The sequence below is a fragment of the Kitasatospora sp. NPDC092039 genome (assembly GCF_044756065.1).
Lineage (GTDB): Bacteria > Actinomycetota > Actinomycetes > Streptomycetales > Streptomycetaceae > Kitasatospora.
This window is the reverse complement of sequence record NZ_JBIVSD010000010.1, coordinates 165,666-246,545: the sequence shown is the minus strand read 5'-3', so window position 1 is coordinate 246,545 and position 80,880 is coordinate 165,666. Positions and strand designations below refer to the sequence as shown.

The window sequence follows — 80,880 nt, the reverse complement described above, 5'->3', positions numbered from 1 at the left end:
CGCCCCTCTCTCCCCCCCCCGGCGGGGGGGGCCGGCCTCGGGGGGGGGGGGGGGTGTTTTTTGTTGGGCGGGGCCCCCGGGGGGGCCCCCCCCCCAACCCAACCCCGACGGTTCTCCGCGAAGATCCACTCGCCCCGGTTCCGCGCCGAGGGCACGTCAGTCCACCTACTTCCGATTGGCCTTGGCGGCACTGCTCCTCGCGCCGCTACGGTCCCCGACATGCACCTCTACGTCGTCGACGCCTTCACCGACCGTCCCTTCTCCGGTAACCCGGCCGCCGTGTGCCTGCTGCCGGCCGGACAGTGGCCCGACGCCGCGTGGATGCAGCGGATCGCGACCGAGATGAACCACTCCGAGACTGCGTTCGCCCTTCCGCTGCCCGCTTCGGCCGAAGCCGACTGGGCCATCCGGTGGTTCACCCCGCGAGTGGAGGGCAACCTGTGCGGCCACGCCACGCTCGCCACCGCGCACGCGCTACGCACCGCGAAGGGCCTTGTCGGAGCCGTTCGGTTCCTGAGCCGGAACCACGGCGTTCTCGTCACCCACGCCGACGCCCAGGGCGCCATCACGCTCGACTTCCCGGCGGCCCCCGGCACCGCGGTGCCCATGCCGGACGGACTCGACAAAGCCCTGGGAGCCGTCCCCGAGGCCGCCTTCCGCTCCGACGGCCTTGGCGACCTGCTCGCGGTCTTCCCGGATGAGGCTGCCGTCCGGGCCCTCACGCCGAACCTCGACGCCGTCGCCGGCCTGACGAACCGCGAGGGCCTGCGCGGCGTCATCGTCACGGCCCCCGCCACCGGGATCGGCCCGGGCCACGACTTCGTCTCCCGTTTCTTCGCACCGGCCAGGGGCATCCCCGAGGACCCGGTAACCGGCAGCGCCCACACCACGCTCGCCCCGTACTGGTCGGCACGGCTCGGCCGCGAGGAGCTCACCGGCTTCCAGGCGTCCCCACGCGGCGGCCTGGTGCGCACCGCTCTGCGCGGCGACCGCGTCCACCTCACCGGGAACGCCGTCACGGTCTTGGACGGCGCCCTGCACGTCTGACGCCGGCCCTGGGCCCCGTTGCCGGCGCACCGGGCGGCGGCATCGACCGGGCCGAATCGCACCACGACGTCGCCTGGGACCGTCCCGGATCCGCCCCGGCGAAACGCCCGGAACGGACACCTGGGACACGGGCTGGGACAGCTCCGTCCCAGCCCGGCGAACCGGCCGGTGCGGCGGCCCGACAGGTACCGCGTGCCCCGGCCCGCACTCCGGTCCGCCGCACCGGCCGCGGTCCTCGCCCGGGTCGCCAACGACATCGGCATCACCACCGATGAGATCCTCGCCTGCCACCGCTATGCGACCTCCGGGGCGTCCGGGCGGTGGAGGGCGGGTGGAAACCCGCGGACCAGCGGCGGGAACTTCCGCTTCCGGGCCCTCGTCCGAGGGCCGAAATTTGAAACCGCCGCAGGCCACGGGCCTACGGCGGGGACGGTCATGCCGGTCAGAACTGCCGGTCCGGGTCGGAGAAGGTCGGGCCGCCGGGCGCGAGCGGACGCCGGGCCGGTGCGGGCGCGGCCGCGGTGTCGCCGGGTGGCTGGCGGAAGTCGGCGCCCTGCTCGACCGGCAGCAGCCGGCGCCCGCCGGACTGGGCGGGTACGGCGGCGGTGGGCTCGGAGAAGCGCAGGGAGAGCCTGCGAGGGTCAGTCATGATCACCAGTCTCGCAGGCCGAACGGGGTCGGGTAGGCCGGAGCGCTCTCACCGGTGGTAGCGCTCCGGCCGTGGTCACCAGGGCCGGACCGAGGCTCGCCGCCTGTGTTGGAGCGCTCTACAGCGACCAGCACCAGGCCGGGACGGCTTGGAGCCCGGGGCCGGCTTTCGGCCACGGCACCACCGTGTCGTGGCCGTCGCCCGGTTGTACGGTGGCGGGGCGACGAGGAGGCGGGGACGGTGCAGGGTGTGGGGCCGCTGGTGCGGGTGAGCGACGGGCCGGGTGGGCTGACGGTGTGGGGAGTGGCCGAGCCGGAGCGGTGGGCGGTGGACGTCCATGTGATGGTGGAGGCGGGCGAGGACGTCGGGGCGATGGATCTCGATCTGCTCGGGGAGGTGCTGGCGCACCTGGACCAGGTGGTGGAGGAAGCCCGGCGATTCGTCTGCACGGCATGGGATGTGACGGAGGATCAGGCCGGACTGGACGCACCGGAGGTGAACGTCTACGCCGACGGCTGGATGCTGCGGTTCGCGGAGGGGACGCTGCCGGCCTGCGAGCCGTTCGGGGTGGGGGTGTGGTTCGACGGGCTGCGGCCGGTGAGGGTGGAGGACCTCGGCGAGGCGGAGGAGGTCACTGACTGATCGCCCGTCACCGCGCCCTCGCCCCACTGCTGGAGGGCCGCCGGGGCGACGGCGTGGTCGCGTGGTCGGCCGGGGCGGGCAGGTGGTCGGCGGACAAGGTCCAGGACCCGTCCCGCCCCGACGGCGGCATCACCGCCCAGGTCCCGCGATGCCGGGGCGGTTCCCCGCCGGTCACCCGCGGCACGGCCGGCGAGGGCATCACCCACCGGCGGGACTGCTCCGGCCGCGTCTCCACGGCCGGGCGCCTCTCCTGTGCGTGGGCGTGCTGAGGGTTGGGGCACTTCGTCAGCGGACGACGTCGAGGACCTGCTTCTGGATGCCGTTGGCGTACACCTCGTGCTCGACCGGCTTCAGCTTCTGGGCGTCCTTGTCCGTCGCGCTGAACAGGCGCTTGCCGGCGCCGAGCAGCAGCGGGAAGACGAGCAGGTGGTAGCGGTCGATCAGGCCGGCGTCCGAGAGGGCGTGGTTCAGGGTGGCGCTGCCGTGGACGATGATCGGGCCGCCCTCGGTCCCCTTCAGCGCGGCGACCTCGTCGAGCGAGCGCAGGACCGTGGTCTCGCCCCAGTTCGACACCAGGTCGCCGTCGGCGAGGGTGGTGGAGACGACGTACTTCGGCAGCGCCTTGTAGCGGGCGAACTCCGCCATGTCCGGCCACACCTGGCTGAACGCCTGGTAGCTGGTGCGGCCGAGCAGCATCGCGGTGGCCTCCTCCTGCTCCCGCCCCTTGATCTCGAACGCCTCGGGGAGGAACTCGACGTCCTTGAAGGTCCAGCCGGAGTTGCGGTAGCCGGGTTCGCCGCCGGGGCCCTCGACGACGCCGTCGAGCGAGATGAAAGCGGTGCTGATCAGGGTGCGCATGGGTGGTTCCTCGGTTCTCGTGCCTGGATGCAGGAAAGCTCAGCGGGCGCGCTGTGGTCGTACTCGTCGCTGCGGTGTTCCAGCCGTGGTCGTCCATGACGGCCGGCTGCGGAGATTCTCATCGGTCCTCGACCGCCCGCCGGGGCGTCGGGGCGCCGGGGCTAGTGGGCCCGTTCGTGGCGGAGCAGGACCACCTGGGAGTCGAAGGTCCGGGTCTCGGTCAGGGCCAGGTCGAACCGCCGCCGCGGGGTGGTGAAGACGGGCTTGCCGCCGCCGAGTACGACGGGGTGGACGAAGATCTGGTACTCGTCGATCAGCTGGTGTTCGGTGAGGAAGCCGGCCAGCGCGGAGCCGCCGAACAGCAGCAGGTGGGCGCCGCTGTCCTTGAGGGCGGTGAGTTCCTCGACGACGTCGGTGTTGATGACGCGGGTGTTCCAGTCCGCCTCGGTCAGCGTCGAGGAGACGACCACCTTCGAGGCCTTGCGCCAGACGGGCGCGAAGGCGAGGTCGTGCTCATGGATGGAGAACTCCTCGGCGCGGGGCCAGTAGCCGGACATCATCTCCCACACCACCCGGCCGTACAGGAAGACGTCGGCGCTGTCGGTGAGGGCCTGCGAGTAGGCGGACAGTTCGCCGTCCATGCGGGGCCAGTCGAACTCCCCGTTCGGGCCCTCGATGAAGCCGTCCAGCGACTGGTGGACGAAGTGCGTGATCTTGCCCATGAGTACTGGGTCCCCCTGGCGACAGGTGTCGGGACGGTCGTCGACCGCCCTTGTGTACGATGTCCACATTCGGAGGGCGGAGTGATCCGCGCCCCCCCGAGTGATCATGCGAGAGCCTAGACGGACTAAGTGGATGCTGTCCACATTGGAGGCGGCAGTCATGGCGGCGCCGGGGAACGAGAAACCCAAACGGGACACCTATCGCCACGGCGACCTGCGCAACGCCCTGATCGAGGCCGCCCTCGAACTCGCCCGCCAGGGCGGCCCGGAGGCCGTCGTACTGCGCGCCGCCACCCGCCAGGCCGGGGTCGTCCCCAACGCCGCCTACCGGCACTTCGCCGACCGAGGCGCACTGCTCCACGCCGTCTCCCAGGCCGCCATGGCCCAGGTCGCCCGCACCATGGAAGCCGAACAGGCCGCCCTCCCGGCCGACGAGGACCCGGCGGCCGCCGCCCGGGCCCGCTTCCGCGCCGTCGGCACCGGCTACCTTCGCTTCGCCCAGGAGGAGCCCGGCCTGTTCCGCGCCGCCTTCCACGTCCCCGGCGACATGACCCACGCCGCCGCCGACACCGCCGCGGGCTCCAGCGGCAAGACACCCTTCGAGCTGCTCGGCGACGCCCTCGACGGCCTCGTAGACGCCGGGCTCCTACCCGAGGACCGGCGCCCCGGAGCCGAGTTCCTCGCCTGGTCCGCCGTCCACGGCCTCGCCGTCCTCCTCATCGACGGCCCCCTCCGCGGTCTCCACCCCACCCAGGCCAACGACGCCGGCCAGCACGTCATCGACATGATCGAACGCGGCATCTGACACCGCCAGGCCCAGCGGAAACCCTCCCCCCTCGACCCGTCAGGCAGTCTCAGGGCGGAGATGGAGCTCCAGCAGGCCGACCGCCCTGGCGACGCTTCGCAGGCCCCTGTGGCCTGAACGGCCCACCGCCCGGCCGGCGGCCCCCGAGTCACCGCCCTGGGGACGGGCCGGCCGAGGAGGGGCGCAGCGGACCGCAGGCGGCCTGCGGCGGCCCGGGCGAGCCCGCGTGCCGGCAGCCGGTCCGTTCCGTGCTCACCGCTGGGGACATCGGGCGAGGTTGCGGGCGTGGCAGTGCTCGGCGGTCGGTGCCCCGACGTGGTCGGCCACCAGCCGGTCCTGCGCCTTCGCCGACTCCTCGGCGGCCTGGTCGGTCGGCACGCTCCGCTGCCCGGGCGCGGGACGCCTGGACCGCCAGGGCGCGCTGCTCCTTCTTGCTGAGGTCGCCTACCTCCACCGGGGAGCCCGGTCGCCGGCCCGCATGATGCCGGCCTCGATGGTGCTCGGCGGCCGGGTGTCGGTGGCCGGCGGAGTGGTCGCCGTGGTGGGCCCCCTCGCGCGGGACGCGGTCGAGGCGGCCCGGCGCCGGGCGGGCGGAGTGGGAGGGGGAAGTCGGGGTAGCAGACGGATCGCCGTGCGACCCGGTGCCGCCGGGCGGGGCCGTCCGAGGAAGCGGAGGGAAACGGGGGTACGGGGCGTCATGATGGGCCAGTCACACGCGGTCAGCGGGGCACTCGTCTTCGCGGCGACGGCGCCGTTCCTGCCGGAGGCACTGTTCGGTGTGGCACCGCGGCCGAGTGAGGTCCTGATCGGGACGCTGCTGTGCGCCGGGGCCTCGCTGCTTCCCGACCTGGACCACCACGACGCGACACCCGCCCATCTGCTGGGGCCGCTGTCGAAGGGACTGTGCCGCCTGGTGTCCTGGCTGTGCGGCGGCCACCGCCACGCCACGCACTCCCTCGCGTTCGTCGCGGTGGCGGGCTGGGGCACGTGGCTGGGTGTGACCCGCCTCGGCCGCCCCTTCGCCCTCACCCTGACCTTCGTTCTCCTCGCCCTCGCGGCGCGGGCCCTGCACCTGCACCCGCCCGGGCACGGCCTGACGGCGTGGGTGACCGCCGTCGGCCTGACAGGTGTCGGGACGGCCACGGTGGCCGCCTGGTTCCCCGACATCACGCTCTGGCTTCCGTACGCGGTCTGTCTGGGCGCTCTGACCCATCTGCTCGGCGACTGCCTGACCCGTCGCGGGGTGCCTCTGCTCTGGCCGTACCGCAAGCGCTTCGAACTCGTGCTGATACGGCGGACCGGCAGCAGGCTGGAGACCCGGTTCCTCGTGCCCCTGATGACCGTCGCCACGTTCGTGGCCCTCTGGTTCGCCGCTTTCGCCCCCCTGTTCGCCCTGGGGTGAGCGGCACCCGGCGCCGTCCCGTTCCACGTCTCCCCCGCACCCGCGGTCGTCGGGCGCGGATGCCTGGGCGTCGATCCATCGTGCCCGTGATCAGCGTGGCCATCCGGGGAACTGACCCCGCACCCGCACCCGCACCCGCGGGGCACGCTCCGCGGGTGCGGGTTCCCCGGCCCCGGCTCGGCCGGCCCGCCTGCGGCCGGGCACCGTGCCGTCAGGGGCACCGGCCGGCCGCCGGGCCGTCCGAGCAGCACCCCCGGGGCGCCACCTGCCCGCAGAAAAGAATTTCCTCTCACCGGACCGATGAGTTCCGGTGGTCTCGGCGGTCAGATCTGGGAAAGCGACGACAACCGCCCCGGGAGACCAGCCATGTCCAGTGCCGCCACCGCCGTGAAGTCCAGCCGGACCGCCCTCCGGACGGTCTGGACGCTGCGGATCCTGCTCGCGCTCTTCTTCGCCCTGGCCAGCGCGCTGCCCAAGCTGCTCGCGCTCCCCGCCGCCACGACCGTCTTCGACGCCATCGGCTGGGGCCCGTGGTTCATGTACCTGACCGGACTGGTGGAGCTCGCCGGGGCGATCGGCCTGCTGGTCGGGCGGCTGGCCGGGCCGGCCGCGACGGCGCTCATCGTCTTCCTGGTGTTCGCGTTCGTCACCCAGCTCACCGCCATGCACGGGCAGAACGCCGGGACGCCGTTCCTCTTCATGGTGCCGCTGGCCGTCATCGCCTGGACCCGGCGCGCCGAGACGGCCGAGCTGCTCGGCCTCCGGCGCTGACCGGGTGCGTACGGGGCCCGTCACGTCACGTCGTCGGCGCTGACATGAGCCCGACCGGGCGGGGCAGACGGGGAGTCACGATCCAGAACCCGGGAGGCGTCGATGACCCTGGCCATGGTGCTGTTGCTCGTTCCCCCCGCACTCGCGGCGATCCTGACCGCCACCGCTCCCTCGCTCCCCCGCCGCCACCGCCGCCCACGGGCGGCCGTGGTCCGCGGCGAACCCGCCGTGCACCGCCCCCGCCACGCCCGGCCGTGGGGCCCGTGACGGGGTCGCCACCCGAACTCGGCCGCCCGGCCGTGGATTTGCCCACGACCGGGCGGCCGTCGGCTGCTCCCTGGCCACCGCACCCGGACGCCGCCCGGTGGCACGGGTCCCGCACGGCGAGCGCCCGCGGGTCGAGGTCCCGCGCACGAGGCCCGGCAGGTCCGGCCCCCGCGTCACCGGCATGAACGCCCGGCATCGGGGCACACGGCGGGCGTCGCGGAAAGGTCGGATCGAACGAGAGGAAGAAGACCATGACGATCCTGTGGGCCCTGGTCGCGGGCCTGGTGGTGGGTCTGCTGGCGAAGCTGGTGGTGCCGGGCCGTCAGCCCGTGCCGCTGTGGCTGACCGTCCTCGTCGGAGCGGTCGGGGCGGTACTCGGCAACGCCGCGGCCTCCTACTTCGGCGTGCGGCACACCGGCGGAATCGACTGGATCCGGCACCTGCTGCAGATCGGCGTGGCGGCCGTACTGATCGCCGTGGTGACGCCCGCCTACGTGGCACGGCACCGCTGAGCCACCGCCCGGGCCCCTCGGGGCCCCGCTAACGGTCATGTGGGCCCGGCCGCCCCGCCACCCGGAGGCAGCGGCCGGGCCCCCATGCGTACCGATCGCGCCGTCGAGGCCGGGCCGCCCACCGGGCAACGGCGGGCGGCCCGTGGGCAGTCGGCGCGGGTACAGGTGTTGGCGGTGCGGCGGGCGGCGGGCGCGGCGAGCTGCGCGGCGGCCGCGGCGGCCGCGGACTCGCGCCGCGTGAGGACTGCCTCCCAGCGGTCGAGGAAACGCCGGGAGTTCCGGCGCTCCGCCACGACAACGCGGATTGACCGTGCGGAGCCGGTGATCATCCGGTTTTGCCCCGGCCCCGACTCCGCCGATCCTTTGACCATGCCGTCGCGGACCGTGGAGCAAGGGCATCCGTCGTGGTCCCGTCCGTAGTTGAGGAGTCGTCGTGCACACCGTCGCGGTCCTGGCACTCGACCAGGTGATCCCGTTCGACCTCGCCACGCCCCTGGAGGTGTTCACCCGGGTCCGGCTGCCGGACGGGCGCCACCCCTACCGGGTGCGCGTGTGCGGACCGGGGGCGCAGATCCCGGCCGCGGGATTCGTGATCACCGCCCCCTGGGGTCTGGAGGGGCTGGCCGACGCCGAGACCGTGATCGTTCCCGGTCGTGCGCAGGACGCGCCCCCGCCGGACGGGGAAGTGCTGGAAGCGTTGCGCGTGGCGGCGGCCCGGGGCACCAGGATCGCCTCGATCTGCGCGGGCGCCTTCGACCTCGCGCTGACCGGACTGCTCGACGGACTGGCGGCGACCACCCACTGGGTCGCCGCCGCCGAGCTGGCCCGGCGCTTCCCCGCCGTCGAGGTGCGCCCCGACGTCCTCTACGTCGACAACGGGCAACTGCTCACCTCCGCAGGCGCCTCGGCAGGGCTCGACCTGTGCCTGCACATGGTCCGCCGCGACTTCGGCTCCGCGGTGGCCGCCGACGCGGCCCGGCTGGCCGTCACCCCGCTGGAACGCGAAGGGGGCCAGGCGCAGTTCATCGTCCATCCCCAGCCACCGGTCCCGCGCGGCTCCTCGCTCGAACCGGTGCTCGCCTGGTTGGAGGACCACCTCGACGAGGAGCTGACGCTCGACCTCATGGCCCGGCGCAGCGGCATGAGCGGGCGCACCTTCAGCCGCAGGTTCCGTGAACAGACCGGCACCACGCCGCTGCAGTGGTTGCTGCGGGCCCGGATCCGGCGGGCGCAGTTCCTCCTGGAGAACACCGACCACACGGTCGAGCGGATAGCCGACCAGGCCGGGTTCGGTTCCCCGACCGCCTTCCGCGAGCGCTTCAAGCGGGTTGCCGGCACCACCCCGCACGGCTACCGCGCCGCCTTCCGCAGCCGCGAGCGCAACTGAGGGGCCGTGGGCGCCGCTGGGGCGCCGCAGCCGTACCGACGCGGTGCCCGGACGCGGTCGGGGACCAGCACCGGGCGCCGGCGCGCGCTCCTGGCGAGATCCCGTCGGAACGTGTCATTCGGGCCCCTCTGCGCCGTGCGCACGCGCTCCTAGCATCGAGGCGAAGCCGGTGACCACCGGCTTCCCGCCCGATGAAAGGCGCTCACGTGCACGTCCAGATCGTGCTGTTCGACGGGTTCGACCCGCTCGACGCCATCGCACCGTTCGAAGTCCTCCACGCCGGCGCAACCGCCTCCGGGGGCGCGGTCGGGGTGGAGCTGGTCAGTGCCGAGGGCCCGCGGGAGGTGGTCAGCGGCACCGGCGGCCTGTCGCTGCGCAGCACCGGCCTCCTCGACCCCTGTCGTCCCGGTGTCGTCCTCGTGCCCGGCGCTTCCGGGCGCCTCGGCGATCCGGACGACGGCGCGGACCCCGGTGACGACGGGGAGCAGCAGGGCACCGTCGCGGCCCTGCTGGCTCGTACGCTGGACACCGAGCTGCCGGCGCTGCTCAAGGCCGCCATGGAGGACGCGCGGATCACCGTGGCGACGGTCTGCGGCGGCGCGCTCGTCCTGGCCATGGCGGGGCTGCTCCAGGGCCGCCACGCGACGACCCACCACCTGGGCCTGGGCCTCCTCGACGCGACCGGTGTCCACGCCGTGCGCGCCCGCGTGGTCGACGACGGCGACCTGGTCACCGCCGCCGGGGTCACCTCCGGACTCGACCTCGGCCTGTACCTGCTGGAGCGTGAAGTGGGCCCGCGGATCGCCCACGCCGTCGAGGAGTTGTTCGCCCACGAGCGCCGCGGCACCACCTGGCGCCCCGGCGGTCCCGTGCCCGCCGGCTTCTGAACGCTCCGCGTCCATCCGCACATGACGAGTGAGAAAGGGGCATTTCATGTCCACCCGAATCCAGGGCGTCTGGGACCTGACCATCGCCACGCCCATCGGGCGGGTTCGACCCGTCGTCGAACTACGCTCCGAGGAAGGGGAGTTGGTCGGCACCGCCCGCAGTGCGGGCGAGGTCCTGCCGCTGCGGGACATCGTCCTCGACGGTGACCGGCTGACCTGGAAGCAGTCCGTCACCAGGCCCGTGCGCCTCGACCTGACCTTCACCGTCACCGTCGACGGTGACACGCTCACCGGGACCTCCACGGCAGGTCGCCTGCCGTCCTCGAAGGTCACCGGCCGACGCCGCCGCGACGACGAAGCCGAGCCGGCGTGACGACCCCGCCGCGCGCCAGGACGGCGGCCACCGCCGCGGCGGTGGCCGGGACCCCGACACTGGTGTTCCTGGCCGCGAACGGGACCGGCGGCCCGCGCGCCGCTTCCGTCGCCGCGGCGGTGACCGCCGTCGCGCTCCTCGGGTGGCGGCTGCGCGAGCGCCGGCACGTGCGGCACGCGGTCCTCGGCGCCCTGCTGGCCACGGCATGCGCCGGCGTGGCCCTCTGGACAGGTCAGGCGCGGGGGTTCTTCCTGCTCCCGATGGCGGTGCCGGCCGCGGCGACGGCGGCCTGCCTGCTGTCCCTCGTGGCCGACCGCCCGCTGGCCGGCTCGGTCGCGAACAAGGTGGTGGGCGGCCCGCCCGGGTGGCGCGCCGACCGTGCGCTGCACCGCTTCTACGCGGTGTCGACCGTGGTGATCGCGCTGGTGAGCTTCGCGAGCCTGGCCGCGCAGGTGGCACTGTACCGCTGGAGCGATGTGGCCTGGCTGGGGCTCCTGCACCTCCTCATGGGGCCGCTGTGGGCCGGCGTCACGGCGCTGTCCCTCCTGCTGGCCCGCAGGGCGGTCACCCGTGAGCGGGACGCCGCCGGCGCCGGAGGCCGCACTCGCTGAACCGGTGGACCGTCAGCGCCCTGCGGGGTGCCGCTCGCCGAGGAGCCCGGAGCCACGTCCGGGTTGTCGGTGGTCGTGCGCAGGGTGCCGACGTCCGATCCGAGGAGTGGGTCAGGGGAGTCGGTCAGGGGGCCGAGCCCGTCCAGCAGGGCGGTCGGCCCGGCCCGGAACCGCCTGTCGGCGGGGGCCGGGCCGAGGCGCACGCGGAGGGGGAGCCGTACGGGCCCCGGGGGTACGGCCCCCTGCCCGGCCCCGGTGCGCAGAGGCCGTCTCCCCGGTCATCCGCGGGTGACGAGCGGCCTGGGGGCCACCAGGAACCCGAGGTCGTGCTTTCGGGTCGGCTTCCCGGTGCCCGCCCCGCAGGATTTCCAGCGCGTCGGGGCCCGGCGGGGTGGCCCGGCGGGGTGGCCCGGCGGGGTGGGCCGGGCCGCCGCGTGAGCCGGGGCGTCAGCCGGCCGCGTCGGCGCCGGCCGCCGTGGGGCGGGCGACGGTGGCGGTGCGGTGTACCGTGACGGCCGCGAGCGCGGCGCAGGCCCCGACGAGGGCGAGCCCCCACGGGATGGCCCGCACGTCGTACGCCACGAACCAGCCGATCGCCGCCGGGAAGAGGATGCTGCCGGTCATCGACGAGGAGATGGCCAGCCCCACCGACCGGCGGTCCCCGCCGCGTCGGGCGAGCCAGGCGAGGCCGGTGGGGAAGACCGGTCCCAGCGCCAGTCCGGCGAGCAGGTACCCGGCGACCGCGCCGTGCGGCAGGGACGCGACGACGAGGGCGGCGCTGGTGCCGGCGAGGCCGGTGACGACCAGGCCCGCCGTGGTGGCCCTGCGGGCCAGGGCCGCCGCGCCGAACTTCGAGACGGCGGTGGCGCCCCAGAAGACCGCGACGATGACCGCCGCCGCGGCCGCCGTGTGCCCCTGGCTCTGGATGCCCTTGGCGGCCCACGCGCCGATCCCGGTCTCCAGTCCTCCGTATCCCAGGTAGAGCAGCAGGAAGCCCGCCAGCGCGTTCCTGCCGAGGGACCGGGCCGGGTGCCCGTCGGGGCCCTCCTCGCGGGTCCTCCACGCGGCGACCCTGGACACCCGCAGGCAGAGGGCGGCGCCCACGGCCACCACGAGGAACCCGTAGGGCCGGCCCCACTCCAGGGAGGCTCCGGCCAGCAGGGGGCCGACGACGGTGCCCAGGGCGAACACCCCGTTGAGGAGGTTGACCATCCCCACGCCGTCGTCCTGACGGGCGAAGACGTCGTTCACCGTGAGGACGACGTTGCCCGCCCCGAACCCCGCGAGCACGCAGCCGGCGAGGCCGACGGCGAGGTTCCCGGAGAGGAAGACCCCGGCACAGCCCGCGGCGTAGCCGAGGGTGGCGGCCGGGAGCGTCCGGCGGCCGGCGGACCGGACGGCCGAGGCGATCACCATGGCCGCCAGGCAGCCCGCGAAATAGGCGGTGATCAGGTACGGGACGTTCGCCGCGCCGGACGTGTAATGCTTTTCGAAGAGGGGGAGCAGCGGCCCCGTACTGGATTGGGAAATTCCCACGAGGAAGAGGAGGAAAAGGGCCGGAACATATCCTTCGGCCCTTTTGGCACCTGCGCGCACGGTGGCTCCTGCCGGTCTGGGGCGGATGGTGCGGGGGAATCCCAGCGGGTCTGGTGGCGGCTGGGGGTGCGTGACGTCAAACGGACGCCGCCCGTGATGTGCGTCACGGGCCGTACGGATGCCGATGGGGCCAACCGGGACGATCCACCCACCTCATCCGTCTGCCTTCCGGTCGAAACGTCCCTTTTGTGTGACGGCTCGGCGGCCTCGTGTCCCCTTTCCGGGCCGCCCGCCGTCTGCCATAAAGATAATGCGAGGCACCCGTGCTTTTCCATGTCGAGGGCGGAGGAATGACATGCGCTATGCGGTGACCGGGGGCGACGGGTTCATCGGCCGATATGCCGTTCGGTATCTGCGGGAACAGGGCCACGAGGCCGTTTCCGTCGACCGAAGTTCGGGGGTGGATCTGCTGGAGGACAAACTCGGGCCCGCGCTCGCGGGCGTCGACGGAGTGATCCACCTGGCGGGGATCCTCGGCACCGAGGAGCTCTTCTCGTCCGTCGAGGACGCCATCGACGTCAACATCAAGGGCACCTACCGCGTGCTGGAGGCGTGCCGCGCGAACGGTGCGGGATTCGTCGGCATCACCATGCCGCAGGTGTGGCAGAACGTCTACCAGACCACCAAGCAGTGCGCGCAGAACCTCTCCTACGCGTGGCACGCGAACTTCGACGTGCCGGTCAGCCACGTGCGCGCCTTCAACGCCTTCGGCGAGGGGCAGAAGCACTACGGGGTGCAGAAGATCGTGCCCACCTTCGCCGTACGGGCGTGGAGCGGGCGGCCGATCCCGGTCTGGGGGGACGGCGAGCAGACCGTCGACCTGGTGCACTCGGCGGACCTCGGGCGGATGCTCGTCGAGGCGCTCGGCTTCGGTGGCCGCGAGGTCTTCGACGGCGGCACCGGTGTCTCCTTCACGGTGAACGAGGTCGCCCGGATGGTCCTGGAGATCACGGGCTCCCGGGCGGGCATCGAGTACCTGCCGATGCGCAAGGGCGAGACGCGCGGCGCCGACCTGGTCGCGAAGGGCGAGGGCTGGGACGTGCTGGGCTGGCACCCCGAGTTCAGGGCGTCGGACCTGGAACGGACGGTCCTGTACTACCGTCAGTTCGCCGACTCCTGAGCCCGGAGGCACCGTGGACCCGCTGTTCGAAGCCGTGGACGGTACGTTGCCGTTCTGCCCACCGGACGACCGGCGGGCCCGGCTCGCGGTCCAGGTGACCGTGACGGGCGGCGGGCCCGCCGCCGGTACGGCCTTCGGGCTGGTCTTCGGTGCCGACGACCTGCTGGGCCGGTGGTGGGGCGATTCCCCGGCCGCCCGGCTCCGGATCCGGCTGCCGGGCGAGCTGCTGGCGCGGTTCCGTGCGGGCGCCGCCACCGGCACCTCCCTGACCATGTCGGGCGGGGTGGGGCTCTCGGCCGACTGGTCCGAACTGACGGCTCTGCGGGCCTGCGCGGACGGTCCGCTCTTCCGGGCGTACCTGGCGGCGCTGGACGCGCACCGCGCCGGACCGGCGTCCGGTGCGCCGTCGGCCGGGCCGCCGGGCGGTCCGCGGGGAAGCGGGCGGCACGCGGTGGTCGTCCTCGCGGCGCCCAACGACGCCGACGGCGTGCTGGGCGGCATCGCGCGGGCCCGCACCCGGCGCGCCGTGGAACTGCTGGACGCCCCGGGGGCGCACCTGGTCCTCACCGGGGGGTTCGGCGCGCAGTTCAACACCACGGACCGGCCGCACTGGCGGCACTGCGAGGCCTGGCTGGCCGCGCGGCCGGGCGGGCGGCCGCCGGTGCTCGCCCGGCTGGAGACCCGGCACAGCTACGACGACGTCCTGTTCACGCGCGAACTGGCGCGGCAGCACGGCATGGACGAGGTCCTGCTGGTGACCTCCGACTACCACGCGCCCCGGATCCGGTACCTCGCGAGCCTCGCGGAGCTCCCCTGCCGGGTCGTCGAGGTGTCCCACCCCGGCCTGCCGCCCGAGGAGTCGGCGCGGCTGCGGCGGCACGACGAGGGCGCCCTCGGCAGGACGATCGCCTCGACGCTCCTCTTCGGGCGCGACCGGCTCCCGCTGCCGCTGCGGCGGGCGGGGGCCGGCGGCCCCGGGGAGGTCTGGCGCCTCGACACCCCCGGTACGGAAGGATGAGTGACACCGCATGAGCGGGATCGCCTGCGACCGCGTTCTGTTCGACCTCGACGGCGTGCTGGTCGACTCGCTGCCGCTCATCGAACGGATCCTGCGCGCTTGGGCCGTGGGACACGGCCTGGACGACGACGAGGCGGTGGCGAGGTCCTACGGGCGGCGGGACGTCGACCTGATCCGCCTGATCGCCCCGCACCTGGACGCGGTCCACGAGGCGGGCGTCATCGCCGGGCTGGAGGAGCGCGACTTCGAGGGGATCCGGCCCGTCCCCGGGGCGGCGGTACTGCTGGACTCGCTGCCGCCCGGCCGCTGGGGCATCGTCACCTCGGGGACGCGGGCGGTCGCCCGGGGCCGGCTGGCGGCGGCCGGGCTGCCGGAGCCGGGCGTCCTGCTCGCCGCCGAGGACTTCGAGCGGGGCAAGCCGGACCCGGAGGGCTACCTCAAGGGCGCGGCGGCGCTGGGCGCCCCGCCCGGCGGGTGCGTGGTCTTCGAGGACGCCCGGGCCGGGGTCGAAGCGGCCCGGGCGGCCGGGATGCGCTGCGTCGGCCTGGGCGACGGCCTGTCCGCTCTGCCCGAGGGGATGCTCGTGGCGACGGTGGCGGACCTGACGCAGGTCCGGGCCGAGGTGTCCGCTGGGTCGGTGCTGCTGCACGCGCCCGTGGCGGGGCCGGTGCCGGACCGCCGCCCGCGCTGAGCGTGGTGGCCCGGCGCCGCCCCGGTCGCGCTCGCGCCGCTCCGAACGCACCGGCCCGCGGTTCCGCGGGCGTCGGTGTACGACCCGGACGGTCCGGGGGCACCGGAAGCAGAGAGCGGGGAGGCGCCCGGTCCGGGCCACCGGGACGACGAGCGCGGGGCCGGTCGACGACGCGGGCCCGGACGGTGAAGGGGGGGACGTCCACCGTCCGGGCCCGTGCTCTCACCCGCCGGTCCTCTTCTGACCCCGATCCGCCCCCGTAAACCGTCCGGCGCCGTGGGCGCGGACGGCGGGCGTGTTCAGCGCCGGCGCCAGACGGTTCCGCGGCGTTCGTGCTCCAGGACCGTCTCGACGAGGATCGCGGCCTGCGGGCCGAAGTGGCGCTCGACGAGCCAGACGGCCAGGTCGATGCCGGAGGTGACACCGCCGCAGGTGACGAGGTCGCCGTCGTCGACGACGCGGCCGTCGACGACCAGGCCGCCGCGCGCGAGCAGGTCCTGTTTGGCGGCGTGGTGGGTGGTGCAGGGGCGGCCGGCGGTGAGCCCGGCGGCGCAGAGCAGCATCGTGCCGGAGCAGACCCCCGCCAGGGTGAGGCCGGGACGGCGGGCGGCCGCCAGGGCCCGCGGCAGGACGCCCAGCCGGATCTGCCGGGCGAGTGCGGAGTCCTCACCGAGCCCGCCGCCGGGCACCACGATCACGTCCGCGGAGCGCGGGGACCAGGGTGCACGGACCGTGACCTCCAGTCCGGCCGCGGTGCTGATGGTGCGCGGCCCTTCGGCGGTGACGAAGGTCTGCTCGATCCGGCCGTCGTGGCCGAGCACGCCGAAGGCCTCGACCGGCCCGGCGAAGTCCTGCTCCTCCACGCCGTCGTAGAGGACGGTGTGGACCCGCAGCGGCCGGTGCGGCCCGCCGGCGTCCGGGGCCGGTGGCTCGGGCGCGGTGGCCGGCGCGGGCACGCGCGGAGAACCGGGTGCGGAAGCGGGTACGGAACCGGGTACGGAAGCGGGTTCGGAAGCGGCTGCCGTGCGGTGCGTGGCGGCGATGAGTCCGAGGCCGGCAGCGGCGGCCGTACCGCTGCGCAGCAGGTGGCGCCTGTCCATGCGAGTCCCTCCGGGGAGTGGGTGGGTCGGTGCCGCCAGTCTGGTCGCGCCCGCGGTGGCCGGGAGAGGGGCGGCAGTGCCGTGGTGGCGCAAGATCCGGCCACCGGGACGGGGACGGGGACGGAAGGGGGCCGGGCACGGAGGGAGGGAGGGAGGGAGGGAGGGAGGGCCGGGCGGAGGGTTCAGACGAGGAAAGCGGCCCGGTAGGACGTCGGCGTGGTGCCGAGGTGCCTGGCGAAGTGGTGGCGCAGCGTCTCGATGGAGCCGAAGCCGGCCTCGCGCGCTATCCGGGCCACGGGCACGTCGGTGGTCTCCAGCATCTCGCGCGCGCGTTGGAGGCGTTGGTCCAGCAGCCATCGCAGCGGGGTGGTGCCGACCTGGGCGCGGAAGTGCCGGGCGAGGCTGCGCCTGCTGAGGGCGGCGTGCGCCGCGATGTCGGCCACGCTCAGCGGGCGGTGCAGGTTGTGCCGCATCCACTGGAGGGTCGGGCCCAGGCTGCCGTCCTCCCGCACGGGACCGGGGTGGGCGATGAACTGCGCCTGCCCGCCGGAGCGCTGCGGAGGCATCACCACCATCCGGGCGACCTCGGCCGCCGCGGCGGCGCCCCGGTCACGGCGCACCATGTGCAGACACAGGTCGAGACCGGCGGCGATTCCCGCGGAGGTCAGCACGGTGCCCTCGTCGACGAAGAGGACGGCCGGGTCGACCCGGACGTCGGGGAACGCGGCGGCCAGCTGGTCGGCGAACCGCCAGTGCGTGGTGGCGCGCCGTCCGGCCAGCAGCCCGGCATGGGCGAGGGTGAAGGCGCCGGTGCAGATGGAGGCGATCCGCGCACCGCGGGCCGCCGCTTCGCGCAGCACGTCCAGGAGTCGGGGGTCGGGTGCCGGGTGTGCCGGGAGGCCGGGGACCATGACCGTGTCGGCGTCGAGCGCGTCCGCCAGGTCGTACGGAGCGAGGACCCCGAAGGGCTCCGTCTCGCCCGCGGACGCGGTGACCGTCCGCCGCCCGCAGACCCGCACCTCGTAGGCGGGGCTGCCGTGGGGCTCCCGGACGAGTGCGAACACCTGGCAGGGGATCGCCAGGTCGAGCACCGACACCCCGTCGGCTGCGAGGACGGCGACCACGTGCATGACCGGCACCCTACCGCCCGTGCGGCCGTGCGGGGCAGGGCTCACTTGTCAGACGGTCGACGTCGCCCGCCACAGGGCCCTATGCGGCGCAGGAGGTGGAGCGGGCGGTCGGCGGTGCCGGTCGGGGCGGGGGTCGTCCACGGTTGCGGTCGGCGCGAGTGCGCCACCGGTACGGGTCAGGCAGTAGTCGTCGCGGATCGTCCGGTAGCCGGGGACCGTGACGGTGCCCAGGAGCTGTGCCCACTGCGCGGCGTTCGTCTCGATCGTGTGGGCGACGCGGTCGCGGGCGGCCTGGTCGGGGGCGTCGGCGAGCTGACGGGCGTACTCCCACGCCTGGGCGCGCCAGGTGCGGAACAGTGCGCGGGCGGTGAGGCCGGCGATGGGGTTCCAGCGGTCGTCGGCGAGGGCGACGATCACGTCGTAGCGGTCGGCGACGTCCTGGACGGCGGGGCCGTAGGCGCGGTCCAGGACGGTCTGGAAGCGGTCGTAGTCGGGCTTGCGCGTGGCCCCTGCGGGGCCGGTGAGTCCGAGGGCGGCGAGGACGTACGGCATGTCCCGCTGGATGTGCGCGTTGGCCCCCAGGAGGACGTCCTGCCCGGCGTTGGCATCGGCTGTGCGCGCCGCCGTGAACGCCGCCTGCCAGGCGGCCGGGACGGGACGTCCGGCGCGGTCGGCCTCGTAGGCGTCGAGGTACAGGTCGACGAAGCCGGTGTTGAGGCTGCCGGCGAGCCAGGACGGCTCGTCGAAGAAGCCGCCCTGGGCGACCGCCGCCTCCAGCGAGCGCTCGATGTGGACGTAGACGGCGGCGAAGGGCGCGCGGTGGTCGCAACCCAGCTCGTCCCGGACCGCCTCCAGGGTGCGGCGCGCGTCCTGCACACAACCGATGGCCGGGCCCCGGCACACCAGGACCCGGGCCGGGACCGCGGCCGGGGCGGCCGCCGAGGTGGCGGCGGAGGTGGTGGCGCCGCTCAGGGCGATGGCGCCCGCCACGGCGATGGCAGCGAACGTCCGGACCCCGCGTGGCCGACGGCCCATGACCTCTCCTCATCCTTTCCGGCGGTGGAGGCGTTACGCGCGTGGCCTCCTCGCCGTAGGAGTCATCGCACCCATCCTCAAGTGACGTAGAGCTACCCGGTTATGACGTTCTGTAACATGTCGAAGTTTGCTGGGACGACTGGGGATGATGCCGCCGAGGCGGGACACCGGGGCCGGGCCGCCGGTCAGCTCTCAGGTCCTCCAAGGGAGCGCCGCGATCGGGCGCAGGGGTGAAACCGGGCCAGGTAGGCGAGGGTCGAGCCGCTCCTGGTGCTCAGGTGCAGGCCAGCCGCGTCGGCGAGGCGGTGCAGCGGGCCGAAGGGGATCCAGTGCCGGTCGAAGAACTCGCCCACGACCAGCCGTCCGGCGGGGGTGAGCACCCGTGCCGCCTCGGCGAGGACCCGTTGTGGTTCCGGGATCTCGCCCAGTGCGGTCACCAGGTACACGGCGTCGAAGGTGTCGTCGTCGAAGGGCAGTTCGCGGGCGTCCGCGTGGGTGGGCACGATGTTGGGTACTGCGCGCTGCCCCGCGCGGTGCATCACGTGGCGGAGCATCTCGGGTTGGATGTCGAGGATGTCGAGCCGCCCGTGGGGCCCGAGTTGCGGTGCGACGTGCAGTGACTGCAGTCCGGTGCCGGGCCCCACTTCGAGGATCCGCTCGCCCGGGCCCGGGGTGAGCACCGCGTCGAGCCGGGCGGCGGTGAGGAACGGCAACGGCAGGTCCAGCAGGCTGCGTTGGGCGTAGGGGTACGGCGCCCTGTCGCCGAACCACCAGGCGCCCGCGGCGGCAGCGGCGCCGAGTGCGCAGGCCCAGCGCAGGCGCGGTGCGGTCAGGACGGCAGAGCTCATGGTGTTCTCCGGTTCTGTGGTGTCCGTGGTGGCGGCCCGGGTCGGTGCGGCGGGTTTCACGGGGTGCGGGGCAGCGTTCGAACCGCCAGGCGGACGCAGACCGCCGCGAGCGGAAGTTCCGCGGACAACGCCATGACCAGCGCCGAGCGCAGTTCGCTCCCGCCGGCCGCGGTCATCGTGTCGAACCAGGCGTCGACGGTGAGCAGGGCGGCCGTCGCGGCGGCGGCCGCTGCCGGTCGCCGATCCCCGCGAGCGGCCAGCAGGCCTGTGGTGATCAGGCCGACCGCCTCCAGCGCGTCCAGACCCACCCAGGCGGCGGACCAGTGCGCGGCACGGAAGGTGGTCGGCAGGCTGGTGGCCAGCACGACGAGCCACGGCAGCAGCGCCACCCCGCAGCCGGCCAGGACGAGACCCCGCCGTCGGCCTGGAAGGCGGTCCGGCCGACGGCGCCGCGGGCTGGGGAGCGATCCCGTGCGCGGGCCGTGCGGCCCGTGTGTGCCGCGCTCGGCGTCCGGCTCCGGGGACAGTTCGGTGATTTCCTGCACGCCCTCCAGCCTGAGCCGCACAGCGGTCGCAGTCAGTGATGCCGGGTGCCGTTCCCAGGGTGGTGCCAGTTTCACCATCGATCCGGGTGCCCGGGGCATGGCACAGCCCTCACCTGGCGCTTTACGGTCGGGCCATGACGATTCCCCGAGCGCTGCGGCGCAGAGTTGTTCGGGTCCGGCGGGACACCGGTTTCCTGGCGGTCGGGATTCCGCCGCACCTTGCGCTGGTGCCGTTGTGGAGCTGGACGGCGAGTGCCGCGCAGTCGGGGGCGTGGCCGGTGCTCCCGCTGCCGGTCGTGCTGATCGTGCTCGGTGTGCTCGCGCTCACCGCTGTGCAGCGCCGCCGTTACCGGGTGCTGCTGGGAGTGGAGGTCCTCCGGCTGCCGGCCGCGCGCGAGCAGGGGTGGCCGAGGCGCGCTCTGCGGTGGCTGTCCGCGGGCCAGACCTGGCGGCAGGCCGGGTACCACCTGCTCGTCGGCCCGCTGCTGGCCGTGGTGGAGCTGGGGGTGCTCGCCGCGTGGGTCGCGGGCCTGGCCGGCGTCACCGTCACCGGGTGGGCCCGGATGCTGCCGGCCCGGGTTCGCCTGGACCATGTCGACGCGACCCAAGCGGTGTACTACACCGCGGCCGGCGTGCTGCTGCTGTGCGCCGCGCCCTGGCTGACCGGGCCGGTGACCCGCGCCGAGACCCGGATCGCGCGCGCGCTGCTCGGGACCAGCCGCTCCCAGCGGCTTCAGCAGCGTGTCGAGCACCTGTCCGAGAGCCGCACCGACCTGATCGACGCCGTCGATGCCGAACGCCGCCGCATCGAACGCGACCTGCACGACGGCACCCAGCAGCGCCTGGTCTCCCTCGCGGTCAGCCTGGGCCTGGCCAAGGCCACCCTGACCGACCTGCCGGACGAGGCCCGCGCCATGATCGCCGAGGCGCACCGCGAGGCGAAGGAGGCCATCGCCGAACTCAACGACCTGGTACGGGGCCTGCACCCGGCCGTCCTCGAGGACCGCGGCCTGGACGCGGCGCTGTCCGGACTGGCCGCCCGGGTGCCGGTCCCGGTACGGCTGCGGGTCGACCTCGAGGAGCGAGCGGCGCCCACCGTGGAGTCGGTCGCCTACTTCGTGGTCTCCGAGGCGCTCACCAATGTCACCAAGCACGCCCGCGCCACCCGCGTGGACGTCGCCGTCAGACGGATCGGGAGAATGCTGCGCGTGAACATCACCGACGACGGGATCGGCGGCGCCGACACCTCCACCGGTAGCGGACTGAGCGGGCTGGCCAAACGGGTCGGTTCCGTCGACGGCGCCTTCCACCTCAGCAGCCCGGTCGGGGGCCCGACCACCATCGCCGTGGAGCTGCCGTGCGGGCTGTGATCGCCGAGGACTCGCTGCTGCTGCGCGTCGGGCTCGTCAAGGTCCTGGAAATGGCCGGCTTCGAGATCGCCGCCGAAGTCGGCGACGCCGAAGCCCTGCTCGCGGCCGTCGAGGAACTCCGGCCCGAGCTGGCCCTGGTCGACGTCCGCATGCCACCGGGCTTCACCGACGAAGGCGTGCGCGCCGCGCTGACGATCCGCCAGCGGTGGCAGCGGACCGCGGTGGTCCTGCTCTCGCAGTACGTCGAGGAGCGGTACGCGGCCGACCTGCTGGCGACCAACACCAGCGGCGTCGGCTACCTGCTCAAGCAGCGCGTCGCCGACGTGGAGGAGTTCGTGGCTTCCGTCCGGCGGGTGGCAGCCGGGGGCACGGCACTGGATCCGCAGGTCGTCGCCCAGCTGCTCGTGCGCCGCCGCAGCGACCCGCTCGACCGGCTGACGCCACGCGAACGGGAGGTGCTCGCCCTGATGGCCGAGGGACGCTCCAACACCGGGATCGCCGAGGCCCTGGTCGTCAGCGACAGCGCGGTGGCCAAGCACATCAACAACATCCTCGCCAAACTCGACCTGCCCGCAGCCGACGCCGACCACCGGCGCGTCCTCGCCGTCCTGAGGTTCCTCGGCGCTTCCCCGACCTGACCGCCCCGGTGCCCGCACCCCTACCGCCCGGGTCTTCGCCTCGGGCCCGGATGGCAGCCCGAGGACGGCGTTCTCCTGGTGGTGGGCGGGCCTGCGCTCGGCGCGGTCCCCCTGCGGCGGGTCGGGCCCGTCGCGGCCCCGCGGATCACGGGGCCGTGCACCCGGCGTGGCTGCCTGCCGGCTCCGAAGCCGGTGCCCGGGCCTGCTCGCCGCGGCAGGTGAACGCGCCGGGCGGCGCGGAAGGCCCCGTGAGCGGACGGCGCAGGCTCGCGCAAATCCCTGCCGGGCCGTCACATTCCGTGCCACAGTGGACGGTCCGGCGCGCCGGTCCCCTGCGGGCCGGCTGGATTCTCGGGGCTCTGGGGGACGCGTGGGATCCGAAACCGACCTGACCGGCGACGGTCGGCCGGCCGTACTGGTGCGTGACGTGGTGCGGTCGGTCGTGGAGGCCCTCGCACCGGACGAGCTGTTCCTGGTGGAGGGGCTCCGCCGCTTCGACGACGCCACGGTGGTGCGGCGGTTGAGCCGCGGCGGAGGCCGGCGGGAGCCGCTGGGGTTCGGCATCGGGGAGGTCGCCGCCCTGGTGACGCCCGCCGTGTGGCTGGTGCTCGACGAGGTGGCGCAGCGGATGGTCGCCGCGACGGTGGACCGCGCCTCGCGGGGGGCTACGGGCCTGGTGCGGCGGGTGCTGCGGCGGCGGGCCCCCGTGGCCGAGATCCGGCCGCTGACCCGGGAGCAGCTGGTCGAGGTGCGGGCCCTGGTCCTGGCGGCGTGCGAGCAGCGCGGCCTGGGGTCCGAGCGCGCCGAGGAGGTCGCCGACGCGGTCGTGGCCCGGCTGGCCCTGTCCCGCGCGCTGGACGCGCCCGCCGCGCCGGAACCGGAGCCTCCCGCCGGTGCCGCCGGGGCCGGGCAGGGCTAGGTGGGCGCGGGCGGGGCGCCGCCCGGGCGGCCGCGGGTCGACGAGCGGGTCCTCGGCGCAGGCACCGGCCCCCGGTTCGTCGTCCTGTTGCTCCTGATGCTCACCGCCGGCGGCGCCATGATCCTCGAAGTGGTGAAGGTCCTGGCCGACGGGGACGAGACCGGGTGCTCCCTCGCCGCCGGCGTGGACCCCGCCGACGGCAGCTACTGGAACACCTCGCTCAGTATCTCCGGGCAGATCACCGCCTCCCGTCTCTGCCTCTCCCGCTGGGCTCCCGCGCCGCCGTGGTGGCAGGTGGCCGCCTGGCCGCTGCTCCTGCTGGTGGTGGCCGCCCTGCTCTTCGCCGCGCTGCCGCGCTGGAGGACCAGGCGCAGCCGCGTCCTGCCGCTGGAGGCGGTCGATCCGGACGGCGAACTGCTCACCCTGTTCACCGAATCGTGCACGGCGACGGGCGTGGCGCCGGTGCCCCGGGTGGTGGTCGACCTCGCGGCCGCCTCCGTCAGCGCGGTGGTCTTCGGCCGCACCGGCCGCCCGGTCGTCTGCCTGCACGGCGGTCTGCTCGCCGTGCGGCACCGCGATCCGCGGCGGGTCCGGGCGGTGCTGCTGCACGAGCTCGCCCACATCGCCAACCGGGACGTCACCCTGACGTACCTGACGGTCGCCCTGTGGCGGGTCTTCCTCGCGCTGGTGCTGCTGCCGTACGTGCTCTGCCTGGGCTACGTGGGCTACGGCGTGGCGGCGAACGGCGGTGTGCCGCAGCTGAACCGGGCCGTGGCGCTGGCCGTCGTGGTGGTGGTGCTGCTGTACCTCGCCCGCTCCGACGCGCTGCGCAGCCGGGAGGTCTACGCCGACCTGGCCGCGGTGCGCTGGGGCGCGGACCCGCACGGCTGGACCGTCACCGCCGCGCCGCCCCGGAGCGCGGTGCGCCGGGCGCTCGACGCGTTCCTCGAACTGTGGCGCACCCATCCGCGGTGGGGTCTGCGCCAGGGGGCCCTGGTCGATCCGGCGCCGCTGTTCCGCACCGCGGTGCTGCCGCTGCTGCTGATCGGCACCGTGCCCGTCCTGGCCGTGCAGCAGGTGCTCCGGCAGATCGCGCCGTACCGCGTGAACTTCACCAACAACCTGATGACGGTCCTGGTCGTGGTTCCCGGCGCCCTGGTGACCGGCGTGATCGTCGTCGCCCTGTGGCGGGCCGTGGTGTACGCCGTGCTGACCGGGACCCGGGTGCCCTGCGGGGCGTGGGCCGGGGCGTGGCTGGGAGCCGGGATGTCGGCGGGCCTGGTCCTCAGCGGGTGGGGCGCGGGCTGGGCCTGGCAGCCGCAGCGGCCGGCGGTCCTGCTGGTGCCGGTGGCGGCGGGAGCGGCCTTCGGGTGGTGGACCGCCCAGTGCGCGCACCTGTGGACCCGCACCTCCCGGGGCCGGACCCCGCGCCCGGCGCTCACGCTCTGCCTGGCCGCCGGCTGCCTCGCCATGACGTCGTGGCTCACCTGGTGGATGCTCGCCGGGGCCACGGCCCTGAACAGGGACGATCCGAGCGCGGAGGCCGTCGCCCGGGGTGTCCTGGGCTGGCTTCCCTCCGCGGCCCCGACCGGGGACCTGACCAGGATTCCCGGTCTCGCCACGGTGCTTCCGCAGCTGTCGAACATCGCCGACACGCCGATGGGCTCGCTGGCCGTCGTCGTCCTGTGGGCCGTGCCGCTGCTCGCCTGGGCGTCGGGGGCGGCGGGCCGGGCTCCGCGGTGGCTGCCGGAGCGGGTGCCCCGGCCGGACGGCCCCGTGGCGCCCCTGCGCCGGGTCCTGCTGCCGGGCCTGGCGGGCGGAGTCCTGGCGGGTCTGGCCGTCGTCGGCGTCCAGGCCTGGATCCACACCGGGCAGCCGGTGCCGGACGCGCGCGGCGGGCTCTACGCCCTGCGGTACGCGGGCGTCCTGGTGCTGGCGCTGTGCCTGCCCGCGGGCGTGGCCGCCGCCGTGGCGAGCACCGCGGACCGGCGCTACCGGCTGGTGGGCGCCCTGATCGCCGCCGAGACGGCGACCCTGCTGGGGTTCGCCGCGGTGACGCTGCTCGTCTCCGTGGACGGCTGCGTCACCCCGCTCGACGTCCTCTCGGACGGCTGCGCCTGGCGGCCGGCCTGGTCACGGCCGCTGTTCCCGTTCACGTTCGTGCTGAACAACGCCCTCGTCCTGTCCGGGCTGATCGCGGTCGTCGTCGCGCTCGGCACGGTCGCCGTGACGGCCGTCCGGCGTGGCCGGCAGCCTGACGCCCCGTCCGTCCGCCCCGGCGTCGGGACCGGCGGGCCAGGGGCCCGGGGACGGCGGGCGCGGCGCCTGGCGGTGTTCCTGCTGTGCGCCGTGGCGGTCGCGGGCACCGCGGCGGACGGCGCCCGGTGGAGGTACCGGCTGGGCTTCACCGTCGACGAGGTCACCTCCCAGCGCAACCTGGTGAACTTCTGGGGGCTCCCGGACCCACCGGTCCCGCAGGCCACCCGCCTGCGGCAGATCCGGGCCTGGTACCGCCTCGGCGGCAAGGACCTCATCGGCATGGCGCTCTCGTACGACAGCCGGCTGAACACCGCGATCCGGGAGGCCCGGGCCGCCGGCGACGACTGGAACGCACTGGACCGCCGCCTGCGGCCGGTCTGCGCCCAGTGGGGCAAGGCCGCCTGGTTCGAGACGGGCTGGTTCCGCGTGCCCGCCGACCCCCGCCTACGGGCCGACTGGCACGCGGTGACCACCAAGGCGGACGACGGCAGCCGGCGCTGCGCCCAGGCGCTGACGGCCCATGACATCAAGGGGCTGAGGAGCGCGCTGCTCGGTCTGCAGGCGGCCCGCCGCTGCGCGGAATCGGTCAACGCCGGGATCGACGGGGTCCTCCGGGCGGGCGGCTACCGGGGCACCACCCGCCCGCCCGCGAAGGGCGTCGCGGCGGTCTGCGACCGCCCCGCCTGAGCCGTCGGCGCCCGCCACCGGGCGCAAGGGCGCGGTCAGGTCGCGCGGGCGCACCACGGGTGCGGGCGTCTCGCTGCCGGATCGCGGCCGTAGCGGCGGTCTCGCGCCGTAGGGGCGGTCTCGGCACGGCACGCTAGGCGATCCGGTAGCCCACCGTCGGGAGGGTCGTGATGACCGGCGGGTCGCCGAGCTTGCGGCGCAGCCGGCCGACGGTCACCGCGACGGTGTTGGTGAACGGGTCCGCGTGCTCGTCCCAGACCTGCTCCAGCAGCGCTTCGGTGCTGAGGAAGCCGGGGCCGGCCCGCAGCAGGGCCGCCAGCACCTCGAACTCCTTGACGGAGAGGTCCAGCGGGCGGCCGTCGCGGGTGGCGCTGCGGCGTACCGGGTCGAGTTCGACGCCCGCCGCGCGCAGCAGCCTGGCCCGGGCGTAGGGGCGGCGCCGGGCCAGTGCCCGCAGCCGCAGCACGAGTTCGGGGAAGTGGAAGGGTTTGACCAGGTAGTCGTCCGCGCCGAGGCCGAGCCCGCCGACGCGGTCGGCGGGCGAGTCGGCGGCGGTCAGCATGAGGACCATGGGGTGGTCGTCCCGCTCGGTGATCAGCTGGCAGAGCGTGTCGCCGTGCAGGCCCGGCAGGTCGCGGTCGAGGACGACCGCCTCGTACGCGTTGACGTCCAGTTTCGCGGCGGCCGTCAGCCCGTCGTAGGCGACGTCCACGGCCATGCCCTGGTCGCGCAGGCCCTCGGCGACCAGGTCGGCGAGCGCGCGGGCGTCCTCCGCCACCAGCACCCTCATGCGGTCGGCCCTTCCGTGCCGGTGTGCGCTCCGGTTCCCGCGCCGGCCCGTGGCAGCGCGACGAGGACGCGCAGGCCGCCTTCCTCGCGGGCCCGCAGCTCCAGCCGGCCGCCATGGGCCCGGGTGACCGCCGCGACGATGGCCAGTCCGAGGCCCGAGCCCGAGGCGCCGCCCGATCCGGTCCGCTCGGGCCCGCCGCGGCGGAACGGGCGCGTCAGTTCGGCCACCTGGCCGGGGTCGATCCGCGTCCCGCCGTTCTCCACGACGAGTTCCACCTCCCGGCCGGCCGTCCGCACGGTGACGCCGACCCAGCCGTCCTGCTCGTTGTGGACGACGGCGTTGTCGACCAGGTTGCCCACCAGCCGCCGCAGCAGCGCCCGGTGGCCCAGTACCGGCGACGCCGCCGCGGCGTCCAGCACCCGGGCGACGGGCAGAGCGCGTCGGGCGAGCGCGTCGGCCGCGAGCGCGTCCAGGGCGACGGCCTCCGGGGCGGGCAGGTCGTGCTCGGCCCTGGCCAGCGCCAGCAGGCCGTCCAACAGCTGGTCCACCTGGTCGAGTTCGGTGCGCACCCGGCCGGCCAGCACGCGCGTCTGCTCCGGCAGCGGGCCCGGTTTGGCGAGCGTGACGTCCACGGCCACGCGCATCGTCGCCAGCGGCGTGCGCAGCTCGTGCGAGGCGTCGGCGACGAAGCGGCGCTGCGCGGCGAAGGAGGACTCCAACCGGGCCAGCAGTTCGTCGATGGTGTCGCCGAGGTCCCGCAGTTCGTCGTGCGGGCCGGGGACGGCGAGGCGCTCGTGCAGGTTGTCGGCGGTGATCCGCCGGGTGGCCGTGGTCATCGCGCGCAGCGGGCGCAGCACGCGTCCGGCGGCGTACCGGCCGAGCAGCAGCGAGAGCAGGCCCATCACGACCAGTCCGACGCCCGAGCCCAGCAGCAGTTGCTCGTTCTGCCGCGACCGGGCCTGCGCGAGCTGGTGCTCCAGGCTCGCGATCCGCTGCGCCGCGGCGGTCGGCACGTTGCCCGTGACGGGGGTGTCCGGTCCCGGAACGGCGACGGTGGAGCCGCCCGCGAAGAGCCCGACGACCAGCAGCATCGCGGCGCCCGAGGCGAGGAAGAGCCCGGCGTAGAGCCGGGTGAACCGCCACCGCACGCTGCGGCGGCGCGGCGCGCTCCGCTCTCTCACCGGCGTTCTCCTCCCGTGTCCCAGGTCCGGGGTCGACCCTAGGGTCTGTCTTCAAACTCCCGTCGTTCGCCCGGAGGGCGGGCGGGGCGGCGTTGGGGTGCGTGCATCGCAAGGCGGAGGAGGGAGCCACTGCGGAGCATTGGCGACCGACGACAACGCGGCGAGGTACGTGCCCCGGCGTCGCCCCGCAGACGCGAGTTTGAAGACAGACCCTAGGCGAGCCGGCCTAACAGCGGCATGACGGCGGCCGTTCGGGCCGTGTCATCCGCCTCCGCGCAGGGTGTGCGCATCGGATGCCGCACGGGGCGGCGAGGGCGGAGGTGGCCGATGGAGGCCGGGATCGAGGTCGAGGGCCTGCGCAAGCGCTTCGGTGCGACGCGGGCACTGGACGGGATGAGTTTCGCGGTGCGGCCGGGCCGGGTGACCGGCTTCGTCGGGCCGAACGGCGCGGGCAAGTCGACGACGATGCGGGTGGTGCTGGGCCTGGAGGCGCCCGACGCGGGCCGCGCGCTGGTCGGCGGCCGGCCCTACCGCGACCTCGCCGAGCCGCTGCGGCGGCTCGGCTCGCTGCTGGACGCGGGCGCCCTGCAGCCCGGCCGGACGGCCCGCAACCACCTGCTCTGGCTGGCGCAGACCCAGGGCCTGTCCGTCGCGCGGGTGGACCACGTCCTCGCGCAGGTCGGGCTGGCCGACGCCGCGCGGCGCCGGGCGGGCGGCTTCTCGCTGGGCATGCGGCAGCGGCTCGGCATCGCGGCGGCGCTGCTGGGCGACCCGCCTTCGCTGATGCTGGACGAGCCGTTCAACGGTCTGGATCCGGAGGGCATCCGCTGGATCCGCGCCCTGCTCGCCTCGCTCGCGGCGGAGGGACGCGCGGTGCTGGTCTCCAGCCACCTGATGAGCGAGATCGAGGGCGTCGCCGACCACTTGGTCGTGGTCGGCCGTGGCCGCGTCGTCGCCGACACCGGTGTGCGCGAGCTGCTGGCCGGTCCGGGCGCCGGGCGGGTGACCGTGCGGACGGGTGCGCCGCTCGCCGCGGCCGAGGCGCTGCGGGCGCTCGGGGCGGTGGTCGAGCGGACGGCCCCGGACGCACTGGCCGTCACCGGCCCGACCGGCGAGGCGATCGTGGCGCGGCTGACCCGGGCGGGTGTGCCGTTCGCCGAACTGACCGCTCACCGCGCCACGTTGGAGGAGGCCTACCTCGACCTCACCCGCGACGCCGTGCAGTACCGGGCCGCCACCGCCGACGCCGACGACGGTGGCGGCGGAGACGGGGACGGGGACGGCGTTGAGGAGGCCCGGCGATGATGAGGAGGACGCTGCACGCCGAGTGGACCAAGTTCCGCACCGTACGCGGCTGGGTGCTGGGCACCGTCGGCGCGGCACTGGCCGCCGTGCTCTTCGTGCTGGTCGGCACCGTCTCGTCGAACCAGCACGCGGGGGGCGCCACGCCGTTGGCCGTCGGCCCGGGCGGGGAGGCGGTCAACGACAGCTTCTACTTCGTCCATCGCACGCTCGCCGGCGACGGCTCACTGACCGTCCCGGTGACCGGCCTCACCGGTCTGCTCGCCGACCCGGACGGCGGGCCGGGCCGTTCCTCGCCCGGCACGACGCCCTGGAGCAAGGCCGGGATCATCCTCAAGTCCTCGCTCGCGCAAGGCTCTTCCTACGCCGCCGTGATGTCGACGGGCGCGCACGGGGTGCGGATGCAGGACGACTACGTCCACGACCGGGCCGGGTCCCTGCCGGGCCCGCCGACCGGCGCCGCGCCGCAGTGGCTGCGGCTGGTCCGCGCCGGAACGACCGTCACCGGCTACGACTCCGCCGACGGCGCGCACTGGACGCCGATCGGCACCGCGACACTGCCCGGCGGCACGGTGCGGGCGGGGCTGTTCGTCGCCTCCCCCGCCGCCGTGGACACGGCGGGCGGCGGCGGCAGCTCGCCCACGACCGCGACCGGCACCTTCGGCCGGCCCGCGGTGACCGGCGCGTGGGCGGACGACTGGACCGGCACCCGGGTCGGCACGGACGCGGGCTCCTCCGGCAGCTACGTCCCCGGCACCTCGGGCGGCCACCGGCCGGACGGGGACGGCTTCGCGCTCACGGGCGCCGGCGACATCGCACCCGTCGTCGGCGGCCCCGCGGGCGGGCCCGTGTGGAGCGTCGAGACCTTCCTGGTCGGCACGTTCGTCGGCCTGGTCGTCATCGCCGTGGTGGCCGTGCAGTTCGCCACCGGCGAGTACCGGCGCGGGCTGCTCGGCCTCACGCTGGCCGCGACGCCGCGCCGTGGGCGGGTGCTGGCGGCCAAGGCCGCGGTGGTCGGCACCGTCGCCTTCGGGGCCGGCGCGGGCGCGGCGGCGGTGAGCCTGCCACTGGGCGAGGCCCGCGCGCACGCCGCGCATTTCGCGGTGCTCACCGTCCCGGCGGCCGTGCAGCTGCGGGCCGTCCTCGGCACCGGCCTGCTGCTGGCCGCGAGCGCGGTGCTGGCCCTCGCGCTGGGCGTGCTGCTGCGGCGCAGCGCGGCCGCCGTCACCGCCGTCGTGGCGGTCACGGTCCTGCCCTACCTGCTGGCCTTCGGCGGGCTGCTCCCGAGCGGACCGGCCGACTGGCTGCTGCGCCTCACCCCGGCGGCGGGCTTCGCCGTTCAGCAGACGCTGCCGCGCTACGACCAGGTGCTGTCCGTCTACGAGCCGGCCTCGGGCTACTTCCCGCTGTCGCCGTGGGCGGGGCTCGCCGTGCTCGTCGCATGGGCCGCGCTGGCTCTGACGGCGGCCTCCTTCGTGCTGCGCCGGAGGGAGGCGTGAACGCGATGGGACGGCCGGCATGGCGGCGCGCCTGCCGGGCGGAGTGGACGAAGCTGCGGACCGAGCCGGGCTTGTGGTGGCTGCTGGCCTGCGCGGTCGCGGTGACGGTGGCGGTGGGCGCGGCGGCGTCGGGCACCGCGCGGTGCTGCGGCGACGACCCGGCGCGGCTCGCGCTCAGCGGGGTGGCGGTGGGTCAGGCCGTCGTCGCGGTGCTGGGTGTGCTCTGCGTCGGCGGCGAGTACGGCACGGGGATGATCCACACGACCCTGGCGGCGGTCCCGGCGCGGACGCGGGTGCTGGCGGCCAAGGCGGTGGTGGTGGGCGCGGCCGTGGCGGCGGTGGGACTGGTCGCCGTCCTCGGCTCGCTGCTGGCCGGGCACCTGCTGCTGCCGGGCGCCCCCGCGATGACGGACGGGCCGACGCTGCGCGCGGCCGTCGGCTCGGTGCTCTACCTGGTCCTCGTCGCGCTGCTCGCGCTCGGCCTCGCCTTCGCGGTGCGGGAGGGCGCGGTGGCGGCGGGCACGGTGCTGGCGCTGCTCTACCTCTTCCCGCTGATCGCCCACGTGGTGACGGACCCGTGGCTGCAACGGCAGTTGGGTCGTATCGGCCCGATGCCGGCGGGGCTCGCCGTCCAGGCGACGACCGGGCTGGACCGCCTGCCGATCGCACCGTGGGCCGGCCTGGGGGTGCTGGCCCTGTGGGCGGCGGCCGGGCTGCTGCTGGGCGGCGCGGTGCTGCGCCGGAGGGGCGCCTGAACCTGCCCGCCCTCCTCACGGCCCGGGCCCGGCATCGCCGGTCCGTCCCGCGCGCCCGGTCCACCGGCCCGCGCGGGTCACGGCCGGGTGGCGGCCGGGCCGCTCGGCAACGGCCGCTTCGACGTGGCGTTCGCCGACCGCCGGGTGCGGGAGGTGGACGGTGCGGCGGCTGTCACGGTGGTCCTGGAGGGCCTGCCCGACGAGGCTGTCCGGGCGGCGGGGCGGCACCGCGTTCAGTGCGGCGCCGACACGTGGGGCGCCGGGGCCGTCCAGGCTGTGACGCACAGTTACCATGCGCCTCATGGAGGCGACGGGTGACCCCCCGGCCCGGCTGGACCGGAAGGGACAGCCCGTGCCGCCGGAGCAGGTGAGCGAGGACCGGCCGGGGCTGCCGACGGGGGAGGTGGCGCGGCAACTGGGCGTGTCACCGGTGACGCTGCGCTCCTGGGAGCGCCGGTACGGGATCGGCCCGGTGCTCCGGGAGCCGGGCGGGCACCGCCGGTGGACGGGCGCGGACATCGAGCGTCTGCGGCGGATGTGCCGGCTGACCGCGTCCGGTGTGCCGCCCGCGCAGGCAGCGCACGAGGTCCTGGCCGACGACCGGGCCGGGGGCGACGTGCGGCCGCCGGCCGGCGGGCCCTCCCCCGGCGGGCCGTCAGCCGGTGGTCCTCCCGGACGTCTTGACGTGCGGGGGCTGTGCCGCGCCGCGAGGAGACTCGACGCCGCGGAGGTGGCGGAGGTCCTGGAGCGCGCACTGGCGCGGCACGGCGTGCTGTGGACGTGGGAACAGGTGATGGCGCCGGCGCTGCGCGCGACGGGCGGCCGGTGGGCCGCGGCGGGCGCGGGCGAGGGCTTCGTCGAGGTCGAGCACCTGTTGTCGTGGCAGGTGGGGACGGCCTTGCGGCGGGTGGCCCCGGTTCCGTCGGTACCGGGCCCCGGGGTCCTGCTCGCGGCCGTAGCCGGTGAGCAGCACTGTCTCGCGCTGGACGCCCTGGCCGCCGCCCTGGCCGAACGGGCGACGGCGTACCGGATGCTGGGCGCCGATGTGCCCGGGCGCGCGGTGCTGACCGCCGTGGAGCGGACCGGTCCGGCCGCGGTGGTGCTGTGGTCGCAGATGGCGGCCACGGCTGATCCGGAGCTGGCCCGGCTCGTCGCCGCGGGGGCGTGCGGAGCGCCAGGGGCCCGGCACCGCCCGGCCGTGGTTCTCGGTGGTCCCGGCTGGCGACGCACCCGCGTGCCGATGCCCGTCGCGCGGCCGCGCGATCTCAGGGGCTGCCTGGCCGTCCTGGCCGAGGCGGTCGGCGGCCGGGGCGCCGTGCCGGGGGCCGGGGGCCGCGAGGAGGCGGAGGCGCCCCCGTCCGGTCGGTGAACCGATGCGGAAGCGATGCGCATGGCATCGCCGGGGTGGGCGGTCCAGCGTGGAAGCAGGACGCCGATGCGCCACCACGAGGCGCACGGCAGGCGCGCTGAAGACACGGCGCGAAGACACGGCGGGAGGAAAGAAAATGATCATCAAGAAGCTGCACGAGGCTGGCGTGAAGTCCGAACACGCCTACCTGGCCGGCATCGCCTCGATCGGCCTGTCGTTCGTCTCCTGGACGGCCTCGGTGAAGGCCGAGCCGGCCGGGCTCGACCGTGCCGACCGCTGGGGCATCTTCATCGGCGAGTGGGCCCCCACCTTCTTCTGCATGGGCCTGGCCCTGTCCCAGTACGAACGCGACCGGACCGAGAACCCGCTCTACGCCGACGATCCGCGGGCGGGCGCCGCGGTCTGACGCCCTTTCCCCGTGGATCCGGACCTCTCGCCGATCATTCCTAAGACCCGCCGTGTTGCGGGCGGTGGGGCAGGAGGTGGCGGGCGAGGACGTCCAGGGCGGCGGTGACCTCGCCGAGCCGCTCGGGGTCCTCGGTGCCGAGCGCGGCGGCGAGGGCCTGCTCGATGCCGGCGGCGCGGACCCGGGCGACGCGGTCGGACGCGTCGGCGGCCTGGCGGACCAGGACGCGGCGGCGGTCGGCGGGGTCGGGGGCCGTCACCACCGAACCGGCCTCCTTGAGCCGCGCCACGGCGGTGGAGACCTGGCTCTGCGGGAGGCCGGTCCGGGAGGCGATCTCGCCGACGGCGCTGTCCGGGTGGGCGGCGATGTCGCTGGCCACGATCAGGACCAGCCGGGCGCTGCCGGCGTAGCGGCCGGCGCCGCCGGGGGGCTCCGGCAGCGCGTCCTCGCCGAGCTTCATCAAAGTCCGGCCCAGCAGGAACAGCTCCACTCCGTTCATGGCCGGGAGCATACATCGGATTCGATTCATCGAGACCGATGGATACGGCCGCCCTCCCTCGCCGCGGCAAGACTCATCCATCTCAATACATCTAGACAGATGCATCTCTTTCGATGAATCATGGTGGCGCACCGGGCGGCGGACGGACCGCCGGCCCGGCGAAGGGGGACCACCATGCCCAGCACCGCGCACCCGACCACCGGCACCCTGGCCGTCGCCGGCGCCGTCCTGCACTACCGGGTCGACGGCAGCGGGCCGGTGCTGCTCGTCTCGCAGAGCGGCGAGGGGGACGCCGACCGCAGCGTCGACCTGGTCGCCGGGCTCACCGACGCCTTCACCGTGGTCACCTACGACCGCCGGGGCCTGTCCCGCAGCCGGCTGGCCGAGCCCGGCCGCGGCGCGTCCCTCGTCGAGCACGCCGACGACGTCCACCACCTGCTCGCCGCACTCACCGACGAGCCGGCGCTCATGCTCGGCTGCAGCCTCGGAGCCGTCATCGGCCTGCACGCGGCCCAGCGGCACCCGGGGCAGATCGGCACCCTGATCGCCCACGAGCCCGTGGCCCCCCGCCTCCTGCCCGCCGACCGGCGGGCGCGCCACGAGCAGGAGCTGGCCCACCTCCAGGACCTCTACCGACGCGAGGGGCTGCGGGCGACGTTCCCGGAGATCGCCCGGGTCCTGGGCATCGACCCGGCCGGCCCGGACCGGGAGGCCGACCTCACCCCGCAGCCCCTCGACGAGCAGCGCCTCGCCAACTTCGACCACTTCATCCGGCACGACTTCAGCGCGGTCATCCACGACACCCTCGACCCGGCGGCCCTGCGCGGGACCGGCACGCGCATCCTTCCGGCCGTCGGACTGACCACGCCCCGCGAGGTCTTCGACGTCCAGTGCGCCCTGGCCCTCGCCGACCTCCTCGGCACCGAGGTGCTGGAACTGCCCGGCGGCCACAACGGGAACACCAGCCACCCCCGGGCCTACGCCGCCCGCATCCGGGAGATCCTGGGCGCCGCCGCCTGACCCGGCGCGGACCGGCCGCCGGCGGGAGGATCCGGCACCGAGGCTCCAGGGCAAGTCCCTTACGGCGCAAGCGTGTTCACCGACGCCGCCGTGGTCGGGTGCGGGCGTCCGCGTCTCAGGCGGCGGACCTGAGCTCGCGGCGGTAGCCGCCCGGCGCCTGGCCGAACTCGCGCTTGAACGCCTTCGCGAACGCGTACTCGGAGCCGTACCCGGCCTGGGCGGCCACCGCGGTCAGCGGGGCCTGCGACTCGCGCAGCAGCCGGGCCGCGGTGGTCAGGCGCCACCGGGTCAGGTAGGCCATCGGCGGCTCGCCCACCATCGTGGTGAACCGCCGGGCGAAGGCCGCCCGGGACAGTCCCACCCGTCGGGCCAGCGACTCCACCGTCCACGGGGCCGCCGGGTCCTCGTGGATGGCGGCCAGGGCCGGCGCGACCGCGGAGTCGCCCAGTGCGGCCGCCCACCCGGCCGCGGCCGCCGTGGGCCGGTCGTCGAGCCAGGCCCGCAGGATGTAGAGCAGCAGCGAGTCGATCAGGGCCGGGACGATGCCGGTCGACCCGAGGCGCGGGTTCTCCAGCTCCGCCCCGAGCAGCTGGACGGCGGCGCTCAGCTCGGGGTGCCGGCCGTGCCCGGTGGTCAGGTGGACGACCTCGGGCAGCTGGCGGACCAACGGGTGCGGACGGCCCTTGTCCAGGTGGTAGTTGCCGCACAGCAGGCTGGTGCGGGCGCCCTCGCCGCCGAGCGTCACGGTGCCGATCGGCCCGGTCGGGCGGTACTGGTCGGGCCGCTCGGGCTCGGCCGGGGTGGACGGGTGGTCGGCCAGGATGTGGCCGCTGCCGTCCCGTAGGAAGACCACGTCCCCCGGGTTGAGCGCGATCGGCTCGGTGCTGGACGCGCAGCCCAGCGGGATCAGCCAGCAGGTGCCGTGCAGCACCACGTGGAAGCCGGCTCCGGCGACCGGTGGCAGGCGCAGGCCCCAGGGGGCCCGGCCCTCGGTGCGCACCGATGTGGGCAGCCCTGTCCGCATCGAGCTCAGCGCCTCGGTCAGGATGTCCAACGACCTTCCCCCGTCCTCCGTCTGGCCGCGGTCCGCCGCGGTCCGCCCCCACCCTAGGGTCTGCCGCCACCGGCTCCCGGCGCGGTTACCGGCGGGCACCGGCCCGGCGCGCGCCGGGCTCCCTCCCGCCCCCGCCCGCAGCACCCGGCCTCCGCCCGTCCCCCGATCGGGCGGATGCCCGGCGCCGCGTCCGTCCCCGTGGCGGCCCGCTCACCCCCGCCCCGCAGGCGGGCGCGGCGCTCAGGCGACGGTCAGCACGACCTTGCCCTGCACCCGGCCCGAGCCGACCAGCTCGTGCGCCTTGCCGGCCTCCGCGAGCGGGAAGGTCTCGGCGACGTGCGGGCGGATCCGGCCCTCGTCGACCAGGGCGGCGATGGCCTCCAGCGAGGCGTAGTCGGGCTCGACGGAGACGCCCGCGAAGCGCCGGCCGGCCTCCTCGATCTTCGCGGCGAGCTCCGTGTTCCAGTGCTCCATGATGCTGACCAGGGTGCCGCCCGGCTTCAGCACCTCCAGGGCCCGGGTGCCCTCGGAGGAGGAGTCGAAGACGACGTCGACGTCGGCGACCGCCTCGGTGTAGTCGGTGGTCCGGTAGTCGATCACCTCGTCCGCGCCCAGGCCGCGCACGAACTCGTGCTTGGCCTCGCTCGCCAGCGCGATGACGTGGGCGCCGCGGGCCTTGGCGATCTGGACGGCGAAGTGGCCGACGCCGCCGGCCGCGCGGTGGATCAGGACGCGCTGACCCGCGGTCAGCCCGGCCGCGTCGACCAGGCCCTGCCAGGCGGTGAGCGCGGCCAGCGGGAGCGCGGCGGCCTGCACGTGGTCGAGCGTGGCGGGCTTGCGGGCCACCTGCCGCGAGGGGACGGCGACGTAGTCGGCGTAGCCGGTGGCGGCGCGGGGGAAGAACGGCATCCCGAAGACCTCGTCGCCGGGCTTGAACCGGGCCCCGGGCCCGGCCTCCTCGACGACACCGGAGATGTCCCAGCCGACCCCGTACGGCGGCTCGCCGAGCAGCGGGTAGGCGCCCGAACGCACCGCCACGTCCACCGGGTTGACACCACTGGCGTGGACCCGGACGAGGACCTCGCCGCCGAGCGGGGCGGGCCGCTCGGTCTCGACCACCTCCAGGACCTCGGGGCCGCCGAAGGACTTCTGGATGACTGCGCGCATGGGAGGACTGCCTCTCGCTCGGTCCGGTCCCTGTCGGCCCGGCTCCTGATGTCCTCAACCCTAGGAAGATCGAACGAGCCGCTGAATATCCTTCAGTCTTCAGAAGATGTCCGATCGTCTCGCCCGCCGAGCGCCCCGGTCGGATCAGTGGGCGTGCGCGGCGAGCAGGCCGGGCAGGTCGCGCATGTCGCCGAACAGGACCCGGCCCGGGCCGGCCAGGCGGTCGGCGGAGTTGACGCCGCCGGTGTAGCCGAAGGCGGGGATGCCGGCCGCGTTCGCCGCGCTCAGGCCGTGCGGGCTGTCCTCCACCACCACGCAGCGGGCCGGGTCGGCGCCCAGCGTACGGGCCGCGTGCAGGAACAGGTCCGGCGCGGGCTTTCCGCGCGGCACGTCCTCCGCACCGCTGAAGATCCGCCCGGCGAACCGCTCGTACAGCCCGGTCAGGCCCAGCCCCCGCCGCAGCCAGCGGTGACTGCTGTTGGAGGCCACGCACCCGGGCAGGTCGATCCGCTCCAGCGCCTCGACGATCCCGTCCACCGGGCCCAGCCGCTCCTCGGTCAGCCGGGTGTGCAGCGGCCGGTACTCCTCCCACCAGTCGGCGGGCAGCTCCCGCCCGAGCAGTTCCTCCAGCGCCGCCGTCTTCGCACCCTGCGACAGCCCGACGAACCGCTCGACGATCTCCTGCTCGCCCATCGGCAGCCCGAGCGCCGCCATCGCCACCTTGTCCACCTCGACCCCGATCGGCTCGCTGTCGATCAGCACGCCGTCACAGTCGAAGATCACCAGTTCGATCACCCCTGCACCTTATTACTCCGGACGGGGTGCCGCGGATGTAGCTGAAACGTGATGAATTCTGGTACGACGCGCGTAGGGACGATGATTTGATTCGCCGATGACCAGCTCTTTCCCCCCGCCTTCACCCGCGCCCGCGGGCACCCGCCCGTGGTGGCGCAGACCCGCGCTGATCGTCCTCGCCCTCGTCTTCCTGCCGCCGGTGGGCCTGGTCCTGCTGTGGACCTCGCCGTGGCGACGTCCGGCGAAGGTGGCCGTCAGCGTGGTCGGCGGCCTCTACTGCCTGATCTGGTTCGCGGCCGTGGTGGCCGACCCGAAGAAGCCGGACACCGCCCGCCCGGTCGCCGCGGCCACGGCAACCGCCTCCTCCCCCTCCCCCTCTGCCTCTGCCTGGGCCTCGCCGAGCACCGCGACCGCGGCGCCGACCCCGACCGCCACGGCCACCGCGACCCCGGCTCCCACGCCGACCCAGGCACCCGTGCCGGCACAGCCGTCCGCTCCTTCGGAGGCCGCCCCGCCGAAGGCTGACGTGTACTTCGCGGACTGCGCGGCCGCGTGGGCGGGCGGCGCGGCACCACTGCACCGGGGCGACGCCGGCTACCGCGCGGGCCTGGACTCCGACGGCGACGGCACCGCCTGCGAGACCCGTCCCGGCCACGGTTCCTCCGGTGGCAGCGGCGCTTCCGGCGGATCGACCGGCGGCAGCAGCTCGACCGGTGGATCGACGGGCGGCAGCAGCGGGGGCACCTCCTCCAGCGGGTCGAGTTCGTCCTCCGGCGGGGGCGGCGGCGATGCGTACTACGCCAACTGCAGCGCGGCGAAGGCCGCCGGCGCAGCCCCGCTGCACCGTGGTGAGCCCGGCTACCGCCCCGCGCTCGACCGCGACGGCAACGGCGTCGCCTGCGAGTGACCCGCCCTGGCCCCGGCGGCTCCTCCGGTGCCGCCGGGGCCAGGTGTGCACCAGGGGAGCCGGTGCACACCTGCCGTCCGACGTCCAGCGGCTGCTGCCGGCGGACAGGGCCGGAGCCGTAGGGCCGACAGCCGGCCTCGTCGCCGCGACGACCGGGAATCGGCCCATGCCGCAGCCCGCCGCGGCGGCGGGGGCGCCGGTGACAGTGGCGGTTCGTAGGCCGCCCGGAGGAGGCCGTCGCCCTGCTCCGCTCCTCCCCCTACCGCTTCGCACCCGGGCCGCCGGCCCAACTGCTGCACCGGCAGGGCCGCCCCGCCTAGGCCGTCGCCGAGGAGCGGAGGGACCGGGAGGGCTCAGCCGGGCCAGGTTCCGGTCAGCCGGCGTACGGCGGTGGCGCCGGTGCGGTCGACGGCCGCCTTGACCCCGGCGAAGATCGCGCCCTGGAGCATGGCCGCGAGCAGCACCTCCCGCCAGGAGCGGGCTTCGTCGGTGGCGTCCGGGGCGTCCTCGTCGTGGCCGAGCGCCTTCCACGCCTGCTTGAACAGCACTCCCGCGGCCATGCCGCTGACGGCGCCGAGCACGAGCCCGACCGGCTTGTAGGCGATCTTCGAGGCCTTCACCCGGCTCACCCCCTCCGGCGGCGGCAGACCAGCCACACCACGGCGGCCGCCCCCGCTGCCGCCACCAGCACCGTGCGGTTGGCCCGCGCCAGCCGCGCCCCCCGGGCGGCCTTCTCCCGCACCGGCTCGGGCACCTTCTCCTCCCACAGGTGACCGGCCTCGGCGGCCTTGTGCCTGACCGGATCGGGCAGCCGGTCCTGCGCCTGGTGGGCCAGGTCGGCGGCCTTCGCCTTCAGTTCCCCGGCCTTGTGAGCGGCCTGCTCCTTGACCTCGGCGGCCTTCTCCTGGGCGCGCGCCCGGATGTCGGTCCTCGCCGTGAGCGCCTGGATCGTCCCTCCGAGCTCGGCCCGGGTCCGCTCGACCTGTTCGCGCAGCTCCTCCGGGCTGGAGGCGATGGATTCGTCGTACGGCGGCTGGGTCATCGGTGTGCCCTCTCCTTGATCTCGGCCACGTCGGCCTTCACGTTCTCGACGGTCCGCTCGGGCAGGGCCGGCCCGGCCCGGTCGACCTGCTTCTTTCCGCTCACGGCCAGCACCGCGGCGACCAGGCCCAGCACGGCGGTGACGATCAGCCCGGCCGCCCAGACCGGCAGCGCGACCGCCAGTGCGGCGATCACCGTGGCGACCAGCGCCTGCGCCATCAGGAATCCGGCCAGCCCGGCGCCGCCGAACAGGCCTCCGCCCTTGCCGTAGCGCCGGCCCTTCTCCTTCATCTCCGCCTGCGCCAGGCGCAGTTCGTCCCGCACCAGCTCGGTCAGCTGCTGCGAGGCCCGCTTCACCAGCTCACCCACCGGCTCCTGGCCCGATCCGTCCACTCCGGGGGCGGGCCCGGCGCGGTACAGCCGCGTGCTCGACACAGCGGTCACCTCCTGTCCCTGTGCACTCCTGCTCTGCCGGCCGGCCGCGCCGTGCGCCCGACCGCCCGTCGAGGGCGCGCCTACCCCGGCCGGGCGGGTTCAGGCCGGTCGTCCGGCCGACATGGCCGCCCGTTCACTCGTCCTCCCGGCCCGCCGGTCCCGGCCCGGTCCGGCAGGAGGCGGAACGCGGCGACGGCCCTCCGCCGGAGGGCGGAGGGCGGAGGGCCGTCGAGTGGGAGCCTGCGGCGGTCGGACGACCGCGGCCGGGTCGGGCCGCCGCGCGGGCGGCCTTGGTACGGGCGGCGTCGAAGACGGCGGCCGGGTTCCCGTAGTGGATCCACGGGCCGGCGATCTCCCGGCGCATCCCCCGGAAGAGGTCCCGGGCCCGCGCCGGGCGGCCGTTCTCGATCAGGCCGTGGGCGATCCAGCCGCGCGCCGCGACGATGCCGGGGTGCGCGGGGCCGGCGGCCGCCAGGTCGGCCAGGGCCGCGTCCAGGGCGGCCGTGTACTCGGCGGAACGGTAGAGCGAGGCGGACTTGTCGCGCAGGACCTGCTCCCAGTACGCCCGCAGCTTCAGCACCGTCAGCGCACTGCCCGCCGGCGCTGCGGCGATCGCCGTGTCCGCGAACCCGTGCGTCAACTCGTTGCTGTCGAGCCACTTCTCGCACCAGTACTGCAGCGCGGCGGTGTGCGCGCCGAAGTGGTGGGGCTCGCGGGCCGCGATCTGCGACCACAGCGCGCGGTAGCGTTCGTGCGACCAGCCCCGGCCCATCGCGATCGGCTGCTGCACCACCCGGGCGTCCGGGTCCCCGGCCGGGGCGAGCCGGATCGCCTCGAACGACACCTCCGCCGCCTCCTGCAGCACCTGGTGGAAGCCCATCGCCTGCTCGCGGGGCACCTCGGAGGCGTACTTCCCGGTGCGTCCCGGCAGGTCAGGAGCGCGGCGGCAGCCGGTGGAGGCGCACCTCGGTGAGGTGGCCGTCGTGTGCCCGGGCGGTGAGGTAGGTGGCGAAGGGCTGGCGGCGCCGGTCGGTCGGCGAGCCGGGGTTGAGCAGCCGCAGTCCGTCCGGGCCCCGGCTGTCCCACGGGATGTGGCTGTGGCCGAAGACCAGGACGTCCGCGTCGGGGAACCGTGAGCGGCACCGCTGTTCACGTCCCCGGGCGGGGCCGGTCTCGTGCACGACCACGAAGCGCAGGCCCTCCAGTTCGACCCGGGCCACTTCCGGCAGCCGTTCGCGCAGCTGCGGTCCGTCGTTGTTGCCGTGGACGGCGACCAGCCGCCGGGCCCGGGCCTCGAACAGGTCGAGCGTGGCGGTGTCGACCCAGTCCCCGGCGTGGAACACCACGTCGGCCTCGTCGACGGCGCGCAGGACCAGGGCCGGCAGGGCCCGCGCCCGGGTGGGCACGTGGGTGTCGGAGGTGACGAGCAGTCGCACGGTTCCGGGCTCCGGTTCGGGTCGGGCGGACAGGGACGAGCGTAGGGTCCCCCCGGCGCGACGCGGGCGGCGACGCTCCACCGGCGCGCCAGCGGGCAGGTCGTCCTATCCGACCAGGGCCGCCAGGTTCGCCAGCTCATCGCGTCGCCCGGCGACCAGCCGATCGGTCCACTCCTGGTCGTGCATGGCGTCGACCGTCATCGTCACGCGCACGCCGCCCCCGGTCGGCGTCAGCTCGACCTCGGTCAGGAACTCGTACGGGGCCACCCCGGGGACGAAGTCGGCGAGCGTGGTGTAGGCGAGCCGCCGCTTCGGCTCGACGACGGTGAACCTCTTGCTCGACGTCGTGCTCAGCGGGAGCCCCGCGCCCTCCATGAAGGCCGCCTGCTCCGCGCCCGCCGCGGTCATCGTGTAGGTCAGTGTGCCGCCGGGACGCAGGTCGAGGGCGTCCACCCGGACGGTGAAGCCGTCCGGCGCCCACCAGGACTCGATGCCGGGGGCGGTGGTCCACAGTTCCCAGATCCGCTCGGCGGTGGCGGGGTAGTCGTGTTCGATGCGGATCGTACGGGGGTCGGCGGTGGCGTTCATCTCGGAGGCTCCCTCGTGGTGTCGGTCCGTGCGGTCGGGGGGCGGACATCGGCGGCGCACCGGTCACCGGCCGTGCGGGCGGCACACCGCTGCGCGCGTCCGCCGCCGTGTCGTCAGGTCCCGTCGTACCGGGAACCGTAGCCCCGACCTCCGACACCGCACCCCGACCTCCGACACCGCACCCGCCGCGACGGCGACGCCTCATCCGGGGGCCCGGCCAGGCCGGCCACGCCCAGGGATCCGGGCGCCGGTCGCCGGGGTGCGCGGGCGGCGGCCGGGGTGCGCGGGCGGCGGCCGGGAAGGCCGGGCCGGGAGGCATGACCTGGGCTCCGGTGGGCAGCCGAGCGGGCGAGAGGGCGGACGGCACCGACAGCGCCGCCGCGGGGCCGCGGGCCCCGTGCTGCCCGGCGAGGTGCGTCCGGAGACCCGTGTGACGAGAGGAGAACACCATGACCACGGCCCGCGAGATCATGACCGAGGGCGCCGAGTGCATCGGCGAGCAGGAGACCGTCCTGGAGGCCGCGAAGAAGATGACCGAGCTGGGTGTCGGCGCCCTGCCGATCTGCGGCACCGACGACCGGCTCAAGGGCGTCCTCACCGACCGCGACATCGTCGTCAAGGTCCTCGGGGCCGGCAAGGACCCCGCCCAGGTGAAGGCCGGCGAACTCGCGCAGGGCGAGGCCGTCACCATCGGCGCCGACGACGACGCCAACGAGATCCTGCGCACCATGGGCTCCCACCAGGTGCGCCGGCTGCCCGTCATCGACGGCCACCGGCTGGTGGGCGTCGTCGCCCTGGCCGACGTCGCCCGCGCCCTGCCCGACGCCAAGGCCGGGGACCTCCTCGAGGCCATCTCCACCGACTGACCGACCCGCCGCCCACCGGCCGGCCGGCCCACCCCTCCCCCGGGGCCGGCCGGCCCTCCGCCGTCCGCCCGGGCGGGGGTTGCCCTCCAACAGCGCAGCCCCGATGGTGGCGCCCTGCCGGTCCGGGAAGCGTGAGGCGGGTGCCGGCCTCTCCGGCACCCGAGCGAGGAGGCAGGGATGTCGGAACGGAACACCGTCCTGCGCAGCATGCACGACCTGGGGCTGGCGGCGTGGTTCGGCGGGGCGCTGATGGGTGCCGTGGCCCTCAACGAGGCGGCGGCCGCGGAAGGCGGCTCCCGGGAGGGCGCCGACCGGATCGCCTCCACCGGCTGGACGCGCTGGGCGCCGGTGAACCTCGTGGCGATCGGCGTCCACATGGTCGGCACCGGCGGCCTGCTGGCCGTCAACGCCGCACGCGTCCCGCTCCAGCAGGGCCTGGCCGCCTCCACGGTCGCCAAGACCGCCTGCACCGCGGCCGCCCTCGCCACCACCGCCTGGGCCGGGGTCCTCGGCGCGAAGGTCCGCCTGGCGACCTCCCCCGACCCCCGCGAACGCGACAAGGCCGCCCACCACCCCGTCGACCTGGAGCGCGCCCGCCGCCAGCTGCGCTGCGTCCAGTGGGCCGTCCCGGCGTTCACCGGCGCGCTCGTGGTCCTCAACGCCCTGCACGGCGAACAGCAGCGCCCGATGGAACAGCTCCGCGGCACCCTGCGGCGGGCCGCCGGCCAGCTGCCCTGGACCTGATCGGCCGGGCCCCCGGTCCGCGGGTACCCGACCGGACCGCTGGAACCCGCCGGGCGGCCGCGTCCCCGACCCCAGGGGACGGAACGGCTAGAGCCCGCCGCTGAGGTGGACCCGGTAGACGATCGCGGAGCCGTCGGTGCTCACCTCGGTGCACAGGTCGCGGCGGTCGATCAGCCAGCCGTTCGTCTCGCACCGCTGCCGGGGCCGGAGCCGGCCGGCGGCCTCCGCCGTCGGCACGCCGGGCGGGCCCGTGAGGTAGAGCGTGCGCCAGCAGGTGGCGCCGCTGCCGTTGCCGCAGCCCTTGTCGGTGTCGAGGAGGGTGTAGCCGGGCGGCGGCTGCGGCAGGGCCTCCGCGGACGGGAGGTCCGCCTCGTGGAAGGCCGCGAGCGCCAGCAGCGGGGTGGCGGTGAGGACGAGGGCCAGCTGGCCGTGGAAGGCGATGCCCGCCGCCCGGGACCAGCCGGTCGGGCGATCCGTCCCCGGCCCGGCGATCCGCCGCTCCAGCCGCAGGCCGAGCAGGACGGCCAGTTCGGCGAGCGGCGTGTAGAGCAGGTAGAGCTCGGCCTCACTGCGCGGGTGCAGCAGGTCGGACACCACCGCGAGCACCAGCCCCAGCCAGAGCACCAGCACGGCGGCGACGGGTGCCCGCAGCGGCGTGGGACGGGCGCGCAGCAGCCAGTGGGCGAGCGGTAGCAGTGCGAACAGCGCCCCGACGACGGCCCACAGCACGATCCTCACGATCCGGAACCCCTCCCAGCGGCGGACGACGGCGCCCCGGGAGGTCGGACGCCCGGGTCCGGGTCGCCGGTTCCGGTGCGAAGGGCGGGTGGGCGGTGATCGGGGGCGGTGAGCGGGTGGGCGGTGAGCGGCCGTGCGTGGGCGGGGGCGGCTCAGGCGTTCGCCGGTGCGGCGCGGAGGCCGCCGAGCACGGTGGCCAGGTAGCGGCGGGCGGTGTCGATCCGCTCGGTGGGCGTGCCTCCGTGGACGTGGACGGCGTGGGCGATGCCGCACATGAGCGGGACGAGGTCGGCCGGGGTGAGGTCGGCGCGGACCGCTCCGGCCTCGCGGGCCCGGTCGAGGAGGGCGGTGCCGGCCGCTCGGAGCGACGCCTTGAGTTCCGTGGTGCGGGGAAGCGTGTCCGCGGGTGCGGCGGTGACCGGGGCCAGGGAGGCGTCGCTGACCTGGGCCTCGACGGTGTGGAGCAGGAAGCCCTCGAGTGCGCGCCGGGGGTCGCCGTCGGCCAGGGCCTGCTCCCCGTGGGCGGCCAGGGCTTCCAGGCAGGGGGTGGCGACGGTCTCCAGGAGGGCCTCCGGCGTGGCGAAGTGCCGGTAGACGGTGCCCACGCCGAGTCCGGCGCGGCGGGCGACGTCGTTGAGCTGCAGCGGCTCGCCCTGGTCGACCAGGGCACGGGCGACGGAGACGATGCGGTCCCAGTTGCGGGCCGCGTCCTTGCGCAGGGGCGTCGTCATGAGGACATGCTAACCGGATGGCCCATCCGGATGATCCCGCCGCCGGCGCCCCGGCGGAGGCGGTCAGGTGGTCGTGACCGGCGCGTGCCGTTCGCTGAGGCGGCGTACGGCCTCGGCGAGGCGGGGGTCGGCCGCCGCGCGCGGCGGCGCGACCGGGCGGGCCTGGGCGCCGACGAGGAGGCCGGTCCGGCCGGTCAGGGTCTCGTCCGTGGCCGCGGCGATCGAGGGCCTGGCGGCCACCGAGGCCGGGCCCGAGGTGGAGCGTTCGAACCTGCGGCGCACCAGGGGCCACAGCAGCCGCAGGGCCGGCGAGACGATCTTCGGGTCGGTCATGGTGCCGCTGGTCATGTCGGTCGCGGCGCCGCCGGGGTCGGCGGCGAAGACCGAGACGCCCGTACCGTCCAGGCGCGCGGCCAGGTCGAGGGTGTAGGCGAGGTTGGCGAGCTTGGCGCGGCCGTACCAGTGGAAGCCGTAGTAGCCGCCGGGCGGCTCGACGGCGTCGAACCGCCGCTTGGCGAGGGCGACCGCTCCCGAGGTCACGTTCACGATCCTGCTCGGCGCGCCGGCGGTCAGGGTGGGGAGCAGCCGTTCGGTCAGCAGGTACGGCGAGAGGTGGTTGACGACGAACGAGGCCTCGACGCCGTCCAGGGTCAGCCGCTCGGGGAACATCGCGCCGATGTTGTTGACGAGAACGGTCAGCGGGTCGCCGGAGGCGGCGTGGTCGGCGGTGATCCGGTCGGCGAGCGCGCGGACGTCGTCGAGCGAGCCGAGGTCGGCGGACAGGAAGCGGCCGCGGTGCGCCGGGTTCGTCGCGTCGATCCGGGCGACCGCCCGCGCGCCCCGGTCGGCGTCGCGGCCGACCACGGTGACCGCGTAGCCGGCGGCGGCCAGTCCCAGCGCCGTCTCCAGGCCGATACCGGCCGTACCGGCCGTGACGACGGCTGTCTTCCGCATGTGTCCTCCACCCCACGATATTCGGATAAGTAATCCGCTTTCCGAACGATAGCACAGGAGCGGATGAACTATCCGGTTATCGGTTCGGCCGGTCTTCCCGGCCGCGGACCGGTCTCCGCGAGGCCCCGGCTGGTCCGGGCGCGGCGAGCTGCTCCGGCCGCTCGCAGGGCGTTGGGGGCCGTCGCGTGCCGTGGGCCGCGCGATGCCGTCCACCGGCCGGGCCCGGTGGGCGGACGGAGCGGCGGAGGACGCGGCCGGCGCCGCGGCCCGGTGGTACGCGCCTCGCGGCCGGCGAGTCCACGGCGGCCCGGGGGCGGGGGCGGCGGCCGGTGCCCGGCGGGGCGGGACCGGCGGGCGCCGGCCCGCCGAGGATCAAGCGGGCGCGTCGGCCGACGGCGGCCGCGTACGCCCTCGGTCGGCTCGTGCGTGAGCATCCCCGGGGGGTCCACGAGGTGCTGGAACTGCGCCGGGCGCTGCGGCGGACGCGGACCCGGCCGGCCGGGACGGGAGTTGCGGGAGCTGTCCGCCCGCCGGCACCGGCCGGACCCGCGCTCACCGCCCGGGCCGGCGGTTCGGCCGGTGCGGTGGGAGGCGGCCTCTCGGAGGGGCGGCTGCGGAAGGCGGAGCGCGCGGGCGGCGCTCGCCGACGAGTGGTGCCGCGGGCGCGCCGGCCGGCGGGAAGGAGCACGGTGACGGCCGGGCCCGTCCGGAAGGGCAGCCCGATGTTCGGGCCGGTGGGTGTGTCGGTGGCGGACCGCGGCGGGAGGGGGCGGCGAACTAGCGGTCGGCCGCCCCGGGCCGCTGTGCGCCGGTCACCAGTCCCGCCAGCGGTCGGTGATCTCGTGGCGGCCGAGGCCCTGCCGTTCGGTGAGGGCCGCGACGTCCACGCCGGCGGCGACGAGGGAGTCGTCGATGTAGGCGCAGAGCAGTTCCCGCTCCTCGGTCTCGTAGGCGGCCTCGTCGTGCGCCTCGTGGACGCGGTTGAGCTCCAGCACGACCCGCTCGACGACGCCGAGGACGTCGTCGTCGGCCGGGCTGGCGCCCAGCGCGGCCACGTCGGTCTCGAAGGCGGCGAGGACGTCGTCGGTGGCGGTCAGGAGGGCCACGGGGAAGAGTGCGCCGCTGTACGCGTCCTCCGGGGCGAGCGTTCCCGCCGCCACCGCTGCGGCTTCTTCGGCGAGGTGCTCACGCCAGACGTCGGTCGGTCTCTTGGGCATGAGGGGCACAGTAGTGGCACGGAAGTCCTCCGTTCCCACCGGCCCGGGCCGCGGTTGGACGGGGAGACCGGGCGCAGCACGAGGGTGTGGGCGGGGTCGGTGGACAGCAGCGGGACGCCGTCGGGGGCCGGGGGCCGGACTCGTCTACCGCGCCGGGGCGGGCCAGGGGCGGCCGGCGAGGGCCGTGGCGACGTGGTGCAGGTTGGCGGCCATGGTGCGGCCGGTGGTGTGGGCCCAGGCGTGGCCCTTCTCCTCCTCCAGGTAGTCGGGGCCCGGCCCCGGACCGAGGTGCCAGTACGTCCACGCCTGGGCGGGGATCGTGTAGCCGATGTCGACCAGGGCACCGCAGATCTCACTGATCACATGGTGGGCGCCGTCCTCGTTGCCGGTCACCACGACGCCGGCGACCCTGCCGTAGCCGGCGGGCCGGCCCTGGTCGTCCGTCTCGGAGATCATGGCGTCCATCCGCTCCAGCACCCGCTGGGCGACGGAGGAGGGACGCCCGACCCAGGTCGGCGACGCGATGATCAGGATGTCGGCGGCGACGACCTGCTCGTGGACCCGCGGCCACTGGTCGCCGTCGCCCATGTCGGTCTCGACTCCGGGGCGCAGGTCCAGGTCGACCGCCCGTACGGTTTCGGTGTCCACCCCGAGGGCGGTGAGTTCGGCCCGGACGACGTCCGCCAGCGCCTCGGTGTTCGACGGTTGCGGAGACGGCTTGAGCGTGCAGTTGATGATCAGAGCTCGCATGGGCTTCGCCTACCCCTTCGACTCCGCCCGATGTGCGCACTCACCCGATCGGCTGGCCGCCCGGGCCGCCGCCCACCCGATCGGCGCCCCACCGGCGGCGGCCCGGCGTCCCGGTTTCACCTCGCGCGCCCAGGGCAGCCGACGCCCCATGGACCAAGGAACCTTCCCCCGGAGCGACAGCACCCTGTCGCTGCTGCTGCACGGCTACGCGTGGCTGCCCGACCAGCGGCGCCGCCGACCGGGCCCGGTGCTGCGCACCCGGCTGCTCGGGCGGCCCGCCGTCGTCCTGCACGGCCCCGAGGCGGTGCGGTTCTTCTACGACGAGCGCCACATCCGGCGCGCCGGCGCGCTGCCGGAACCGGTACTCGGCACCCTCTTCGGCCAGGGCGCCGTCCACGGCCTCGACGGGCCGGAGCACCAGCTGCGCAAGGCGATGTTCCTCGGCCTGCTCGCCGATCCGGGGCGGCGGGGCCGGCTGGTCGAGGACGTGGGCGCGGCCTGGGACGCCGCGGTACCGGCCTGGCGCGATCGCGGCCGGGTCGTCGTGCTGGACGCGGCGGCCGAGGTGCTGGCCGCGGGCGTCGCCCGCTGGGCCGGTCTCACGCTGCACGACGACGAGATGGCGCCGCTCGCCCGCGACCTGGTCGCCATGGTGGACGGCTTCTCCACCCCGGGCCCGCGGCACTGGCGGGCCCGGCTGGCCCGCCGGCGCCGGGAGCGCTCGCTCGCCGAGCTGGTCGAAGCCGTCCGCGACGACTCGCTGCGCGTGCCGGCGGGTTGCGCCGTCCACGTCGTGGCCGCGCACCGGGACGCCGACGGCGAACCGCTGCCCGCGCGGGTCGCGGCGGTGGAGCTGCTGAACATCCTGCGGCCCACCACCGCCGTCTGCTGGTTCACCGCTTTCACGGCCCACGCCCTGCACCGCTGGCCCGAGCACCGCGGACCACTGGCCGAGGGTGACGGCGCCTTCGCGACCGCCTTCGCCCAGGAGGTGCGCCGCTTCTACCCCTTCGCCCCGTTCGTCGGCGGCAAGGCGGCCGCCGACCTGGTCTTCGCGGGCGAGCGGATCCCGGCCGGCACCCTGGTCCTGCTCGACCTCTACGGGCAGAACCACGACGCCGACCTGTGGGGCGACCCCTACCGCTTCCGCCCCCAGCGCTTCCTCGACCGGCCCGCCGACCCGCAGGTGCTGATCCCCCAGGGCGGAGGCGACGCCGCGACCGGCCACCGCTGCCCGGGCGAGGGCGTCGTGGTCGGCCTGCTGGAGTCCCTCGCCCCACGGCTGGCCCGCCTCGACTACACGGTCCCCGACCAGGACCTCGGCATCCCGCTGAGCCGGGTGATCGCCCGCCCCCGCAGCGGCTTCGTCATCGCCCCGGCCTGAACGGGCCGCGCGGCACCCGCGGCGCCCCCGTCCGGTGGTCGGCCTCCAGGTACAGGCCACCGACCACCTGACGGGACCGCTAGCGCGGGGTGGTGTCGTCGCCCACGAACGGGGCGCCGTGGCCGGGCACGATCAGGTCCGCGGCGGCCAGCACCCGCAGCCGGGACGCGCGCAGCACCTCCCGGTCGGGGGCCACCGGGTCGTCCGCCGGGCCGTCCGCGTGCCACCACAGGTCGCCGGCGAAGGCCACCACGCCCGAGTCCGTGCCCGCGAGCAGCGTGATGTCCTCGGGGCTGTGGCCCGGGGTGCGGATCAGCCGCAGCGACGGGGTGAGCTCGTAGCCCTCCGCGTCCCGGTTCGTCCACTGGTCGTCCAGGTACTCCACCTTGTGGTCGTGCACCCGGGCGCGGGCGAAGAGACCGGCGTTCATGGTGTTGTCCGGGTGGTGGTGGCTGAGCACCACGTCGGTGATGTCCTCGGGGCCGAGCCCCAGCTCCGCGAGCGGGACGAGGATGTCGTCGCGGCTCGCCACCATGCCCGGGTCGAAGATCACGTGCCGTCCCGCGTCGGACACGTAGGAGACGGTCGCGGCGACTCCGGGGCCGGTGGAGCCCACGTAGCCGGTGGTCAGGACCTGGTACACGGCGCTGCGGCCGAGCGGTGCGTCTGTCATGGCCCCAGCTTTCCGCGCCTGATGATCATCAACGAGTGGCAGATCTGCCAGTGATCGCAGGATTCGTGCCAACCGTGTGCCACACTGCGCCCATGCCGCCCTTCAAGACCGTCGCCGCGTACGTCCCTCCCGGCGTCGGCATGCTCGCCGTCGGCATCGTCACCGAGGTGTTCGGGCCCCACGGAGCGGCGCTGCCCGGTTTCGACCTCACCCTGTGCGCCGACCGGCCCGGGCCGGTGCCGGCGGACTGCGGCGTGCCGCTGTCCGTCGCGCACGGACCGGACCGGCTCGCCGACGCCGACCTGGTCATCGCCCTGCCCTGGGCCGGTTTCCGCACACCACCGGCCCCCGCCGTGCTCGACGCGCTGAGGACCGCGCACGGGCGCGGTTCCGTGGTCGCGGCCCACTGCGTCGGCACGTTCGCGCTCGCCGCCGCCGGACTGCTCGACGGCCGGCGGGCCACCACGCACTGGCGGTTCGCCGACCTGCTCGCCGACCGCCACCCCGGGATCACCGTGGTACCCGACGCGCTCTACATCGACGAGGGGAGCATCGCCACGGGCGCGGGAGCCGCCGCGGGCTTCGACCTGTGCCTCCACCTGCTGCGGCGGGAGCACGGCGCCGCGCTGGCCAACGCCGTCGCCCGGGACATGGTGCTGCCCTCCCACCGCGACGGCGGGCAGGCCCAGTACCTGACCGCGCCCGCCCCCGAGGACGGCCACGACGAGCGGCTCGCCGACGTACTCGCCTGGGCCCGCGAGCACCTCCACGAGCCGCTGCCCGTCACGGAACTGGCCCGCCGCGCCCTGATGAGCCAACGCTCCTTCGCCCGCCGCTTCACCGCCGCGACCGGCACCACCCCGCACGCCTGGCTGCGCAGCCTGCGGCTGAGCAGGGCCGAGGACCTCCTGGAGACCACCGACCTCCCGGTCGAGGAGATCGCCCGCCGGGTCGGCTACGGCAGCGCCGCCGTGCTGCGCGAGCACTTCGTGCGGCGCCGCGGAGTCCCGCCCCGCTCCTACCGCCGCGCCTTCTCCGCCACGACGTAGCGGACCGCCGGCGGCGTCGCCGGCACAGGGGCGGGGCTCAGGCCGAGACGGTCGTACGGGACAGGGCGGTGCGCAGCGCGAAGACGCCGAGCAGGCCGCCGGACGCGAATCGCTGAGTGGCCATCAGGCGGGGGCGGGCGGCCAGGAATCCCGATACCCGGGCCGCGCCCAGCATGATCAGGGCGTTGACGGAGAGCCCGACGACGATCTGCACACCGCCGAGCTGGAGCAGTTGCGCCCAGTGCGGGCCCGCCTGCGGATCCATGAACGGGGGCAGGAGGGCGGCGTACATGAGGGCGATCTTGGGGTTGAGCAGGTTGGTCAGCAGGCCCGTCGAGAACAGGCGGGCGTCGGAGAGCGCGGGCAGGTCGTGGGCCGGCGCGAAGGGCGATCGGCCGCCGGGCTTGAGCATGCCCCACGCCAGGTAGGCCAGGTAGCCGGCCCCGGCGAGCTTGACCACCGTGAACGCCAGGGGCACGGCGGCGAACAGCGCGGACAGGCCCGCGGCGGCGGCCAGCAGGTAGCACAGGAATCCCACGGCGGTCCCGCTCAGGCTGACCAGCCCCGCTCGGCGGCCCTGGGTGATCGCGCGCGAGGTGAGGTGGATCATGTTCGGTCCGGGGGTCAGGGCCATGCCCAGTTCGACCAGGGCCACTCCCCCTACGGCGGCCGGGCTGATCACTGGTCGACTCCCTTACGTTCGCCGGGAGTTCTGGTACCCGGGGTGGGGCGCCGCCCGGCTGCTCCGGGGCGGCGGCGACGGCGACGGCCGAGCCGTGCCCGCGTCGTCCGGGTCAGGATACGGGCCTGCCGGCCGGTGCCCTCGTGCACCCCTGGCTCCAGCGGATGGACGGCATCACCCGTGCGGCCGCCTCCCCACGGCGTCGCTCGGCCGGTGTGCGCTGTGCGTGTGCTCCGGGCCGCAGGAGTGCGGCGTGGTTAACGTGGCCTGGTGATCGAGATCGCGGGAGCAGCGTGGTGAGCAGCGGCGCGGAGTCCGCTGGACCGCCCCACGGGGGTGACCGGCCGGGGCCGCGGCTGGATCTGGACGACCAGTTGGAGGGCGCCGCCCGGCGGTTGCGCGAGCTGGCCCGGGCGAAGGACCGGTTGCAGGGCCTGTTGTCGGCGGTGCTGGCCATCGGGGGCGACCTCGACCTGCCGGCGGTGCTGCACCGGATCGTCACCACCGCGATGGACCTGGCCGACGCGCGCTACGGCGCGCTCGGTGTGCTCGCCCCCTCCGGTGACTGCCTGGAGCAGTTCATCACCGCCGGTCTCACCCAGGAGGAGCGTGCCGCCCTCGCGGGCATCGACTTCCCCCACGGCCGCGGCGTCCTCGGCCACCTCATCCACCACCCCGAGCCGCTGCGGGTGGACGACATCCCCTCCCATCCGGCGTCGGTCGGGTTCCCGCCCGGCCACCCGCCCATGCGGACCCTGCTGGGTGTCGCGGTCACCGTGCGCGGCGAGATCTACGGCGACCTGTACCTCTCCGAGCGGCGCGACGGCCGGCCGTTCGACCAGGCGGACGAGGAGGTGGTGCGCGCGCTCGCGGGAGCCGCGGGCATCGCCATCGAGAACGCCCGCCTGTTCGGGTACATGCGGGACAGCGCGGAGCAGTTCCAGCGCCTGCTGCTGCCCACCCTGCCGGACCTCGCCCCGTTCTCCGGGGCCGCGGTCTACCGCACCGCCGCCGAGCCGGCGAGCGTCGGCGGCGACTGGTACGACGCCGTCGTCCTGCCGGACCGGGCGTGCGCGGCGGTCATCGGCGACGTCGTCGGCCACGACCTGCACGCGGCGGCCGCGATGGCCCAGGCCCGCAACATGCTCCGCGCGCTGCTCTACGACCGCAGGACCCCGCCCAGCTCCGTGCTCACCCAGCTCGACCGCACCGTCCACGCCATCACCGACCTCCCGGTCACCACCGCGTGCCTGGCCCGGATCGAGCCCGTCGGCGACGGCTGGGCACTGCACTGGAGCAGTGCCGGCCATCTGCCGCCCCTCGTCCTCGCCCCCGACGGCACCGCCCGGTACCTGCGCGCCGAACCGGGGATCCCGCTCGGCGTCGACCCCGGCATCGACCGCCCGGACCACACCCGCCCGCTGCCTGCGGGCGCCACCGTCCTGCTGTTCTCCGACGGGCTCGTCGAACACCCCGATCACCCGATCGACGAACGTCTGGACGCCCTCGCCGCCCTCGCCGCGGCCCACGCCCACCAGCCCCTGGACGACCTCGTCCGCACCCTCGCCGACCGCCATCCCAGCGACGGCCACGACGACATGGCGATCCTCGCCGTCCGCATCCCCGCGCACGGCGGCTGACCGGGTGCCGCGGAAGCGGCCGCCGTCGTCACCCGCCGCCCGGTGGGGCTGGCGGGCCGGGCCCTACCCGCCCGCGGGCTTCTCGGGCGCCGCGCACGGTGGGTCCGCCGGCAGACGGGTGGGCAGGCCGGTCCGTTCGTCGTCGGTGAAGGTCCGGTACCCGATGATGCGGCAGAGCTCGCCGCGCCACGCCCGCGGGTCCAGGACCAGCGGGCCGCCGGGGCCCGAGGAGCGCGCGTAGACGACGGTCCGGCCGTCCCTGGAGGCGTCCATGAAGCGGTACGAACCGTCGATCCCGTCCGTCGGCGCGCCGAACTCGTACGAGTCCTGCGGGGCGCGCTCGCCGACCCGGTAGGTCCGGACGGAGTTGTTGGCGGCGAGCAGGAAGTGTCCGTCGCCGTCGAGGAAGGAGGCGACGAACGAGGTCACCAGGTCCTCGGAGACGCTCTTCAGCGGGCCGAGTTCGCGGCGCAGCGGGTCGCGGCGCCAGAGTTCGACGATCGATCCGCGGCGCATCAGCGCGAAGTAGCGGCCGCTGGGGTCGAACTGGATCGACAGGACGTCCTCGGTGGTCCGGACGGTCTCCCTGACCTTGCCGGTGGTGATGTCGACGATGCGGACCTCGGGGTCGCCCAGCACGATGACGGCGACCTCGTTCGGCCTCGGGCAGGGGGCGATCACGACGTCCGGTTCGCCGTCGGGCAGCAGGGGGGTCACGTCGAACCGGGCGAGTTCCCGGCCGGTGCGCGGTTCCCAGCGCTGCACCACGCTCCCCGAGATGGTGAGGATCTTCCCCTCGGTGTCGAAGAAGTGGGCGAAGCCCCACTTCCAGGACTCCCCCGCGGGCAGGGCCGGTCCCAGGACGGACGGTTCGGGCACGGGCAGCGGCGGGGGCTCGGCGGCCGTGATCGCGGCGACCTCCCGCAGCGTGGCGGCATCGCGGACGGAGACCACGTTCTTCGCCTCCTGGTCGGCGAGGAGGGTGCCGTCCCGGCTGAACCTGAGCGGGCCGGCGTCGCCCGGCTTCCAGTACGGCCGGCGGCGGGCCGCCTCGGCGAGCAGCCGGTCGCTGTCCGCGTCCGCCGCGGGCCGCAGCTGCAGGGCGGAGCCGTCGGCGAGGATGCTGACCGTCCGGGTGCCGTCGGGGGTGAGCCGCTGCTGGCCGACCGACAGGACGGCGGCGCCGGGCGGGAGTTCGGTGTAGGTGATCGCCGATCCGTCCCAGCTGACCTGGTAGAGGCGGCCGGCGGCCTCGGCCAGCCTGTGGGTCCCGTAGGTGTGGCCCTTCGTGGGGACGGTGGCGATCACCTGCCCCCGGTTCAGGTCCACCACGCGGACGGTGTCCGTGTGCTCCAGGGCCACTCGGCTCCCGGTGGCGTCGACCGCCTGGCCGAAGCAGACGTCCGACGTGTACTTCTCGTCCTGCTCGGTGAACGGTCGGCCCTGCGGGGCGCCGTCGGAGATCCGGACCAGGCTCACCGTGGAGGTGTCGTCGCCGCGGCGGCACACCACGGCCGCGTCGCGGTCCCCGGAGAGTTCGAGGTCTTCCACGTCCGCGACGACGGTGCGCGTCGCCCCCGTGTCGGGGTCGTAGGCGAGCAGGGCGCTGTTGTTCCTCCCGGAGCCGGTGCGCCGCATCAGCAGGGTCCGGTCGTCCGCGCCGATCCACAGCGGCCCGTCGTCGCCGCCGCCGTCCTTGGGCGCGGGCGTGGTGCGGACCAGGGTGTCCTGGTCCAGGTCCCACCAGACCAGGTGGTCGAACACCCGGGCCACGATCCGGGTGCCGTCCACCGACATCGACGGGCGCAGGCCCTTGTCGGCTCCGCCGGCCGTACCCGGGGCCACGGGCAGGCGGTGGATCCGTCCGATCGGCTGGTCGGCATCGGCGTCGACGGGGAACCACGCCGCCTTGCCGTCGTCCTGGAGGTAGCCGGCCCGCCGCCCGTCCGCGGAGACCAGCGGGTACCGCACCTGGCCGACCGAGGGCACCTGGACGCTGCGGACGGTTCCGGTGGCGGCGTGCACGAAGAGCGTCGCCCGGCCGTCCTGGGAGGTGGCCAGCACCACGTCGCCGTCACGGCTCGTCACCACGTGGTGGACGGTGCCCAGCAGGCCGGAGACCAGCCGCCCCTCGCCGGCGTGCGCGAGGTACACGCGCAGCAGTTGGTTGCGGGCCTCCTGGGTCGGCGAGGTCCGGTAGGCCGCGAGCGCCAGCATCACCGAGCGGGCGGGGTCGCTGGAGGCCGCGTCCACCGAGGCCTGGGCCAGGGCCCGGGACGCGGCGGTGGCCTCCTGGGTGCGGCTCTCCTGACGGGCCGCCACCAGGAGCGTGCTGGTGACCAGGGCGAGTGCGGTGAGGACGGCGATGACGGACACGACGGCCCGCCGCCGGCGGGTCCGGGAGCGGCGGTGGGCCCGTACGGCCCGCAGGTAGGCGTGCTCGGCGGCGCTCAGGTCGGCGCCCCGCTCGGTCTCCCACCGCGAGGGCCGGTCGGGCAGGGTGGTGCGCGGCGGTGCGGTGCGCCCCGACTCCTCCCAGGCGTCCATGTCGCGGCGCACGGATTCCAGCCAGACCAGGAAGGCGCGGTCCTCCGCCGCCCAACGGGCCAGCCGTTCCCAGCCGTTGATCAGCGCCTCGTGCGCAAGTTCCACCGTCTCGTCGCCCTCTGCGTTGCGACCGGTGACCAACAGGCGGGTGGTGGCGAGCTGTTGGGCGATCCGCCACTCCTCCTCCCCCAGCTCGCCGCGCAGGGCCGTACGACGGGTCGCGGCCGGGGAGCCCGTGGGGACGCGGATCAGCCGGGTGAACAGCCGGCGGGCCGCCGCTTCGTCCGCGGCCTGGAGCTGTTCCTCCCACACCTGGTCGGCGTGGGCACTCAACGCGCCGGTGACGCCGCCCAGTTCGCGGTACGCCCGGTAGGTCAGCAGGCCGCCGCACTGGCCCTTCCACAGCAGGTCGAGGGTGAAGCCGAGCAGTGGCAGGGCGCCCGGTTCGGTGCCGGTGTCCTCCAGGATGCGGTCCACCAGGGCGGGTTCGTAGCGCACGCCGGGGATCCCGTCGATGGGGGCGGTCACCACCTCGCGCAGCCGCTCGGGGCTCAGCGGGCCGAGCGCGTGGATCCGTCGGCTGAGGCGGGGCCCCAACCGGGGGTGGGCCAGTACGAGTTCCAGGAAGTCGGCCCTCAGCGTGGTCAGGACGCGGACGGTGCTCGGCAGCGCGTCGTCGAACAGCACGTCGGCCAGCGCGTCGACGGCGGCCGGGGCGAGGGCCAGCAGTTCCTCGAACTGGTCGACCACGACCAGCAGTCGGTCGCGGCCGCGCAGTTCCAGCACCCGGGCCACCACATCGGCCAGCCCGCCGCCGGCCAGCCGCTCCGCCAGCTCGGCGATCCAGGCCAGCCGGCGGGTCTCCGGGAGCTGCGACAGCGCGGGCTCCAGCAGTGGCAGCAGCCCGGCGGCGAGTGCGGTCAGCGGGCTGCTGCCCGAGGCCGGCCGCACGACCACCGCCTCGGCCCCCGTCGCCCGCAGCAGCGGGACGACCCCGGCCAGGGCCACCGACGACTTCCCGGAGCCGGAGGCACCGACGATGCTCACCCACTGCTCGGCGAGCAGCGCCGAGGCGAGTTCCGCGCTCTCCACCCGTCGGCCGTGGAACAGCGCGGCGTCGGCCTCCTGGTACGCCGCCAGGCCGCGGAAGGGGGAGGGCGGCAGGGCCAGCTCCCGCAGCTGCGGCCAGGCCCGCAGCAGCCCGGCCGTCGGGATCAGGTAGCTGACCGGCGGCTGGCCCGACTCGGCGACCGCCATCATGCCGACCACGCCGACGAGGTGCTCGTCCCAGGCCGGGCCGCCGCTGAAGCCCCGGGTGACCGGGTAGCCCTGCCCGGTGAGGTCGGCCTGCACCCACCCCTGGGCCTGCTCCGCCCGCAGGACGCCCGAGTGCCACACCCCGCCCGGGCGGCCGGCCGGGAAGCCGAAGGCCCGTACCGGGTGCTCCCACACCTCGTCCGTCTCGATCAGCCGGACCGGCCGGCCGCCGGGCAGCGGGGCGTCCAGCCGGAGGACCGCCACGTCCCCGCCGCCGGATTCCCGGGGCGGCATCCAGTGCTCGACGCTCGCGGTCACGCCGGCGGCCACGCCCGCGCCACCGGTGGCGGAGGCGGGCTGCAAGGGCAGGTCGACGTCGAGCCGGGCGGCGGCGGGCCGTTCGTCCGGCCGCAGGCCGAGGGCCGCGGACACCACGTGGGCGCAGGTCAGCGCCAGTTCCGGGGTGACCAGGAACCCCAGCCCCACGGGGTCGCCGCGGGTGTCGCGCACGCGCAGCACGGCCGAGTTGAGGGCCCTCGGGCCGATGCCCTCGGCCGGGCGCGGCTCGGCCGAGGTCATTCCGTCGGCTCCGCCTGCTCCGCCTGCTCGGACGGCTCGGACGGCTCGGACGGCTCCGCCGGCGGGCGGTGCCAGGTGAGCGAGACCTTGAAGTTGGCCTGGGCCGCCGTACTGGAGATGATCACATCGGCTTCGGCGGACAGCGACAGCCCGAACTCCAGGCTGAGTTCGTCGGGCGCGTGGACCATCCCGCGGAAGCCGTCGACGAAGCCCTGCGCAACCGGCCGGATGCCGGTCACCATCTCCCCGAGCGAGCGCGTGGCCCGGGCCACCACCTGGCCCGGTCGCGCCACCCGCACCAGGCCGTCCTCGCCGGCCGGCGAGATCTCGACCCGCACGACGTCCTGCGCCCCGCCGTCGACGTCGACGGGCAACTCCACGTGGTACACGGTGCCTCCCCCTCAGGACTTCCCGGCCCTTCCCGACACCGCGACGCCCTGCCTCGGATCCCCCTGAAAACCTTCCGAGGGCCCCGCGACGCCCCGCCGGATACCGGTCGCGCCGAACGTACAACAGCGCGCCGACGATCGTGCCCGGAACACGGAAACGCGGACGGCGGGGGCCGAACCGGGCGCGGCCCGCCACATGAGCGGCGGGCCGCGACCGATGGCGCCGTCACATCCAGGAGCTGCAGGCCTCGAAGGTCACCCACTGGTGCGAGGAGATGGCGTCCGCGACCTCCCCTCCCCCGCCGCCGACGAACACCCGCTGGGCGAGGTTGCCCACGTACTGGCCCTGCTTCAGACAGGCGTAGCCGTTGCGCCAGGCGTCGCCGCCCCCGGCGTCACGGTAGAACGCCACGTGCACCAGTCCGTTGGCATCCCACGTACCGTTGTTCATCACGGAACTCGCCCGGTCGTTGTCGGAGCCCTGGAAGGGGCCCGACCCGTCCGACCAGTTGACGTCGTTCCCGTAGGCGATGCCGAGGCGCGTGCCGGTGCACCAGGTGTCCTCCCAGGCGATCACGGCACCGCTCCAGCTCGTCCGGTACTGCGAGCAGGTGTCCGCGAGACCGGCTCCCCGGTCGTCGGCCACGGCGGTGCCGGCCGGCAGGGCCGCCATCAGGAGTCCGGCGGCGGCCGCCGCCAGCATCATCCGGGTCCGATTCATGGTTTCCTCCCTTTCACGCCCGCGACACGGTGCCGCGGGCCGTTCGGTGTCAGGCCGTCCGGCCTGTGATCTCCCGGGCGCGAGGCAACGCGGCCCGGGCGAGTTCGGTGCGCTCCCCGAGTGCGGAGCGGTACTGCTCCGGCAGCCGCTCCCGGTACTCGGCCTCCAGGCGCCGAGCTGTGCCGGCCAGACCCGTGGACGCCCCGCACTGTGCCTCGGCCACCGCAAGCGGCGCCTCCGCAGCGGTGACCGCGTCCGGGGCGAGGCCCGCCGCCTTCCGGCGGGCCTCGGCCCGGATCTGGTCCGGTCGTTCGTACGGAAGCCCCGCTGCCGCCATGCACGCGGACCACGCGGCGAGCGCTTCGGTGAACCGCGCGTCGCGGGTGACCTCCGGCACGTAGAGCGGGGTCAGGTTCGCGGCGAGGGTGTCGGCGCGGGTCCAAGCGGCGAGGTCCCCGTAGAGCCGCCGGCCGGCCTCGCCCTCGCAGCCGCCGAGGCGGCTGACCGCGGTGCCCCCGCCGGGAAGGTCGATGGAGACTTCCGGGGTCCCGGCTCCGCCGCGCAGCGCCGCCGCGTACGCCCGCTGCCGCTCCTCTGTCAGCTCCCGGACGTACGCGGCGTTCGGGTTGGCGTCCCTCTCGCCGGCGGCCCGGGCGAGGCTGCCGCCCCCGTAGCCGTGGGCGCGGGCCCACGCGGTGTCGTCCAGGACGAATCCGAGCGGCCGCAGTCCCTCGTCGCCGGTGGTGGGCACGGCCCAGTAGTGGAAGCCGCGCTCGGTCATGCAGTCCGCGACGAGCCGCTGTTCGGCGTCCCGCAGGAGGGCGTTCTCCGCCTCACTGAGCGGTGGCGCCGACCGGGCGGCGGCCGGCGGGCCGGAACTGGTGCCCGAGGTGCAGGCGGCCGCGAGTACGGCGGCCGCGGCCAGCGGCGCGACGATCGCCAGGACGGGACGCGGGGGCCGGCCCCGCGGTGGGTGCCGGTGCATCTGCCGTGTCCACCGCGCCCGTTCCTACGGCTTGTAGATGCGGTCGATGTGCGCGTACTCGTCGGTGGAGATCTTGTGCCAGCCCGGGCCCCAATGGACCCAGCGGTTGCCGAAGGGGGCGGTGATGAAGACGTCCATCTTCCGCTGGGTCGGGACGTAGATGCCGTCCACGTCGCCCCATCCCTCGGTGTTCGCGTGTCCGTTGAGGCGACGGATGGTGTGCTGGATGTCGCCCCAGTTCATGGTCACGGAAACGGTCTCGGAAGTGCGGTTGTAGACGGTCCCGCAGACCCCGAACACGCAGCCGCCGAGGACCCCGGCGTTCGCGGCGGCCGGGTGGCCGGCCTGCGTGCCCGGGTCGGGAGCGGCGGCCGCGGGAGTGGCGGGCAGAGCAACGGCGGTGCCGATGAGGGCCACGAGGCCGACGGCGGCGGTACGGAAGCGCATGTGGGTCCTTCCTGGACGCATGGTGGTTCGCGTGGAGAGGTCGCGCCGGCCGACGGGAGCGCCGGGTCGGCGGGGCTGTCCGGTCGTGCTCGGCCGGCCCGGCGGCCATCCTCGGCGTGCCGGCCCGGCCCGGACAACGACACCGGCGTCCCGAGCTGCGGTGGGACGCTCCCACCCCCGCCGACCTGGCGTTTCACCGGAAACGCGGGACGCCCTGTGGAATGCTGTCCGCGACGACGATCGCCACCGGGGGGATGACGATGGATCGAGAGACCGGCATGCGCGAGCTGGCTGCCGCCCTGACACGGCTCAAGGACCACAGCGGGCTCAGTTACCAGGAGCTGGCCAGGCGCACCTTCACCGGCCGGACCACCTTGCACCGCTACTGCACCGGCCAGGGGGTCCCTGGCGGCTACGACGTGATCGCCCGGTTCGCCCGCGAGTGCGGCGCCCAACCCGACGAACTGAACACCCTGCTCCGGTCCTGGCAGGCGGCCACCGGCGAGGCCACGACCGCCCGCACGGAACCGGGCGTGGAGGCGGAGCAGGGAGCGGGAACGGGAGCGGAGGAGTCGCCGGCATCGCTGCCCGCCGCCGAGGGCCCGTCACCTCACCGCGCGACCCGCCGTTCCGGGCGGCACCGGGCCGCCGTGGCGCTCGCCGCGCTGTCGCTCCTCGCCGGCACGGCAGGCAGCATCCCGGCCGGAACCAGCGCTCCGTCTCGGCTCCCGGCCGCCGCGGCCACCGCCCCGGCCGCGTCGAGCTGGGCGGACGCGCCCGTCCCGGTGCCCCGTACGGCCTTCGGTGTCACCCTCAACAGCAGCTCCGGTGCCACGCCCACGTTCCGCGTGGGGAGCGTACGGCTGTGGGACAGCGAGACCCGCTGGTCACAGCTCGAACCCCGGCGCGGCATCTACGACTGGTCGACCCTCGACCGGCTTCTCCAGGGAACCGGGGAGGCCGGGCTGCCGACGCTGTTCGTGTTCGGCGGAACGCCCGGCTGGGCCGCGCCCGGCGCGCGCCGGGCCGCCTACCCCGAGGATTCCAGGGCCGCGCCGCCGGACGACCTGGCGGACTGGGATGCCTTCGTCAGCGCCCTGGTGGAGCACGCGCGCGGACGCATCGAGGCCTACGAACTATGGGTGATGGCCAATCACCCGCACCACTTCAACGGCCCGACCGAGACACTGGTGGAGATGGCCCGGCGGGCGAGCCGGATCATCCGCGCCGGTGACCCCGGAGCCCTCGTGGTCTGCCCGTCGGTCACCGGACTATGGGAGCCGGCTGCCGAAGCGTTCGTACGGCGCTTCGCCGAGCTCGGCGGCTACCAGGACTGCGACGCGGCCGGGGTGAAGCTGTACCAGCGCCGGGTCCAGGACCCCCCGGAGACCATGCTGGAGGCCGTCCAGTCCGCCTACCGCAGCTTCCACCGGGCCGGGGTCCACCTGCCGTTGTGGAACACCGGGACCACCCAGACGCTGCCGCTCAACGATCCGCTCGACCCGCAGCGGGCGGCGAACCACGCCGTGCGGTTCTACCTCACCGGCCTGTACGGCCGCCGGTACGGCCTGGAGCGGATGTACTTCTACGCCTGGGGGAACAGCACGCTGCCGATCGTCCTGCAGCCCGAGGGTCGACCGCCGACGACCGCCGCCCTGTACGTGGAGCGGCTGCAGCACTGGCTCGCGGAGGCGAGTCTCACGGGATGCGGCCGGGGTGCGCAGGTCGCGCTCCCGGAGAACGTCTGGCAGTGCGAGTTCACCATGCCGGCCCCCGGCGGACCACCCTCGCGGGTCGTCGTCCTGTGGACCGACGCCGGAGCGGCCGAGACCACGGTCGGACCACGCCGGGCCGTGGTGCACGACCTCGACAGCGGGTCCCACGAGGTGGACGGACAGCATCCGTTGCGGATCACCGAACGACCGGTCCTCGTCACCTACGGCTGACCGGGAACGGCAGCGGTGCGACAACTCCGGCCGATTCCCGACGGCTGAGGGCTGGACGACCCGCGACGAGTCCCGACTTGGCGGTGGACTGGTCTTCGGCCGGCACCGAGCCGCCCGGCTCGCGCATCGGCTCGGCCTCCAGCGCGTAGTCGCCGGTCGTGAACTGCGCGCGACTGGTCTCCTCGACCAGCTCCCGTGGCTCGGCCACGATCTGCGCACACCCGGCCGCGCTGACACCATCGGCCAGGCTCGATGAGAACGCGACCCGTGAAGCGCGCGGGAGGCCCGGCCCTCGCGGGGCCGGGCCTCCGTGGGCGTCCGGGCGGCGGCGTCCGGGCGGGAGGGCTGGGCGGGAGGGCTGGGCGGTCAGGGCACGAGGGCGCGGGTGGGGGGCGGGGTGGGGGCGGTGGGGGTGTGGCGGCGGGTGGGGCGCAGGGGCCACCACAGGGCGCGGCCGAGGAGGGTGGCCAGGGCCGGGACCAGGGCGAGCGAGAGGACGACGGCGGAGAGCAGGATGCCGAGCGTCAGCGCGAAGGCGATCTGGGCGCTGCCGGGGGTGGTGGCGAGGGTGGCGAAGGAGCCGGCCAGCACCAGGCCGGCGGTGGCGACGGCGGGCGTGGTGTGGCGGACGGCGCGGGCCACGGCGCTGCGGGCCGGGCCGGGGTGGTGCATCTCCTCGCGGATCCGGTCGGTGATGAGGATGTTGTAGTCGGTGCCCAGCGCGACGACGAACAGGAACAGCACCAGGGGCAGGGTGAAGTTGACGCCGGGTTCGTCCAGCACGTGCTGGAACAGCAGGGTGGCGGCGCCGAGGGTGGCGGCGAAGCCGAGGCCGACGGCGAGCATCAGCACCACCGGGGCGAGCAGGCTGCGCAGCAGGAGCAGCAGGATCAGGGCGATGAGGACGGCGGCGACCGGGAAGACGATCGTCAGGTCGTGGTCGACGGCGACGGAGATGTCGGCGAAGATCGCCGCCGTGCCGCCGACGTGGGCGCTCGTCCCGGCGGGGGTGTGGGCGGCGACGGTGGCGCGGACCGGGCCGGAGGCCAGGTCGCGGGCCCGTGCGCTCTGCGGGTCGGCGGCGAGGAAGAGGTCGATCCGGGCGGCGCGGTGGTTGTCGTTCAGGACGGTGGCGCCGACCTGGCCGACGCCCTCGGTCCCGGCGAGGGCGCGGGAGAGGCCGTCGAGCCGGGCGGGGTCGAGGGTGGCGCCGTCGTTCGCGGTGACGTAGACGGTGGTCGGGTCGGAGACGCCGGCCGGCAGGGCGCGCGCGATCTCCTTGGCGGTGGCCGCGGCCGCCGTCCCGGAGTCGCCGCCCTGGCCGTAGTCCATCCGGAGCCCGGTCATCCCGGCGGCGAGGGCGCCGAGCAGCGCGACGGAGCCGAGCAGCAGGGCCACCGGACGGCGGGCGACGAAGGCGCCGTAGCGGGCGGCCGCGCCCGCCCGCGGCTGCCGGGCCAGGCTGCGGGAGGGCCAGAACATCTTGCGGCCGCAGGCGGCGAGCAGGGCCGGCATCAGGGTGAGACTGCCCAGCAGCATGACCAGGACGGCGACGGCGATCGCCGGGCCGAGCGAGCGGAACTGCCCGAAGCTCGCCACGCCCAGGGTGGCGAAGGCGGCCACGATGGTCAGCGCGGCCGAGGTGATCGCGGTGCCGACCCGGCCGGAGACCTCGGCGGCGGCCGCACGGGCGGGCTGGTCGGGCCGGGCGCGCAGGTGCTCGCGGAACCGGAAGAGCAGGAACAGCAGGTAGTCGACACCGATGCCGAGCAGCACCACGGAGATCAGGCCGGGGGTGGAGGCGTCCAGCCGCAGGCCGGTGAGCGTCGCGGCGAGCGCCACCGCTCCGGCCGCCACGCCGCCGATCAGGGCGACCGCGAGCAGCGGCAGCACGGCCGCGAGCACGCTGCGGAACACCAGCACGTTGAGCAGGACGATCAGCACGGTGACCAGGCTGCTGCCGATCCGCGCGGCGACCCGGTTGTCGTCCGCGCTGTCGGCGGCCTCGGCCAGTGCGCCGGTGAAGCCGGTGCGCATCCCGGCGGCGGCGAACTCCGCGCGGGCGGAGTCCCGGAAGGTCCGGTAGACCTCCTGGACGCCCTCGTCCACGGCACTGCCGGTCAGTTCGACGGAGAGCAGCTCGAAGCTCCGGTCGGGCGCCGTCATCGCCGGGGCGATCCGGGGGGTCTGCGAGCGGTCGGGCTTGAGGAACGCCGGCTCGTCCTGGTTCCTGGGCATGGTGACCCGGCGTTGGCCGAGCTCCGCCGCCTCGGTCTCGATCCGCCGCCGGTCGCCGTCGGTGAGCGCCTTGCCGTCGGTGCGGGCGACCAGCACCGTGAGCGTGGTGGCGTCGGGCTTCACCCCGAACTGCTCCTCGGCGATCCGCAGGGCGGCGGCCGAGTCGTAGCTCTTCGGCAGGAAGTCACCGGTCTGGGACTGGGTGACCCGGCCGAGCAGTGTCGGGCTCAGCGCGGCCAGTGCCAGGCCCAGCACCGCCCAGAGGGCGATGACCTTCCAGGCGTGTCTGGTGGAGAATCCGGTCAGTGCGCGGATCACGGGGGTGCCCTCCGGGTGGTGGACGCGAACGTCGAACCTGGTCGCCGGGGGTTCCCGGCAGGTTTCCAGCCCATCAGGCGAAGGGGAGGGCGGGCGTCCGGGCAGCGGACGATCCGGGCCGGGGCCCCCGCTCCCCCCTGCGGGCCGGACCCGGGACCGTGCTCCTGGTCCGTGCGCCCGCCCTCGGCCGGAGGGACCATCCGGGGCCGGTCGGGCCGGTGCCAGAATGAGGCGTCAACGCTGGTCGGCCGGGAGGGAAGAGGATGGACGGGCGTCAACACCCCGGTGCGGCCGAGGGCGGGGTGCCGCGCGGCCGCGCGGAGGGCCTGCCGTGGACCCAGGCGGACGCGCTGGTGGCCGTCGGGGTCGGCACGCTGGACCTGCTCGCCCACCTGCTCGTCAGCGAGGTGGCGGGCACCCGCGGCGTCGACGTGCCGGGCTTCGTCCTGCTCGTGCTGGCGGGCGTGCCGCTGCTCGCCCGGCGCCGCCACCCGGTGCCGGCGCTCGCCGCCGTCCTGGCGCTCCAGTGCGCGATCGACCTGTCGGCCCCGATGGGCATCCACTTCGGCGCCGTCCTGACGGTGGCGGTGTACTCGGTCGCCCGCAACCGCTCCTGGCCGGTCACCGCGGGCGCCGCCACGGCGACGGCGCTGGTGACGATGCTGAGCCAGGGCGACTTCCCGGTGCCGTCCGCGGAGGCGGGCATCGCGGCCGTGGCGTCCACCGCGCTGGTGGCCGCGAGCGGCCTCGTGGTCGCCCGCTGGCAGCGCGAGGTGGCGGCCAACCGCCGGCTGCTGGCCGACCGCGCGGTGGCCGACGAACGCCGCCGCATCGCCCGGGAGCTGCACGACATCGTGGCCCACCACATCACCACCATGCAGCTGATGGCCGGCGGCGCCCGGGCCAACCTGGCGAACCCGGAGGTGGTGCGGGAGGCCCTGGTGACCCTGGAGTCCTCCGGGCGGCTGGCCCTGCGCGAGATGCGCCAGCTGCTGGACGTCCTGCGGGCCGGCGACGAGCCGGACGCCGCTCCGGCCTCGCCCCAGCCCGGGGCGGACGACCTCGCCCGCCTGGTGGAGGAGTCCCGCCGGGCCGGGCTGCCGACCACGCTCGGCGTGCGCGGGCCGAGCCGCCCGCTGCCGCCGACCCTCGGCCTGACGGTGTTCCGGATCGTCCAGGAGGGCCTGACCAACGCGCGCAAGTACGCCGGACCGGCCAGCGCCTGCGTCCTGCTGACCTACCGTACGGACGGGATCACCGTCGAGGTGCGCGACGACGGCCGGGGCGGGCCGTCCCCGGACGCGGGGCACGAACCGGTGCGCGGCGGGTACGGCCTGATCGGCATGCGCGAGCGGGTCGCCCTGCACGGCGGCACCCTGGAGGCGGGGCCGCGGCCGCAGGGCGGCTTCGCCGTGGTGGCCGAGCTGCCGCTGGCGGCGGAGGAGACGGCCGAGGCGGCCGTCTAGAGCGGGGAGCACGTCGAGCGCGTCGGCGGCGGGCTGCGCGGGGAGGCGGTGTACCGGTGACGCCCGGGATCAGGGTCCTGATCGTGGACGACCAGCCGCTGGTGCGGCGCGGCCTGTCACTGATCCTCTCCCCCGACCCCGCCTTCGAGGTGGTGGGCGAGGCGGAGGACGGCGCGCAGGCCGTCGCGCTCGCCGAGCGGCTGCACCCCGACGTCGTGGTGATGGACATCCGGATGCCCGTCCTGGACGGGGTCGCCGCGACCGAGGAGCTGGCCCGCACCCTGCCCGGGTGCCGGGTCCTGGCGCTGAGCACCTTCGACATGGACGAGTACGTGGTGGCCGCGCTGCGCGCCGGCGCGTACGGGTTCCTGCCCAAGGACGTCTCGCCGGAGGACCTCGCCGCGGCCATCCGCACCGTCCACACCGGGGAGGCGGTGGTCGCCCCGCGCCTGCTGACCCGGCTGATCTCGGCCTACGTCCGCACGCCCGTCGCCGCCGCGCCGCCCCGCGCCGGGACGGACGGGCTCACGCCCCGGGAGGTGGAGGTGTGGCGGCTGATGGCCGCCGGCCTGGACAACGCCGCGATCACCCGGGCCCTGGACATCAGCCACTCCACGGTGAAGAACCACATCACCAGCCTCTTCGGCAAGCTCGACGTGCGCGACCGCGCCCAGGCGGTCATCGCGGCGTACGAGTCCGGCCTGGTGACCGCCCGTTCGGGAGGCGCCGGCCAGGCCTGACGGAGGGGCCGGGCGGGGCGGGTCGGGCGGGACGGAGGGTCGGGCGGGCGGGCCGGGACGGAGCCAGGAGGACCCGGCGGGCCGGGGTGTCCGACCCGCCGCCTACCCTGGGTCCGAGTCGATGATCAAGGGGGCAGGACCGTGCGGATCGAACGCCATCAGGTGGATGCGGAGCGGGTGGCGCAGGCCGGCGAGGACTTCGTGGACCGGATCGGGCGGCAGGTGCACTCCTACTCCCGCGCCGGTCTGATGACCACGACCGAGTGGCAGCTGATCACCGACTCCTATCTGGACTACCTCGGGGCCCTGTCCACCACCCGGCCCGCCCTGGACTGCCCCGAGGCCGAAGCTGTCCTCAAGGACGCCGCCGAGGCCGCCGCCGGCGCCGTCTCCTTCGCCGCCTACTACCCGCGCGACCGCTTCAGCGTCTTCCTCGACTACCCGAACTTCGGGATGTCCTACGACCCCGAGTACGGGCAGGACCGCGACCCCCGCCACCGGGTCACCGCCGGGGAGTGGCTCGACGCCTTCTGCCTGGCGATCGTCGCCGACAAGGTCTCCCCCCACGGCGAGGCCTTCAGCTGGGCACGGCAGTTGATGCCCGACGAGCCGCTCACCCCGGCCCTCGAACTCGTCGACGGCTTCGTCGCCCACTTCTTCGAGGAGGAGGCCGACTTCCCCGCCGCCTCCCCCGAATCGCAGCCCGGTCTGCGCGCGCTGCGCGCCCTGGCCGACGGGGACCGCGGCGCCTTCGACGCCGCCCTCCTCGCGCTCCTCCAGGACGGCCCGCACGGCCGCGGGCCCGCGAGCCTGCTGCCGCTCGTCCCGATCGCCCTGGCCGCCCTCGCGTACCGCACCCACGGCTGGTCCCCGGCGGTCGACACCGACTACCTCCCCCACGCCCTGGTCACCGGCTTCGAGACGCCCGGCCCGCGCGTGCGGGGCCTGGGCCGCGACCCGCGCCCCGACGCCGTGGCCCGGCTCGCCGCCGGGCCCGTCGACCTCGACCGGCCCAGCCCCGCCCGGCCGCTCAGCCCGGACGGCGCGGCGCGGTTCGAGCGGCGCACCCTGGAGGCCCTCACGCCGAAGGAGGGCGAGCCGCTGGACGCGTGGGAGCTCACGGGCGCCCTGCGCTACCAGGGCTACCTCCTGTCGGCACGCGCCTCGCAGTCCGCCGACGCCACCGACGCCCTGCTCGCCCACCTGCGGCTCGGCTCCCAGCTGGGGGCCGCCGTGTTCCGGGCGGCCCTCGCCGAGCCGGGCACCGAGGCGGAGGTGACGATCGACGGGCGCAGGCTGCGCTTCCCCGCCCTGCGGGACAGGGACTTCGGCCCGGCCTTCTGGGAGACGGCCCTGTCCTTCGCCCTGGTCACCGGCAGTCCCGAGGACCTGGAGCCGCTCGTCCTGGCCGGCCCGGTGATCGCCGCCGAGGACCGCTCCCCGTTCGCCTCGTACCGCACCGCCCTGCACGACCACCTGCGCGGAGCCGACCCGCTCCCGGCCACCGAGCGGGCCCTGAAGGAGGTGGAACGAGCCGGGGACCGCAGCTTCCTGCCGCCCCCGGTCGTCCTCTTCTCGCAGCTGGTCCGGGGCGACGAGACCAGCTTCAACCTCGCCCTGCTGGACGCCCTGGAGGCCCACCGCGACCACCACCGCGTCGCCGACCGGGCCACCGACCCCGGTGCCGCGCTCAGCCTCGGCGTCCTCGGCCTCGCCTGCCACGCCCGCCGCAGCCGCGGCTGGGCCGTCCACGTCCGGTCGCCCTACCTGCCGCCGCGCCTGCTCCAGGCGGCCGGGCGGGCCCGAGAAGGTGGCGGGGAGCCGGTGGCCGCGCCCTGACCGTCCAGCGAACGGCCGGCGGGGTGCCCGGGCGGGGGTGGCCCGGACGGGGCCCGCTCCCACGCCGGGGGTGCGGAGCCCGCTCAGGCGTCGAGCACCTGGCCGCCGCGCCGGACGACCGGTCCGTCCACCGACCACGGGAACTCGATCCAGTCGTCGGTCCGCTTCCACACGTACTCGCACTTCACCAGGGAGTGCGACTTCTCGTAGATGACGGCGGAGCGGACCTCGGCGACGTGGTCGAGGCAGAAGTCGTGCACGAGCCTGAGCGTCTTGCCCGTGTCGGCGACGTCGTCGGCGATCAGGACCTTCTTGTCGGTGAAGTCGATCGCGGCGGGGACGGGCGCCAGCATGATGGGCATCTCCAGGGTGGTGCCCACGCCCGTGTAGAACTCGACGTTCACCAGGTGGATGTTCTTGCAGTCCAGCGCGTACGCCAGACCGCCCGCGACGAACACCCCGCCGCGGGCGATGCTCAGGACGAGGTCGGGCTCGTAGCCGTCGTCGGCGATCGTCTGCGCGAGTTCGCGCATCGCCCGTCCGAAGGTCTGGTAATCCAGGGTCTCGCGCGCATCAGTCACGGCGATCAGTGTCCACGGCCGCCGGCCGGGCCGCGAGCACCGGCGCGCTGGGGCGCCGCGCGGTTCCCGGGCGGCTCGGGGCGCCGGGCCCGTTTCGCGCACCGGGCAGCGGAGAGACGCCCGGGAGCGGTGAGAACCGGACCGGCACCACGAGGAGTGACGATGAAGGCCTTGACCTGGCACGGCAGGCGGGACGTACGAGTCGACACCGTCCCCGACCCGGTGCTCCAGGACTCCACCGACGTGCTCGTCAGGGTGACCAGCAGCGGACTGTGCGGGTCCGACCTCCACCTCTACGAGGTCCTCGGCCCCTTCCTGGACGAAGGCGACATCCTCGGGCACGAACCCATGGGCGTCGTCGAGGAGACCGGCCCGGAGGTGACCGCCCTGCGCGCCGGCGACCGGGTGGTGATCCCCTTCAACGTCTCCTGCGGCACCTGCCACACCTGTCGGCAGGGCCTGCACTCGCAGTGCGAGACCACCCAGGTGCGGGAGTACGGCAGCGGCGCCTCGCTGTTCGGCTACACCAAGCTCTACGGGCAGGTCCCCGGCGGGCAGGCCGAGCTGCTGCGCGTCCCGTTCGGCGACAACCTGCCGATCAAGGTGCCGCACGGCCCCGTCGACGACCGCTTCGTCTTCCTCTCCGACGTCCTGCCCACCGCCTGGCAGGCCGTCGAGTACGCCGCCGTCCCCGACGGCGGCAGCCTCGTCGTCCTGGGGCTGGGGCCGATCGGCGACATGAGCTGCCGGATCGCCCTGCACCGGGGTGCGGGGCAGGTGATCGGCGTCGACCTCGTGCCCGAACGCCTCGAACGCGCGCGGAGCCGGGGCGTGCACGTCCTCGACCTGCGCGAGCACGGCAAGGACCTGCCCGACGCCGTCCGCGACCTCACCCAGGGGCGCGGCCCCGACGCGGTCGTCGACGCGGTCGGGATGGAGGCCCACGGCTCGCCCGGCGCCAAGCTCGCCGCCCGCGTCACCGACCTGCTCCCCAGCGCCATGGCCGCCAAGCTGATGGAACACGTCGGCGTCGACCGGCTCCACGCCCTGCACCTGGCCATCGACATCGTCCGGCGCGGCGGCACCATCTCCCTCTCGGGCGTCTACGGCGGCCAGACCGACCCGCTGCCCCTGCTCACGATGTTCGACAAGCAGATCCAGCTGCGCATGGGCCAGGCCAACGTCCACCGCTGGGTCGACGACATCCTTCCGCTGCTCACCGACGACGACCCGCTGGGCGTCGACGCCTTCGCCACCCACCACGTCCCGCTCGCCGACGCCCCCGGGGCGTACGAGATGTTCCAGAAGAAGCGGGACGGCGCCGTCAAGGTGCTCTTCAAACCCTGAGCGCACCACCCGTGCTCCCCGGCACGGCCCACACCCGGGAGGCCTCCGCCATGACCGCACCACGACACCGCTTCGCCGGCCGCACCGCCCTGGTCACCGGCTCCTCCCGCGGGCTCGGCCTGCTCGTGGCCCGGGAACTGGCCCGCCACGGCGCCCGCGTGATGCTCTGCGCCCGCGACCCCGACGCTCTCGGCCGCGCCGAGCGGCGGCTGCGCGACGAGGGGGCCGACGTCGCCTCCCTCAGCTGCGACATCACCCGCCCCGAGGCCCCGCGCAGGCTCCTCGACGCCGTGCACGAGCGGTTCGGCCCCCTCGACGTCCTCGTCAACAACGCCGGGATCATCCAGGTCGGCCCGCTGGACGCGCTGCGCGAGGAGGACTTCCGCCAGGCCATGGACACCATGTACTTCGCGCCGCTGCGCCTGACCCTGGCCGCGCTCCCCGACCTGCGGGCCGGCGGCGACGGGACGGTGGTGACGGTCTCCTCGGTCGGCGGCCGGATCCCCGCACCGCACCTGCTGCCCTATGTGGCCGCCAAGTTCGCCGCGGCGGGCTTCTCCCAGGGGCTGCGCGCCGAACTCGCCGGGACGGGCGTCAGCGTCACCACCGTCCTGCCGGGGCTGATGCGCACCGGCTCGCACACCGCCGCGCGCTTCCACGGCCGCCCCGGGGCCGAGTACGGGTGGTTCGCCGCCGCGGCCAGCGCGCCGCTGCTCTCGATGGACGCCGAGCGCGCCGCCCGGGCGATCGTCCGGGCCGCCGCCCGCCGCCGCCCCGAGCTGGTCCTCACCCCCGCGGCGAAGATCGGCGTCCGGGCGCAGGGCCTGGCCCCCGCCACCACCGCCCGCCTGCTCGCACTCGCCGCCCGCGCCCTGCCCTCCGCCGGCGACGCCCCGCGTCACGGCGTCCCCGGCGCCGACGCGGCCGGCCAGAGCGCCCTGCCCTCCTGGGCCACCGCCCTCGGCGACCGGGCGGCGCGCCGGTTCGCCCAGCCCCGCCCGCACACCGGGCCCTGACCGCCGGCACTCCTGCGGCCGGAGCGCCCTGTCGGGCACCCGGCCGCAGGAGTGCCGGCGGTGAGGTGCGGTCAGCCGATGGCGACGTCGTCGAGCAGGAAGACGGTCGCCAGGTAGGGGTCCTCGGTGCCGGCGAACTCCAGCTTCACCGTCCGGCCCTTGTAGGCGGACAGGTCGACGGTCTTCTGGACGTACCCGGCCGAGGCGTCGGCGTTGGAGTAGGTGGCCAGCGCGGTGCCGTCGACCTTGACCTTCAGGGTGTCGTAGGCGGTGGGGCCGGCCTCCTGGGTGCTGACCTTCAGCCAGAAGGTGAGCTTCGGGCTGCCGGTGGCGGGCACCGTGATGTTCGCCTGGGAGAGGGACTCCGCGGCGGAGGTGCCGTAGCCCATCATCCAGGCGTACCAGGAGCCGCCGTGGGTGGCCTGGAGGGGGGAGTTGGTGATGTCGCTGTCGCTCTGGGTCCAGCCGGCGGTGCCCTGCTCGAATCCGCCGTTGACCAGCGCGTTCCCGCCCGGGGCCGGGGTGGAGGTCGAGGTGGGGGTCGGGTTCGGGGTCGGGGTGGACGTGGAGGTCGGGGTCGGGGTCGGGGTCGGGGTGCCGGTTCCCGGGTCGGGGAGGGCGGTGCCGACGCTGACGGCGGCCCAGGCCTTGGAGACGAGGTACCGCTCCCGGGAGTCGGCGCCGTACAGGTCGGCGGCCGCCTGGAGGGTGGCGGTGCGGGCGCCCGCGTAGGTGGTGGTGGAGGTCATGTAGGCGCTCAGGGCCCGGTACCAGACGGCGGCGGCCTTGTCCCGGCCGATGCCGGCGAAGGTGTCGTTGTTGCAGGTGGTGCCGTTGTGCGGGAGCCCGCCGACGGTCTTCGCCCCGGTTCCCTCGGCGGCGAGGTAGAAGAAGTGGTTGCCGATGCCGGAGGAGTAGTGGACGTCCGCCGAGCCGGCACCGGAGGTCCAGCAGGACAGCGACTTCCCGTCGGCGGCGGGGTCGTCCATCCGCCGGAGGTAGCCGCCCGCCATGTTGACCTTCTCGCCGATGTAGTAGTCGCCGGGGTCGGCGCTGTTGGCGGCGTAGAACTCGACCATGGTGCCGAAGATGTCGCTGGTGGCCTCGTTCAGGCCGCCGGACTCGCCCGAGTAGTTCAGGCCCGCGGTGGCGGCGGTGACACCGTGGCTCATCTCGTGGCCCGCCACGTCCAGCGAGGTGAGCGGGGTGTTGCCGTTCTGCGAGCCGCCGTCGCCGAAGGACATGCAGAAGCAGCTGTCGTCGTAGAACGCGTTCACCAGGTTGGTGTCGACGTGCACGTAGGCCGGGGCGCCGCGGCCGTCGTTGCGGATGCCGGAGCGGTTGAAGGCGTTCTTGTAGTAGTCCCAGGTCTTGGCCAGGCCGTAGGCGGCGTCGACCGCGGCGCTCTCCCGGCTGGACGTGGAGCCGTTGCCCCAGGCGTTGGTGGACCTGCTGAAGGTCCGGGCGTTCTGCGCCGGGCTCGACTGCGGGCTGTTGTACGAGTCGTAGACGATCGTGCCGCCGTGCGCCGCGTCGGTGAGGGTGTAGCCGCCACCGGACTGGGTGGTCTCCAGCGCCACCTGGCCGACGTTGACGCCGTTGCCGGTGCCGCCGACGCCCTGGTGCAGCTCGTACTGGTCCAGCGGCGCGCCGCTGCCCGCGTCCACGATCACCGCCTCCTGCGAGGCCGGGCCGGCCTCGCCCGCACCGGTGACCGTCGAACGGTACGCCAGGACCGGCACCTTGCCGACCGCGTACACCACCAGGGTGCTGCTGTCCGAGCCGCCGGCCTTCGCGTCCTTCACGTGCTTGGCGTGCTTCACGGCGGCGGCCGAGGCGTCGGCCGCCGTCAGCCTCGGCGAGAGGCCGGCGACCGATATCGCGCCCGGGTGCGCCAGGTTCGAGCCGGTGATCGCGCCGTCCCTGCCGCGGTGCACCACCAGGTCGCCGCCGATCACCGGCAGGCCCCGGTAGGTGCGGTCGTAGCGCACGTGCCGGGCACCGTCGGCGTCCACCAGCACGTCCTTCGCCACCAGGCGCTCGTCGGCGCCGAACCCGAGCGCGCGGGCCGTCGCGGCCGCCTCCCGGTCGGCCGTGCGCATCGCCTCACCCCGGACGTCGGCCGCCATCGCCTGGAACCCGGCGCCCGGCCGGGCGGCCGGGCCGCCGGTGACCGCGGTCGACTGGGCCGCTGCCACGGTCACGGTGCCCAGGGTGAGGGCGGCCGCGACGGCGGCGGCCAGCACGTTCTTGCGGGTCATCACAATCCTCCCGCCGAGCTGGGATAGGAGGGGGACGGCCGAAGAACGTCGTCTGAGGGGTGGGGGACGTCCGGCGGTCGGGCCAGCTCGACGGGCAGGACGCTAGGGCTCGCGGCGGCCCCCGCACATCGGGGAAAACCCTTGTCCTGGCGCAACGGGGCACTTCAGGCCCATCATGGCCCGGTGCCGGATGCTGTGATGTTGGCGAGCGTGCCCCAGGAGGCGGTCGACACCGTCCTGCCCGACGGAGCGGACGGCGCCCGCCGGGTGGTGCTGTTCGGGCCGCCCGGAATCGGCAAGACCACCGCGGCCGGAGTGCTGGGGCGGCGGCTGGGCCTGCCCGTCCTGCGGCTGGCACCGGGCCCGCAGGACACCCGGATCCCCTGCACCGGGCTGCTCGAACTCGCGCTGGCCCTGCGGCCGTTGCCCGCCGCACGGGAGCTCACGGCGGCACTGGACGAGGCCGTCGGCGAACCGGGTGCCCCCGAGCACGCCGGCCCGGCCCTTCGGCTGCGCCGGCTGACCGCCGCCCTGCTGCGGGACGCCTCCCCCATGACCCTGGTGGTGGACAACGCCCAGTGGCTGGACCCGGCCAGCGCGGCCGTCCTGGGCTGGGCCCTGCGCCTGACCCCGGAGCTGCCCGTCGTCGTGGCCGAGCGCACCTGGCGTCCGGGAGCCGGCGGCCACTGGTGCGGGGAGGACGCGTACCCGGTGGGCGTCCCGGCGCTGACGGCCGACCAGGTCGCCCGCCTGCTGTCGCCGTACCGGCTGGACCCGTGCGAGGTCGCGCGGATCCACACCCGCAGCGGCGGGAACCCGGCCCTGGCCCTGGCCCTCGCCGACCCCGCGGGCCCGCCCGCGGACCGGGGCGCCGGGGTCGAACCGGTCCTGCCGCCGGCGGCCCGCCGGCTGGTCGGCGAGTGGCTGGACGAAGTCCCCGCCCCGGTGCGGGAACTGCTGACGTTCGCCGCCCTGGACGACCGGCCCGACCACGAACTGCTCGCCCGCCTCGCCGGCCCGACCGCCGACACCCTCCTGGCCGAGGCCCGGGCGGCCGGCCTGCTCGACCTCGGGCAGGCCGACGGGAGGGTGCGGTTCACCGCCTCCGCGATCGGCACCGAACTCACGACCCGGCTGCCGGCCGCCGAACGCCGCCTGCTGCACGCACGCCTGGCCGAGGCCGGCCGCGACAGCGTCCGCCGCGACCGGCACACCGTGCTTGCGGCCGATCCCGCCGACCCCCGCACGGCCCGGCACACCGCACACCACGCCGCCCGCGCCGCCGACCGCGCCAGACTGCGCGGCGAGCTCCCGCTGGCCGCCGAACTCTCCCTCCTCGCCGCCGAACGCACCCCGACCGAGGACACCGCACTGCTCACCGAGAGGGCACTGACCGCCGCACGCGACGCCGCGCACTGCGGCGACCTCCCCCGCGGCCGGGCCGCCGCCCGCCTCGTCCTGGAGCACGACAGCAGTCCCGCCCAACGCGTCAGCGCCCTCGTGACCCTGCTCGACGCCAGCGGACAGCGTCTGAACGGCGCGGACGAGCTGTTCGCCGGGGCCGCCCACGAAGCGGCCGGCCGACCCGACCTGACCGCCCGGATCCTGCTCCGCCGGGCCATCGGGGCCAACGTCAACGACGGCGCCCCCGAACGGGCCGCCGCCCTGGCCGCCCAGGCCGCCGACCTCGCCCGGGCCGCCGGCGACACCACCACCACCGCACTGGCCCTGACCATGCAGGCCCGCGTCCAGCGCGTCCTCGGCAACCCCGGGGCCGACGCCACGCTCGACCGCGCCCTGTCCCTGCCCCGCCCCGCACCCGTCGCCGTCAACGCCACCCCCGAACACCTCGCCGCCCGGCACGCCCTCTTCGACGACCGCCTGTCCGACGCCCGGGAAGCACTGCTGCCCCTGCTCGTCCAGGCCCAGCGCGACGGCGATGCCGAGGGCACCGTGGACGTCCTGCGCAGCCTCGCCGAGGTGGAGATCCGCGCCGGGCGGTGCGCCCGGGCCCTCGACTACAGCGGCCGCGCCCGGGCACTGACCGAGCGGGCGGGCCTGCCGTCCGGACCGGCCTGCTACACCGCCGCCCTCGTCGAGGGCACCGCCTCGCGCACCGACCTCGCCCTCGCCCACGCGCTGCGCGGAGCCGACGCCTGCCGGCAGGAGGACAACCGGGTCTTCCTCTCGCGCAACCTCTTCGCCCTCGGGCACCTCCTGCTGGTCACCGGCCGCCCGAAAGAGGCCCTGGAGGCCCTGGAGGAGGTACGCGTCCTGGAGGAGCTCCAGCAGGTCAACGACCCGTCCGTGCTGCGCTGGCACGCCGACCTGGCCGAAGCCCTGATCGCCGTGGGCCGCCTCGACCAGGCCGGCCACCTGCTGACCGGCACCCGCCGCACCGCGGTCGACCTCGGCAGGAACTCCGTCCTCCCGCCCCTGGACCGGGCCCGGGCCCTGCTGGACGCCGCCCGCGGCGACTACGACACCGCCGCCCGCCGCCTCACCGGGACCGCCGACCGCCTCCACCACCTGCCCGTCGAACGCGGCCGGACGCTGCTGGCGCTCAGCCACACCGAACGGCGCGGACGCCGCCGCGCGAGCGCCCGGGCGGCGGCCCGGCGCGCCGCCGACCTCTTCACCGCCCACGACGCCCACCCCTGGACCGACGCCGCCACCCGCGCCCTGCACCGGCTCGACCCCGGCCTCCCGGACGACGACGCCCACCACCGGCTCACCCGGGCCGAACAGCGCTGCGCCCGGCTCGCCGCCGACGGCGCGAGCAACCGCGACATCGCCGCAGCCCTCACCATCAGCGTGAAGACGGTCGAGGCGACGCTGACCCGGGTCTACCGGAAGCTCGGGCTGCACTCACGGGTCCAGCTCGCCCACGCCGTCGCCCCGGCGCGGGAGTGACCTTCCGACACGGCGTCAGCGCCCCCGTCGCCGTGCCCGGCCCTCCGCCGGTGCGGCGGGGACAGCGGATGAGCACGTCGGAGCTCTGGTGGCCGGTGGGGGCCCAGGTGCGGACCTCCGGGTACGACGAACCCGGCCACCGTCACCGACCGCACCCCGCCGGCGGCGACCCGCGCCCGGTCGCACCGCCACCTCGCCAGTACCGAGCCCGGTCAGGTCGGCGGCCGGGAGGGCCTGCAACCGCTGGAGCACGGCCGACGGGAACACCTGCCGGCCCGTCTCGCGAACGCCCCGGACCACGCCAGCGGCCATCAGCCTCTTCACCGTCGGGATCGAGCACCCCAGGGCCGTCCCGGCTTGACCGGTCGTCACGAACCCACCCACACCTCCACGGTCGGCACCGCGCCCGCTCGCCGGGCCGAACACCCTCCACCGGCGCCGGATGCATCGAGGGCGCCGTCATCCCGGCAGGCCGCTGGGGGGGTCAGTGGGTGAGGCGGAGCACGATGGTCGAGTCGACGACGGTCTGGCCGGCCGGGGTGCCGCATCCGGCGCCGGTGCCGGTGCCCACGGCGTTGATGGTGTCGTCGGCGAAGCGCGCGCTGTCGGCCGTGACGGCGCCGGTGATGACCAGCGAGGCGGTGCCGTTCACCTTCACCACGTCGATCTTGTCGAACCTGAAGGTGGAACCGGTCTGGTCGGTCCAGTGGACGTTCGTGGTCGCGGTGTCCCCGTGTTCGTCGCCGGTGCACTCGGTGGCCGGCATGGTGACGATCCGTTCGAAGGTGCCGGTCGCCGAGGGCGTGCCCGCGGCGTCCACGCAGGAGAGCGTGCCGGTCAGGACGAGCGTGTTGGGCAGGTGCAGGTCGACGCCGCCCGGGGCGACGGCGGAGGCGAAGACGCCGTGGGAGTTCAGCACGCAGGTGGCGTCGGTCGTGGGCTCGGCCCGGTCGGCGCCGGCGGAGGCTCCGGTGAGCAGCGGGACCGCAGCGGACAGGGCCAGCAGGAGGGTGGCGGCGCGGCGCCGGGAGCAGCGGGAGATGGTCATGCCGTCACACGTACCAGCCCGTGGTGCCGGTGGCGGTGACCTGCGCCCGTTCGTAGGCGTGCCGGTGGGCCGCCGTGCTGCGGCGTTCGGGACCGGGGCCCGACGGGCGGGCCGGGCCCGCGGGTAGCCGTCCCATGGCGCTTCGGCGTCCCGTTCCGGCGTTCCAGGCTCGTCCCGTCCGCGCTGGTCAGGCCCCTGTTCGGCGTCCCACCTTCCCTGTCGTGGGGCGAGGTGTGGCGGCTGGGACGGATCGGCGCGCAGGCTTCGGTCGTCCGATCGGCGACCGGCCCGCCGCTCGGGGCCGCCGCGTCCCCTGGCGGATCCCGCGCCGCCCGAGGAGGCGGCCGCCGAACGCCGAACGCACTGCGACGAAAGCAGGTCACCACCATGCGCAGCACGCCCCGCAGGATCGCCCGGCTCCTGGTCGTCTACGCCGGAGCGGCCTTCCAGGTCCTCGTCCTCGGCAGTCCGGACGACCCGGACGGCCCGGGCCTGTCGCGCAGGCCGCCGTCCTCCCGTGCCCGTGCCTGACGCCCCGTGACGCGGCGGCCTCGGGCCCCGGGACCGCCCGCCACGCACCGCTTGGAGTCTCCATGGCCTTACGGATAGCCGTCACCGCCGAGCCGGTACCGTCGCACGTGTCGGCGCTGGACTACGTCATCGGCCCGGCCCTCGACCAGGGCCACGACGTCGCGCTGTACGCCCCGCCGATGTTCCGCCGCGAAGCCCGGCGGCGCGGGGTGGGGTTCCACCGGGCGGGCACCGACTGGACCTGCGATCCCGCCGTCCAGCGGGTGGCGAGCGGGATCTGGAGGCAGTCGGGCAACGCGTCCTTCAACCGCCACGTCTTCGGCCGGCTGTGGCCGGAGCGGGCCGAGGCGAAGGCCCGCGACCTGATCGCCGCGTGGACGAGGGCGCGGCCCGACCTGGTGGTCTCCGAGTGCAGCGATCTCGGCGGGCACCTCGCGGCGGCGGTCCTGCGGCTGCCGGTGTGGGCGGCGGACAACGGTCTGGGCCCGGTGCTCCTGGACCTCTGGGACACCGACGTCGCGCCCGCGCTGACCTCCCTCCACAAGCGGTACGGGCAGGACGCCCCCGTCCTGCCGCCGATGGTCACCCCCGCGCCGGTGCACTGGTTCTACGGGACTCCCCCGCCGTCGGCCCGCGCGGTCGGGCGCACCGTCGCGGCGTTCCGGACCGCCGGCCCCGGGCTGGACGGCCTCCCCTCCTCGCGTCCGCTCGTCTACGTGAGCCTGGGCACCCTGACCACCGCGATGCCGGGTCTGCGCGGTGTCGTGGGGGACGTGTACCGGGAGGTCATGGCGGCCCTGTCCGCGACCGGCTGCGACGCGATCGTGTCCGCCGGAGCCCTCGCGCGGGAGCTGCCGAGCACGGACCCCCGCATCGCGGTCGTCGAGCACGTCCCGCAGCCCGCGCTGCTGCGCCGCGTGGACCTGTTCGTCACCCACGGCGGACGGGCCTCGCTGCTCGACGCGGTGCAGGGCGCAACGCCCGTCCTGGGCCTGGGCGTTCTCGCCGACCAGCCCGGCAACACCGCCGCCTTCGCCCGGCACGGCCTCGGCCTCGCGCTGGAACCCACCGCGAGGCGCGCCGAGCTCGCCGACGCCGTCACGGCCCTCCTCGGCGACCCCCGCCACACCGCCGCCATGGCCGCCGCCGACGCCGAACTGTCCCGGCTGCCGCCGGTGGACCTGGCGGAACTGCTGGCCCGCGCGTGAACCGGGGTGGGAGCCGGGTGGGATCCGGGGGTGCGCGGTGCGTGGTGCGGGAGGCGCCGAGAGGCCTCGCCGCCGGGGCCGGGCGGCTGTCAACCGTGCCGCGCCCGGTCGAATGTCACGGTCCCGTTCCTGTCATGTCCTGGTGATTGTGACGCCGGCGGTGCCACCAACTGCCCTCTTCCTGAAGTCCTTTGATCTGTCGAGCACACACCAGTGCACACCGCTTTCGAGGAGTCACCATGTCCGTCCGCAACCGTCGTCCGCTGTTCGCCTCCGCCGCCCTGGTCGTCGGGGCGGGCCTGGCGCTGACCGCGTGCGGGCCCGAGAACTCCGACACGGCCGGCGCTCCTCCGGCTCCGGCGGCCACCTCGGCGGCCACCTCGGCGTCCGCCGCGCCGTCCGCGGCGGCCTCCGGTGGGCCTGCGGCGAGCACGCCGACCGCGGGCGGCGGCGCCTCGCAGACCGCCACCCGCCCGGCGAAGACCCCGCCCGCCGCGAACCCGTCGGGCGCCACCCGGCCCGGCGGCGGGGAGGCCGGCACCGACGCCCGTCCGTGCGACATCGAGCACCTCACCGTCCAGGCCACGGCCCGCGCCGGGACCGCGAGCCAGTGGGTGATCGAGGTCCGCAACACCGGCACGGGCGTCTGCAGCCTGAGCTCCACCCCGGGCGTCGACCTGGGCAACTCCACGGCCCGCGACCGGAGCGGCAACGTCAAGCCGGTCCTCGCCGCCGGCACGCTGCGCTTCCCCGTGGCGGCGGGCCACAGCGCCTACGTGGTGATCGACCTCGACCCGAGCGGCGCCACCACCGGCACCACCCCCGGCATCGACGAGATCAACGTCCTGGTCGACGACGACGGCACCAACATGCCCCTGGCCAACACCCGCAACTTCCCGCTGCCCAAGGGCGCCCACGTCCTCAACCCGCAGATGGGCGTCT

81 protein-coding genes (1 of these 81 cut by a window edge) are annotated in these 80,880 nt (G+C 75.3%); 40 read left to right on the top strand and 41 right to left on the bottom strand.

Annotation, left to right across the window (positions count from 1 at the left end; all coding sequences use genetic code 11):
• Window positions 1–219 precede the first annotated feature (219 nt).
• Entirely contained in the window at window positions 220–1,047 is an 828-nt protein-coding gene (locus ACIQI7_RS21455; RefSeq protein ID WP_401112322.1) for a PhzF family phenazine biosynthesis protein, read from the top strand.
• A 442-nt stretch (window positions 1,048–1,489) separates the two neighbouring features.
• On the opposite strand, the gene ACIQI7_RS21450 is transcribed toward ACIQI7_RS21455, so the two are convergent.
• Window positions 1,490–1,696: a hypothetical protein gene (locus ACIQI7_RS21450; RefSeq protein WP_401112320.1), complete on the bottom strand. Its 207-nt coding sequence runs from the start codon at window positions 1,694–1,696 to the stop codon at window positions 1,490–1,492.
• Window positions 1,697–1,999: 303 nt separating this feature from the next.
• On the opposite strand from ACIQI7_RS21450, the gene ACIQI7_RS21445 reads away from it, so the two are divergent.
• Complete coding sequence (locus tag ACIQI7_RS21445) at window positions 2,000–2,338, top strand: hypothetical protein (RefSeq protein WP_401112317.1); 339 nt, start codon at window positions 2,000–2,002, stop codon at window positions 2,336–2,338.
• 285 nt (window positions 2,339–2,623) lie between these two features.
• Here the strand turns inward: ACIQI7_RS21445 and ACIQI7_RS21440 are convergent, their stop codons facing one another.
• Together ACIQI7_RS21440 and ACIQI7_RS21435 are read right to left on the bottom strand one after the other, a co-directional pair.
• Window positions 2,624–3,196, bottom strand: a complete 573-nt coding sequence (locus ACIQI7_RS21440) for a dihydrofolate reductase family protein (RefSeq protein ID WP_401112316.1) — start codon at window positions 3,194–3,196, stop codon at window positions 2,624–2,626.
• 161 nt (window positions 3,197–3,357) lie between these two features.
• Window positions 3,358–3,918, bottom strand: coding sequence for a dihydrofolate reductase family protein (locus ACIQI7_RS21435; RefSeq protein WP_401112314.1), 561 nt, complete (start codon window positions 3,916–3,918; stop codon window positions 3,358–3,360).
• Between the two features lie 133 nt (window positions 3,919–4,051).
• Here ACIQI7_RS21435 and ACIQI7_RS21430 point away from each other — a divergent pair, with 133 nt between their 5' ends.
• Window positions 4,052–4,723, top strand: coding sequence for a TetR/AcrR family transcriptional regulator (locus tag ACIQI7_RS21430; protein ID WP_401112311.1), 672 nt, complete (start codon window positions 4,052–4,054; stop codon window positions 4,721–4,723).
• 252 nt (window positions 4,724–4,975) lie between these two features.
• Here ACIQI7_RS21430 and ACIQI7_RS21425 read toward each other — a convergent pair whose 3' ends face one another.
• Window positions 4,976–5,101, bottom strand: coding sequence for a hypothetical protein (locus ACIQI7_RS21425; protein ID WP_401112308.1), 126 nt, complete (start codon window positions 5,099–5,101; stop codon window positions 4,976–4,978).
• Window positions 5,102–5,420: 319 nt separating this feature from the next.
• Between ACIQI7_RS21425 and ACIQI7_RS21420 the strand changes: the two genes are divergently transcribed.
• The 8 genes from ACIQI7_RS21420 (at window position 5,421) to ACIQI7_RS21385 (ending at window position 10,933) form a co-directional block, all read left to right on the top strand.
• A complete protein-coding gene (locus ACIQI7_RS21420; protein WP_401112305.1) occupies window positions 5,421–6,125 on the top strand; it encodes a metal-dependent hydrolase in 705 nt (234 codons plus the stop codon).
• A 366-nt stretch (window positions 6,126–6,491) separates the two neighbouring features.
• Window positions 6,492–6,896, top strand: a complete 405-nt coding sequence (locus ACIQI7_RS21415; protein ID WP_401112303.1) for a DoxX family protein — start codon at window positions 6,492–6,494, stop codon at window positions 6,894–6,896.
• A 102-nt stretch (window positions 6,897–6,998) separates the two neighbouring features.
• Complete coding sequence (locus ACIQI7_RS21410; RefSeq protein WP_401112302.1) at window positions 6,999–7,163, top strand: hypothetical protein; 165 nt, start codon at window positions 6,999–7,001, stop codon at window positions 7,161–7,163.
• Between the two features lie 251 nt (window positions 7,164–7,414).
• Window positions 7,415–7,675 carry a GlsB/YeaQ/YmgE family stress response membrane protein gene (locus ACIQI7_RS21405; protein ID WP_401112300.1) on the top strand — a complete coding sequence of 87 codons (261 nt, stop codon included), beginning with the start codon at window positions 7,415–7,417 and terminating at the stop codon, window positions 7,673–7,675.
• A 433-nt stretch (window positions 7,676–8,108) separates the two neighbouring features.
• A complete protein-coding gene (locus ACIQI7_RS21400; RefSeq protein ID WP_401112297.1) occupies window positions 8,109–9,062 on the top strand; it encodes a GlxA family transcriptional regulator in 954 nt (317 codons plus the stop codon).
• Window positions 9,063–9,268: 206 nt separating this feature from the next.
• Window positions 9,269–9,949 carry a DJ-1/PfpI family protein gene (locus ACIQI7_RS21395; protein WP_401112294.1) on the top strand — a complete coding sequence of 227 codons (681 nt, stop codon included), beginning with the start codon at window positions 9,269–9,271 and terminating at the stop codon, window positions 9,947–9,949.
• Between the two features lie 46 nt (window positions 9,950–9,995).
• Entirely contained in the window at window positions 9,996–10,322 is a 327-nt protein-coding gene (locus ACIQI7_RS21390) for a hypothetical protein (RefSeq protein ID WP_401112292.1), read from the top strand.
• On the top strand, window positions 10,319–10,933 hold the full coding sequence (locus tag ACIQI7_RS21385) for a DUF3159 domain-containing protein (RefSeq protein ID WP_401112289.1): 615 nt from the start codon (window positions 10,319–10,321) through the stop codon (window positions 10,931–10,933). Before ACIQI7_RS21390 ends, ACIQI7_RS21385 begins: the two co-directional genes overlap by 4 nt.
• 447 nt (window positions 10,934–11,380) lie before the next feature.
• Here ACIQI7_RS21385 and ACIQI7_RS21380 read toward each other — a convergent pair whose 3' ends face one another.
• Window positions 11,381–12,529 carry an MFS transporter gene (locus ACIQI7_RS21380; RefSeq protein WP_401112287.1) on the bottom strand — a complete coding sequence of 383 codons (1,149 nt, stop codon included), beginning with the start codon at window positions 12,527–12,529 and terminating at the stop codon, window positions 11,381–11,383.
• A gap of 118 nt (window positions 12,530–12,647) precedes the next feature.
• On the opposite strand from ACIQI7_RS21380, the gene ACIQI7_RS21375 reads away from it, so the two are divergent.
• The 3 genes from ACIQI7_RS21375 to ACIQI7_RS21365 are packed head-to-tail and all read left to right on the top strand — an operon-like array spanning window position 12,648 to window position 15,358.
• A complete protein-coding gene (locus tag ACIQI7_RS21375) occupies window positions 12,648–13,649 on the top strand; it encodes an NAD-dependent epimerase/dehydratase family protein (protein WP_401112284.1) in 1,002 nt (333 codons plus the stop codon).
• Window positions 13,650–13,662: 13 nt separating this feature from the next.
• Complete coding sequence (locus tag ACIQI7_RS21370; protein ID WP_401112281.1) at window positions 13,663–14,667, top strand: YdcF family protein; 1,005 nt, start codon at window positions 13,663–13,665, stop codon at window positions 14,665–14,667.
• A 10-nt stretch (window positions 14,668–14,677) separates the two neighbouring features.
• Window positions 14,678–15,358 (top strand): HAD-IA family hydrolase, encoded by a 681-nt coding sequence (locus ACIQI7_RS21365; protein ID WP_401112278.1) that lies wholly within the window; start codon window positions 14,678–14,680, stop codon window positions 15,356–15,358.
• 299 nt (window positions 15,359–15,657) lie between these two features.
• Here the strand turns inward: ACIQI7_RS21365 and ACIQI7_RS21360 are convergent, their stop codons facing one another.
• From ACIQI7_RS21360 to ACIQI7_RS21340, 5 genes are all read right to left on the bottom strand, one after another.
• Entirely contained in the window at window positions 15,658–16,314 is a 657-nt protein-coding gene (locus ACIQI7_RS21360) for a DJ-1/PfpI family protein (protein WP_401112275.1), read from the bottom strand.
• A 326-nt stretch (window positions 16,315–16,640) separates the two neighbouring features.
• A complete protein-coding gene (locus ACIQI7_RS21355) occupies window positions 16,641–17,588 on the bottom strand; it encodes a GlxA family transcriptional regulator (RefSeq protein ID WP_401112272.1) in 948 nt (315 codons plus the stop codon).
• A gap of 48 nt (window positions 17,589–17,636) precedes the next feature.
• Window positions 17,637–18,623: a DUF5995 family protein gene (locus ACIQI7_RS21350; protein ID WP_401112269.1), complete on the bottom strand. Its 987-nt coding sequence runs from the start codon at window positions 18,621–18,623 to the stop codon at window positions 17,637–17,639.
• Window positions 18,624–18,808: 185 nt separating this feature from the next.
• Window positions 18,809–19,471, bottom strand: a complete 663-nt coding sequence (locus ACIQI7_RS21345; RefSeq protein WP_401112266.1) for a class I SAM-dependent methyltransferase — start codon at window positions 19,469–19,471, stop codon at window positions 18,809–18,811.
• 56 nt (window positions 19,472–19,527) lie between these two features.
• Window positions 19,528–20,016 (bottom strand): hypothetical protein, encoded by a 489-nt coding sequence (locus ACIQI7_RS21340; protein WP_401112264.1) that lies wholly within the window; start codon window positions 20,014–20,016, stop codon window positions 19,528–19,530.
• A 134-nt stretch (window positions 20,017–20,150) separates the two neighbouring features.
• Between ACIQI7_RS21340 and ACIQI7_RS21335 the strand changes: the two genes are divergently transcribed.
• The 4 genes from ACIQI7_RS21335 (at window position 20,151) to ACIQI7_RS21320 (ending at window position 25,889) form a co-directional block, all read left to right on the top strand.
• Complete coding sequence (locus ACIQI7_RS21335) at window positions 20,151–21,386, top strand: sensor histidine kinase (RefSeq protein ID WP_401112262.1); 1,236 nt, start codon at window positions 20,151–20,153, stop codon at window positions 21,384–21,386.
• Window positions 21,374–22,024, top strand: a complete 651-nt coding sequence (locus ACIQI7_RS21330; RefSeq protein ID WP_401112259.1) for a response regulator — start codon at window positions 21,374–21,376, stop codon at window positions 22,022–22,024. The genes ACIQI7_RS21335 and ACIQI7_RS21330 overlap by 13 nt, the downstream gene beginning before the upstream one ends.
• Before the next feature lie 370 nt (window positions 22,025–22,394).
• Window positions 22,395–22,943 (top strand): hypothetical protein, encoded by a 549-nt coding sequence (locus tag ACIQI7_RS21325; RefSeq protein WP_401112256.1) that lies wholly within the window; start codon window positions 22,395–22,397, stop codon window positions 22,941–22,943.
• A gap of 96 nt (window positions 22,944–23,039) precedes the next feature.
• Window positions 23,040–25,889, top strand: coding sequence for a M48 family metalloprotease (locus ACIQI7_RS21320; RefSeq protein WP_401112474.1), 2,850 nt, complete (start codon window positions 23,040–23,042; stop codon window positions 25,887–25,889).
• Between the two features lie 133 nt (window positions 25,890–26,022).
• Here the strand turns inward: ACIQI7_RS21320 and ACIQI7_RS21315 are convergent, their stop codons facing one another.
• Complete coding sequence (locus ACIQI7_RS21315; protein WP_401112254.1) at window positions 26,023–26,679, bottom strand: response regulator transcription factor; 657 nt, start codon at window positions 26,677–26,679, stop codon at window positions 26,023–26,025.
• A complete protein-coding gene (locus ACIQI7_RS21310) occupies window positions 26,676–27,860 on the bottom strand; it encodes a sensor histidine kinase (protein ID WP_401112251.1) in 1,185 nt (394 codons plus the stop codon). Before ACIQI7_RS21310 ends, ACIQI7_RS21315 begins: the two co-directional genes overlap by 4 nt.
• Before the next feature lie 327 nt (window positions 27,861–28,187).
• On the opposite strand from ACIQI7_RS21310, the gene ACIQI7_RS21305 reads away from it, so the two are divergent.
• Genes ACIQI7_RS21305 through ACIQI7_RS21295 form a run of 3 tightly spaced genes read left to right on the top strand, consistent with a single transcriptional unit; the run spans window position 28,188 to window position 31,416 of the window.
• Window positions 28,188–29,165: an ATP-binding cassette domain-containing protein gene (locus tag ACIQI7_RS21305; protein WP_401112248.1), complete on the top strand. Its 978-nt coding sequence runs from the start codon at window positions 28,188–28,190 to the stop codon at window positions 29,163–29,165.
• Complete coding sequence (locus ACIQI7_RS21300) at window positions 29,162–30,661, top strand: ABC transporter permease subunit (RefSeq protein WP_401112245.1); 1,500 nt, start codon at window positions 29,162–29,164, stop codon at window positions 30,659–30,661. The genes ACIQI7_RS21305 and ACIQI7_RS21300 overlap by 4 nt, the downstream gene beginning before the upstream one ends.
• Window positions 30,662–30,666: 5 nt before the next feature.
• On the top strand, window positions 30,667–31,416 hold the full coding sequence (locus ACIQI7_RS21295; RefSeq protein WP_401112472.1) for an ABC transporter permease: 750 nt from the start codon (window positions 30,667–30,669) through the stop codon (window positions 31,414–31,416).
• A 15-nt stretch (window positions 31,417–31,431) separates the two neighbouring features.
• On the opposite strand, the gene ACIQI7_RS21290 is transcribed toward ACIQI7_RS21295, so the two are convergent.
• Window positions 31,432–31,710 carry a hypothetical protein gene (locus ACIQI7_RS21290; protein ID WP_401112244.1) on the bottom strand — a complete coding sequence of 93 codons (279 nt, stop codon included), beginning with the start codon at window positions 31,708–31,710 and terminating at the stop codon, window positions 31,432–31,434.
• A gap of 7 nt (window positions 31,711–31,717) precedes the next feature.
• Between ACIQI7_RS21290 and ACIQI7_RS21285 the strand changes: the two genes are divergently transcribed.
• Window positions 31,718–32,785 (top strand): MerR family transcriptional regulator, encoded by a 1,068-nt coding sequence (locus ACIQI7_RS21285; RefSeq protein WP_401112241.1) that lies wholly within the window; start codon window positions 31,718–31,720, stop codon window positions 32,783–32,785.
• 136 nt (window positions 32,786–32,921) lie between these two features.
• Window positions 32,922–33,191, top strand: coding sequence for a hypothetical protein (locus tag ACIQI7_RS21280; protein WP_401112239.1), 270 nt, complete (start codon window positions 32,922–32,924; stop codon window positions 33,189–33,191).
• 40 nt (window positions 33,192–33,231) lie between these two features.
• On the opposite strand, the gene ACIQI7_RS21275 is transcribed toward ACIQI7_RS21280, so the two are convergent.
• Window positions 33,232–33,690: a MarR family winged helix-turn-helix transcriptional regulator gene (locus ACIQI7_RS21275; protein ID WP_401112237.1), complete on the bottom strand. Its 459-nt coding sequence runs from the start codon at window positions 33,688–33,690 to the stop codon at window positions 33,232–33,234.
• Between the two features lie 174 nt (window positions 33,691–33,864).
• On the opposite strand from ACIQI7_RS21275, the gene ACIQI7_RS21270 reads away from it, so the two are divergent.
• The gene (locus ACIQI7_RS21270) at window positions 33,865–34,710 is read left to right on the top strand and encodes an alpha/beta fold hydrolase (protein ID WP_401112234.1); all 846 of its coding nucleotides are present in this window, start codon (window positions 33,865–33,867) and stop codon (window positions 34,708–34,710) included.
• 115 nt (window positions 34,711–34,825) lie between these two features.
• On the opposite strand, the gene ACIQI7_RS21265 is transcribed toward ACIQI7_RS21270, so the two are convergent.
• The 3 genes from ACIQI7_RS21265 to ACIQI7_RS21255 all read right to left on the bottom strand — a co-directional run bounded on the left by ACIQI7_RS21265 (window position 34,826) and on the right by ACIQI7_RS21255 (window position 37,726).
• Window positions 34,826–35,764, bottom strand: a complete 939-nt coding sequence (locus ACIQI7_RS21265) for a cupin domain-containing protein (RefSeq protein WP_401112232.1) — start codon at window positions 35,762–35,764, stop codon at window positions 34,826–34,828.
• A 240-nt stretch (window positions 35,765–36,004) separates the two neighbouring features.
• Complete coding sequence (locus tag ACIQI7_RS21260; protein ID WP_401112229.1) at window positions 36,005–36,931, bottom strand: NADP-dependent oxidoreductase; 927 nt, start codon at window positions 36,929–36,931, stop codon at window positions 36,005–36,007.
• Between the two features lie 144 nt (window positions 36,932–37,075).
• On the bottom strand, window positions 37,076–37,726 hold the full coding sequence (locus ACIQI7_RS21255) for an HAD family hydrolase (protein ID WP_401112226.1): 651 nt from the start codon (window positions 37,724–37,726) through the stop codon (window positions 37,076–37,078).
• Window positions 37,727–37,823: 97 nt separating this feature from the next.
• Here ACIQI7_RS21255 and ACIQI7_RS21250 point away from each other — a divergent pair, with 97 nt between their 5' ends.
• Window positions 37,824–38,633 carry an excalibur calcium-binding domain-containing protein gene (locus ACIQI7_RS21250; RefSeq protein WP_401112223.1) on the top strand — a complete coding sequence of 270 codons (810 nt, stop codon included), beginning with the start codon at window positions 37,824–37,826 and terminating at the stop codon, window positions 38,631–38,633.
• Between the two features lie 353 nt (window positions 38,634–38,986).
• On the opposite strand, the gene ACIQI7_RS21245 is transcribed toward ACIQI7_RS21250, so the two are convergent.
• From ACIQI7_RS21245 to ACIQI7_RS21220, 6 genes are all read right to left on the bottom strand, one after another.
• Complete coding sequence (locus ACIQI7_RS21245) at window positions 38,987–39,253, bottom strand: DUF4235 domain-containing protein (RefSeq protein ID WP_401112220.1); 267 nt, start codon at window positions 39,251–39,253, stop codon at window positions 38,987–38,989.
• Window positions 39,254–39,258: 5 nt separating this feature from the next.
• The gene (locus tag ACIQI7_RS21240; RefSeq protein ID WP_401112217.1) at window positions 39,259–39,675 is read right to left on the bottom strand and encodes a DUF3618 domain-containing protein; all 417 of its coding nucleotides are present in this window, start codon (window positions 39,673–39,675) and stop codon (window positions 39,259–39,261) included.
• A complete protein-coding gene (locus tag ACIQI7_RS21235; RefSeq protein ID WP_401112469.1) occupies window positions 39,672–40,043 on the bottom strand; it encodes a phage holin family protein in 372 nt (123 codons plus the stop codon). The genes ACIQI7_RS21240 and ACIQI7_RS21235 overlap by 4 nt, the downstream gene beginning before the upstream one ends.
• A 199-nt stretch (window positions 40,044–40,242) precedes the next feature.
• Window positions 40,243–41,007: a hypothetical protein gene (locus ACIQI7_RS21230; protein WP_401112215.1), complete on the bottom strand. Its 765-nt coding sequence runs from the start codon at window positions 41,005–41,007 to the stop codon at window positions 40,243–40,245.
• Window positions 41,008–41,041: 34 nt separating this feature from the next.
• Window positions 41,042–41,545, bottom strand: coding sequence for a metallophosphoesterase family protein (locus ACIQI7_RS21225; protein WP_401112213.1), 504 nt, complete (start codon window positions 41,543–41,545; stop codon window positions 41,042–41,044).
• 105 nt (window positions 41,546–41,650) lie between these two features.
• Window positions 41,651–42,133 carry an SRPBCC domain-containing protein gene (locus ACIQI7_RS21220; protein ID WP_401112210.1) on the bottom strand — a complete coding sequence of 161 codons (483 nt, stop codon included), beginning with the start codon at window positions 42,131–42,133 and terminating at the stop codon, window positions 41,651–41,653.
• A 449-nt stretch (window positions 42,134–42,582) separates the two neighbouring features.
• Here ACIQI7_RS21220 and ACIQI7_RS21215 point away from each other — a divergent pair, with 449 nt between their 5' ends.
• Together ACIQI7_RS21215 and ACIQI7_RS21210 are read left to right on the top strand one after the other, a co-directional pair.
• The gene (locus ACIQI7_RS21215) at window positions 42,583–42,999 is read left to right on the top strand and encodes a CBS domain-containing protein (protein WP_401112207.1); all 417 of its coding nucleotides are present in this window, start codon (window positions 42,583–42,585) and stop codon (window positions 42,997–42,999) included.
• A 177-nt stretch (window positions 43,000–43,176) separates the two neighbouring features.
• The gene (locus ACIQI7_RS21210) at window positions 43,177–43,743 is read left to right on the top strand and encodes a hypothetical protein (RefSeq protein WP_387754757.1); all 567 of its coding nucleotides are present in this window, start codon (window positions 43,177–43,179) and stop codon (window positions 43,741–43,743) included.
• Window positions 43,744–43,830: 87 nt separating this feature from the next.
• Here the strand turns inward: ACIQI7_RS21210 and ACIQI7_RS21205 are convergent, their stop codons facing one another.
• The 5 genes from ACIQI7_RS21205 to ACIQI7_RS21185 all read right to left on the bottom strand — a co-directional run bounded on the left by ACIQI7_RS21205 (window position 43,831) and on the right by ACIQI7_RS21185 (window position 48,133).
• The gene (locus ACIQI7_RS21205; protein ID WP_401112203.1) at window positions 43,831–44,481 is read right to left on the bottom strand and encodes a hypothetical protein; all 651 of its coding nucleotides are present in this window, start codon (window positions 44,479–44,481) and stop codon (window positions 43,831–43,833) included.
• A 152-nt stretch (window positions 44,482–44,633) separates the two neighbouring features.
• Window positions 44,634–45,212, bottom strand: a complete 579-nt coding sequence (locus tag ACIQI7_RS21200; protein ID WP_401112200.1) for a TetR/AcrR family transcriptional regulator — start codon at window positions 45,210–45,212, stop codon at window positions 44,634–44,636.
• A gap of 63 nt (window positions 45,213–45,275) precedes the next feature.
• Complete coding sequence (locus tag ACIQI7_RS21195; protein WP_401112198.1) at window positions 45,276–46,166, bottom strand: SDR family NAD(P)-dependent oxidoreductase; 891 nt, start codon at window positions 46,164–46,166, stop codon at window positions 45,276–45,278.
• An 812-nt stretch (window positions 46,167–46,978) separates the two neighbouring features.
• Window positions 46,979–47,383 carry a hypothetical protein gene (locus ACIQI7_RS21190; RefSeq protein WP_401112197.1) on the bottom strand — a complete coding sequence of 135 codons (405 nt, stop codon included), beginning with the start codon at window positions 47,381–47,383 and terminating at the stop codon, window positions 46,979–46,981.
• 144 nt (window positions 47,384–47,527) lie between these two features.
• Window positions 47,528–48,133, bottom strand: coding sequence for a flavodoxin family protein (locus ACIQI7_RS21185; protein ID WP_401112195.1), 606 nt, complete (start codon window positions 48,131–48,133; stop codon window positions 47,528–47,530).
• Here ACIQI7_RS21185 and ACIQI7_RS21180 point away from each other — a divergent pair.
• Window positions 48,117–49,517 carry a cytochrome P450 gene (locus ACIQI7_RS21180; protein ID WP_401112192.1) on the top strand — a complete coding sequence of 467 codons (1,401 nt, stop codon included), beginning with the start codon at window positions 48,117–48,119 and terminating at the stop codon, window positions 49,515–49,517. The genes ACIQI7_RS21185 and ACIQI7_RS21180 overlap by 17 nt on opposite strands.
• Window positions 49,518–49,596: 79 nt before the next feature.
• Here ACIQI7_RS21180 and ACIQI7_RS21175 read toward each other — a convergent pair whose 3' ends face one another.
• A complete protein-coding gene (locus ACIQI7_RS21175; RefSeq protein ID WP_401112189.1) occupies window positions 49,597–50,190 on the bottom strand; it encodes an MBL fold metallo-hydrolase in 594 nt (197 codons plus the stop codon).
• A gap of 92 nt (window positions 50,191–50,282) precedes the next feature.
• Here ACIQI7_RS21175 and ACIQI7_RS21170 point away from each other — a divergent pair, with 92 nt between their 5' ends.
• A complete protein-coding gene (locus ACIQI7_RS21170; protein WP_401112187.1) occupies window positions 50,283–51,239 on the top strand; it encodes a GlxA family transcriptional regulator in 957 nt (318 codons plus the stop codon).
• A gap of 37 nt (window positions 51,240–51,276) precedes the next feature.
• Here the strand turns inward: ACIQI7_RS21170 and ACIQI7_RS21165 are convergent, their stop codons facing one another.
• Window positions 51,277–51,921, bottom strand: a complete 645-nt coding sequence (locus ACIQI7_RS21165) for a LysE family translocator (protein WP_401112184.1) — start codon at window positions 51,919–51,921, stop codon at window positions 51,277–51,279.
• 296 nt (window positions 51,922–52,217) lie between these two features.
• Here ACIQI7_RS21165 and ACIQI7_RS21160 point away from each other — a divergent pair, with 296 nt between their 5' ends.
• Entirely contained in the window at window positions 52,218–53,561 is a 1,344-nt protein-coding gene (locus ACIQI7_RS21160) for a PP2C family protein-serine/threonine phosphatase (protein ID WP_401112181.1), read from the top strand.
• Between the two features lie 63 nt (window positions 53,562–53,624).
• Here the strand turns inward: ACIQI7_RS21160 and ACIQI7_RS21155 are convergent, their stop codons facing one another.
• The 5 genes from ACIQI7_RS21155 to ACIQI7_RS21135 form a co-directional block, all read right to left on the bottom strand.
• Window positions 53,625–57,944: a hypothetical protein gene (locus ACIQI7_RS21155; RefSeq protein ID WP_401112179.1), complete on the bottom strand. Its 4,320-nt coding sequence runs from the start codon at window positions 57,942–57,944 to the stop codon at window positions 53,625–53,627.
• On the bottom strand, window positions 57,941–58,324 hold the full coding sequence (locus ACIQI7_RS21150; RefSeq protein ID WP_401112176.1) for a CU044_2847 family protein: 384 nt from the start codon (window positions 58,322–58,324) through the stop codon (window positions 57,941–57,943). The genes ACIQI7_RS21155 and ACIQI7_RS21150 overlap by 4 nt, the downstream gene beginning before the upstream one ends.
• Window positions 58,325–58,559: 235 nt before the next feature.
• Complete coding sequence (locus ACIQI7_RS21145; protein WP_401112173.1) at window positions 58,560–59,054, bottom strand: hypothetical protein; 495 nt, start codon at window positions 59,052–59,054, stop codon at window positions 58,560–58,562.
• Window positions 59,055–59,103: 49 nt separating this feature from the next.
• Window positions 59,104–60,039 (bottom strand): hypothetical protein, encoded by a 936-nt coding sequence (locus tag ACIQI7_RS21140; RefSeq protein ID WP_401112170.1) that lies wholly within the window; start codon window positions 60,037–60,039, stop codon window positions 59,104–59,106.
• Between the two features lie 24 nt (window positions 60,040–60,063).
• Window positions 60,064–60,486 carry a hypothetical protein gene (locus tag ACIQI7_RS21135; protein ID WP_401112167.1) on the bottom strand — a complete coding sequence of 141 codons (423 nt, stop codon included), beginning with the start codon at window positions 60,484–60,486 and terminating at the stop codon, window positions 60,064–60,066.
• Window positions 60,487–60,746: 260 nt separating this feature from the next.
• On the opposite strand from ACIQI7_RS21135, the gene ACIQI7_RS21130 reads away from it, so the two are divergent.
• On the top strand, window positions 60,747–62,432 hold the full coding sequence (locus tag ACIQI7_RS21130; RefSeq protein ID WP_401112165.1) for a helix-turn-helix domain-containing protein: 1,686 nt from the start codon (window positions 60,747–60,749) through the stop codon (window positions 62,430–62,432).
• Here the strand turns inward: ACIQI7_RS21130 and ACIQI7_RS21125 are convergent.
• Together ACIQI7_RS21125 and ACIQI7_RS21120 are read right to left on the bottom strand one after the other, a co-directional pair.
• Window positions 62,419–62,640 (bottom strand): hypothetical protein, encoded by a 222-nt coding sequence (locus ACIQI7_RS21125; protein ID WP_401112163.1) that lies wholly within the window; start codon window positions 62,638–62,640, stop codon window positions 62,419–62,421. The genes ACIQI7_RS21130 and ACIQI7_RS21125 overlap by 14 nt on opposite strands.
• Window positions 62,641–62,798: 158 nt before the next feature.
• Window positions 62,799–64,988, bottom strand: coding sequence for an MMPL family transporter (locus ACIQI7_RS21120; RefSeq protein ID WP_401112160.1), 2,190 nt, complete (start codon window positions 64,986–64,988; stop codon window positions 62,799–62,801).
• A 263-nt stretch (window positions 64,989–65,251) separates the two neighbouring features.
• On the opposite strand from ACIQI7_RS21120, the gene ACIQI7_RS21115 reads away from it, so the two are divergent.
• The 3 genes from ACIQI7_RS21115 to ACIQI7_RS21105 all read left to right on the top strand — a co-directional run bounded on the left by ACIQI7_RS21115 (window position 65,252) and on the right by ACIQI7_RS21105 (window position 69,033).
• A complete protein-coding gene (locus ACIQI7_RS21115; protein WP_401112157.1) occupies window positions 65,252–66,454 on the top strand; it encodes a sensor histidine kinase in 1,203 nt (400 codons plus the stop codon).
• Window positions 66,455–66,510: 56 nt separating this feature from the next.
• Window positions 66,511–67,194, top strand: a complete 684-nt coding sequence (locus tag ACIQI7_RS21110) for a response regulator (protein ID WP_401112154.1) — start codon at window positions 66,511–66,513, stop codon at window positions 67,192–67,194.
• Between the two features lie 141 nt (window positions 67,195–67,335).
• A complete protein-coding gene (locus ACIQI7_RS21105; protein ID WP_401112151.1) occupies window positions 67,336–69,033 on the top strand; it encodes an Imm49 family immunity protein in 1,698 nt (565 codons plus the stop codon).
• 83 nt (window positions 69,034–69,116) lie between these two features.
• Here ACIQI7_RS21105 and ACIQI7_RS21100 read toward each other — a convergent pair whose 3' ends face one another.
• On the bottom strand, window positions 69,117–69,614 hold the full coding sequence (locus ACIQI7_RS21100) for a phosphoribosyltransferase (protein ID WP_387754723.1): 498 nt from the start codon (window positions 69,612–69,614) through the stop codon (window positions 69,117–69,119).
• A gap of 162 nt (window positions 69,615–69,776) precedes the next feature.
• On the opposite strand from ACIQI7_RS21100, the gene ACIQI7_RS21095 reads away from it, so the two are divergent.
• A complete protein-coding gene (locus ACIQI7_RS21095) occupies window positions 69,777–70,961 on the top strand; it encodes a zinc-dependent alcohol dehydrogenase (RefSeq protein ID WP_401112147.1) in 1,185 nt (394 codons plus the stop codon).
• 50 nt (window positions 70,962–71,011) lie between these two features.
• A complete protein-coding gene (locus tag ACIQI7_RS21090) occupies window positions 71,012–71,977 on the top strand; it encodes an SDR family NAD(P)-dependent oxidoreductase (RefSeq protein WP_401112144.1) in 966 nt (321 codons plus the stop codon).
• A 71-nt stretch (window positions 71,978–72,048) separates the two neighbouring features.
• Here ACIQI7_RS21090 and ACIQI7_RS21085 read toward each other — a convergent pair whose 3' ends face one another.
• Window positions 72,049–74,238: a M4 family metallopeptidase gene (locus ACIQI7_RS21085; protein ID WP_401112141.1), complete on the bottom strand. Its 2,190-nt coding sequence runs from the start codon at window positions 74,236–74,238 to the stop codon at window positions 72,049–72,051.
• Between the two features lie 183 nt (window positions 74,239–74,421).
• Here ACIQI7_RS21085 and ACIQI7_RS21080 point away from each other — a divergent pair, with 183 nt between their 5' ends.
• Entirely contained in the window at window positions 74,422–77,151 is a 2,730-nt protein-coding gene (locus tag ACIQI7_RS21080) for a LuxR C-terminal-related transcriptional regulator (RefSeq protein WP_401112140.1), read from the top strand.
• 484 nt (window positions 77,152–77,635) lie between these two features.
• Here ACIQI7_RS21080 and ACIQI7_RS21075 read toward each other — a convergent pair whose 3' ends face one another.
• Entirely contained in the window at window positions 77,636–78,199 is a 564-nt protein-coding gene (locus tag ACIQI7_RS21075) for a hypothetical protein (protein WP_401112138.1), read from the bottom strand.
• Between the two features lie 4 nt (window positions 78,200–78,203).
• On the bottom strand, window positions 78,204–78,335 hold the full coding sequence (locus ACIQI7_RS21070; protein WP_401112135.1) for a hypothetical protein: 132 nt from the start codon (window positions 78,333–78,335) through the stop codon (window positions 78,204–78,206).
• 251 nt (window positions 78,336–78,586) lie between these two features.
• Between ACIQI7_RS21070 and ACIQI7_RS21065 the strand changes: the two genes are divergently transcribed.
• From ACIQI7_RS21065 to ACIQI7_RS21055, 3 genes are all read left to right on the top strand, one after another.
• Window positions 78,587–78,730: a hypothetical protein gene (locus ACIQI7_RS21065; protein WP_401112133.1), complete on the top strand. Its 144-nt coding sequence runs from the start codon at window positions 78,587–78,589 to the stop codon at window positions 78,728–78,730.
• 62 nt (window positions 78,731–78,792) lie between these two features.
• On the top strand, window positions 78,793–79,938 hold the full coding sequence (locus ACIQI7_RS21060) for a glycosyltransferase (protein ID WP_401112130.1): 1,146 nt from the start codon (window positions 78,793–78,795) through the stop codon (window positions 79,936–79,938).
• A 239-nt stretch (window positions 79,939–80,177) separates the two neighbouring features.
• On the top strand, window positions 80,178–80,880 hold the 5' portion of the coding sequence (locus ACIQI7_RS21055; RefSeq protein ID WP_401112128.1) for a DUF4232 domain-containing protein. Its footprint extends 53 nt past the window's final position; the window shows 703 of its 756 coding nt (coding positions 1–703); the start codon lies at window positions 80,178–80,180; its stop codon lies off the right edge, out of view.

Coding starts and splice junctions, on each gene's coding strand:
- ACIQI7_RS21455 (WP_401112322.1), top strand. CDS start 220: ATGCACCTCTACGTCGTCGACGCCTTCACCGACCGTCCCTTCTCCGGT.
- ACIQI7_RS21450 (WP_401112320.1), bottom strand. CDS start 1,696: ATGACTGACCCTCGCAGGCTCTCCCTGCGCTTCTCCGAGCCCACCGCC.
- ACIQI7_RS21440 (WP_401112316.1), bottom strand. CDS start 3,196: ATGCGCACCCTGATCAGCACCGCTTTCATCTCGCTCGACGGCGTCGTC.
- ACIQI7_RS21435 (WP_401112314.1), bottom strand. CDS start 3,918: ATGGGCAAGATCACGCACTTCGTCCACCAGTCGCTGGACGGCTTCATC.
- ACIQI7_RS21430 (WP_401112311.1), top strand. CDS start 4,052: ATGCTGTCCACATTGGAGGCGGCAGTCATGGCGGCGCCGGGGAACGAG.
- ACIQI7_RS21420 (WP_401112305.1), top strand. CDS start 5,421: ATGATGGGCCAGTCACACGCGGTCAGCGGGGCACTCGTCTTCGCGGCG.
- ACIQI7_RS21415 (WP_401112303.1), top strand. CDS start 6,492: ATGTCCAGTGCCGCCACCGCCGTGAAGTCCAGCCGGACCGCCCTCCGG.
- ACIQI7_RS21410 (WP_401112302.1), top strand. CDS start 6,999: ATGACCCTGGCCATGGTGCTGTTGCTCGTTCCCCCCGCACTCGCGGCG.
- ACIQI7_RS21405 (WP_401112300.1), top strand. CDS start 7,415: ATGACGATCCTGTGGGCCCTGGTCGCGGGCCTGGTGGTGGGTCTGCTG.
- ACIQI7_RS21390 (WP_401112292.1), top strand. CDS start 9,996: ATGTCCACCCGAATCCAGGGCGTCTGGGACCTGACCATCGCCACGCCC.
- ACIQI7_RS21375 (WP_401112284.1), top strand. CDS start 12,648: ATGCCGATGGGGCCAACCGGGACGATCCACCCACCTCATCCGTCTGCC.
- ACIQI7_RS21365 (WP_401112278.1), top strand. CDS start 14,678: ATGAGCGGGATCGCCTGCGACCGCGTTCTGTTCGACCTCGACGGCGTG.
- ACIQI7_RS21355 (WP_401112272.1), bottom strand. CDS start 17,588: ATGCACGTGGTCGCCGTCCTCGCAGCCGACGGGGTGTCGGTGCTCGAC.
- ACIQI7_RS21350 (WP_401112269.1), bottom strand. CDS start 18,623: ATGGGCCGTCGGCCACGCGGGGTCCGGACGTTCGCTGCCATCGCCGTG.
- ACIQI7_RS21345 (WP_401112266.1), bottom strand. CDS start 19,471: ATGAGCTCTGCCGTCCTGACCGCACCGCGCCTGCGCTGGGCCTGCGCA.
- ACIQI7_RS21335 (WP_401112262.1), top strand. CDS start 20,151: ATGACGATTCCCCGAGCGCTGCGGCGCAGAGTTGTTCGGGTCCGGCGG.
- ACIQI7_RS21320 (WP_401112474.1), top strand. CDS start 23,040: ATGCTCACCGCCGGCGGCGCCATGATCCTCGAAGTGGTGAAGGTCCTG.
- ACIQI7_RS21315 (WP_401112254.1), bottom strand. CDS start 26,679: ATGAGGGTGCTGGTGGCGGAGGACGCCCGCGCGCTCGCCGACCTGGTC.
- ACIQI7_RS21305 (WP_401112248.1), top strand. CDS start 28,188: ATGGAGGCCGGGATCGAGGTCGAGGGCCTGCGCAAGCGCTTCGGTGCG.
- ACIQI7_RS21300 (WP_401112245.1), top strand. CDS start 29,162: ATGATGAGGAGGACGCTGCACGCCGAGTGGACCAAGTTCCGCACCGTA.
- ACIQI7_RS21295 (WP_401112472.1), top strand. CDS start 30,667: ATGGGACGGCCGGCATGGCGGCGCGCCTGCCGGGCGGAGTGGACGAAG.
- ACIQI7_RS21290 (WP_401112244.1), bottom strand. CDS start 31,710: ATGGTAACTGTGCGTCACAGCCTGGACGGCCCCGGCGCCCCACGTGTC.
- ACIQI7_RS21285 (WP_401112241.1), top strand. CDS start 31,718: ATGGAGGCGACGGGTGACCCCCCGGCCCGGCTGGACCGGAAGGGACAG.
- ACIQI7_RS21280 (WP_401112239.1), top strand. CDS start 32,922: ATGATCATCAAGAAGCTGCACGAGGCTGGCGTGAAGTCCGAACACGCC.
- ACIQI7_RS21275 (WP_401112237.1), bottom strand. CDS start 33,690: ATGAACGGAGTGGAGCTGTTCCTGCTGGGCCGGACTTTGATGAAGCTC.
- ACIQI7_RS21270 (WP_401112234.1), top strand. CDS start 33,865: ATGCCCAGCACCGCGCACCCGACCACCGGCACCCTGGCCGTCGCCGGC.
- ACIQI7_RS21260 (WP_401112229.1), bottom strand. CDS start 36,931: ATGCGCGCAGTCATCCAGAAGTCCTTCGGCGGCCCCGAGGTCCTGGAG.
- ACIQI7_RS21250 (WP_401112223.1), top strand. CDS start 37,824: ATGACCAGCTCTTTCCCCCCGCCTTCACCCGCGCCCGCGGGCACCCGC.
- ACIQI7_RS21240 (WP_401112217.1), bottom strand. CDS start 39,675: ATGACCCAGCCGCCGTACGACGAATCCATCGCCTCCAGCCCGGAGGAG.
- ACIQI7_RS21220 (WP_401112210.1), bottom strand. CDS start 42,133: ATGAACGCCACCGCCGACCCCCGTACGATCCGCATCGAACACGACTAC.
- ACIQI7_RS21215 (WP_401112207.1), top strand. CDS start 42,583: ATGACCACGGCCCGCGAGATCATGACCGAGGGCGCCGAGTGCATCGGC.
- ACIQI7_RS21210 (WP_387754757.1), top strand. CDS start 43,177: ATGTCGGAACGGAACACCGTCCTGCGCAGCATGCACGACCTGGGGCTG.
- ACIQI7_RS21200 (WP_401112200.1), bottom strand. CDS start 45,212: ATGACGACGCCCCTGCGCAAGGACGCGGCCCGCAACTGGGACCGCATC.
- ACIQI7_RS21195 (WP_401112198.1), bottom strand. CDS start 46,166: ATGCGGAAGACAGCCGTCGTCACGGCCGGTACGGCCGGTATCGGCCTG.
- ACIQI7_RS21190 (WP_401112197.1), bottom strand. CDS start 47,383: ATGCCCAAGAGACCGACCGACGTCTGGCGTGAGCACCTCGCCGAAGAA.
- ACIQI7_RS21180 (WP_401112192.1), top strand. CDS start 48,117: ATGATCAGAGCTCGCATGGGCTTCGCCTACCCCTTCGACTCCGCCCGA.
- ACIQI7_RS21185 (WP_401112195.1), bottom strand. CDS start 48,133: ATGCGAGCTCTGATCATCAACTGCACGCTCAAGCCGTCTCCGCAACCG.
- ACIQI7_RS21175 (WP_401112189.1), bottom strand. CDS start 50,190: ATGACAGACGCACCGCTCGGCCGCAGCGCCGTGTACCAGGTCCTGACC.
- ACIQI7_RS21170 (WP_401112187.1), top strand. CDS start 50,283: ATGCCGCCCTTCAAGACCGTCGCCGCGTACGTCCCTCCCGGCGTCGGC.
- ACIQI7_RS21155 (WP_401112179.1), bottom strand. CDS start 57,944: ATGACCTCGGCCGAGCCGCGCCCGGCCGAGGGCATCGGCCCGAGGGCC.
- ACIQI7_RS21145 (WP_401112173.1), bottom strand. CDS start 59,054: ATGAATCGGACCCGGATGATGCTGGCGGCGGCCGCCGCCGGACTCCTG.
- ACIQI7_RS21140 (WP_401112170.1), bottom strand. CDS start 60,039: ATGCACCGGCACCCACCGCGGGGCCGGCCCCCGCGTCCCGTCCTGGCG.
- ACIQI7_RS21135 (WP_401112167.1), bottom strand. CDS start 60,486: ATGCGCTTCCGTACCGCCGCCGTCGGCCTCGTGGCCCTCATCGGCACC.
- ACIQI7_RS21130 (WP_401112165.1), top strand. CDS start 60,747: ATGGATCGAGAGACCGGCATGCGCGAGCTGGCTGCCGCCCTGACACGG.
- ACIQI7_RS21115 (WP_401112157.1), top strand. CDS start 65,252: ATGGACGGGCGTCAACACCCCGGTGCGGCCGAGGGCGGGGTGCCGCGC.
- ACIQI7_RS21095 (WP_401112147.1), top strand. CDS start 69,777: ATGAAGGCCTTGACCTGGCACGGCAGGCGGGACGTACGAGTCGACACC.
- ACIQI7_RS21090 (WP_401112144.1), top strand. CDS start 71,012: ATGACCGCACCACGACACCGCTTCGCCGGCCGCACCGCCCTGGTCACC.
- ACIQI7_RS21085 (WP_401112141.1), bottom strand. CDS start 74,238: ATGACCCGCAAGAACGTGCTGGCCGCCGCCGTCGCGGCCGCCCTCACC.
- ACIQI7_RS21075 (WP_401112138.1), bottom strand. CDS start 78,199: ATGACCATCTCCCGCTGCTCCCGGCGCCGCGCCGCCACCCTCCTGCTG.
- ACIQI7_RS21070 (WP_401112135.1), bottom strand. CDS start 78,335: ATGGGACGGCTACCCGCGGGCCCGGCCCGCCCGTCGGGCCCCGGTCCC.
- ACIQI7_RS21065 (WP_401112133.1), top strand. CDS start 78,587: ATGCGCAGCACGCCCCGCAGGATCGCCCGGCTCCTGGTCGTCTACGCC.
- ACIQI7_RS21060 (WP_401112130.1), top strand. CDS start 78,793: ATGGCCTTACGGATAGCCGTCACCGCCGAGCCGGTACCGTCGCACGTG.